This is a genomic window from Candidatus Photobacterium acropomis, assembly GCF_030685555.1.
In the GTDB taxonomy this organism is placed as follows: domain Bacteria; phylum Pseudomonadota; class Gammaproteobacteria; order Enterobacterales; family Vibrionaceae; genus Photobacterium; species Photobacterium lucens.
Genome location: NZ_CP131608.1, coordinates 807400 through 922742, shown reverse-complemented (window position 1 = coordinate 922742; position 115343 = coordinate 807400). Strand labels below are relative to the sequence as shown.

General features: G+C 39.5%; 97 protein-coding genes and 6 pseudogenes (2 of these 103 only partly in view). 43 read left to right on the top strand and 60 right to left on the bottom strand.

All coding sequences use genetic code 11. The features are described from left to right. On the top strand, positions 1 to 1193 hold the 3' portion of the coding sequence (gene pflB, locus Q7657_RS04135; RefSeq protein WP_107165718.1) for a formate C-acetyltransferase. The gene continues 1105 nt to the left of window position 1, outside the view; 1193 of the gene's 2298 nt are visible here — the last part of the coding sequence; the start codon falls outside the window, past its left edge; the stop codon is at positions 1191 to 1193. Between the two features lie 209 nt (positions 1194 to 1402). Here the strand turns inward: pflB and Q7657_RS04130 are convergent, their stop codons facing one another. The 3 genes from Q7657_RS04130 to murQ all read right to left on the bottom strand — a co-directional run bounded on the left by Q7657_RS04130 (position 1403) and on the right by murQ (position 5548). Further along, the gene (locus Q7657_RS04130; protein ID WP_107165717.1) at positions 1403 to 2224 is read right to left on the bottom strand and encodes a DUF2971 domain-containing protein; all 822 of its coding nucleotides are present in this window, start codon (positions 2222 to 2224) and stop codon (positions 1403 to 1405) included. A gap of 933 nt (positions 2225 to 3157) precedes the next feature. After that, positions 3158 to 4612 (bottom strand): PTS N-acetylmuramic acid transporter subunit IIBC, encoded by a 1455-nt coding sequence (gene murP, locus Q7657_RS04125; RefSeq protein ID WP_107165716.1) that lies wholly within the window; start codon positions 4610 to 4612, stop codon positions 3158 to 3160. 30 nt (positions 4613 to 4642) lie between these two features. Then, positions 4643 to 5548 (bottom strand): N-acetylmuramic acid 6-phosphate etherase, encoded by a 906-nt coding sequence (murQ, locus tag Q7657_RS04120; protein ID WP_107165715.1) that lies wholly within the window; start codon positions 5546 to 5548, stop codon positions 4643 to 4645. Between the two features lie 252 nt (positions 5549 to 5800). On the opposite strand from murQ, the gene Q7657_RS04115 reads away from it, so the two are divergent. Beyond that, complete coding sequence (locus Q7657_RS04115; protein ID WP_107165714.1) at positions 5801 to 6652, top strand: SIS domain-containing protein; 852 nt, start codon at positions 5801 to 5803, stop codon at positions 6650 to 6652. 52 nt (positions 6653 to 6704) lie between these two features. Here Q7657_RS04115 and Q7657_RS04110 read toward each other — a convergent pair whose 3' ends face one another. Next, a complete protein-coding gene (locus tag Q7657_RS04110; protein ID WP_008989231.1) occupies positions 6705 to 7967 on the bottom strand; it encodes a dicarboxylate/amino acid:cation symporter in 1263 nt (420 codons plus the stop codon). A gap of 506 nt (positions 7968 to 8473) precedes the next feature. Between Q7657_RS04110 and Q7657_RS04105 the strand changes: the two genes are divergently transcribed. Continuing rightward, positions 8474 to 8767, top strand: a complete 294-nt coding sequence (locus Q7657_RS04105) for a hypothetical protein (RefSeq protein WP_053988987.1) — start codon at positions 8474 to 8476, stop codon at positions 8765 to 8767. Between the two features lie 3 nt (positions 8768 to 8770). Here the strand turns inward: Q7657_RS04105 and Q7657_RS04100 are convergent, their stop codons facing one another. Further along, positions 8771 to 9070 carry a hypothetical protein gene (locus Q7657_RS04100; RefSeq protein ID WP_498825985.1) on the bottom strand — a complete coding sequence of 100 codons (300 nt, stop codon included), beginning with the start codon at positions 9068 to 9070 and terminating at the stop codon, positions 8771 to 8773. Between the two features lie 69 nt (positions 9071 to 9139). Between Q7657_RS04100 and hemB the strand changes: the two genes are divergently transcribed. Next, positions 9140 to 10132, top strand: coding sequence for a porphobilinogen synthase (gene hemB / locus Q7657_RS04095; protein ID WP_107165712.1), 993 nt, complete (start codon positions 9140 to 9142; stop codon positions 10130 to 10132). A 111-nt stretch (positions 10133 to 10243) separates the two neighbouring features. Here the strand turns inward: hemB and Q7657_RS04090 are convergent, their stop codons facing one another. Then, positions 10244 to 10861 carry an HAD family hydrolase gene (locus tag Q7657_RS04090; protein WP_107165711.1) on the bottom strand — a complete coding sequence of 206 codons (618 nt, stop codon included), beginning with the start codon at positions 10859 to 10861 and terminating at the stop codon, positions 10244 to 10246. A gap of 368 nt (positions 10862 to 11229) precedes the next feature. Between Q7657_RS04090 and Q7657_RS04085 the strand changes: the two genes are divergently transcribed. After that, on the top strand, positions 11230 to 11586 hold the full coding sequence (locus Q7657_RS04085; RefSeq protein ID WP_008989219.1) for a YibL family ribosome-associated protein: 357 nt from the start codon (positions 11230 to 11232) through the stop codon (positions 11584 to 11586). Between the two features lie 75 nt (positions 11587 to 11661). Here Q7657_RS04085 and Q7657_RS04080 read toward each other — a convergent pair whose 3' ends face one another. The 5 genes from Q7657_RS04080 to Q7657_RS04060 form a co-directional block, all read right to left on the bottom strand. Continuing rightward, complete coding sequence (locus tag Q7657_RS04080; RefSeq protein WP_107165710.1) at positions 11662 to 12327, bottom strand: YdcF family protein; 666 nt, start codon at positions 12325 to 12327, stop codon at positions 11662 to 11664. A 425-nt stretch (positions 12328 to 12752) separates the two neighbouring features. After that, positions 12753 to 13292: a YaeQ family protein gene (locus Q7657_RS04075; RefSeq protein WP_053988982.1), complete on the bottom strand. Its 540-nt coding sequence runs from the start codon at positions 13290 to 13292 to the stop codon at positions 12753 to 12755. A 189-nt stretch (positions 13293 to 13481) separates the two neighbouring features. Continuing rightward, positions 13482 to 13796 carry a GIY-YIG nuclease family protein gene (locus Q7657_RS04070; protein ID WP_107165709.1) on the bottom strand — a complete coding sequence of 105 codons (315 nt, stop codon included), beginning with the start codon at positions 13794 to 13796 and terminating at the stop codon, positions 13482 to 13484. Positions 13797 to 13922: 126 nt separating this feature from the next. Then, positions 13923 to 14582 (bottom strand): YceH family protein, encoded by a 660-nt coding sequence (locus Q7657_RS04065; protein WP_107165708.1) that lies wholly within the window; start codon positions 14580 to 14582, stop codon positions 13923 to 13925. 177 nt (positions 14583 to 14759) lie between these two features. After that, the gene (locus Q7657_RS04060) at positions 14760 to 15734 is read right to left on the bottom strand and encodes a GGDEF domain-containing response regulator (RefSeq protein ID WP_107165707.1); all 975 of its coding nucleotides are present in this window, start codon (positions 15732 to 15734) and stop codon (positions 14760 to 14762) included. 236 nt (positions 15735 to 15970) lie between these two features. On the opposite strand from Q7657_RS04060, the gene Q7657_RS04055 reads away from it, so the two are divergent. Continuing rightward, positions 15971 to 16423 carry a DUF3069 domain-containing protein gene (locus tag Q7657_RS04055; RefSeq protein WP_053988978.1) on the top strand — a complete coding sequence of 151 codons (453 nt, stop codon included), beginning with the start codon at positions 15971 to 15973 and terminating at the stop codon, positions 16421 to 16423. 319 nt (positions 16424 to 16742) lie between these two features. Beyond that, the gene (locus Q7657_RS04050; RefSeq protein WP_237458932.1) at positions 16743 to 18050 is read left to right on the top strand and encodes a winged helix-turn-helix domain-containing protein; all 1308 of its coding nucleotides are present in this window, start codon (positions 16743 to 16745) and stop codon (positions 18048 to 18050) included. Between the two features lie 34 nt (positions 18051 to 18084). Here Q7657_RS04050 and Q7657_RS04045 read toward each other — a convergent pair whose 3' ends face one another. From Q7657_RS04045 to cobU, 8 genes are all read right to left on the bottom strand, one after another. Beyond that, a complete protein-coding gene (locus tag Q7657_RS04045; RefSeq protein WP_107165706.1) occupies positions 18085 to 18534 on the bottom strand; it encodes an NfeD family protein in 450 nt (149 codons plus the stop codon). Then, positions 18531 to 19460 (bottom strand): SPFH domain-containing protein, encoded by a 930-nt coding sequence (locus tag Q7657_RS04040; protein WP_107165705.1) that lies wholly within the window; start codon positions 19458 to 19460, stop codon positions 18531 to 18533. The genes Q7657_RS04045 and Q7657_RS04040 overlap by 4 nt, the downstream gene beginning before the upstream one ends. A gap of 201 nt (positions 19461 to 19661) precedes the next feature. Further along, positions 19662 to 19937 carry a hypothetical protein gene (locus Q7657_RS04035; protein ID WP_053988974.1) on the bottom strand — a complete coding sequence of 92 codons (276 nt, stop codon included), beginning with the start codon at positions 19935 to 19937 and terminating at the stop codon, positions 19662 to 19664. A gap of 409 nt (positions 19938 to 20346) precedes the next feature. Further along, complete coding sequence (locus Q7657_RS04030; protein ID WP_107165704.1) at positions 20347 to 20955, bottom strand: histidine phosphatase family protein; 609 nt, start codon at positions 20953 to 20955, stop codon at positions 20347 to 20349. A gap of 229 nt (positions 20956 to 21184) precedes the next feature. Continuing rightward, positions 21185 to 21664, bottom strand: coding sequence for a hypothetical protein (locus tag Q7657_RS04025; RefSeq protein ID WP_053988972.1), 480 nt, complete (start codon positions 21662 to 21664; stop codon positions 21185 to 21187). Positions 21665 to 22489: 825 nt separating this feature from the next. Beyond that, a complete protein-coding gene (locus Q7657_RS04020; RefSeq protein ID WP_107165703.1) occupies positions 22490 to 23983 on the bottom strand; it encodes a cobyric acid synthase in 1494 nt (497 codons plus the stop codon). Positions 23984 to 24012: 29 nt separating this feature from the next. Next, complete coding sequence (locus Q7657_RS04015; protein WP_107165702.1) at positions 24013 to 24639, bottom strand: histidine phosphatase family protein; 627 nt, start codon at positions 24637 to 24639, stop codon at positions 24013 to 24015. A gap of 21 nt (positions 24640 to 24660) precedes the next feature. After that, on the bottom strand, positions 24661 to 25206 hold the full coding sequence (cobU, locus tag Q7657_RS04010) for a bifunctional adenosylcobinamide kinase/adenosylcobinamide-phosphate guanylyltransferase (protein WP_107165701.1): 546 nt from the start codon (positions 25204 to 25206) through the stop codon (positions 24661 to 24663). A 240-nt stretch (positions 25207 to 25446) separates the two neighbouring features. Here cobU and Q7657_RS04005 point away from each other — a divergent pair, with 240 nt between their 5' ends. Further along, complete coding sequence (locus tag Q7657_RS04005; RefSeq protein WP_498825938.1) at positions 25447 to 26553, top strand: nucleotidyltransferase family protein; 1107 nt, start codon at positions 25447 to 25449, stop codon at positions 26551 to 26553. An 87-nt stretch (positions 26554 to 26640) separates the two neighbouring features. Here Q7657_RS04005 and Q7657_RS04000 read toward each other — a convergent pair whose 3' ends face one another. Beyond that, entirely contained in the window at positions 26641 to 27171 is a 531-nt protein-coding gene (locus tag Q7657_RS04000) for a ComEA family DNA-binding protein (protein ID WP_107165699.1), read from the bottom strand. 382 nt (positions 27172 to 27553) lie between these two features. On the opposite strand from Q7657_RS04000, the gene Q7657_RS03995 reads away from it, so the two are divergent. Next, positions 27554 to 28363: an alpha/beta fold hydrolase gene (locus Q7657_RS03995; protein ID WP_053988966.1), complete on the top strand. Its 810-nt coding sequence runs from the start codon at positions 27554 to 27556 to the stop codon at positions 28361 to 28363. A gap of 68 nt (positions 28364 to 28431) precedes the next feature. On the opposite strand, the gene Q7657_RS03990 is transcribed toward Q7657_RS03995, so the two are convergent. From Q7657_RS03990 to Q7657_RS03980, 3 genes are all read right to left on the bottom strand, one after another. Then, positions 28432 to 29253, bottom strand: coding sequence for an alpha/beta fold hydrolase (locus tag Q7657_RS03990; protein ID WP_107165698.1), 822 nt, complete (start codon positions 29251 to 29253; stop codon positions 28432 to 28434). A 31-nt stretch (positions 29254 to 29284) separates the two neighbouring features. Continuing rightward, complete coding sequence (locus Q7657_RS03985) at positions 29285 to 30631, bottom strand: MATE family efflux transporter (protein WP_107165697.1); 1347 nt, start codon at positions 30629 to 30631, stop codon at positions 29285 to 29287. Between the two features lie 69 nt (positions 30632 to 30700). Next, positions 30701 to 31279 (bottom strand): nucleoside triphosphate pyrophosphohydrolase family protein, encoded by a 579-nt coding sequence (locus tag Q7657_RS03980; RefSeq protein ID WP_053988963.1) that lies wholly within the window; start codon positions 31277 to 31279, stop codon positions 30701 to 30703. A gap of 327 nt (positions 31280 to 31606) precedes the next feature. Between Q7657_RS03980 and Q7657_RS03975 the strand changes: the two genes are divergently transcribed. From Q7657_RS03975 to Q7657_RS03945, 7 genes are all read left to right on the top strand, one after another. Then, on the top strand, positions 31607 to 32329 hold the full coding sequence (locus Q7657_RS03975; RefSeq protein ID WP_107165696.1) for a glycerophosphodiester phosphodiesterase family protein: 723 nt from the start codon (positions 31607 to 31609) through the stop codon (positions 32327 to 32329). A 333-nt stretch (positions 32330 to 32662) separates the two neighbouring features. Further along, a complete protein-coding gene (locus Q7657_RS03970; RefSeq protein ID WP_181319820.1) occupies positions 32663 to 33946 on the top strand; it encodes a cation:proton antiporter in 1284 nt (427 codons plus the stop codon). Positions 33947 to 34243: 297 nt separating this feature from the next. After that, complete coding sequence (locus Q7657_RS03965) at positions 34244 to 35149, top strand: DMT family transporter (protein WP_107165694.1); 906 nt, start codon at positions 34244 to 34246, stop codon at positions 35147 to 35149. Positions 35150 to 35284: 135 nt separating this feature from the next. Then, on the top strand, positions 35285 to 35965 hold the full coding sequence (locus Q7657_RS03960; protein WP_107165918.1) for a DUF4336 domain-containing protein: 681 nt from the start codon (positions 35285 to 35287) through the stop codon (positions 35963 to 35965). 227 nt (positions 35966 to 36192) lie between these two features. Then, the gene (locus Q7657_RS03955) at positions 36193 to 36468 is read left to right on the top strand and encodes a hypothetical protein (protein ID WP_053988959.1); all 276 of its coding nucleotides are present in this window, start codon (positions 36193 to 36195) and stop codon (positions 36466 to 36468) included. 32 nt (positions 36469 to 36500) lie between these two features. Next, positions 36501 to 37628, top strand: coding sequence for a M14 family zinc carboxypeptidase (locus tag Q7657_RS03950; RefSeq protein ID WP_258178237.1), 1128 nt, complete (start codon positions 36501 to 36503; stop codon positions 37626 to 37628). A 21-nt stretch (positions 37629 to 37649) separates the two neighbouring features. Continuing rightward, the gene (locus tag Q7657_RS03945) at positions 37650 to 38408 is read left to right on the top strand and encodes an alpha/beta fold hydrolase (protein WP_053988958.1); all 759 of its coding nucleotides are present in this window, start codon (positions 37650 to 37652) and stop codon (positions 38406 to 38408) included. A 32-nt stretch (positions 38409 to 38440) separates the two neighbouring features. Here Q7657_RS03945 and Q7657_RS03940 read toward each other — a convergent pair whose 3' ends face one another. Continuing rightward, complete coding sequence (locus tag Q7657_RS03940; protein ID WP_107165693.1) at positions 38441 to 39304, bottom strand: LysR family transcriptional regulator; 864 nt, start codon at positions 39302 to 39304, stop codon at positions 38441 to 38443. A 110-nt stretch (positions 39305 to 39414) separates the two neighbouring features. On the opposite strand from Q7657_RS03940, the gene Q7657_RS03935 reads away from it, so the two are divergent. Both Q7657_RS03935 and Q7657_RS03930 read left to right on the top strand, forming a co-directional pair. Then, entirely contained in the window at positions 39415 to 40482 is a 1068-nt protein-coding gene (locus Q7657_RS03935; protein WP_107165692.1) for an HlyD family secretion protein, read from the top strand. Positions 40483 to 40543: 61 nt separating this feature from the next. After that, positions 40544 to 41554: a DUF2955 domain-containing protein gene (locus Q7657_RS03930; RefSeq protein ID WP_107165691.1), complete on the top strand. Its 1011-nt coding sequence runs from the start codon at positions 40544 to 40546 to the stop codon at positions 41552 to 41554. Between the two features lie 66 nt (positions 41555 to 41620). Here Q7657_RS03930 and Q7657_RS03925 read toward each other — a convergent pair whose 3' ends face one another. From Q7657_RS03925 to modA, 4 genes and pseudogenes are all read right to left on the bottom strand, one after another. After that, positions 41621 to 41908, bottom strand: coding sequence for a hypothetical protein (locus Q7657_RS03925; RefSeq protein ID WP_107165690.1), 288 nt, complete (start codon positions 41906 to 41908; stop codon positions 41621 to 41623). A 545-nt stretch (positions 41909 to 42453) separates the two neighbouring features. Further along, entirely contained in the window at positions 42454 to 43545 is a 1092-nt protein-coding gene (modC, locus tag Q7657_RS03920) for a molybdenum ABC transporter ATP-binding protein ModC (RefSeq protein ID WP_107165689.1), read from the bottom strand. Beyond that, entirely contained in the window at positions 43545 to 44234 is a 690-nt protein-coding gene (gene modB / locus Q7657_RS03915; RefSeq protein WP_060989181.1) for a molybdate ABC transporter permease subunit, read from the bottom strand. The genes modC and modB overlap by 1 nt, the downstream gene beginning before the upstream one ends. Positions 44235 to 44454: 220 nt before the next feature. Continuing rightward, positions 44455 to 45226: pseudogene (modA, locus tag Q7657_RS03910) on the bottom strand (molybdate ABC transporter substrate-binding protein). Between the two features lie 314 nt (positions 45227 to 45540). Here modA and Q7657_RS03905 point away from each other — a divergent pair. Beyond that, complete coding sequence (locus Q7657_RS03905; RefSeq protein WP_181319818.1) at positions 45541 to 46950, top strand: amidohydrolase; 1410 nt, start codon at positions 45541 to 45543, stop codon at positions 46948 to 46950. A gap of 55 nt (positions 46951 to 47005) precedes the next feature. Here the strand turns inward: Q7657_RS03905 and Q7657_RS03900 are convergent, their stop codons facing one another. After that, a complete protein-coding gene (locus Q7657_RS03900; protein WP_107165686.1) occupies positions 47006 to 47659 on the bottom strand; it encodes a CatB-related O-acetyltransferase in 654 nt (217 codons plus the stop codon). A gap of 540 nt (positions 47660 to 48199) precedes the next feature. Here Q7657_RS03900 and Q7657_RS03895 point away from each other — a divergent pair. Continuing rightward, entirely contained in the window at positions 48200 to 50086 is a 1887-nt protein-coding gene (locus tag Q7657_RS03895; protein WP_107165685.1) for an FAD-dependent oxidoreductase, read from the top strand. 315 nt (positions 50087 to 50401) lie between these two features. Continuing rightward, complete coding sequence (locus tag Q7657_RS03890) at positions 50402 to 52447, top strand: hybrid sensor histidine kinase/response regulator (RefSeq protein ID WP_107165684.1); 2046 nt, start codon at positions 50402 to 50404, stop codon at positions 52445 to 52447. 72 nt (positions 52448 to 52519) lie between these two features. On the opposite strand, the pseudogene cqsA reads toward Q7657_RS03890, so the two are convergent. Beyond that, positions 52520 to 53690 (bottom strand): annotated as a pseudogene (cqsA, locus tag Q7657_RS03885) (alpha-hydroxyketone-type quorum-sensing autoinducer synthase). Between the two features lie 210 nt (positions 53691 to 53900). On the opposite strand from cqsA, the gene Q7657_RS03880 reads away from it, so the two are divergent. Next, positions 53901 to 54557, top strand: a complete 657-nt coding sequence (locus tag Q7657_RS03880) for an HAD family hydrolase (protein ID WP_107165682.1) — start codon at positions 53901 to 53903, stop codon at positions 54555 to 54557. A 194-nt stretch (positions 54558 to 54751) separates the two neighbouring features. Here Q7657_RS03880 and Q7657_RS03875 read toward each other — a convergent pair. The 6 genes and pseudogenes from Q7657_RS03875 to phhA all read right to left on the bottom strand — a co-directional run. After that, positions 54752 to 54925 (bottom strand): annotated as a pseudogene (locus Q7657_RS03875) (glutathione S-transferase family protein); the annotation flags it as partial. A gap of 206 nt (positions 54926 to 55131) precedes the next feature. After that, positions 55132 to 55704, bottom strand: coding sequence for a PqiC family protein (locus Q7657_RS03870; protein ID WP_107165681.1), 573 nt, complete (start codon positions 55702 to 55704; stop codon positions 55132 to 55134). Next, the gene (pqiB, locus tag Q7657_RS03865; RefSeq protein ID WP_107165680.1) at positions 55704 to 57347 is read right to left on the bottom strand and encodes an intermembrane transport protein PqiB; all 1644 of its coding nucleotides are present in this window, start codon (positions 57345 to 57347) and stop codon (positions 55704 to 55706) included. Before pqiB ends, Q7657_RS03870 begins: the two co-directional genes overlap by 1 nt. Positions 57348 to 57377: 30 nt before the next feature. Continuing rightward, positions 57378 to 58712 (bottom strand): paraquat-inducible protein A, encoded by a 1335-nt coding sequence (locus Q7657_RS03860; RefSeq protein ID WP_107165679.1) that lies wholly within the window; start codon positions 58710 to 58712, stop codon positions 57378 to 57380. Positions 58713 to 58997: 285 nt separating this feature from the next. Next, on the bottom strand, positions 58998 to 59339 hold the full coding sequence (locus Q7657_RS03855; RefSeq protein ID WP_107165678.1) for a 4a-hydroxytetrahydrobiopterin dehydratase: 342 nt from the start codon (positions 59337 to 59339) through the stop codon (positions 58998 to 59000). Then, a complete protein-coding gene (phhA, locus tag Q7657_RS03850; protein WP_107165677.1) occupies positions 59323 to 60153 on the bottom strand; it encodes a phenylalanine 4-monooxygenase in 831 nt (276 codons plus the stop codon). The genes Q7657_RS03855 and phhA overlap by 17 nt, the downstream gene beginning before the upstream one ends. 360 nt (positions 60154 to 60513) lie before the next feature. Between phhA and Q7657_RS03845 the strand changes: the two genes are divergently transcribed. The 4 genes from Q7657_RS03845 (at position 60514) to Q7657_RS03830 (ending at position 65417) form a co-directional block, all read left to right on the top strand. Next, a complete protein-coding gene (locus tag Q7657_RS03845) occupies positions 60514 to 61659 on the top strand; it encodes a homogentisate 1,2-dioxygenase (RefSeq protein ID WP_107165676.1) in 1146 nt (381 codons plus the stop codon). Between the two features lie 17 nt (positions 61660 to 61676). Then, the gene (locus Q7657_RS03840; RefSeq protein ID WP_107165675.1) at positions 61677 to 62669 is read left to right on the top strand and encodes a fumarylacetoacetate hydrolase family protein; all 993 of its coding nucleotides are present in this window, start codon (positions 61677 to 61679) and stop codon (positions 62667 to 62669) included. A gap of 62 nt (positions 62670 to 62731) precedes the next feature. Then, complete coding sequence (gene maiA, locus Q7657_RS03835) at positions 62732 to 63361, top strand: maleylacetoacetate isomerase (RefSeq protein WP_107165674.1); 630 nt, start codon at positions 62732 to 62734, stop codon at positions 63359 to 63361. A gap of 22 nt (positions 63362 to 63383) precedes the next feature. Continuing rightward, on the top strand, positions 63384 to 65417 hold the full coding sequence (locus Q7657_RS03830; RefSeq protein WP_107165916.1) for an acetoacetate--CoA ligase: 2034 nt from the start codon (positions 63384 to 63386) through the stop codon (positions 65415 to 65417). A gap of 60 nt (positions 65418 to 65477) precedes the next feature. On the opposite strand, the gene Q7657_RS03825 is transcribed toward Q7657_RS03830, so the two are convergent. The 5 genes from Q7657_RS03825 to Q7657_RS03805 form a co-directional block, all read right to left on the bottom strand. Further along, entirely contained in the window at positions 65478 to 65897 is a 420-nt protein-coding gene (locus tag Q7657_RS03825) for a PACE efflux transporter (RefSeq protein WP_053988936.1), read from the bottom strand. Positions 65898 to 66020: 123 nt separating this feature from the next. Next, positions 66021 to 67013, bottom strand: a complete 993-nt coding sequence (locus Q7657_RS03820) for a RelA/SpoT domain-containing protein (protein ID WP_107165673.1) — start codon at positions 67011 to 67013, stop codon at positions 66021 to 66023. Positions 67014 to 67179: 166 nt separating this feature from the next. Beyond that, positions 67180 to 67389, bottom strand: coding sequence for a KTSC domain-containing protein (locus Q7657_RS03815; protein WP_107165672.1), 210 nt, complete (start codon positions 67387 to 67389; stop codon positions 67180 to 67182). 202 nt (positions 67390 to 67591) lie between these two features. Next, a complete protein-coding gene (locus Q7657_RS03810; RefSeq protein ID WP_107165671.1) occupies positions 67592 to 69184 on the bottom strand; it encodes a BCCT family transporter in 1593 nt (530 codons plus the stop codon). 257 nt (positions 69185 to 69441) lie between these two features. Beyond that, positions 69442 to 70641 (bottom strand): benzoate/H(+) symporter BenE family transporter, encoded by a 1200-nt coding sequence (locus Q7657_RS03805; RefSeq protein WP_107165670.1) that lies wholly within the window; start codon positions 70639 to 70641, stop codon positions 69442 to 69444. A 126-nt stretch (positions 70642 to 70767) separates the two neighbouring features. On the opposite strand from Q7657_RS03805, the gene Q7657_RS03800 reads away from it, so the two are divergent. Next, positions 70768 to 71319 (top strand): helix-turn-helix domain-containing protein, encoded by a 552-nt coding sequence (locus Q7657_RS03800; RefSeq protein ID WP_107165669.1) that lies wholly within the window; start codon positions 70768 to 70770, stop codon positions 71317 to 71319. Positions 71320 to 71380: 61 nt separating this feature from the next. Here the strand turns inward: Q7657_RS03800 and Q7657_RS03795 are convergent, their stop codons facing one another. Then, positions 71381 to 73402: an FUSC family protein gene (locus Q7657_RS03795; RefSeq protein ID WP_107165668.1), complete on the bottom strand. Its 2022-nt coding sequence runs from the start codon at positions 73400 to 73402 to the stop codon at positions 71381 to 71383. Between the two features lie 234 nt (positions 73403 to 73636). Further along, positions 73637 to 74104 (bottom strand): 2TM domain-containing protein, encoded by a 468-nt coding sequence (locus tag Q7657_RS03790; RefSeq protein ID WP_107165667.1) that lies wholly within the window; start codon positions 74102 to 74104, stop codon positions 73637 to 73639. Between the two features lie 473 nt (positions 74105 to 74577). Between Q7657_RS03790 and Q7657_RS03785 the strand changes: the two genes are divergently transcribed. The 5 genes from Q7657_RS03785 (at position 74578) to Q7657_RS03765 (ending at position 80355) form a co-directional block, all read left to right on the top strand. After that, positions 74578 to 75579, top strand: coding sequence for a CobW family GTP-binding protein (locus Q7657_RS03785; protein ID WP_107165666.1), 1002 nt, complete (start codon positions 74578 to 74580; stop codon positions 75577 to 75579). Between the two features lie 126 nt (positions 75580 to 75705). Then, positions 75706 to 77091 carry a TldD/PmbA family protein gene (locus Q7657_RS03780; protein WP_107165665.1) on the top strand — a complete coding sequence of 462 codons (1386 nt, stop codon included), beginning with the start codon at positions 75706 to 75708 and terminating at the stop codon, positions 77089 to 77091. Next, positions 77091 to 78434: a TldD/PmbA family protein gene (locus Q7657_RS03775; protein ID WP_107165664.1), complete on the top strand. Its 1344-nt coding sequence runs from the start codon at positions 77091 to 77093 to the stop codon at positions 78432 to 78434. The genes Q7657_RS03780 and Q7657_RS03775 overlap by 1 nt, the downstream gene beginning before the upstream one ends. Positions 78435 to 78594: 160 nt before the next feature. Further along, a complete protein-coding gene (locus tag Q7657_RS03770; RefSeq protein WP_258178236.1) occupies positions 78595 to 78816 on the top strand; it encodes a hypothetical protein in 222 nt (73 codons plus the stop codon). Positions 78817 to 79161: 345 nt separating this feature from the next. Beyond that, positions 79162 to 80355, top strand: coding sequence for an ISL3 family transposase (locus Q7657_RS03765; RefSeq protein WP_107165663.1), 1194 nt, complete (start codon positions 79162 to 79164; stop codon positions 80353 to 80355). A 78-nt stretch (positions 80356 to 80433) separates the two neighbouring features. Here Q7657_RS03765 and Q7657_RS03760 read toward each other — a convergent pair whose 3' ends face one another. Continuing rightward, entirely contained in the window at positions 80434 to 81543 is a 1110-nt protein-coding gene (locus Q7657_RS03760) for an acyltransferase family protein (RefSeq protein ID WP_107165662.1), read from the bottom strand. Between the two features lie 120 nt (positions 81544 to 81663). On the opposite strand from Q7657_RS03760, the pseudogene Q7657_RS03755 reads away from it, so the two are divergent. Beyond that, a pseudogene (locus tag Q7657_RS03755) lies at positions 81664 to 82011 on the top strand (transposase); the annotation flags it as partial. Positions 82012 to 82047: 36 nt separating this feature from the next. On the opposite strand, the pseudogene Q7657_RS03750 reads toward Q7657_RS03755, so the two are convergent. After that, positions 82048 to 82995, bottom strand: a pseudogene (locus Q7657_RS03750) (IS30 family transposase). Positions 82996 to 83105: 110 nt separating this feature from the next. Between Q7657_RS03750 and Q7657_RS03745 the strand changes: the two are divergent. The 3 genes and pseudogenes from Q7657_RS03745 to Q7657_RS03735 form a co-directional block, all read left to right on the top strand. Beyond that, positions 83106 to 83675 (top strand): annotated as a pseudogene (locus tag Q7657_RS03745) (IS1595-like element ISPma1 family transposase); the annotation flags it as partial. A gap of 147 nt (positions 83676 to 83822) precedes the next feature. Next, a complete protein-coding gene (locus Q7657_RS03740; protein WP_107165661.1) occupies positions 83823 to 84992 on the top strand; it encodes an alpha-hydroxy acid oxidase in 1170 nt (389 codons plus the stop codon). A gap of 243 nt (positions 84993 to 85235) precedes the next feature. Next, on the top strand, positions 85236 to 85994 hold the full coding sequence (locus Q7657_RS03735) for a TOBE domain-containing protein (RefSeq protein WP_258178234.1): 759 nt from the start codon (positions 85236 to 85238) through the stop codon (positions 85992 to 85994). A gap of 23 nt (positions 85995 to 86017) precedes the next feature. Here Q7657_RS03735 and Q7657_RS03730 read toward each other — a convergent pair whose 3' ends face one another. Both Q7657_RS03730 and Q7657_RS03725 read right to left on the bottom strand, forming a co-directional pair. Continuing rightward, entirely contained in the window at positions 86018 to 86158 is a 141-nt protein-coding gene (locus tag Q7657_RS03730; protein WP_237459154.1) for a hypothetical protein, read from the bottom strand. 306 nt (positions 86159 to 86464) lie between these two features. Beyond that, positions 86465 to 87199, bottom strand: coding sequence for a beta-ketoacyl-ACP reductase (locus tag Q7657_RS03725; RefSeq protein WP_053988924.1), 735 nt, complete (start codon positions 87197 to 87199; stop codon positions 86465 to 86467). A 279-nt stretch (positions 87200 to 87478) separates the two neighbouring features. Between Q7657_RS03725 and Q7657_RS03720 the strand changes: the two genes are divergently transcribed. Continuing rightward, positions 87479 to 88417, top strand: coding sequence for a LysR family transcriptional regulator (locus tag Q7657_RS03720; RefSeq protein WP_107165659.1), 939 nt, complete (start codon positions 87479 to 87481; stop codon positions 88415 to 88417). Between the two features lie 83 nt (positions 88418 to 88500). On the opposite strand, the gene Q7657_RS03715 is transcribed toward Q7657_RS03720, so the two are convergent. Further along, positions 88501 to 90129: a methyl-accepting chemotaxis protein gene (locus tag Q7657_RS03715; protein WP_107165658.1), complete on the bottom strand. Its 1629-nt coding sequence runs from the start codon at positions 90127 to 90129 to the stop codon at positions 88501 to 88503. 612 nt (positions 90130 to 90741) lie between these two features. Between Q7657_RS03715 and Q7657_RS03710 the strand changes: the two genes are divergently transcribed. The 3 genes from Q7657_RS03710 (at position 90742) to Q7657_RS03700 (ending at position 95739) form a co-directional block, all read left to right on the top strand. Then, entirely contained in the window at positions 90742 to 92724 is a 1983-nt protein-coding gene (locus Q7657_RS03710; protein ID WP_107165657.1) for an FUSC family membrane protein, read from the top strand. Positions 92725 to 93196: 472 nt separating this feature from the next. Continuing rightward, entirely contained in the window at positions 93197 to 94423 is a 1227-nt protein-coding gene (locus tag Q7657_RS03705; RefSeq protein ID WP_107165656.1) for a tyrosine-type recombinase/integrase, read from the top strand. 461 nt (positions 94424 to 94884) lie between these two features. After that, positions 94885 to 95739 carry a NanQ anomerase/TabA/YiaL family protein gene (locus Q7657_RS03700; protein WP_107165655.1) on the top strand — a complete coding sequence of 285 codons (855 nt, stop codon included), beginning with the start codon at positions 94885 to 94887 and terminating at the stop codon, positions 95737 to 95739. Positions 95740 to 95922: 183 nt separating this feature from the next. Here the strand turns inward: Q7657_RS03700 and Q7657_RS03695 are convergent, their stop codons facing one another. From Q7657_RS03695 to Q7657_RS03660, 8 genes are all read right to left on the bottom strand, one after another. After that, positions 95923 to 96456 (bottom strand): YgjV family protein, encoded by a 534-nt coding sequence (locus Q7657_RS03695; RefSeq protein ID WP_107165654.1) that lies wholly within the window; start codon positions 96454 to 96456, stop codon positions 95923 to 95925. Continuing rightward, positions 96453 to 97118 carry a hypothetical protein gene (locus Q7657_RS03690; RefSeq protein WP_107165653.1) on the bottom strand — a complete coding sequence of 222 codons (666 nt, stop codon included), beginning with the start codon at positions 97116 to 97118 and terminating at the stop codon, positions 96453 to 96455. Before Q7657_RS03690 ends, Q7657_RS03695 begins: the two co-directional genes overlap by 4 nt. Positions 97119 to 97220: 102 nt before the next feature. After that, positions 97221 to 97847: a bifunctional 4-hydroxy-2-oxoglutarate aldolase/2-dehydro-3-deoxy-phosphogluconate aldolase gene (locus tag Q7657_RS03685; protein WP_107165652.1), complete on the bottom strand. Its 627-nt coding sequence runs from the start codon at positions 97845 to 97847 to the stop codon at positions 97221 to 97223. Positions 97848 to 97918: 71 nt separating this feature from the next. Continuing rightward, positions 97919 to 98854 carry a sugar kinase gene (locus Q7657_RS03680; RefSeq protein ID WP_107165651.1) on the bottom strand — a complete coding sequence of 312 codons (936 nt, stop codon included), beginning with the start codon at positions 98852 to 98854 and terminating at the stop codon, positions 97919 to 97921. Further along, complete coding sequence (gene uxaC / locus Q7657_RS03675; protein WP_107165650.1) at positions 98851 to 100275, bottom strand: glucuronate isomerase; 1425 nt, start codon at positions 100273 to 100275, stop codon at positions 98851 to 98853. Before uxaC ends, Q7657_RS03680 begins: the two co-directional genes overlap by 4 nt. A gap of 114 nt (positions 100276 to 100389) precedes the next feature. Further along, entirely contained in the window at positions 100390 to 101853 is a 1464-nt protein-coding gene (locus Q7657_RS03670; RefSeq protein WP_107165649.1) for a fructuronate reductase, read from the bottom strand. A gap of 115 nt (positions 101854 to 101968) precedes the next feature. Beyond that, complete coding sequence (locus Q7657_RS03665; protein ID WP_107165648.1) at positions 101969 to 103270, bottom strand: TRAP transporter large permease; 1302 nt, start codon at positions 103268 to 103270, stop codon at positions 101969 to 101971. Between the two features lie 20 nt (positions 103271 to 103290). Next, a complete protein-coding gene (locus Q7657_RS03660) occupies positions 103291 to 103803 on the bottom strand; it encodes a TRAP transporter small permease (protein WP_107165647.1) in 513 nt (170 codons plus the stop codon). A gap of 316 nt (positions 103804 to 104119) precedes the next feature. On the opposite strand from Q7657_RS03660, the gene Q7657_RS03655 reads away from it, so the two are divergent. The 3 genes from Q7657_RS03655 to uxuA all read left to right on the top strand — a co-directional run bounded on the left by Q7657_RS03655 (position 104120) and on the right by uxuA (position 107305). Continuing rightward, a complete protein-coding gene (locus Q7657_RS03655) occupies positions 104120 to 105103 on the top strand; it encodes a TRAP transporter substrate-binding protein (protein WP_107165646.1) in 984 nt (327 codons plus the stop codon). A gap of 95 nt (positions 105104 to 105198) precedes the next feature. Then, on the top strand, positions 105199 to 105984 hold the full coding sequence (locus tag Q7657_RS03650; protein WP_107165645.1) for an FCD domain-containing protein: 786 nt from the start codon (positions 105199 to 105201) through the stop codon (positions 105982 to 105984). A gap of 136 nt (positions 105985 to 106120) precedes the next feature. Beyond that, positions 106121 to 107305 carry a mannonate dehydratase gene (gene uxuA, locus Q7657_RS03645; RefSeq protein WP_107165644.1) on the top strand — a complete coding sequence of 395 codons (1185 nt, stop codon included), beginning with the start codon at positions 106121 to 106123 and terminating at the stop codon, positions 107303 to 107305. Positions 107306 to 107549: 244 nt separating this feature from the next. On the opposite strand, the gene Q7657_RS03640 is transcribed toward uxuA, so the two are convergent. The 4 genes from Q7657_RS03640 to Q7657_RS03625 form a co-directional block, all read right to left on the bottom strand. After that, positions 107550 to 110522: a UvrD-helicase domain-containing protein gene (locus Q7657_RS03640; protein ID WP_107165643.1), complete on the bottom strand. Its 2973-nt coding sequence runs from the start codon at positions 110520 to 110522 to the stop codon at positions 107550 to 107552. A gap of 113 nt (positions 110523 to 110635) precedes the next feature. Beyond that, on the bottom strand, positions 110636 to 112141 hold the full coding sequence (locus Q7657_RS03635) for a hypothetical protein (protein ID WP_107165642.1): 1506 nt from the start codon (positions 112139 to 112141) through the stop codon (positions 110636 to 110638). Next, on the bottom strand, positions 112141 to 113796 hold the full coding sequence (locus Q7657_RS03630; protein ID WP_107165641.1) for a hypothetical protein: 1656 nt from the start codon (positions 113794 to 113796) through the stop codon (positions 112141 to 112143). Before Q7657_RS03630 ends, Q7657_RS03635 begins: the two co-directional genes overlap by 1 nt. A 264-nt stretch (positions 113797 to 114060) precedes the next feature. Continuing rightward, on the bottom strand, positions 114061 to 115343 hold the 3' portion of the coding sequence (locus tag Q7657_RS03625; RefSeq protein WP_107165640.1) for a zincin-like metallopeptidase domain-containing protein. Its footprint extends 121 nt past the window's final position; the window shows 1283 of its 1404 coding nt (coding positions 122-1404); its start codon lies beyond the right edge, outside the window; the stop codon is at positions 114061 to 114063.

Here is a 115343-nt window from a genome sequence, read left to right as displayed (position 1 = left end):
AGCCAAACATGACGATTCTTTGGTCTGAGCAACTACCGATTGCATTCAAGCAATACGCAGCGAAAGTATCGATTGAAACATCATCTGTTCAATACGAAAACGACGACCTAATGCGTCCTGATTTCAACAACGATGACTACGCAATCGCATGTTGTGTAAGCCCACAGGTTGTTGGTAAGCATATGCAGTTCTTTGGCGCTCGCGCTAACCTTGCAAAAGCATTACTTTACACAATCAACGGCGGTGTTGACGAAAAATCAAAAGCACAAGTTGGTCCACAACTAGCGAAAATTGATGACGAAGTATTAGACTTTGATTCACTAATGCCACGCTTCGATTCAATGCTAGATTGGTTAGCAACACAATACGTGACAGCACTGAACATCATCCACTACTCTCACGACCGTTACAGCTACGAAGCATCACTAATGGCATTAATGGATCGCGATGTACGCCGTACAATGGCATGTGGTATTGCAGGTCTATCTGTAGTTGCTGACTCACTAGCAGCAATTAAGTTTGCCAAAGTAACACCAGTACGTGACGAAGATGGCGTAGCAATCGACTTTAACATCGAAGGCGACTACCCTAAATTCGGTAACAACGACCCACGTGTAGATGACATTGCTTGCGACCTTGTTGAGCGCTTCATGAAGAAGATTCAGAAGATGAGCATGTACCGTGAAGCAATTCCAACACAATCAATCTTAACCATCACATCAAACGTTGTGTACGGTAAGAAGACAGGTAACACACCTTGTGGTCGTCGTGCTGGTATGCCATTTGGCCCAGGTGCAAACCCAATGCACGGTCGTGATGAAAACGGTGCAGTAGCATCACTAACATCAGTATCTAAACTACCATTTGCTTACGCGAAAGACGGTATCTCATACACCTTCTCTATCGTGCCAAATGCATTAGGTAAAGATGAAAACACACAGAAACAAAACCTTGCAGCCCTAATGGATGGTTACTTCCACCACGAAGCAGCAGGCGCATCAGATGGCATCGAAGGTGGTCAACACCTAAACGTGAACGTATTAAACCGTGACATGTTACTTGATGCTGTTGAGCACCCAGAGAAATACCCACAGCTAACAATTCGTGTTTCTGGTTACGCAGTGCGTTTTAACTCACTAACTCGTGAACAGCAACAAGATGTAATTAGCCGTACCTTTACTAATAAGATTTAATAATTTGCTACTACGTTGGTAATACCTGACTGCCTACCCAAAGGTATTACCAATTTGCCGCCATAGTTCCCTACCTAGCTATGGCGGCTTTTTTGTTTTTCGTTATTAATAACAATATTAATTAGGCAGCATGATAATATTTGTATAGGGTGGCATGTCCAACAATTTAGTACTAAGCACTACTAGATATACCTCTTTATTGTATGTATCTAGCGGTAACTCCCTTTAGATTTATCAATGGAGACATCCCCATAACCAGTTGCCATAAGCATAAACCGCAGCTCTTCGCTAGTTACATTGCACTTGGGTCCTAAAACAATTTGTTTAATAGCCGTATTTTCTTGAGGTCCTAACATCAAATTACAGTAGGAAATCAAACCGTATTTGGAAGTACGGAATTTAAGATCAAGTGTCTGTTTACTTTTAAGGTCTTCCTCTAAGTAAAGTTCAGACCTTTTTGAGTGCTCAATAATTGCGCGAACTTCACTCTCTGAATGATAAAAATCAGCTTTGTAAGAACACGCTAATCTTGATATCCCTAAGGACAATCCTAAACTATCAACTCTATCGTTGGTAAAGTCACCAGCGGATGAAAAAAGATCATTAGCCTTAGCCACTAGTTCTTGCTTGGTGTAAATAACATTGAATAAATGAACATAACTTGTCGGTTTTTCGTCTTCTATATAAAAACGAGGTAATGTCATTGAATTATGCGAACGAAGAATACTTTCATCAACCCCAATAACTACACCACAACCATCATCTCCGTAAGCTCTCCATTGGCTCAAATCATCTGACATATTAGAAAAAGAGCATCCCAAAAGTAATTGTTGATTGTTCGAACCAACAATTTGGTTATGATTGAACCAATCAATCGAATCAGGAAATGTTTCAGAAAATAAGTCTCTTAGTATTTCAAGCCCTGCTGTAAATTCTTGCGGATCATTCATTTTTGAAAGGTCGGATGCCCAAAGAGATTGGCTTTCCAAAATTTTTAACAATGTATCTACACTAGTATAGTGATAAATCATGTTGCTATATTATCCTCATTACACATAACGCTCTGTTAATACTAAATTTTCACGTTTAAATCATTAAACTGACTTTCCTCAATACGTGACGTTTTAATCTGAAATTCGTTAAAGCCAAGGCTATACAAAACTGTTGATGTTGCTGAATTAGAGCTCAGCTCATCCCTTTTTTAAAGCGATCTTTTTCTTGCCTTAACAGATTAATTTCAAATACCAAACGACATGATAATTTAATTGTATTTTTACAGATTGAATACAATAGATTCGTTGCTCGAATACCGAGTAAATAAAGGACTGCGAATTTTTCATAATTAAATCAAGTGAGCTTGAAATTCGTTTAATAGCAATTCTTTGAGAAGACGTGAGCATGGTAGATGATTTATGATACATATCTGACAGCACCTCTAGGTTAATTTCTCTTGGCATCGGAACTGGTAACTTTCCACTATTCGAATTGAGTTCTAAGATTTACCAAAAACTAAAAATGTTGCTCAATATGTTCGTTCAGCTCATTTTGGATATCTTCAAGTTCTACCATTAAACTTTCTCGGCTTTGCCTACGAAGAAAATCAGATTTCTTTTTTCAATAAATTGCACGAGAATAACCGAAAATATTGCGCTTAACAGAAATAAACCAACTTTAATCAAATCGTCCTCAGATACCTCTTTGTTGTACTGACAGAATGTTAATAAGCATTCTAACCCTGTATGCCAACACACACATACCAAAAAGTAATTATAATAAATTTAGTTAATTAAATCATCATCTTAGTATTGTTTTTATCTTTTAATTTCTTTTTAGCTCTGTAGTACGTAATAAAAGAATGAAATCAGTCTGCTCAAGAGATAAAAAAGCGGAGCCTGAGCTCCGCCTTGTCATTGCATTGTTTGCGTTTTAATTAGAATTTCTGGCTCTTCAATTACAGCTCAATCTTAACTTAAGTCGACATTTTTCGTACCGAAGAACCATGTTGCTACAAAACCGACAACATAAGCGATCAGCAAACCTATGGTGAATATTGCCATGCCAGCAAAGATACCTAAACTTGAGGTCATTAGCGGTAAAGCCACTATGCCAGACGGGCCAAATACCGTATTCAAACCTACAGGCAATCCCATATACGCGACGAGTCCAATAAAGAAACCACCAGCAGAGCCACCCACACAAGCAGTAACAAAAGGTTTAACCCGTGGTAATGTCACACCATAGATAAGCGGCTCACCGATACCTAATAACCCCGGAATAATCGCCCCTTTTACTTGCACACGTAACAAAGATTCTTTTTTCGCTTTAGCATATAAAGCCAACGCTGCGCCCACTTGCCCTGCTCCTGCCATGGCTAAAATCGGGAAAAGAGAGTTAAAACCTTGAGCATCCATCAGAGCAAAGTAAACCGGTACAAAACCTTGGTGAATACCAAACATCACTGAGATTAAGAATAAACCCGCCAAGATCGCACTGCCGAATGGATTACCATTTAAGTTGATAAATAACCATGACATTCCTTTAAACAGCTCACCACCAATTGGCATGATGATAACAAAGGTAACAGCACCCATGATCAACAAGGTGATCATAGAAGTTAAAATCATATCTAAATTATCTGGAATAAATTGGCGGACTTTTTTCTCAACCCAAGCACCAATAATGGCGGCAATCAGTACTCCTATAATGTTGCCTCGAGGATCAATACCATTGCCGAAAAAGTCGTTCATCCCAGAGAAAATGCCAGACGTTGCATCTGGGTTATAACCAAGTACAAACAGTGAAGCTAAAATCGCACCGTTTACACCAGAACCACCAAACGCTTGCTGCGCATTATAGCCAATAAGGATACTTAGGAAGCTAAATAAACCTTTACTGAAAACTTTCATATACGCAATTAAATCAAGTAAATGCGCATTAGGCGAAGCCTGCCCTATAACAAAAAGTTGTTCCAGCAAGGTCGCTATACCTAGTAATAAACCTGCGGCAATAAAACCGGGGATTAAAGGCGTAAATATGGTTGCAAACTTACTTAGAAAGCGTTGTGCCGCACTTGTTTGTTTTTTCTTTAATTGCTGTTTATGTGCAGAAGCGACATCTTTTAGGTCGGAATGTTTTTTGGGCGTTGTTTCTTCCCCACTTTGCTCGCTCTCAAGCATGCTATTCATCATTTCAGCGGCGGTTTGTGCTTTGCCCGGACCTAACACGATCTGAAATTGATCGTCACTTTCAACTAACCCCATTACCCCTGCAATACGTTTGATTGAGTCACGATCAGCTAAGCTATCATCTCGTAATGTAAGACGTAATCGCGTCATGCAGTTACCGCATTTAATAATGTTTTCATTACCGCCTATTGCAGTGAGTATCTCTTGCATCATTGAAGCAGTTATTTTGGCCATCTTATGATCCTCGATATAACCGATTATTTATTATTCTTGGTCTAAAAGTGCATGACGAATAAAGCCATGATGCTTACTGAGTTTTGCTGCAGCTAGCTCTGCATTAATGTTTAGTAAAATCATAAGAATTGCAGTCTTACAATGGTTATTACATTGGGTAAGTGCCTCTGCTGCTTGTGATTCACTACACCCTGTTGCTTCAACTACAATATTTTTTTGACGCTGGATAAGTTTGGCGTTGGTTGCTTCAACATCAACCATTAAGTTTCCGAAGACTTTTCCCGTACGGATCATTGCCCCTGTGGTTAACATATTAAGCACTAACTTTTGGGCTGTTCCTGCTTTCATTCTTGAAGAGCCAGTGACAACTTCAGCACCAACAATCGGTGTGATATTAATGTCTGCAATCTCTGCCATTGGGCTATTGCCATTACAGCTTAATGCCGCAACCTTAGCACCCACGCTTTTTGCGTAATTCATCGAGCCAATTACGTAAGGTGTACGACCGCTTGCGGCAATGCCGACAAGTACATCTTTATGATTAAAGCCGATTTGTTGTAGATCAGTTGCGCCAAGTTCTTCGTTATCTTCTGCATTTTCAACTGCTTTTAATATTGCTTTGTGACCACCAGCAATTAAGCCAATCACTAAATCAGGATCTGAACCGTATGTTGGAGGGCATTCACTGGCATCTAAAATTCCTAGTCGGCCTGATGTGCCAGCACCGGTATAAATCAGCCGACCACCCGATTGAAAAGCCTCTGAAATAAGATCTACAACCTTGGCAATCTCAGGAATAATCGCTTCTACCGCTAACGCGACTTTCTGATCTTCTTGATTAATCACTTTCAACATATCGATTGTTGAAAGCATATCGATATTCTCGCTTGCTACATTTCGGCTTTCAGTCACTAAGGTTGTTAGATCAATTTTCATCATCAGCTCTCATCACTTGAAGGTTTTGTTGAGAGGCATCATAACGAATAAAAAATTCATTTAAGTGATAATTATCACAACTAAAATTATTCATTTTGTGCCAAAATTAAAGAATAAACACGAGTCATAACTCTTTAAATCATTCTAAAAAATAGAAAAGTAACTTATTTATTCAAACAGTTAGCAACAATTAAGTCGAATGAATAATGTTTAGGTCTCATTGAATAATTAATTCATTAAAATTGGGTGAAAATGAGTATTTTAGAGCGAATGCAAAACCAAAGAAGTAGCTTATCAAGCAATGGAGTGAAGATATTAGACTTTATTCTTGAAGATCCTGCTTCTCTAAGTGCCTACGTAAGCCAAGATGTCGCAGTAAAGGTAGGTGTTTCACAATCAGGGGTGATCAAATTTGCACAGCGACTTGGTTTTAAGGGGTTTACAGCACTAAAACTTGCCATTATTGAAGATCTTGCTCAAAAAAATGCCATTCTTGAGCCTAAAAGACCTATTCATAACAAAATTCATAGTGGTGACTCATCACTAACTATTGCACAAAAGTTACTTCAAGAAAAAACACATGCAATGGTCGCAACAACCAATGCACTTAATTATGCAGAATTTGAAACAGTCATAAAACTCATTCATCAAGCGCAACGTATTCAAATTGTTGGGATTGGCGGCTCAGCACTAACAGCTAAAGATCTTACTTTTAAGTTGCTAAAAATAGGTATTACAGCACTCACAGAGCAAGATCCACATGTCCAAATAGCAACAGCCAATACGTTAACAAAGAATGACATTCTCATCGCAATCTCCTTTTCAGGGAAACGAAAAGAAGTGCTGATGGCAGCACAATATGCTTATGAAAAAGGAGCAACAGTCATTGCTTTAACCAACGTAAAGAACAATCCATTGCGAAAATTAGCTCACTACACTATTGATACGATTGCAGATGAAATTCAATTTCGTAGTTCTTCTATATCATCACGTACAGCCCAGAACGTTATTACTGATCTTCTTTTCATGGCTTTACTGCAAATAAGAAGTGATGATGCAAAGCTACTGCTCAATGATATCTCTTCCGCAATTGAGAAGATTTAAGATAAGAAAAAGCGGAGCCTGAGCTCCGCTTTGTCATTGAATGAATTTACTTTTAAGCAGGGTTTACTTCTGCATTGACTGGCTCTTCAATAGCACCTTCGGTTTTAGCAACAATAGTGTTTACTGCTGTATCACCTACCACGTTTGATGAAGTACAGAACATATCGTTAATACGATCGACGGCTGCAACAATGGCTAAGCCTTCTGCTGGTAATCCTAATTGGTTCAGCAATACGCCTACCATCACGATACCACCGCCCGGTACACCACCTGCACCTACAGACAATAGCAAGATGGTTAACCCTAATGTCACGATATCTGACGAGTTAATTGGCTGACCAAATGCATTCGCCACAAAGATGGTTGCCAATGCAATGTAAATAGAAACACCAGACATGTTCATAGTTGCACCCAGTGGTACACCAAAACCTGCGACTGATTTTGATACGTTCAATTTTTCCGTAAGCGTTCGCATAGTTACAGGAATAGTTGCGTTTGAACTTGCTGTTGATAGCGAGAATAAGATCTGCTCACGAGTCGCACGTAAGAAGGTTTTCGGAGATGTGCCTGTCGCAAGACTCACTGCCATTGGATAGAAGAAGAAGATCCAAAACACCAGCATACTAACAACTAACGCGACGTAACCTGCAACAGATAACAGCGTATTTGAATCCAATGTAGCCCCTAATTGGATCATTAGAGCAAAGACACCGTATGGAGCAAGGCTCATCACTAAACCAACCAGCTTCATCATGATCTCATTAGCGACCTTAAAGGTACGAATAGCAGGACCACCGCGAGAATCAAGTGCTTGAATTGCAAGACCAGTTAAAATCGCCATAAAGATGATTTGTAACATGTCACCATTAGCAAAAGCTTGTACTGGGTTGCTTGGTACAATGTTCACCACTAAATCAAAGATATTAGGCGTTTCTGTTGTTGTCAGTTTGACGGTTTCAGATACGCTACCAGCTAAGTTAGCCCCTTTACCCGGCTGGAAAATCATACCTACCGCTAACGCAGCACTGATCGCAATAATGGTATTAATAATGTAGAGCGCAAAAGTTTTACCACCAAGACGACCAAACGCTTTGACATCTTTTAATTCCACGATACCGCAAACAATAGATACAAAGACAAGAGGTACAACGAGCAGTTTGATCAGTGATACAAACATACCACCCGCCCCTTCTGCTGCACCTAATAGATAAGTATCAAAGAGTGCTATATCGTTAAAAACATATTGGATTGCTGTTCCGATTATTAGACCTGCAAAAAGACCGACAAAGATCTTGGTTGAGAGCGATTTATCCATTGCTCATCTCCGATTGTTATGTTGTGTTTTTATAATTTAATAGTGACTAATAACACTATTTTGCTGTTGAGCCAGTGCATAGTACACAACAATGAAACAATTCAAAGCTTCATTTTACAAAAATGCAACATTGATCATTCGGAGTATTTCACCAAAAATATAGTCATTTTTCACATAACGTATTGAGTGATAATGCGTTAAGGGTCATTTTCCATTGCAGGATAATATTTTATTGTGTAATCGGAAAATAAATAAAATTGACCACTTCTCATACAGAGACGACTATTACTAGACGATAAAAGAGATAGGTCAGTAGAGAGATTTGCGCTATATCTCAAACGCTATTGAACCTTCATCGATGCACTGTTTTAGTTCAATGGCTCACCGCTTATGGGCATTTTTTGGGGGAAATATCACGCACAACTATTAATCATCTGATTTTATTACTTATATTTTTGGTACGAGTTTTGAATATATTGTGGTGAAACTCAAACCAAGGAGTGATTATGTATATTGAACATAAGCATTTTAAACTTCCTAACAACAGTTCTGAAGTGGATGTCTATATTAGCCCTACTGGCTCAATTCAATTTATGATCGAAGGGAAAAAGAAGGTATTAGAAGGCGATTTCCACAAACTGGCTTTTAAGAAAATCGAATCTGGTGTTGATCTGGTATACAAAACCCGTTCAGTGAAAAGTTCATGGGACATTATTCTATCAAACAAGGACGCAGATCTGGTATCACGTATGATTGACGAAGCTGATGAAAACTTTGAAATTATTATGCGAGATCTCTAAACGTTACTCAACGTCTAACCAGCGTTCTCGCTTTGCTTGTTGCGCAGCTGCTTTGGCTTCTTGCTTTGCTTGTTCTAAAGCAAGCTTTTCTTGCTGGCGGTAATATTTTCCAACCCCAAAACCACCAGCAAAACAAATGAGTATGCTAACTAAAATAAAGATCAATCTTCCCTGAGTAGTTTTATTCATCGTTCTTCTTACATCTCTGCAAATAAGCTCTTTAATAAATGATAGCTGTTTGTTATTCCCAACACGATTTCTCGTTAAAAACCACCTCTTGATGTAATAGGATTTTTGTTTCATTAAAATTTGATATGAATGTTATTTTTTGTATGATGTATACGTATTTATTATTAAAAATGACAATATCCAATGACTAACTCTACTTCTACCCCTCTTAAACGCATCCGCCGTATGCGTCGCAGCGCAAATATGCGTGATCTTGTTCGTGAAAATGAATTCAAACTTGCTGATTTAATCCACCCTATTTTCATCGAAGAAACCCTAACGGAAGAAGTGCCAATCAGCACCATGCCTGGCATTTCACGCATTCCTGAAACCATGTTAGCAGATGAAGTAAAAGTACTTTATCAGCTAGGTGTTCGCTATGTTATGCCGTTCGGTATTTCACACACTAAAGATGAAATCGGCAGCGATACATGGAATGACGATGGTTTATTGGCACGTATGGTGAAAACCATTAAAGCAGCATGCCCTGATATGATGGTTATTCCTGATATTTGTTTCTGTGAATATACAACACACGGTCACTGTGGCGTTTACCACGATGAGCATGTACTAAACGATGAAACGCTTGAGCTATTAGTTAAGCAAAGTGTTACCGCTGCTCGTGCAGGTGCGGATATGTTAGCGCCATCTGCAATGATGGATGGTCAAGTGAAAGCTATCCGTGAAGGTTTGGATGCTGCTGGCTTTGAGCATGTGGCTATTCTGGCTCATGCGGTGAAGTTTGCTTCTTCTTTCTATGGTCCGTTCCGTACTGCGGTAGATTGTGAATTAACAGGCGATCGCAAAGAGTACCAAATGGATTGCGCCAATGGTCGTCAAGCACTACAAGAAGCACTACTTGATGAAGAAGAAGGCGCAGATATTCTGATGGTGAAACCGGGTACACCATACCTTGATGTGGTTGCAAATCTTCGCCGTGAAACCCACTTACCTTTAGCAGTTTACCAAGTGGGCGGTGAATACGCTGGAATTAAATTTGCTGCACTTGCTGGTGCTCTTGATGAAAAGCGTGTGGTATACGAAACATTGACTGGCTTTAAACGTGCTGGTGCAGATTTGATTGTAAGTTACTACACTAAGCAAGTTGCACAGTGGATGGCTGAAGACAAAGCTTAAACCATAGCTACTATCTAATCATTAACGTCTTAAGTCTATCTAATAAAAAATCAGACTTAAGACGTTTATTTTCAATATATTAAATAACGTCACTTCGCTTAATTACGCAAGCTAAAACGCCATCCCCATTGCGTGTAAATCTCGTTCACATTGCGCTGCATGTTTAAATTGAATAGCAGATAAACCTACTGATTTCGCTCCGCTCACGTTATGTGGCATATCATCTAAAAATACCGATTCTTGGGCTTCTAAATCATACTTCGATAGCAAAGACTGGTAGATCTCAGGCTGTGGCTTTAACAAACACACGTCAGCCGAAACGATCTCACCATCAAACTGCTGCCAAAAATCGTATTTGTTCTGCAGAAATGAAACAATTTCATTCACATTATCAGTAAGCGCAAACACTTTGTACCCTGCCGCCTTTATGCGTTGGAGTAATTTGACTGAATCATAAATAAGGATTTGAGTTTGCTTGATGTAGTAAAATAGACGTTCACATTCTGGTTCAGTTAAACCGTGGAAATCTTGATACTGAAGTTTTGTTTCTTCTTCTGTTAATAAGCCTTTGTTTAAATCTCGCCATGTTTTGCTATTAAATACAGCTTGTGCAAGCGGCTCAGGCTTTACGTCATCACCAAATGTCAGTTTTACTATTTCAGTAGGAGACCAACGAACCAGCACGTTACCCACATCGAAAACGACATTCTTAATGTTACTGTGTTCCATATTCTCTCCTCTCGCAGTACTGCTAAGTATTGGTAATAATAAAGAATTTTACTTGTATAGAAATAACCTACGCCCTTTAATTAGAACTGAAACTGAACAGGTTGTTCAAAAAGATAACATAATTGTTTTATTGTGATTTTTATCAATGTAAGCATAGTTCTCATCACACTGATTGGATGTTTAGCTTTATGGATCGTTTGATGATATGGATACTCGTTACGAGCTTTGATTAGGCGCTAATAAAAAATACTTTCATGATATTGCTCACGATTTGGCAGATATAAGGTATAATATTGGACAACTCAATACCCTACTCGCCACAATGCTGCGATTTGGTGTATTGCGAGCGTAAACACGAAGGTAATGAAATGAATTTAAACCAAGAGCTTCAAAATCTTAATAACCGCATGGACAAGTGCCAGCGTAAACTTGCTGCTGCTATTCAACGTGATGACAAAGTGATCATGAAGCAGTTTAAAGATGAGCTTCAAAAACTGAAGAAGAAAGTTCAAAACGTTAAACACCGTCAATCAGCGGAAGTTAGCAGCAAAAGTAAAGATGTTAAGTCTCTTGCTTTCAACCGTGTACTGACTAAAGCAGAACAAGCTGACATGGGCAAACTGAAGAAATCAGTGAAAGGTCTTGTTGTTGTTCACCCTATGACGGCAGTTGGTCGTGGTATGGGCTTAAAAGAAGTAACAGGGTTTGCTCCTAAACCATTCTAATGGGTTGTTAGTTGCAAATGAAAAAGGCGAACTCTTTAGTTCGCCTTTTTACTTTTTAGCTGTTAGTCATCGTATCTATGAGGCTTTTTCTGACAGTTGAGGTGATAAATGCTGATCAAAACCGTGATTCACTAAACACTCAAATGCATCCCATACTTCATCAGGCATAGGCTGCTGAGTTGAAAAACCAAGTTCTGGATAAAAACGGATACGTTGTAGATCTCCCACCATCACATTGATCAAATCACCAAAGCTAATTACATCATTTGCATAATCGTCAAAACCCAATTGTGGCGACGTGACAATGGCTGTCATGTTTGGCCATTGCTGCTCAAAAGTCGCTAATGTACGACGTTCCATAAAAGGCTTTTGTACCAAAATAAAGCTACTTGGATGTAATCCTTTTTGCTCCAACAAGCGACGAGTAAACACCACGTTCTCGCCAGTATTGGTCGACTCATGCTCAATCAGGATATCTTGTTTCGGCACCCCCATATCTATCGCAATTTTGGCAAAGTGCTCGGCTTCTGATGTGTCATATAGCCCTTCGGTTAACTCACCAACATCACCAGAAAATACAATGTATGGGGCAAGTCCTTGCTTGTAGAGTTCAACTGCACGCTCGGCAACACGATCATCGTTGCTCCCTAGTACGAAAATACAATCACTTTTCACCATAGTGTGATTCAATTGGTGATAGTCCCAAATTCGCTTTGCTAGATCATAAATTCGTTGTGGCATATATCGTCCTTATACGCAGCATTATGAATGAGTAATAACTGATGATTAGCTTGATAAACAACCGCATTATGCGTCTTAGTTGTGATTGCATAATGACAAAGATAAGAATCTCAATTAAAGCTAAGAATGCTGTTTCAATATTGATAATTGTATCGTGAATAGCAATAACTTATCGATTCTAATCATCGCTGACATGCTGCTTCTGCATGGTCATTATATTCAAGCCTATATAACAAATACTGAATCATGTCATAAAATGGCAAAAAAAAAGACGGTGTAGATTAAATCTACCCCGCCCAGTTTGTTCAGTCTTAATGCTGTTACTTCAGTAATACAATCACTTATTGCCACTAACTCACTTCGGAGCTATATCGCAAATATGGGTAATATCACCAACACTAAGCGAAACATTTATCAATTAAAAATTAGCGCTTCCACCATTCAGGAATGATTGTTACGTTCGCATTCGACGCACTCAACCAAGCCTGTTCTCCTTCGATTGTTAGTTGAAGTTGCATACTACGCTCAACTAACTTCTCTAATTCTTGCAGTTCTTCATCACGAATGAAAACCACAGAAACATTATCTAATGCATTGATTTTATTTTTGTTTGCTTGCCACCAAATTGGGGCGGCATTGTCACCGTAAGCGTAGATAATCACTTTATCTGCTTTGTGTGATGCTTTACGGATACGTTTTTCATCCGGTAAGCCAAGCTCAACCCATAATTCGATGTCATCAATGATACTTTTCGTCCAAAGATCAGGCTCTTCTGTCGTGCTTACACCTTTGGTGAATTGTAAGTTTGGATCGGCGTTTAAGCCCCAAGCTAATACACGTAGCATGAAACGTTGTAGGGTTTCAGATGGATGACAAGCAATGGTATGTTGCTGATCTAAATAAACATGGCGATCCATGTCGGCAACATTCATGTTTACTTTGTAAATTGTGGCGTTAATGGCCATGTAATTAACCTTACTTATTTGCTGTTGCATGTTATACGCCCTCCGTTGAGGATACGTCTTACACTTTTAGTGCCAGATCTGAGGCATATAACTTGAAATTTTTCGCATATCTGCACTAGTTGTTGAAAAACAGAGAATTACAGTGAGATATGAAAATGTGAATTTTAATTGAGATAATGCGCTTTACTATTACTCAGGATCTTGTGGAAATAGCTGATAAAGGCAAGTGTCTGTTGTTATCAATTGTTCTTTACGTTGCTTAGTCAGGGTTTTCTTTATCTTGTATTCAAACACCATCGCATCACGCTTATTACGCACTTGCTGTGACCAAGCGAGTGTTAAAGGTCCCTTACCCTTAAGGTACTTGGCCCCTTTCTTACTGTGTTGATGTTCATTGAAACGACGTTCAACATCCGTTGTGACACCACAATACAAACTATTTGATGATGTTCGGATCAAATAAACATACCAAGGTGTTGTTACTTGTGTGTCTTCACTGCTCATCAAATACTCATCTCGTTTAAAACAAAAACAGGCTCAGCAATGCTGAACCTGTTCGTGTTGAGTATTCTAATCGTGGATGGCTACGGGGTGCAATAAATCATTGCCTAAATCGCCATAAAGCCAGATTTACTCAGTCAATGATGTTAATACCGCTTGTAACTCAGCCACTTGCTGTTTTAATTCTGCTACATCATTTTCAAGTTGAGCAATACGCTCGTTATTACCACCAGCAGATGTCACCGCTTGTGCTGCGCTCTCGTACGCGGATAGATCCACTTCACCACTAAACAAGTGCATGTAACGACAATCGCGTTTACCGGGTTCACGAGGCAATTTCACCACGTAAGGACCTTTTTCTTCACTCGCAAGTTTAGTCAGTACTGCTTCTGCTTCACGTACATCTGTAAACTCACATAAGCGGTTTGTTCGAGTACGAATTTCACCTGCAGTTTGTGGACCGCGAAGTAGTAATACAATCAATGCACCTAATTCTTGTTTTGTGAACTGCAGGTTACCAAATTCTGTATTACAAAAGCGATGCTGAAACTTTGCTACTCGGCTACCAAAGCTACTTACATCCGCCATCATGCGCTTGGCTTTTAACTCTTCTACGGTATCAAGCACTGTGGCTTCATCAAGTGACATTACTGGTTCACGGCTACTTTTTTGGTTACATGCCGTTGTTAATGCATTTAATGTCAACGGGTATTGATCTGGAGTTGTGATTTCTTTTTCAAGCATACAGCCAATCACACGCGCTTGATTTTGTGTCAAATTAATTTCCATGACCGTCCTTCACCCTTTCTAACTCACCAAATAAAATAATAAGCAGTGTCATTACACTTGCTAGGAATGTTACTCATTATTGTTGTTAAGAACATAACACGTTCTGATAACACAGCAAGCACTTAAAATGCAGTTTGATGGCTTTTTAAACAACAACTTACCTACGTGTTATCAATATTAATTTTCACTTTGATCAACGGGTATACTCAAGTAATCTGCGGTAATATATTGATCTCTGCCATTTGCTTTCGCTTGGTATAACAGTTTGTCCACTTCTTGATATAGATTTTCGATACTTTCTAATCCCGTCGGTATCCATGTTATTGCACCTTGGCTAACAGTGACACTTGATGATGTTTGAGAAAAGTTATGTTCGATGTTCAATGAAGCAATAGCTTGCTTTAAACGCTCACACTCTTTCTTTGCTTGCATGCTATTGCAACTGCTTAGCAAAATGACAAACTCTTCACCGCCATAACGAGCGCAAATCTCACCTGCTCGGCTGAAATTTTTCTTTAATGTCGCAGCTAATAGTTTTAGGCAGTTATCCCCTTCAATATGACCATAGTGATCGTTGAAAAGCTTAAAGTGATCAACATCAAGCATGATCATTGTCAGTGGTTGCCCGTTTCGACCATGTAATGCGACAAATTCTGTTAGCTTTTGATCCAAATAACGTCGATTAGCCAACGCTGTTAAACCATCTTCATTGACTTGCTGATACAAAAGTTCATTGGCTTTCTGTAGTTGCAACGACGTTTGTTGCAATTTCCTTCTCATTGCCGAAATACGTTGCATCGCCTTTAATTTCGCTGATAACACCATGCCATTTACAGGCTTTGTTAGATAATCGTCCCCACCTTTATCGATAGCTTCTACAATCAGCTCTGGCTCTGAATGACCACTTAAAAAGATAATAGGTACCCACTCGGTAAAACGCTCTCGAATGCTTTGCGCAAGCTCTGTGCCTTGCATATCCGGCATACAGATATCTAACAAGACAAGATCAGGATCAAATGTCGCATAACAATTAAGGGCATCCTGGCCTGATGATACAGCTTTAACTACATGACCAAATTTTTTTAATCTTAGTTCTAGATGTAACCTTTCAGAAAGAACATCATCAACAAGTAGAATGTGCATCGGGTCCATTTAGATACCTTTTGGGTATTTATAAGTAAGGTTTATTAAGCATTTTACATGCCTAATAATATTTTTCCGTAAGTCTGGTCAATCATTTATATAAAAGCTAGCTTAATAAGCATGGTGCGACAATCATCACATTGATATGAAACGTCCATTTATAACTGTTTTCTACATGATATATTGACATTTGACGTTAGAAATATAGGATTCCTCTCCTTAAACTTATGCTGTAGGAAAAAGCCATGTCTGAGATGAACAATAAAGACGAGCAAATCGTTGAAGAAGTAACCTTTACACTAGAAGACTGTTCTCCAGAACTTCGCCAAGTTATTAAAGTTGAAAAAGTACCAGCTGAGCTTATCGATATGTTGGTAAACGTGTACAAGGTTTCTGAGCCAAGCACACGTGAAGCATGGAATTCACTACCAGCAAGTGCGCAAAACGTACTTGATAACTTTGAACAGTTTCATGCGTTAGTTGCACTAAGCCAAAGCTACTCAGGTGTAGATTTCCTAAGTGAAATGCAAGACACGACTTTCCCTGAAGATATGGATGCAGAAGCACAAGCAGAATACAAAGCAGCTGCATTAGACAAAGTTCTTCATAACTGTGTGAAAGATATGTGTAAGCAACTTAAAAAAGCACGTCAGAACCCACCAATGAAGCGTGAGTTCACATCTATCTTTCAAAAATAGTTGTTAAGATATTTATATATTATGAAGGAGCAGCATCAGCTGCTCCTTTTTTATTTGTTAACAAAATGAAAGTAAAAAACAACCTATCCGTAACAGCAATAAACAGTTTCAAAATCAAGTTTCGACTTATTCAGACGCTCAATTTCACAAACAACTAAAGCTGTATAATTTTTAAACCACTCAATAGTTATGGTTAATAAAAAGCCTGTTAAAATTAACAAGTTAGAAAAAGATAAAAGCAATATCGTAAAGAAACTTCTACTTATTTACATAACTTTTTATAGATTTTCGTGATATTATACAAAGTTGAAAGATATCAATGACTAGAGGTGTATGGATGCCAAGTACTGAGCAGATAAGATTCCAAACGGATGTATGTTATATAGAAAGCCAAGGCATTCTTAAAACATCTGAATCTACGCTCAAGTTAAATTTATCTGAGCAATATATTCTATCTTACCTCATCGATAATTACGGTAAGCCTGTTACTAAAGATGAACTCCTAAAAGTTGGCTGGCCTGATCGCATCGTTACAGAAGCTTCTCTCTTTCAAGTTATTCGTGCTCTTCGTGTAAAACTCAATGAAGAAAAAAAAGGTGATGTTATTGAGACATTGCCTCGCGTTGGCTATCAAATTCGTGAATTCAAGCGCGAAACTATCGATTATTCAGAAAATGAAAACTTATCGCCATTTAAAAAGATAGGGAAAAAAACGGCTATCGTAGGTGCTATTGGCTTAACGGCTATTGGCGCAGGTATTGGCTGGATGCAATATGTACCATCACACAGCCCGACTAATTATATTATTGAAAAAGATCATATTGGCAGCAACGACATTACCTTAGTGACTGCTAATGCTGACGATTTGGCCGATCTGCGCAGCAAAGTCAAAGAAATGCTCAAAGGCCAAACGAAAAAGTACGGTAAATTGGTCACCAAGAACGAAAAAGTATACCTTTTTAAGTCTGACAACTTCTATTCAGCGGCCTGGTGTGCCGTCGATGACAATAATCAATGTATTAAAAATACAGATTTTAGCTATAAAGTTGCACCGGATGAATGGGATAAATTTGCAAAAATAGTGATAAACAATCAGAAGGTTTATCATGAGACGCCTGTTATAGAAACAGAATACTCACGCGAGCCTACTTCGGTTGTTTACGCTTCATATATTGATAAGTCAGGAATTCAATCAAAAATCATGCATTACTTCATGACGCCTACTAATAAAAAAGGCGTATTTGATTATTCCATGATGTCATTTATCAAAGAACCTGATACCGGGCTATTTCATGCATTAGCGATCAGTGCATCAAAAGCCTATATCGAGAACCGCGAGACTCAGTTTTTACAAACATTGAAGGTACAACCAGAAATGTTCCATTGGGCATATCAACCTAGCCCTAATTATGATGAGAAAGAGTCGCTTGCGTTAAAACATACGAGCCATTTTGAAAACACGTATGCCGACAAGAAACCATTCTATAACTATATCGTTTATAAGCAGCCACATTTGCTGTTAATGCTTAATGAGTTAACGGGTTTCTTCTGGAATAGTACAAGCCAAGGCGATCCATCTATGTATTATTCTGATGAGCTATCGGCACCGAAACACAGCAAAGAATAAATAAAAAGCGCAGTTAATACTGCGCTTTTCTATATCAGTAAGGTTTTATGACTAAGATAATTCCTTCCACTGCCACCACTTCTACCTTTTGCCCGATGTCTAAATCCACATCAGTTTTCACGCTCCAAGTGGTATCACCAAACTGTAGCCGACCAGCGCCTGCGATCATGGCTTCAGTGACAACACTACGTTGCCCTATCATTTGCGCACCACGTTGATTCAATTTAGAAACTGAAGCATCGGATTTATCTTTTTTATGTTGATATCGCCACCACAGCCAAGTGGTGAACAATGCAAACACCGCAAACGATACCCATTGTAATGGCCATGAGATTGGCAGCATCAATACCAAAATACTCACTAGAACAGCAGAAATACCTAGCCATAGCAGATAACCTGCCGTTCCTAGTAACTCAAGTAGCAATAACACTAAACCTATTGCTAGCCAATGCCAGAAGTTCATTTGTTCTAGTAGGTAGATCATGCATTATTACCTTTATCTGATTTATTGCCCCATAATTCTGCGATACCAGCAACAGAGCCCATCAAGCCTGTTGTTTCTAATGGCATCATGATCACTTTACCATTTTCAGACTGACCAATCGCTTTCAATGCTTCTGTATAGCCTTGGGCAACAAAATAATTCACCGCTTTAATATCACCGGCGGCAATCGCATCGGATACCATCTTAGTCGCTTTTGCCTCCGCTTCTGCTGCACGTTCACGGGCTTCGGCTTGTAAAATAGCAGCTTGCTTATCACCTTCAGCCTTTAAAATTTCTGACTGTTTTTGACCTTCAGCACGCAAAATTTCTGCTTGTCTAACCCCTTCTGCCTCTAAAATTTCAGCACGCTTATTACGCTCCGCTTTCATTTGCGCATTCATGGCTGCAGTAAGATCAGCTGGCGGTTGAACATCACGAATTTCAATACGAGTTATTTTGATCCCCCAAACATTCGTTGCGTTATCCACTATCGATAATAAACGGCTATTAATAGTGTCGCGTTGAGAAAGCATTTCATCAAGCTCCATCGAACCAAGTACTGTACGCATATTCGTGAGTGTTAAATTACGGATTGCGTGCTCTAAATCCGACACTTCATACGCTGCTTTCGCTGCATCAAATACCTGAATAAAACATACAGCATCAATAGTGACTGATGCGTTATCACGGGAAATCACTTCCTGTGCAGGAATATCTAATACACGCTCCATCATATTGACTTTATTACCAATCTTATCAATAAAAGGCACAATAAGATTTAAACCAGGGCGTAATGTTTTGGTATAACGTCCAAAACGCTCTACCGTCCATTCAGACCCTTGATTAACGGTTTTTACGCAAGATGCAACTATTACAATGGCAACTGCAATAAATATCACAATGGTTATCAATGAATCATAAGGCATGTCTTCTCTCCAACTTATAGGCTTGGAAAGTATTGTACTGCTCAAATTGTATAAATATGCATCAATGATACAAAAATGAGATCTGGTTAAAAGCCAACAGATTGAGAAAAGGGATATTTATAGAAAGGACTAATACATCAGAAATAAAAAACGCCAAATGCGCTAACACTTGGCGTTACTCTTATAACAGCTAATCAGTGATTAGCATTTACGCATGGTAATGTCTTCAAACTCACCATCAATAACATTATGAGATGATTGTTCGCGGTAATCAGTGTTTACTTTGCGATCTCGACCGGCAAAACCTTCACTAAAGGTGCGCTGTTCAAACTCTACACCTTCAGATGCAAGTTTACGCTTAATGAATGGTTTAGCGATTAATGCCGCGATACCCATAAAAAGAGCCATAATCGCAGCAAATGAAACAGTAAATAATCCAATAACTACAGCAACAAAACCAGTAAGTAAATTTTTCATGGCTAAGCCTCTCTTTATAATTTTTAGCAAGAACCACAGTGAATCACCGTTTTCTTGTCTAACTGTTCTGTACTATCACGTAGCAGCTATTTTGTGTTAACACCAAACTAACTGAACTAAGATGAATGGATGATGAACATATAACTCATTGTTATCACACTGCATCTTATCTAACGAGAAACTGAATATTTAAAAGACCGTTAGCATACAAAACAAATTATAAACGCCTGAGTATAGAAGCCATCACTGGTGCTTTGTAACAAAACCGACTTTGCTTGGTTAAAACAAAGTAAGGATGGTTATACCACACAGTTCATCACATTCTAACTTAGGCAGTTGCTAAAACCTTTGAAACTATAGCACTTCAAAATTCTAAAAAGCAATAATAAACACTGCTTTTTATACGCTGTTAAACAGCTTCTGCTGTTACAACTTCACATTGAATACGACTGAGCTTATCATCAGCAAGCAAGAAGTACGCATTTTGCGGCAAATCTTGTTCAAATGTTTCACTGTAACTCATCGCGGTATAGACACCTCGAAATACCGCACCTGTTAAACCATGAGAAATAACAATCACATGATCTGGCACTGTATCATCATCAAGAAAGTCTTTCACACGAGTAACAACTGATTCATACGATTCACAATGAGGTGCTGATAAATACCAATCATGATGATTTAATAACTTAGGATTTTGCTTTACCAGATCAGGAATAAAGCACATTTCCCAATCCCCTAAGTTAAATTCTTTCAACCGTTCATCAGTGATTATGCTGTTACTGTCGATACCTAACTCTGTACATACAATTTGAGCAGTTTCTAATGCTCGGCCTAATGGGCTACTGTAAACCGTCCACTGCTTTTTATTTGCAATTTTTCTATTTAATGATGCTCCAAGAGTTGCAGCTTGGGTTTGTCCTAATGCAGTCAATTCAGAGTTACAGTGTCCTTGTAAACGTTGCTGTGCGTTAAACGTTGTTTGACCATGACGTAATAAGAAAATGCTTTTTGACATTGTGTTCCCCTTGCGAAGTAAGGAAATTACAACACTTATTAGCTTGCGACAAGTTGAACAGATCTAATTGTCGCCTCATTAAGCGCACAATAAGATTACAGTGGGAAATGTTTTATAATGTGATGATAAATCGAACGATTTATCCGTCTATCATTGCATAAAAAATTAGATATAACGCATAAAGTAATTGTGGGAATAAGATTACTCACCTTATCCCCCACTCACAATTTTAGAGATTCATCCATACATCACTGAAACGCTGAGTTGAAATATGGAAGAAAAGATCATCACGTTGCTTATAAACGTTAACGAATGTTTTTTCCATATCAACGAATTCTGTATTCTTAAACTGTGAAACAACAAATGTTAAGTCAGCATTTGATTTTGGTGTATAAGCCCAGTAATTCAAATTATCTTCGTTACGTTGGCAATATTTTTCCATTTCAATTTTCTTGCCATTCACAACCATTGAAACCGTACTATGAAGACCTTGGATATTACACTGACTTAGAAAACGTTCAAAACCATTGTTGTTATACTTAGCTTTATATAGTTTAAAGAAAAGTTTTTTACCGCCAGATTCAGGAGTGGTGATCAAAGCTGATAAAACGTAGTGACCGTCAATACTTGATGAGTTCCAATCCTCTGCTTTCACATTTAATGAACACATCATCATTAAAATAGATGCAATACATAACAGCTTACTCATATTATTCCTTTAACATCAATAACAGCTACAATAAAAAGAGGAAACGTCCTTTTGGTTTTAGTTTAACAGCAATGTTATGCGTCATCAAAAGAATAAGATCGCGTGACACTGCTGTAGCTGTAACTTTTATACATAGTTTGAGTATTTTTTTACCAGCTTAAATAATAGTTATTACTAAAAATAATGGGATATTGGATGATATCTGCGACACGCATCACTCTAAATTAATCATCGTTAATTAGTTACACTTTCAATCTTGCTTTTCATCGCAAAACAACCAAAATAAATTTCATTTTATATATGAGATATTAACCGCACAAATCAATAATAATGACCACTTTTTGCGTTATTAAATGTGAATACTTCTCAAGGTTTTCAATAATATAGATGAAGTTTATGACACTAAATTATTGCTCAAAAATATATCTAATACGTTGTTTATTTGGTAAAAAAACAAGCAATGGCAGCACTATGAACGTCATTCTGACTCAAGATGGACTTATGTAAATTAACTACAAATTAGCCATTATCAAAAAAAGCTTGATGGTAAGCCACCAAAAAGCTTCTCAATTTCAACTTAACATCAAAACTATAATGATATTTTTCATTAACTCACTTCCTTTTAATTTATTACTCAATTAACTGACACATTCTTAATTAGTTATATCGTTAATAGGAATGATATAAATCATTAATGTAGCGAGCTGTAAAATAGTAAATCTCTAAATATTCTTATTATGCAATACACCACCTCAATTGAAACAAAAAAGACCGACTATTACGTTAAGTCGATCTCTATTCATCTTGCTAATATTGGATACTCACTTATTCAATAATTAATCCTAGTTTTGTCAGATCCAGATATTGTTCGACTGCATCAGCAATACGATTGATCCCTTCCTCACGTATTGCAGCAAAATCAGGCGTTGCAATGTTTGATAATCCAGCCCAAGCTAAGATTACATCACAGGCTTGTTGCTGCTCAAAAATACCATGTAAATATGTCCCAAACACTTGGTTATCAATACCTATTTTGCCATCAACATCTTTTTTACCATCAGTCGTAGCTGTTAAATGAATAGGCGCATCACTTTCACTAATACCCGATGTGACACCTGCATGAATTTCATAGCCCGTGACTGGTACTGTCGACAGATCTGGTAATGTCATCAGTCCTGTAACTTGTTTTAACTGTTTATGCTTGGTGATTTCAGTGGTGATAGGTAGATAACCTAATCCTAGTGACTCACCGGCTTCACCTTCGATGCCGTGAGGATCCGATATCACCTCACCTAACATCTGATAACCACCACAAATCCCCATAACTTTACCGCCAAAACGCAAGTGACGTTGAATTTGTTGATCCCAACCTTGAGAGCGAAGGTAGGCTAAATCACTACGGACACTTTTTGAGCCTGGAATAATGATCAAATCAGCCGGAGGAATCGCTTCTCCTTTACCGACAAACTGTAAATTCACTTGTGGATGCATACGCAGTGGATCAAAATCCGTATGGTTACTGATACGTGTTAATACAGGAACGACAACAGTAATCGCATTCTCTGATTTTTCAACTTGCTGAATATTAATGGCATCTTCTGCTTCTAACATTAACCCATGTAAATATGGCAGTACGCCAATCACAGGTTTGCCTGTTTTCTGCTCTAACCAATCAAGTCCTGATTCCAGCAATTTAATGTCACCACGAAAACGGTTGATCACAAAGCCTTTTACCCGATCTTGTTCTGATTCAGACAGTAAGGCTAATGTGCCATATAGATGAGCAAATACACCACCACGATCAATATCAGCCACTATGATCACTGGAATATCGGCTTCTTCAGCAAAACCCATATTCGCGACATCGTTTTCACGCAAATTGATTTCAGCAGGACTGCCAGCACCTTCGACGATCACTGTCTCATACTCACGAGTCAGTAAATCGAACGATTCCATAATAGGTGCCATCACCACCTTTTTGTAACTGTTGTAACCAATGGCGTCCATGTCTTCGAGTGCTTTCCCCTGCACAATCACTTGTGCACCAACATCTGTATTAGGTTTTAATAATACTGGGTTCATATGAACTGTCGGTTCAATGCCACAAGCATAAGCTTGCACTGCTTGTGCTCGACCAATTTCGCCACCATCTTTGGTTACGGCACTGTTAAGCGCCATATTCTGTGACTTAAACGGCGCAACACGAACCCCTTTTCGAGCCAAAACACGACAAATACCAGCAACAAGTACACTTTTCCCAGCATCGGAAGTCGTTCCTTGCACCATTAATGCACGTAGATTGGTTTTATTTTTATCCATTATTTCTGTGTCTCGTTAACTCGTAATAATCAGTCACTATAAGGCGGCCACTGCAACTGCGGCCAATCTTGGTTGCCATCGTGATAAACGGTGATCCGTATTCTTGCAGCATAAGGCAAATTGATTCGATGGAGGTAGACGGTATTTTGTGGCATTTCAAATAACAAACGTAGTAATTGACGCATGACGCCTGAGTGTGTCACTAACAAAACCTTCTGACCTTGATATTGCTGTAATAATTGCAACCATGCCTCATTAATACGGTTGTCAAATTGCGCTAATGTTTCACCTTTATGTAGTGCAGTACCATCATCACACTCTTGCCAAGGATCGTACCAATAAACATCAACATCCTTGCCAACACGTGCTATCAATTGTTGATGAGTTAGCCCATCCCATTCACCGAAATCCATCTCTTTCCATTCATCACAATGTTGAATTGGGATTTGTAATGATTCAGCAATGTATTGAGCGAAAACAGCACAACGTTGAAGTGACGAGGTCACAACAGTATCCAGTGTTGTAATCCCCTCCACAGACTGCCGCATTTGGTTAAAGCCTTGCTCCGTTAAGGCAAAATCGGTATGCCCACGAAGACAATTATCACCTTCAGGTAAACCATGTCGCAAAATATCAATTTGAGTAATAGTCGCCATAGGATCCTCGAATTTTATTTTCTAAAGCGATGGACCTTTCAATACTTGTGGTAATCCCGCTGTTACAAACACGACACGGGAACACTGTTGGGCTATCGCTTGGTGTAACCAACCGCTTTCATCAACAAATCTACGAGAAAGCTCGCCTAATGGCACAATTCCTTGGCCTACTTCATTACTGACAAGAATGATTCTGCCTTCTGCTTCAGCAAGCGTTTCTAAAAAATCGGTTTTGGCTTGTTGCCATGAATAGTTATCAAGTGGTTGAAATAAGAAATTGTTTAGCCACAGTGTTAAGCAGTCCACCAGCAAACAGGTCTCTTTATTGCTATGCTGTCGAATCACATCTGCTAAGTAATACGGTTCTTCGATTAACTGCCAATGTGCCGGACGCTGTCGTTGGTGTCTTTCAATACGTTCACTCATTTCATCATCACAAGGCGTTGCAGTAGCGATGTATTTCACTTGCAACCCTGACTCCTGAGCTAACGTTTCAGCTAATCGGCTTTTCCCTGAACGCGCACCACCAAGAATTAACTCTGAACCAACGAACGTATTTTTACTCATAAGCCACTCAGTTATATAAAGAAAACGGCCTATGTTAGCCGATTAATAAGCCGTTGTATTGTGTTCAATCACTGTAACCTTCAGCGTGGTTTTAACTATAGATGATGATTTTGCACGACAAAATATTCTTATTTTTGAGAATGATTGATGATAAAAATCCCATTTGAAAGTGACTAAATTTGATTTTTATCACTTACAACCAATACTTTAATTATCAATTTGACCGACAATCAGGAAGGAATGATGACTTCTCGACAGGTACAACTGGTTGATATTCTTTGCCTTCCAACACTATTACTCACACTTGATCCTAGAGCGCTCTACCAAATTATTACTGAAGCTCGTCATCTCAGTTTATTAGGGCAATTAAAAACAGCCTGTGAGCTTGATGGGATTTGGGATGAGCTGCCGCTATTTATGCAGCAACAGTTAATTTCGGGGTTTCATAGCTTCGAGAAGCAAAAACAAGCCCTAATATTTGAACATCAAGAGCTTAAACTACAATTTAAAAACGTTTTACCGTCATGGCGTTATATTCGAGGCAGTGCTTTACAGTTTTCTGAAATCGAAATGTTTAAAGGTAGGATCAAGAATAATATTGATATTTTGATTTCAGAAAACCATGTCGATGCTGTACTAGATCAGTTAATCAATCATGGTTGGCGCTATAAAAATATCACCGATTATGAAGAAACCTTTTATTGTCGTTGGTCAAATCAAACCATGCCGCTGATCCATAAAGATCGTCGTACAGAGCTTGCCATTCACTTTCACTTATTACCGAAAACCCTAAAACATAAACTCGATGAAGCGCCATTACTCCATCATCATACCTCACCGATCATCGCCCACCCTGCGACCTTACTCTCACCTGAAACAATGGTCTTGCATCAGGCTATTATGATGTTTAACCAAGTTGATTTTCGTTATGGGTTGCGAGATCTGTACGACTTACACCTCCAATTTACCTATTTTGGTAAGCAACGTCTGTTCTGGCATAACTTGATTCAGCTTCATCAACAGATCGGTAAAGATAATAGCTTATACATGGCGCTTGGGCTGTGCCATGAACTATTTGCCCTTAAAATTCCTGACGAAATGCTGCAATTTTTAAATCAACATCCATCACATCGATTCATTTTCTGGCTATACAAAGAACGCTTTAGTGAAGTAATGCGAAACGCATTTCCGAAATACCAGAGTGCCGATTATCGCTTTGCCGTGAAGTCACTACGTTTTAGAGGACGGCTAAAGCGCATGCCGCTGTATGCTATTCTGCCTCATATTATTAAGACACAAATCATCAATCTCATGCCCCATAAAGAAGACGAAGAAATCATTTATTAAGCATTTTAAGGACATAAAAAAACCTCTTAAACACCTCATGCGATAAGTCGCCAAAGTGTTTAAGAGGTTGAGTACCTAATGTTCAGATTAAAACTTTAGGTATTGTTTCATTGCAGCAACGCTTTTCTCGCCAAGACCCGTTACTTTTTCAAGATCTTTTGCTGATTTGAACTTACCATTCTTTTTACGGTAATCCACAATCGCTTTAGCTTTAGTTTCACCAATGCCTGGTAAAGACGCCGCTAGATCAGACGCTGAAGCCGTATTTACATTCACCGCTTTAAGCTGTTTCTTCACTGCAGTCTTGGTTTTGGTTGATGACTTTTTAACGTCTGCTTTTTTGCTGTCTAGTTTTGAAGATGTTGCTTTTACATCTTTTTTAACGTCTTTTTTTGCATCAGCCACTTTGGTTGATGATGCTTTCTTCGCTTTTTCTACTTCTTTCTTGGTCGACTTGCTTGCTGATTTCTTAACCTTAGCAATACAGTCCATTTTCTTTTGCTTATCTGCTTTGTATTTCGTTTCACATTGCTTGATAAGTTTTGTGGTATCTGTTGTTGCTGCTTGAGAGGCAAATGGCAGAATGAACGCCAGCGTTAATAACACCTTTTTAAACATTGGAAAACTCCTTCATAGATAATCCTTTGTAAATTAAAGACTATTAAGCAGCAAAGATAAAATAAAACATCATAAAGTGTTTAAATCAGTGTTTTTTATTCACCTTTAATTTCGAAAAAGTACTGAAAATAGACAACCAAGTATCAGATAGCTCTTACTATCCATCTGTTTTTCATATATAAATCTCTTCATTTGAAAAATCACAAGCTTGTGAGTGACTTATACTTAACCACGATGGCGTTTTGCGACATTGTTGGAATAATTGCAAATATTCACGATGAAAGTACAAGGTTAGATCATAAAATGCCACCTTAGTGGTCAGGTGAGTCTGTTTATTTCACCGTGGTATGATTGCGCTACTGCGTGTAGACAAGGACGATAAATGCAAAACAATATGCTTTTTTACAAAACCTACCCCCATCCAAGTAGCAAAGAGTGGGTAGTCTTTGTCCATGGTGCAGGTGGTAGTTCTGCGATCTGGTTTAAACAAATTAAAGCCTACAAACAGCACTTTAACTTATTGTTATTAGATCTTCGTGGTCACGGCAAATCCAACAACATGTTTAAAGACATGATGGCAAATCCTTATACCTTTAAAAGTGTCACCAAAGACATTGTTGATGTCCTCAACCACTTAAAGATCCAATCAGCCCACTTCGTGGGAATTTCACTTGGGACGATTATTATTCGTAATTTAGCGGAAATCGCGCCTAATCGTGTCAAAAGCATGGTACTCGGCGGTGCTGTAACACGCTTAAATACTCGCTCTCAAATTTTGGTTAAACTCGGCAATTTGTGTAAGCACATTATTCCTTATATGTGGTTATACCGCTTATTTGCTTATGTGGTGATGCCTCAAAAGAGCCAGCGCGAATCGCGTCATTTATTTGTTCGTGAAGCTAAAAAGCTATGTCAGAAGGAATTTAAACGTTGGTTCAAACTCGCCACTGATGTAAACCCTGTCATGAAATATTTCAAAGAGAAAGAGTTATCCATCCCAACACTTTATTTGATGGGTGCTAACGATTATATGTTCATAAAACCGGTGAAAGAGATGGTTGAGCGTCATCGATTAAGCTTTTTAACCGAACTCAAAGATTGCGGGCATGTATGTAATGTTGAAAAACCTGATGATTTTAATCAACACTCCATAGCGTTTATTCATCAACATAAAACCTATTACAGCGCATAAAAAAACGGCATAACACTCTCAATTTCTGAGTATGGGTTATGCCGTTTCTATGACTATGGATTAAACCATCAATTACTTAGAATGTGCTTATCTAAAAATGTCGTTAACTGCTGGGTCACAAATTCAGACTGCTCTAGATTACTAATATGACCGGCTTCTGGGATCAGCACATATTCACTACCATCAATTGCGTCATGCATCAATTGAGCTTCTAGTGGTGGTCGAGGAGCATCTTCCATACCAACCATGATCAACGTCGGTACAGTTAATAACTCAATATCATCAAAAGTATCACGACGACCGAACACCATCTTGCCCACTTGCCCTACTGCAACCGCACGTTCACCTGTAATGCTCGCCAAATGCGCTTTAAAGTTCTTCACGAGTTCTGGCGTATGCTGTTCAGCCTGACGACGGAAGAACAGCGGCGTAATGGCATCAATTATTTCTGTTGGGATCGTTTTTTGCTCAATGATGGTATTTAACATGGCAAAGTATTTTGCATGCAGTACTTCAGGCTCATAACCTAAGAAAGTATCCATCAATACGAGCGCATTAACACGTTGCGGCACTTTTAACGCCAGCTCTGCGCCCCACATGCCACCAACAGACAAACCAATCATAGAGAAGGTATCAACTTCAAGGTGATCAAGCAGTGCTATCACATCATCTGCATAATCACGTAAAGTACGTGTTTTTGCAGGAGCAGCATCCGCGTCACCATGCGCCCATAGCTCAGGCACGATACAGCGATAATGTTGGCTTAATACTTCGATTTGAGGCTGCCACATTTTGCTATCCCATAAATAGCTGTGACCAAATACTAATACAGGACCTGTACCTTGATCTAAGTAGGTTAACTTACGATCTTCAATTACATAACTTTGCATGAATATCCTTATGTGCGTGTTTTTTACACGCTTATTTTACGTTATCAGTTTCACTTTGATATTTGCTATCAATGATTTTCAATCCTTGACGATAGAAAACCCACGCACAAATACCTGCTGCAATGTTACCCACCATCGCGCCAGTAAATAAGCCCGGCAGTCCAGCTAAATGCGAACCTAGCCATAAAATAGGTAGGAAGCAAATAAACAAACGCCATGCTGAAATAAACAGCGCACGCATCGGCATCGCCAAGGCATTACATATCGATACCATGATCATACACACACCTAACGCACCTAAACTAATAGGAACTCGAGTTAAGTGTAAGCTCAACACTTCTTGTACTTTCACATCAGTTGTTAATAACGTACTCAATGGCGTAGCCAGTAAGAATATAACGATAGCAATCACCAATTGCCATACTAGGACAAAACATACCGCGATATTGATGAGCGTCTTGATCCCTTGAAGATCACGACTTCCTAACCGCTTGCCCACCATAGGTGGCATCGACATCGTCAAAGCTAAAACCACAACAATAGAGAAAAACTCTATTCGAGAGCCTAATGCCCATGCAGCTACAGTGGCGGCACCAAAACCCGCAACTAATTTAGTGGCGAGCATAGAAGAAACAGGTGGTAACAGTTGGCTCATCATTGCTGGCGCCATAATATTACCCAGCTCTTTAACTGACTTGCCAATATCAAGCCCCTGCCAATGGAAACTCATCCAACATCGTTTAATGACTAATGGAAAAACCACCAGCATACCAAGAGTAAAAGAAGCAATGGTTGCCCATGCCGCACCATTAATGCCTAATTTGAATGTAAAGATAAACAATGGGTCTAGCACGATGTTAAGTAAACTCGTTACCATCATCATGATCCCTGGCAGCATGGTATTCCCGTTAGCACGGCACAGACTATAGGCAAAATACAACATTGAACCACACCATACGCTTGCCAACCATACAGGCCAATAAGTATCAATAATCGGTAGAACGGTTTCCGGTGCATCTAACAAATGCATAATGACATCACGCAGCAACCAGATAACACCACATAGTGCGGCAATACCAATAGCACCTATTAAAACCACGAGCCCGCCCAGCTGTTGTGCTCGAAGCGCATCATTTGCGCCTAATACACGAGAAATCAATGCGGTTGTGGCAATACCTAACCCTACTTGCAAGCCTATGACGACCATTTGCATTGGAAGCGTAAAACCTTGTGCGGCAAGAGGAAGGACACCTAACTGACCAATGAATGCACTGTCTACAAGCTGAAAGCTCATCAGTGACAGCACACCAAATAACATTGGCCATGTCATTGTAAAAAGCTGTTGAGCTAACGCTCGGGTATAAGGAGATATATTCATGGAAAACTTTACATAAGTGAAAAACAAAAAATCCCCGCAATTGCGAGGATCCTTCAGCTAACAAGAGGCTTAGCGGATAACAAGTTTCACTAAATCAGCAGGACGATAATATACAGATTTAAGTACTTTACCTTTACGGATTACTTTACCTTCAAGGTCAACATCCTGCGCACATTTCGCAATTATGTAGTCCCCTTTCGTACTGGCTGTTAAAGTCACGCCTTGTTTTGCGTAAAATGCTTCGGTATCAGCGTATTCATCAGCATTGCGGCATACTTTACTCATGTTGCTTGAATGCACTTCATTCCAACATGCCATAAAATCGATACCTAGACGTGCTGACATTTGCAATAGAATATCAATCAAGTAGCTAATACCGATATTATCTTCTACTTTCTTATCACCAAGATGAACCAAACGTCCCATTAATACATACACAGAATCGACAATTGCATCGGCTTGTTCAACCAGTGAATCGGCTTCTGCTAATTCTGTCATTTCTTCAACGGCAAGAGAGGTATGTAATGCATCCGCTTGTTCATCAAGCGTTTGTGGTGATTCAATATCAAGATCAAACGTGGAACGAAACTCTCTAATATCGCGGTAAAGATGATCGAAAAGAGGTTGGTCTAGCGCTGACAGTTTCATTCGTTTTTCCTTGTCTCAAATTGTAAAAGCCCAAAATCAAAAAATCTTTATCAATGTTCACAATAAAAATTTTTGATCAGACAACGGCACAGCATACTAATCTAATCAGCGTTTAGATACAAAACCAATTGTCATTTCATTTTTTGATTGTTGGTAAATCCATCACTCACTGTGCGTACAAGTATACTAGAATAAGTTGATTTCAACGCTGCCACATAAACGCAACAAATCAACATCATGATATTGCGATATTAATACTTGATTGTTTGCTTAATTAGTCGAAAATCAACGTAAAATTTTACAACGCTAATGACTTTGGATACTTATATGATTGCAGGTCACCGCGGTGCAAGAGCCGTTGCACCAGAAAATACCTTGGTTTCCATGAAAGCAGCCGCTAATGCTGGCGCAAAATGGATTGAAACCGACACCCAACTGTGTGCTGACTTAATCCCTGTCATTATTCACGATAAAACAGTACGCCGTTGTACTAATGGTTCAGGTAGCGTTCGCCATAAAACCTTAGATGAAATCAAACAACTTGATGCTGGAAGCTGGTTCTCCACAGAGTTTGCTGGTGAAACCATTCCAACGTTACATGAACTGCTAGCTGCTTGTGACGAATATGGCCTTAACTTAAACCTTGAAATTAAAGTGCACTACGAAGAAGAAGTTGCATTACAAGTACAAAAGACCATTGAAACTATTAAAAACTATGGCTTTGATCCAAATCGTCTTATCTTATCGAGTTTCTCTTATAATGCTGTACGACATTGTTTAGAACTGTGGCCTGAAGTACGTCGTGGTTTGATCATTGAAGATTGGGTACCTGATATCAATCGCCTTGATGAAAAGCTTGAGCTATACAGCATTCATCTTGATCATCATTTACTGACTGAAAAATTAGCAAAAGAGATCACTGACGCAGGAAAAGTGCTGCAAATTTGGACAATGAACGATCCCAAAAAAATCACTAAATTCGAGAACTGGGGCGTTTCAACCATCATTACCGATGACCCTGAGCTTTTAATCGCAGCAGCCAGTAATTAATAATCTATGAATAAAGCACTTATATATAGGTGCTTTATTTTATCTCACCTAGTTATTTAAATTCTCCTACTCTTTTTTAATCCAATAAAACAACTATTATTTGTGACTTTTTATATTCCAAAATAATACAAATAATTCGCAATACATCTGTATAAAATGTTTAAGATATTTATTAATCATTAATATTTTATGAACAAGATATATTCAGATTAATGGTTATTTAACCGTATAACCCTCTATATATTCACCATCGATATTGAATGATTAATGTATATTATTATTAAATGATAAACAGCATGGTTAAAATCCATCCTGATTTGGAGCGAAGTTTTCATGTCAGTATATGACACTATATGTATTATGGCTGCAATTGCGGTCTTTATTTCCATCATTAACCATAAATTTGGCCGTTTTCAAACCACGATTGCCATTACCGGTTGGTCTATTGCTATCTCACTAATTTTATTAGCATTAACTCACTTAGGTTATATTCCTGTAAATAAAGAAAATACCTTAATTGAACTCATTCAACATGTTAAATTTGAAGACTTCCTATTAAAAGGCGTATTAGGCTTCCTATTATTTGCTGGCGCTCTCAATATCGACCTGAACCATTTAAAAGATCAGAAGTTTGAGATCACTTTTCTCGCTTTAGCAGGCACTTTATTCTCAACATTCTTTATTGGTATTGTTCTTTGGTTAATATTTAACCTTATCGGTATTAATTTAAATTTCATCTATTGCTGTTTATTTGGTGCTCTTATTTCACCTACCGATCCAATCGCTGTACTTGCTATTGTGAAAAAATTAAACGCACCACAGCGTATTTCTACTCAGATCGAAGGCGAGTCATTATTTAATGATGGTGTTGGTCTAGTTATCTTTGTGACTATTTTTGAAGTTGCTTTCGGAAACACAGCCCCTACTGTTTCAGGAACCGTAATGCTGTTTATCCGTGAAGCCCTTGGTGGTATTGCCTTTGGTGCTGTACTGGGCGGTATTTTCCATTACATGATCAAAAGCTCACATGACAACATGTTACGCCTGATCTTAACCATGCTCATTCCAACTGCTGGCTATGTGATTGGCGAACATTTAGAAGTATCAGCACCACTCGCTATGGTGGTATCCGGTATCATCATTGGTAATATCACTCGTCAATACATCTCAGAGCAATCATCTGAACAGATGGCGCACCTTTGGGAATTAGTTGATGAAATTCTAAATGCAGTACTATTCCTACTGATCGGCTTTGTCATGATCACATTTAGCTTCCATAGTATTGATATTATTGCAGTTATTATTGCTATCCCATTAGTACTTTTAAGCCGTTACTTAAGTATTCGTCTGTCGTATGTGGGCTTTAGTCATTTTCGTCAATACAACCCAGAATCAGTTAAGATCCTCACATGGGGTGGTCTACGTGGTGGTTTAGCATTAGCAATGGCAATGGCGATCCCAGCAGGTATTGTTCTACCGTCACACCCAGATGTAGATGTGAAAGAAATCATCGTATTAATGACTTATGCCATTGTAATTTTCTCGATCCTTGTACAAGGTTCAACTATTACCCCTATGATTTTAAAAGCGAAGGAAGCGGACAATAAACCGTTCTAAGGAGAGACAATGTATTGGATCCATCATCACCACCTTTTAATTGCCTTTATTGGGTTAATTGCTGCATTTGGTGCTGGTGTGTTTGGGCTATATAAACAAAAATAGTATCAAATACTAATTAAAACATTTCTGCTCACTTTAACTAAAGAGATAAACAACATTGTTTGTTTATCTCTTTCTTTATCTAGCACCAAACCACGTATAACAAGAATTTACGCCAACATTACATTAGATCATTTGTTTATTGAGCACGGTAATTTATGCTCTTATTCCCCTATCAGATTGTAGATACCATTAATGACCCACGATAAAGAGAGTTTAATTCCCTTGGGCGCACGCTTTATGCTGCTATCAGCATTAGGCTTTGCCCTCATGTCATCAACCGTAAAATACGTCAGTCAGCTCGGTATTCCTGTATTTGAAATCGTTGCCGCTCGCGCTTTTGTTTCACTGATCATTAGTTATCTCGACCTTAAGCGTAAGGGGATCTCTGTCTGGGGCAACAACAAACCTTTGCTGGTTGTACGTGGACTTGTCGGAACGATTGGACTGTCTTGCGTCTACTATGCTGTAACAACACTGCCATTAGCTGAAGCGACCATTTTGCAGTATATCAACCCAGTGTTTACTGCCATTCTCGCGGTGATATTCTTAAAAGAGCGAGTACAACTCTCTACCCTGATCTGCATTGTACTTAGCTTGTTGGGTCTATTCTTCATCGTCAATCCAACCACGCTCCATTCAGGTGGCTCACATCTTGCGATGTTTAGTGTGATGATTGCGGTAATTGGCGCTTTCGTCAGTGCGATCTCTTATATTATTGTTAAAAAACTCAGTAGCACTGAGGACAGCTCGGTGATCATTTTCTACTTTCCTTTGATCACGCTACCACTATCTATTTTGGTTGTAAGCCAAGACTTTGTAATACCCGATCTAACAACGACTTTATTATTGATCTTGGTAGGTATCTTTACTCAAGTCGGACAACTAGGCTTAACCAAAGCAATGCAAACACAAACGGCAGGTAAAGCAACAGCCTACTCTTATGTTCAAATAGTGCTATCTATCATTATTGGTTTTATTGTGTTTAACGAAGAGCCTTCTATTTGGACGTATATTGGTGGCGGCTTGATTATTGCTGGCGCCTTCGTCAATTTGTTTGGTCACAACATTATGCAAGCGATAAAACGTCGTTCATTCTAGATTCAGCACACATTTTGAAACACAATAAACCATAGCCATTAACAATCCCTTAATGATAACCTCATTAAGGGATTTTTTATGGTAACGGAAGATCATAACCCGCAAAGACTTTATCAGACTCAGCAGGATGCGATGATGATTGAATGTTTCAAAAATCGGCTCTGGTACCAAGAACAAGCTACTAAACAAAATGGCATGCTCAACAATAGTAAAATGACAGTCATCAAACTCAATGATGATCGGCTATTTATTCATAATCCTATTGAGCTATCTGAGCCACTTAAAGTGCAACTAAGTCAGTTAGGCGACATTGCTGCAGTTGTGACTCCTAATAAAAATCACCATCACTTTTTATCAGAATGGTGGCTTGCCTACCCTAATGCCTATTTTTTTGCTGCACCAGGATTACAGCAAACCCGTGGGGATCTCACCTTTGATGATGTTCTACGTCAATACACTCCAACACTATGGCAAGGACAATTACTGCAAACCTTGATCAGAGGAAATGATAATTTTGAAGAAATTGCCTTTTGTGATCCTGAATCTCAAACACTTATTCTTGGTGATACGCTTGCCTGGATGATCGGACAAAAACATCCACTTAATTTAGGTTACGCACTGTTTAATGGCTGTTACTTCAGCCCCGCTATGCCCCTTTTATTACGCCTAAGTTATACCGAGAAAAAATACCTAAGACAGTCAATTCAGGAGATCTTAACCTGGCCTTTTGATCGCATTATTTTTTCAAAGGGAAAAGTAGTCGAGCACAATGGCAAGACAATATTTGCCGATGCATTTCGCTGGTTGTTTCAGTAGTAATTAACCACAAGCTTAACCTAAAGTACGATATTCACAGCAAGCACAATGATTTGTCATAGCTATGACTTGCATTTAAATAATCGCTCAATGTGATTAAAAATTCATCCACGTAAGGTAAAACGTGAGCTAGATCAATACAGATTTACAATCTAAAGCGCATAGTATTCGGATAAAGACAATAAAACATGTCGAACTCATTCGGCAGTAACATTTGGAACCATACTATGAGCCCAGCTAAAATTTATTTGCGTGATCTTATCGGGCTAGCTGTTGTTGGTATGTTTATATTAACAGCGCTTGGCGTTATTTTTTCAATTGTTGGTGTTGTACACTACTTGACCAATGCCAATCATTTAGTTGCGCAAGATATTCGACTTGCCATTACTCATCTCGTGTTTATTGTGCCAGCCTTACTGTTAGGCTATGCCATTAGTCGTCCTCAATGGATTGCTGCAACAAAACAATACCGCATCGAAAAAGCGCGTAAAGAATCCGCATAAACATGCATTAGAGAAAAGAGCCTGACACTGAAGTGTCAACATTCATTGGTACTGTATCTTTCTTTACCTGTGTTTGTGAGGCTCTTTTGCTTAATGCTCAACGATACTCCATTACCAAACATCTACCTGAGTTTACTCAACTCGAAACGTTAATTGATCGCTTACATCAATACCCATTCGCTACACCATTTAGCTATAAAGTTTTAGCCAATATTCCCAGTCCTCTGCATTTCTCAGACTACACAGCAAAACACTTTCCGCTTTATGCTATTCACTTAGGTACACGCTCACCCACTGCGCCATTAATGCTTTTTGTTGGTGGCATTCACGGACTAGAACGCATTGGTAGCCAAGTATTACTGTCGTACCTACATGCCATCACAGAGCGATTAGTATGGGATCGGAATTTACAACACACGCTTCAACATATTCACCTCGTATTTATTCCCTTAGTTAATCCTGTCGGCATGGCTAAGTGCTATCGCTCAAATGGCAATCATGTTGATCTCATGCGCAATGCACCTGTTGAATGCAGTGAAAAAGCGGCTTTGTTAGTCGGTGGACATCGTTTGTCACCTCATATTCCTTGGTATCGAGGGCAAGAGGGACAACCAATGGAAATTGAAGCGGCGGCACTTGCAAGTTATGTGATTACACTGACCCAACATCGACCAGTGACACTGTCACTCGACTGCCATTCAGGTTTTGGCGTAAAAGATAGGCTATGGTTTCCTTATGCGCATAGCGCCATTAAACCTTTTCCTTACATTGGTGACATCTACCATTTGAGAGATAAATTTTCGACCACCTACCCCAATCATAATTATGTATTTGAACCACAAGCACTACACTACTTATGCCATGGCGATTTATGGGATCACATCAGTGAGCAATGTTTAATACAGCAACAATCCATATTACCGCTAACATTAGAAATGGGATCATGGCGCTGGATAAAAAAGAATCCGCTACAACTCAGACAATCACTTGGGATCTTCAACCCTATGCGTCCACAGCGTGTTCAACGAGTCTTACAAAAGCATATCGTACTGATGGATTTTTTGATCAATGCCACTGCAAATTATGGCGCGTGGTTTAAACATAAAGATAACCATCACTATCATCAACAGGCAATCATGCGCTGGTATTCAAAGCCATAAAAAACATTAGTGACGAGAGACATGACAAAAAGACGTACAATCATCTTATTAAGAGGATTATTCCGTGATCAATTTCACTGGGGTGCGTTTGTTCATCGCTTGAAAGAAAACTTTCCCCACCATGATATTTTATGTCTTGATATTGCAGGTAATGGTATCCGTCATAAAGAATCCACCCCTGAAACATTGGATGAGATAGCCAAAGATCTTCATCATCAATTTGTTGAATTACGACACACAGATGATGATAGTGCTGACATTATTGCAATCTCTATGGGAGGTATGATCGCCCTAAAATGGATGGCGCTGTATCCTAACGATATAAATAAAGCCTTATTGATCAATACCAGTACCCAATCATTGTCCCCCTTTTACCAACGCTTACGTTGGCAACGTTATTTCGATTTACTTCATATCCTCGTGCTACCCAATTACAAACAAGAGGAAAAAGTCATCCGCCTGACATCAAACCGTTTATGGAGTCTTGAAGAGCTCGCGGCTATCACACATCAATGGGCAAATTGGAAAGCTGAACACCCTATTTCATGTACTAATATGTACCGCCAAATCAATGCCTGTCGCCAGTTCAGACTATGTAAACAACCGCAACATGCAATACATATACTCGCAAGCCGCTGCGATAAATTGGTTAACTATCAATGCAGCCTAAAACTTGCCAAACACTGGTCACTGCCAATCACCATTCACCCGAGTGCTGGTCACGATATTCCTCTTGATGATCCTGAGTGGGTCAGCTTGCAAGCTAAATACTTTTTCTAATTACCGTTATGATTAAATGCCATTAACGCTATCTATTTAAAGAAGCTACTGCGTAGTAACTCAATCATAGCTCGCGTTTTTTCAGGGATAAAACGTCGTGATGGGTAAACCAGTGTCATCACAATATCTAGCTCAAACGTATCATGCATAACAGGGATTAACTCCCCACGTGCAACTTGCTCTTTAAACAGGACAATCGGAAGTAGCGCAATACCCCGACCGGTTTCTGTTAGCTGCTTAATTAAACCAAAATCTTCTGACACTAGCCGCAGATTCATCCCATCGGGTAACAAGGCTGATGTGTATCGACTTGATAGGATCGGATGCTGGTAAAGTTCATCCATTGTGCCCGGTAACTCCGCAGACTCAAAGTACTTAGGCGAACAAAATAAACGGTTAGAAGATGACAATAATGTTTGTTGCACATAGTCATCATTGATCACATCAACAACATTTGGCAGCAGTTGCAGATCGATATTTTCTCGCTTGAGATCCACGCTCTCATGGCGATGCACAATGTCTAATGTTACATCAGGAAACTGTGCCGAATAACTGTCTAATAAATCGAGGAATACTGGTGATGCGACAACTGCAGCTGGTATCGCAATTTTCAGACGACCACTAAATGCATGCTGTTGATTCTCAAGTAAGCTGACCGCTTGCGTAACATCATTCAAGGGTTGATTAATATACTGATAAAACAAACGACCATTTTCTGTTAATTCAATTTGGCGAGTGGTACGAATTAACAGCTGACAGCCTAAGGCTTGCTCTAGTTCTTGAATGCGACGACTTATTTTTGAACGCTGCATTGAGTGTGCTTTAGCCGCAGCACTTATCCCCCCATGCCTTACCGTTAACATGAATAGGTAAATATCATCGAGTGACGCTTTCATGGCTCACCATTGTCCTAAAAATGAATCATAAGTGTAATATTTATCAATCTTTTTAATCAAATCTGTACTCAATATAATAATGTGATAAAGATCACTATAATGAGAAAAGTATGGCTAATACAGACACAACATTTCGTCGCTGGATGAAAAGCCTCATCATTTTATTCCTTATTTTCCTAGGCTATATCATTGTTGCAGATAGACATATTCCCCTTACAACGGAAAGCCGCGTTCGTGGCTATGTAGTGCAAATTGCACCAGAAGTATCAGGTAATATCACATCCGTTGAAATTAAAAATAACCAAAAAGTCACTAAAGGTGAGGTGCTGTTTACCATTGATCCAAGTAAATATGAATTAGCGGTTGATCGGGCAAAATTGGCATTACAACAAGCTAAAGAGCAAGAGATATCATTAGTTGCACAATCTAAAGCCGCGCAAGCGAATGTTGCGACAAGCAAAGCAAACTATGATAACGCCCATAGTGAATATAATCGTATTAACCAATTGGCAGCTAAGAAGTTAGTGTCTGTTTCTATGCGGGATACCGCATTAGCGAAAGATCGTAGCTCGCTTTCAACATTTCACGCAGCACAGCAACAATTACTGAGTATTCAAGCAAAATTAGGTAAAAAGCCAGATGAAAGCACCATGGTTATGTCTGCTAAAAATGCGCTAAAACAAGCAGAGTTAGATCTTGCCCATACCAAAATTACTGCACCTAGTGATGGCGTTATCACCAACTTACAGCTCGATGTCGGCACAATGGCAAGTGCTAACCACCCAATGCTGACTTTTATTCCAACTAACTCTATGTGGGTTTCTGCAGATTTTCGCGAAAAGTCTACTGCATTAATCAACAAAGATTCTGTCGCTTACGTTGCTTACGACGCCCTTCCAGGGCAGGTGTTTGATTTCCATATCGCTACTCGTGATTTTGGTGTTGCGGCTGCACAAGAAACCCCAAATGGTCAGTTAAGTGCTGTTGAAGTGAATAACCGTTGGGTACGTGATGCACAACGTGTTCGCGTTAACCTTAATAGTGATACACCACTGCCAAAGCAACTCTTTATTGGCTCTCGTGCCACCGTGGTTATTTACCCAGATAACAACCCTGTATGGCAAACACTAGCAAGTCTCCAAATTCATCTAGCTAGCTGGCTACACTACATCTACTAACCGCTGCGCGATCACTCATAAAGTGATCGCCCTTTCTCATCTCTTGATTTAGGAGAATTACATGAAAACAATGCGGATTTGGTTCGGATGCGTATTAGGGCTTGCGATCAGTATGATTTTTGGTTGGCCGTACGGTTTTTTCACCGCTTTACTTCCTATTATGGTGTTGATGAATGCTGAGCGATGGACGCCCTCTATCATCATCCAGTTGATTGTTGGTATCGTTTGGACAACATTACAAGTCACCGTCATTTCAGGATTTTTACAGCCTTACCCATTACTCATGACCGTTGCTGTTGGGCTTATGCTGCTGGGTAAATGTATTGCGATGACCAATCCTAAAACCTATTTGTTTGGTTTTTCAGGCTTATTAATTGGCTCAATCATGTTTAACTTTGGCAGCTACACAGGGTTTGATATTGAAGACTTCAGCATCACGTTATGGATGTGTGGATTAGTCACTGCCCCTATTACTGCACTGGCTTATTTTTTATTTCCAGAACCGACATCAGAACAATCTGCGCCACCAGCAACGAGTAATGCTCAGCGTGTTGATCACATTGGTATGCTACGCCAAACCGCATTAGGTTGGATTGTCGCCATGATTGCTTTCTTATTGTTCCAATTTGGTGACTTACAAGATTCACTATCAGCTCAAGCATCGATCTTTATTGTGCTTGCCCCAATGACGCTCATCGGCTCAATGGCAGTAGCGAAAATCCGTATTACGGGCACATTTCTTGGATGTTTAGCAGGAATGATCATTCAGCTTGGCCTTTACTCTTGGATCAATAATGGCATCTTGTTTTTAATGGCATATGCCATTGCAGCTGGCTTTTTCTGTCGCTGGATTGCACAAGGTTCAATTAAATCAAGTATTGCATTTTCCGCAATGTCAGCGTTAACCGTACCGCTAACAACCGCTTTAGTCCCTGAAAAGAAAGATGCGTTCTTCTCGATTTTATATCGTTTTAGCTCGATCTTTGTTGCTGTTGTACTTACTTCTTTAGTGATATGGATAACCCATCATTTCTTAGTGCGCATCATCAAAGCACCTAACGAGCAGTTTTAATCCCCCAACAAAAAACAGCTAAGTGGTCATGCTTAGCTGTTTATGTTTTATCGTAAAATTAACGAACTAATCGTCTGTACTATGTCCACTTTCATTATGCTCACTTTCATCGTGTGAGCCATGTTCTTCACCATGTTCGTGATCACCATCAGACGAATCAGACTCTTCTTCAACTAATGGCTCTTCCCCATCACTATCAGTCGTTCCTTCTGCGTCACCAGCTGAGCCATCATGATCATGTGATTCTGTTTTTTCCATATGCTGTCCATCAGATGCATGATCAGCACCACCATGATCGTCAGCAAAAGCACCGAATGACATCATTAATGCAAATAAAAATAATATACTCTTCATCAATAAAATCCTTAGTTATCAAAATGATCTCTACCTATGCCACAAAGCCAGCGTCCATTAGCTGCGTTTGACACCCATAAAAGAAAACCAGTCACCATTCTTTTTTGTCGTTATCCCTATTACCTTTCCATCATCGTGGCTGTATTAAGTAGGTATAAGTCAAAAAAGAAAAGTCGCAACACAACGAATGATATAAATCGTTTCATCGTCACATTACATTTTTGATGGTTATATAGATTAAGTTATGGCTAGATCACTGGTGTTAAAAGTGGGATATAACACCAAAAGAAAAATAAACATCTAGAATGAGATAATGGAGGGTAAACAACATGAGTAAATATTTTGCTGCATTTTTGGTTGATTTATTAATAGTTTTTCGCTTTTTATACCTTTGCAGAAAATGAATAACTTAACATTAATAATCAGTAAGAAATTGATTGATATTGAATTTAAAACCTCATTATCGAGATAAAGTAATAGCAAATTATGACTAGGTAAAAAGCAAAAACAGCCAAGTCCTTTGGCTGTCTTAATATTGAGTATCGCTAAGCTAAATCATCCTTAGTGACATTTACGCCTTTAATTTGGGCATAAACCTGCTCACCTATATGCAAATCTAACTCATCTGCTGCCCATGCGGTAATATTTGCCCATAAGTGTGTTTCACCAACACGAAGCTTCACTTCAACACGTTCATCTTCGGCATAATGAATTTTATCCACTCTCGCTGCCAAAATATTACGGATACTGGTTTGTAATGGCATTTCGCGAGCAATAGAGACATCGTTTGAGAAAATACGCACTCGAACCCACTCACCACGTTGTTGATGCAAACGACTTACCCATAAGAAAGCGTCATGACTTAACATCACCTGTGTTAACGCATATTTAGGATGGTTGTAATTCACTCGAGCACTCAGCAGTGAGCTTTGCTCTTTGGCTGGTAACCACGGGCGCATCTCTGGCGAACTCCACACAGAGTTAACATGACCAGAAATCACTACTTTACCTTGGTTTAGCATCACCATAGAATCGGCAAGACGCAAAATCTCATCAAGGCTATGAGTCACATAAATAATAGGAGTGTTAACGCTTTTCGCTAATCGTTCTAGGTACGGCATTAACTCCTGTTTACGCGGCATATCTAGTGATGCTAATGGCTCATCCATTAACAACATATCAGGCTTGGTCAGTAATGCACGACCAATAGCAACACGTTGTTTCTCGCCTCCAGAAAGTGACGAGGGGTAACGGTGTAACAAAGGCTCAATACCAAGCAGTTTTACGACATCATCAAAATGCGCTTCATCAAGCTCTTTCACACCGTAGTTTAAATTACCTTTTACGCTGTAATGAGGAAACAAACGCGCGTCTTGAAATACATAACCAATCTTGCGTTTATCAGGCGATAAGAAGATCTTCTCTGCACTGTTATATAAGGTATGGTCACCAAGTTTGATTTCGCCTTGATCGGGCTTAGTTAGTCCTGATAACACATTCACTAACGAAGTTTTACCTGCACCAGAGCGACCGAAAATCGCGGTGATCCCTTTCATGGGTACGTTTAAATCAACATCTAAAGCTAAATCACCAAGCTGTTGCTTAAATTGGATCTTTAATCGTTTATTTTCCGACATTACATCACTTCCAAGCGTTTTCTTGCCATACGAGTTAACCACTCAGAAGCAAACAATGAAGAAAGCGCAATCACAATCGCTACCACACATAAACGAGCCGCTTCACTTTCTGCGCCCGGTGTTTCAATAAAGGAATACATGGCTAAGGGGATCGTTTGAGTTTGTCCTGGAATATTCGACACAAAGGTGATCGTTGCACCAAACTCACCTAAGGCACGCGCAAAGGCTAAAATAGTGCCGGTCAGAATACCGGGGATCGTTAAAGGCAAAGTGATGGTCATGAACACTCGTAGTGGTGATGCCCCTAATGTACGTGCTGCTTGCTCTAGCTTTTTATCGACTCCTTCTAACGCTAAGCGGATCGAACGAACCATCAGCGGAAACGACACCACAGCAACAGCCAGTGCCGCACCACGCCAGCTAAAACTGAAACTGAAGCCAAACCATTCATACAGCCATTTACCTATTACTCCTTGGCGACCCATAGAGATCAACAGCAAATAACCAATCACAACGGGAGGTAACACTAATGGCAGGTGGATCATCCCATCAAGTAAGGATTTACCCCAAAAATTACGGCGTGCTAATAACCAAGCACAAGCAATGCCGAAAGGAAGGCTACATAGCACTGCCACACTTGAAATTTTTAAACTCAGCAGCAACGCTTGTAATTCATAATCTGTAAGCAAAGCAAACAATCCTGTGTTTCAAACCACAAACCTATGCACTTTCAAGCACAGGGTTTTTAATCATAGCGGTAGCATAAGTAATCAGCTAACTAGAGTCAGTAACGATTTCCATAAAACATCGTAGTTGCTCTTAAAATAAACAAAAAAGCACCGAAATATCATATTCAGTGCTCTTCATTGCTTATTATTTTCGTCTTAAATGACATTTAGGCAAATGTGCTTACTTCACCGTACCAAAGCCATACTGCTTGAAAATAGCTTTAGCTTCATCATGCTGTAAGTATTGATAAAACGCTTTCGCCGCTGGTGTGTCGTTGCCTTTTACTAATGCCATTGGATAAGTGATTGGCTTATGCGAATCAGCTGGGAATATCGCCACAATTTTCACTTTCTTAGAAATTTCCGCATCGGTTTTATATACGATACCTAATTGAGCTTCACCACGTTCAACGAGTACTAATGCAGATCGCACATTGTTAGCACGTGCTAATAGTGGCTCCGCTTGCTTCCATAAATGTAAAAATTCCAACGACTGCTTAGCATAACGCCCAGCTGGTACGTTATCAGGGTTGCCTACAGCCAATCGAGTGCCATCTAAGGCTTTGCTTAAATCCCAACTCGCAGTCAGTGTAATGTTATTTTGAGGGTAATTCGTAGGAGCTACCATCACCAAGCTGTTTTTCAGCACATCAACTCGACTGTTATCAATCACAGCACCCCTGCTGCTCAACATAATCCATCCACTTTTCATTCGCAGAAAGGTAAATATTCGCAGGAGCACCTAATGCGACTTGACGTGCTAGGGCTGAAGACGATGCGAAAGAAAGCGTTGTTTTTACACCTGTTTCTTGCTGGTATTTAGCCGCAATATCATTTAGCGCATTAGTTAATGATGAAGCAGCGAAAACGGTAATATTGTTATCAGTGGCGGAAGCTGAAATAGAAAAAAGTGAGAAAACAGCTGCGGTGGCTAAAACCAATTTGCGTGACATAAAGTGCTCCTAGAAATTCCGATATATAGTAAACTACATATCGAAAATAACAAAGTTTTATCTCTTCCAACCTACGTCCATAAAATTAGGATATTTACCAAGTGCTACATCACTTTTTTCTGGTTAATACAAAAGTTATTTATCATTAAAAAGATAAAAAGCAAACGATTACCTTGGATTTTTATTCTAAAAAAGCATTTTAAAAACCACCGATAGCGACAAAGATCACAAATAAAAGCAATAAATAAAATTCTTATTTTCAATAAAAAATTACTCGGTATTATCTGCGCAAAACCCCATCTCTTCGGTGATACTTGATGTTAAAGAAAACGTTATTAGCAGCTTCATTAGCTACTTTATCTCTTGCTAGCAGCTCTGCTTTTGCTATCGAAAATGTTGATCTTTTGATCAAAAATGGACAAATCCTCACCATGGATCGTGATCGCACTATCTTCGACCGTGGCTTAGTTGCAATTAAAGACAACAAAATCGTCGCTGTAACAGATGGTTCAAATATTGGTGAATACAAGTCAGCAAAAACCATTGATGCTGATGGTGATATTGTGATGCCTGGTTTGATCAACACCCATACTCACGCTTCTATGACAGTATTTCGCTCATTAGCTGACGATGTGCCAGATCGTCTTCACCGCTACATTTTCCCATTAGAGAAAAAGCTAGTATCACGTGAAATGGTACGCATTGGTGCACAACTGGGTAACGTTGAAATGGTAAAAGGTGGTGTTACCACTTATGCCGACATGTACTACTTTGAAGATGAAGTTGCTAAAACCGTTGACCAAATCGGTATGCGCGCAATCTTAGGTGAAACGATCATTAAGTTCCCTGTTGCTAGTGCAAAAACACCAGAAGATGGTATCAAGTACGCAGAAAAGCTGATCAAAGAATATAAAGATCACCCACGTATCACAATGGCATTTGCGCCACATGGCCCATACACCAACTCAACAGAAACACTACAAAAGATCGCTGAGCTATCAATGAAATATGATGCGCCAGTGATGATGCACTTAGCAGAATCTGATCGTGAGCGTGATGTGATTGCTAAACGCTCTGGTGGTTTATCGCCTGTGAAATACATGGAATCAATCGGTGCGCTAAATGATAACTTCATCGCTGCACACGTGATTGATGCTAACGATGAAGACATTGCGATTTTGAAAAAGCACGATGTGGGTGTAGCTCATAACATGAGTGCCAACATCAAATCAGCAAAAGGTGTTTCGCCTGCACTGAAAATGTTTAACGAAGATCTACGTATCGGTCTGGGTACTGATGGCCCAATGTCAGGTAACACACTAAGTACAATTGATGAATTTAACCAAGTAGCGAAAGTACATAAACTGGTTAATAAAGATCGTGCCGCAATGCCACCGAAGAACGTTATCGAGATGGCTACCATTGGTGCAGCGCGTGCCCTTCATATGGAAGATAAATTAGGTTCACTTGAAGTAGGTAAACTGGCTGATGTGATCGTTATCGATACTAAAGCACCAAACATGGTTCCGGTTTACAACCCATACTCAGCACTGGTTTACTCTGCATACGCAACTAACGTTAAGCACACTATTGTTGATGGTAAAGTGATCATGGAAGACCGTAATCTACTAACAGTAAACGAAGACAATATCCGCAAAGAAGCACAAACTTTTGCTGATAAAGTGCGTAAAACTGTAATCGAAAGCGGCGAAATCGTACAGTAACTAATCTCTTATTAGTTAGATATAGGGCAACGAACACGTTTCGCTGCCCTATTTTTTATTCTTTAATATGCTTAAGGTAATAGTGGTAAAGCTGTTCAACATCACCACTGCACATCAATGGTATGGCTTGTTTCAGTTGTTGCTCTGACCAATCCCACCATTGCATTTCCGTTAGCATCTCAATTTGTTCTGGCTGAAAGCGCTGTTTAACCACATGGTTATTGGCAACGACAACAGTATAAGACGCAACATCTTTGGTGATCACTGAACGCGAGCCGATCACCGCACCATTACCAATGTTAACCCCTGGCATTATCATCGCCTCAGAGCCAATCCAAACATCATTACCAATCACAGTATCACCGGCACGCTTAAAACCACTTGGTACATCGTCACCAAACGCATTACCAAACGGGAATGTTGAAATCCAATCAATACGGTGACCTTGATTGCCCGCCATCATGAATGTTGCCCCTGACGCTATAGAGCAAAATTTACCAATGATTAGTTTATCAACCTCGCCGAATACCCCACTTTGCCAAACCTCTTGTGTCACCTGATCACCAAGCAAGTAGCGAACCGCTTGATCCTCAAACGATTTACCATGGTAATAACCAGAATAATAACTGTAGTCACCGACAATGATATTCGGGTTGGTAATAGTTCCTTTTAGCTCCTGACCTTGTAACCATGTTTCAAACTGCGCCATAAATACTCCTACATGCTCAATGCACCTAAGTGTAATGGATCTCAAATCACTGCTGAAGATAATAATCGTTATATTAAATTAAACACTGAAGATAAATACTAACCATATAAACAAACAGTGAATAACAATTAATTAATAGCATCTCCATTAAATTTACAGATAATCGTTTGCTTTATTGTATTTATAGAAATTAGTTCAATTAAAGAAAATATAACTAGCTTAACCATTGTTAATTTTATTAACCTATAAACCTTCCTATCAAAGCAAAATACTGTTATTTATTCAATTAAAGACCATGCCAAAATAGAATATTCTATTTAAACTCAAGATATTATATACTTAATAGGATTTGTATAATGATTATAAAAGCGTCAAGTAATAGTATCTCAACCTATGATGCGTAACCTGATTGATATAGATAAATAAAATTACCCTACCTATTTATCACTTCAATTCAATATTCACCTTCCTTTCATAATCATTATCTAAATAACCAGCATAGCTTGCAGCCCAGTAAATAAATAACAATAGAGGCAATTAATGGTTACTATTACTATTGATGGACAATCTTATAACGTAGATAAAAATCAAACTCTTTTAGCTGCCGCCAAAAAATGTGGTATCGAAATTCCTTCTTTATGTGATGTTGATGAATTCAGCCAAGAGTGCGTACTTTGTGATGTTGAAGTCGCAGGCAAAGGCATTGTCAAAGCCTGTGATATTCAACCAACCGACGGCATGGTTGTAACAACAGAGTCTCAAGTACTAACAAATATAAGAAAACACAACCTTGAGCGTATTTTACAACGTGCCAATACCAACTGTAGCGTGCCACCTTGCCAAGTTGCCTGCCCTGCCAATGTTGATATTCAATCGTACCTATACTTCATTGCCAATAACGAACATTTAAAAGCTATTGAAGTGATCAAAAAAACACTGCCAATGCCACTGTCTATTGGTCGTGTTTGCCCTGCTTTCTGTGAAGCCAAATGCCAACGTAACTTAGTTGATGAGCCATTAGCAATCCGCCAACTGAAACGTTATGCCGCAGATATCGATCTTAAAAAACTAGAAAACTACACGCCTGTTAAAAAAGAAACGAAAGGCAAGAACATTGCTATCGTTGGCGCAGGCCCGGGTGGTTTAAGCTGTGGTTACTTCCTGAGTAACGAAGGTTACAACGTCACTGTATTTGAATCGATGCCTCAAGCCGGTGGATGGTTACGTTACGGCATTCCTGAATACCGCTTACCGAAAGCGATTCTCGACAAAGAAATCGAGATAATGTGTCGCAACGGCATGACGATTAAAACCAACACCAAATTAGGTGAAGACTTTACCCTTACTTCCTTAAGTGAAGAATATGATTCAGTTTGTTTAGCCATTGGCGCATCACAAGCAAGCGAAATGAACTATACAGGTAGCGATCTTGATGGTTGTTACTTAGGCGTCGATTTCTTAAAAGATCTGGCAATGGATAAGCAATACAGCATTGGTAAGAAAGTGGCTGTTATTGGTGGCGGTAATACTGCTATTGACTGTGCCCGCTCTGCATTACGTTTAGGCGCTGACACTACCCTTATTTACCGTCGTACCCGCGATGAAATGCCAGCAGAAACCTACGAGATTGAAGAAGCTGAACATGAAGGCGTGAAGTTCCACTTCTTAACCAATCCTGTTGAGAATATTGCTGATGAAAACGGCCGTGTTTGCCAAGTGAAATTAGAAACCATGGCATTAGGCGAACCTGACGCTTCTGGTCGCTGCTCACCAAAACCTACCGGTGAATACACGCTTGAAGACTTTGATACCGTGATCGCTGCGGTTTCACAAAAAACAGATACCGGCTTTTTAGCTAACGAAGATATTGAATTATCATTTAGCCGTTGGAATACCATTAATGTTGATGAAGCGACCATGCATTCTGGGGTCAAGAACATCTTCGCCATTGGTGACTTCCGTCGCGGTCCTGCCACTGCAATTGAAGCCATTTCGGATGGTCGTAAAGCAGCAAAAGCCATTGATGAATACTTTGGCGGTAATATGGAAAAACTTTACACGGAATCTTTCCGCTCTCGTAACGTTGAACGTAGCCATTTGATCCGTCCAGAGCATGCTGAAAAACTAAAGCGTATAATGGCATCTTTAGCCACAGGTAATAACACCCAAGATATTGAATCAAAACTTCATCATGCATTAGCTAAAGTGCTACGCGTTAAAATGCCAGAACTTACCCTAGCGCAAAGAGAGCAAAGCTTTAGTGAAGTAGAAACAGGACTCTCACAGCAAGCAGCTATTGATGAAGCCAACCGTTGTTTGAGCTGTGGTTGTGATGCTGGTAATGATTGTAAACTACGCCACTATGCGACTGATTATAAGGTTGATCGTCGTTTATTCATTACCCGAGCGACACCAATAAAGGCTTAATACATATCTAAATAACCACCTGTATTAGGTTATATAGGGCTGTTAATTTGTTAGCAGCCCATTTCTTTTTATGTAACATTAAATTCACAATTAAAGCGTAAGATACTCGGTTACATAAATTACATTTCAAGTTCATGAAACCGCTTCAAATTGCTAACGAGTCCCACTTCATATTTAATAACAATGTAATTACATTTCTAGTAATAAATACAGTTAACAATTATCTCAATAAATATAAAATCGTCGCTATAGATCATTTTTACTTGTAGTCATTTCGTTTATAGTAAAGCCAAACAAGCATAAGAACCTCTGACAATGACTATAAGAAATAGAATAAATAATGTTTACCGTTATTTTGAGCCTAATTTATCAATTATTGGCTATTTAGGGGCTATTGGCTTTCCTCTTTACTATTTCATCTGGCACTATTTATTCCCGCAGCCTTACGAGAACTTATTACTAAGAATTATTTGTGGCGCGTTTTTTATTCCTTTTATTATTAAAGATCAGATGCCCTACTGGTTCACTCGTTACAAAGATATCCATTTCGTTGTCACGTTAACCATCGCATTGCCTTTTTTCTTTAGTTATATGCTGCTAATGAATGACTGGTCAATTATTTGGATCATGTCGTTTATGACGGCTGTTTTTCTATCTATTTTGTTGATTTATGACGCTTATATTATCAGTGCTATGTCAATCATTGGCATTGCCCTTGGTACACTGTCAGCGTTTAGCTTCAATCACGCTGAAATTCATAATTTCCACTGGGGTTACGTTGCTGTGATCAGTTTTGCCTATATTACAGGTATTGCTTCACACTACCGAAACCACGTTCATTATGAAGATCAGCTATTGTTTGCTCGTAGTTTCAGTGCTGGCATCGCTCATGAAATGCGAAATCCTTTTAGTTCGCTATATTCTTCAATGGAGTTAATGCTTGATATTCTGCGCCAACGTAGCGAGCAATCTACACACAACCATGAAGAAAACGTTAACGAATTAAAATCGATCATTCGCAGTAATATGACGGTGATTAATAATAGTAATGAAACAATTAACTTATTATTAAGCTCTATTAATGAACATGCTATTTCAAAAAACACCTTTCAAGAGCACTCTATTGTAAATGTAGTAAAAAATGCTGTTGAGAGTTACGGCTATCAATCATCGAGTGATAGAGAACTCGTTACAGTAAAATATAATAAAGACACATCTTATTTCGGTAGTGATATTTTATTTCGTTACGTTATTTTTAATTTAATTAAAAATGCACTTTATTATAAGAGTAAAAAAGATTTTCACATTGAAATTAATATCGACATTAATAGATTAAACAATGTTATTAAAGTGAAAGATACGGGCGTTGGCATTGCCAAAAGTAATATAAACTCCATCTTTAATGAATTTTATACTCATGGTAAGAAAAATAGCTCCGGACTCGGTCTTCCCTTCTGTAAGAAAGTGATCACTGCATTTGGTGGGACGATCTCGTGCCAATCACAACAAGGAGAATGGACAGAATTCACTATTCTATTACCAAAGATTGATTCAAAATCAACCAATAAGCTTAAATACGAATTATTGTCGAAAAAACGTATTTTATACATTGGTGATAACAACCAAGATGTATTTGAGTTACAAAAAAACTCGTTTTCTTTTGGCTACCACTTTTTATCAGTTAGTCCATTTCGCCTTGTCGACATTGAACATCAGCTCAACATAGCTGATATGATTTTAATTAATTTAGATAGTTATGGTGAACATAACTATTATATGACCAAGCTGCAGCATAAATTAGCTTTATCGACCACGAAGGTGCTTTATCTTTATCGTGAAGAGCAAGCGTTACACTTAATTTTAAATCCGAAAGTCAATTATAAGCTAGTTAATATTAATAAGTTAAAATCTGGGTTAACTGAAGGGATCTGTAAATACTTTTTCACTCACTTTAATCAAGAAACAATCCCAACCCAAAATAAACAAGAAACCCAGTCAATTTTATTGGTAGACGATAATACCTCTCTGCGTATGTACACAGGTATTTTGCTACAACGCAGCGGCTACCACGTAATTCACGCAGAAAACGGACTAAAAGCGCTTCAACATTTAGCAGAACATAATGTGGATCTCATTATGATGGATTTAGAAATGCCATTAATGGGAGGATTAGAAACAGCAAAACAAATACGTAACAATGATCAGTACAGTAACCATCATCATACGCCGATCATTTGTTTCTCTGCCTCTCTTAATACACAGCAACAGCAAGAGTTAAAAGCTGCAGGCATGAATGGCTTTATCTTTAAGCCAGCAACCAAAGATCAAATATTTGAAACCATCAATCGCTATCTCAACTAACGTTCAAAAAATTACCCACTACCCTGTAACGTTTACGTAAACGTAAGGTGGTAGTGGGCAAAAAAATCTAGATTACTTTAGTGCTAAATCCGCTCGCATAGACTCACAAACAGATACGATAGTTTCAATTTCCTCGTTGGTTACATCGCTGTTTAATGAAATACGAATAACGTTCTTATTCTTTGGTGTCGCTGGGGAGCAGAACACAGAACCAAAGACATCACGCGATTCTAAATAATCACGGATCACTTCGGTATTTTCATCATTACCACTTTCTAATGCGATAATTTGAGACTCACTTTGAATACGAAATCCAGCATTTCTTAAGCCACTACGTAATTTTTCAGACTGAATAAATAAGTTTTTACGCTTATCATCAGCCCCTTTAATCACATCCAATGTGGCTTTTAAGATCTCTAATTCATGATTAAGTAACGCCGAGCTGAAAATGGCAGGAAATGCAGTGAACGGGAATGACTGTGCCACTTCCTTACTACATAAAATCGCCCCAGCACGATAAGCAAAGGCTTTAGCTAAACTAGCTGTTAAGAAATCAACTTGATCTGTTAGCCCTAATTCAGCCACTAGCCCTGCACCATTTTTACCATGTGTACCAAGGGAATGAGACTCATCCACCAGCAAGGCGCAACCGTAACGATTTGCTATCTCAACCAATGTATGTAGCGGAGCAACGGTACCAATAGTGCTATAAACTGAATCCACCATGATCAATCCTGGTCCTTCACGTTTAATTTGTTTCTCTAAATGGCGCATATTGTTATGCAAGAAAGTTTGAATATTCCCTTCAGCCCGCTTTGCTCCATCCCATAACGACATGTGAGCAAAGAAGTCGATATAAATCGGCGTACCTTTAGGGATAATGGTCTGAATCAAGCCGACGTTTGCAGCCCAGCCAGATTGTGAAAGGACACATTTCTCAAAACCTGTCAGTGCGGCTAATTGCTCTTCAAACGTATCGCCTGTTTCTGATTGATGTTGAAAAACAGCTGACATTACCACTTCATGTTTATGTTCGGTGATGGCTTTTAAATGTCGCTGACGAATATATTCGTTACCTGTGATCGCCAAGTAATCATTACTTTGCAAGTTAATTGATGTTTCTGAAGGAGCTTTACCTAATACAAGGTGTTTTTTATTTTTACGAGAGTAGATATCAGCTTCTAAATGAGCTTCAACTTTTTTTTATAAAGCTAGGAAGTGATTTAATTTTTAAATTTTTCATTTGTATTACTCTTTATTTACTAAAAGGAGTAATAATTCTACCAATAAGATTTAGTCGATACTAAATAAGTAAGTAGTTAATTAATGTACTTATATCACAGTTAACAAATTTAACTTTACCCAATCGATTAAATTTAACAATTCATTTATTTTAATAAAACTTATTTATCGGTAGAATATAACTTTTCTTATTTATAAATTAGTTAATAAAATGAAGTTCAGTGCATTTATTTTTGATATGGATGGTTTATTGCTTGATACAGAACGTGTCTGTATGAATGTATTTAAACAAACCTGTCAGGATTTCAATCTTCCTTATTTAGAAACTGCTTATCTTAATATCATTGGACGCAACGAGGCTGGTGTAGAGGAAGTACTATGTGCTAGCTATGGCGATGCTATGGATTACCCTGTTTTTAGACAACAATGGAAACAGACATACCTTAATATTGTCGAAAATCAGGCTATTCCTGTCAAAGACGGTGTTATTGAACTACTACAATGGCTGCAACAGCAACAAATCCCCATGGTTGTAGCTACCTCAACCAATAAACAATTAGCATTAAAAAAGCTTGAGCTTGCAGGTTTGAGTTCTTTCTTCTCAACAGTTACTGCGGGTGATGAAGTCAGCAAAGGCAAACCTGATCCAGAAATTTACCTACTTGCCGCTAAACGACTGAATGTTAAACCAGAGCTATGCCTTGCGTTTGAAGATTCAAATAATGGTATAACAGCAGCGATTGCGGCCAATATGCACGCTTTTCAAATCATTGATTTAGTAGAACCAAGTGATGAAGTAAAAGCCTTTGGTCATCATGTTTTCTCTTCAATGCATGAAGCACTAGAATTATTAAAGCAACAAGCGTGATCAACAACATAACACTGAGATAAATCTAACTCACCAGCTTACGAGTTAGATTTAAATCAATACAAGTATACTGTGATGTGGCGATAAAAAGTCTAATACAGTCCCTTTAGGGATAATACGCGTGGGATTAATCGTCTCATGGCTGCCGCTTTGATGTAATCAATATTAACCGTTTGTGCTATACCACCAACCTGATACAAATGATATCTGTTTGGCTCGGCTTTAAATCCCGCTTTACCAGTGATTCCTGCACTGCCATCTTGAGTGATCCAGTTACGAAAACTTGATGCTTTACGCTTAAACTTCCCACCTGTTGATTTAGTGTCGTACCAATCTGTGTGCCATTTTCCATTAACTAGCAGCCCCATTCTCGACTCCTTACACTTATCATCATTGAATGAAATGTCGCATTTTATTAATAAGCATAAGACAAGCCTGACACAACAAATCCTCCCTCTGTTCTGAATCAAACGCTAATGATGAACACGATATTCTTTTCATGCACACTATTTTCTCTCTCGCAAAAAAAAGCCGACGCATAAACGTCGGCTTTGTGATCGTAAACGATGTTCTATTACTTAATAGATTGCGCTAACTGAGTTGTTAACTCATCAACACCTTTAGATAAGGCTTCAACCTGTGCTGGATAGCCATCTTTCGCTAATGGCACACGGAAAGTAAATGGGTGTACTGTTTCCAACTCACCATTACCGTTAATTAACAGCCATTCACCTGCCACTTCTGCAACACCTGTGTAGACACCATTGAACTGGTTAATACGTACCTGCAAACGAGGTACACCCGCTGTTGATAGCGTTGGTGTTAGTTGTGTCGGCCAGAACTTAGTTTGTTTTTGACGTAAATCCTGAGTAATACGACGTGTTAGCTGCTTACCTAATGCTTCACCCCATAGATTTTGTTGTGCTTCAACAATCTCTGTTGGGCTTGTTTGATAAACCAAACCTGTACCTGCTAGATGTGCAGCCACTTCTACAGGGCGCACAATCAGCAATGATTTATTACTGACATTGTGTGCTGTATTTACCGTTGTCGACATTGGCAACATGTAAGTTGTCATTGCTGGCTCTGTTGAGCTACAGCCCGTTCCAACTAGCGCTACCGCTGCAATTAATAACCACTTTTTCATTACTTACGGCCTCCAACTGGAATAGGATCTTTCGCTTTCTCATCACCAAACACTAATGAATTTGGCTTTTCATTTAACTGACGTAGTACAGGTTGTAGCTCAGTCATCACTTGCTCAAATTGCGCTAATGCACCTTGTAGATTCTGATATGGTGCTGCATCTGGGCTAAAGCCATTTAGTGTATTTTGGATCTCTTTCAAGCTTTCTTTGATATCAGAAGGTAATGTTTGCGTATCTTTCTGACTTAATAGACGATCAAGATCTTGTGTTACACGCTCTGCTGACTTCATTGTTTTCTCAGACGCTTTCAGCGTTGCTGTCATCGAATTCAATGTGTCTTCAACTGGTAGTTTATTAAACTTATTCAATAACGTACTGATTTGTTTTTGAACTTCGGCTAAATCACCTTCTTTCGTTGGGAACACATCGTAACCATCATATTTCAACGGTTTCTCAGGTTTTTCACCTTTGTAAACATCAGTACCAATGTACAACGCACCTGTTAACAAGTTACCTGTTTTCAGTGTTGCTCGTAGACCATTTTTGAATTCTTCTTCAAAGTTAGCACGAAGATCATCTAGCGTACCTTCATCTAGGTTGTTGTATACACGACCTAAATCGATGCGTACAAGCACAGGGATTTGATCGCTAGTAAAGCCTTCAGAGCTGGTTGGTAAACGTAATGGCACTTTTTGTACTGAACCAATTTGAATACCACGATATTCAATCGGTGCACCCGCTTTCAGGCCACGGATCGACTCTTTAAAGAGCATCACGAAGTTAATGTGCTTATCGTACATTTTCTCGTGATAATCCTGAACGCTATCGAATAAACGATAATGCTTAAGCTGTTTATTTTGGACAAAACCTTGATCATCAGACGGCGTTTTAAATGTCACACCACCTGTGATTAACGATTCTAATGAGCCAATTTTAACATTAAAGCCTTCTGCACCCATTTGTACGTTCATACCAGATTTCATAATAAAGTTACTGGTTGTACGTACTAAACGATCGTAAGGCTGGAAGATAAATAGCTGATAGTTAGCTTGTTTGCTATTGATATCAAAGCTTGTTTTCTCAACGCGACCCACAGTGAAACCATCATAAAGAACAGGATCACCGACACTTAATTTGCCTGCTTCATGGCTGGTTAATACCACACGTAAACCTTTCGCATCAGCAGGTGCAACTGGTGGTACTTCAAGGGCAACGAAATTATATTTATCGTTAGCACCACGACCTGGTTGCATTTCAATATAAGCACCTGATAACAGCGTATCTAAACCCGACACCCCTTCTTTACCAATGCGAGGCTTAACAACCCAGAACTTAGTGTCATCTTTTAACATGCGTTCTGTGTCGCTATTCATCTGCGCGGTAACAGTGATATAGCTGTAGTCTTCGCTTAACTTCACTTTGGTGACAACACCAACATTTACATTTAGCGATTTAATAGCGGTTTTACCCACTTCAATTCCCGAAGCATTCGGAAGGCGGATGGTTATTTCTGGACCTTTACTATTTAAATACTGAACAAACATCCAAATACCAATAGCGAGAGCCACAATAGGAATAATCCAGATTGCAGATACTTGCTTCAGGTTATGTACATTAGCCTTAACTGGCTGGTTATCACTCATCTTCTGTTTCTCGTTAATACTAGCTAGTTGCTACTGATTAGATTCAGTAGCGTTTAACTCTGAACCATGATTAGTTTTTGCTTTCCCCCAAAACACACGAGGGTCGAAACTCATTGCCGATAGCATGGTAAATACCACGACTGTGGCAAAACAAATGGCAGCAGGACCTGGTGAAATCGCCATTAGGTTCTTCAATTGCACCAAAGCTACTAAAATTGCCACCACGAAAATATCAACCATAGACCATCGACCGATAAATTCTGTCATTCGATAGATTTTCAAACGCTTAATCGCTTCGTTGGTCGAATCATTCGGCTTTTTACTTGCACAATAATAAAGCCATGCCAACGCAAACATTTTCGCCATAGGAATGAACACACTGGCAATAAAGATCACTAACGCAATCGGCCAAGAGCCCATCTGCCATAGCATCACCACGCCGCCCATGATGGTTGAGCCTTCAGTCTGCCCTAAGCTCACGGTGTACATCATCGGATATAAGTTAGCTGGAATATAAAAAACAATCGATGCTAATAAGAATGCCCATGAATACTGTAATGAATGCTGTGGGTTGTAACCATGTAGCTTACTTTCACAGCGGATACATTTAGCATGGTGATCTTGTGGCATTGGGTTAATTTGGTTACACACATGACAACCCACATGGTTATTGTCTAAATGAGTATCTCCTTCATGTACGCCATCAATATGCTTCATGGCAAAGAACTGATCCCATAACCATGTTCTGTCCACCATAGAGACACATTTCACTACTAGCACACTGTAGATACAGAAAGCCCAGAAAGAGTACCCCATACCGATATGTGCTAATGCTGAGATCTTCACCAAGCTTACTAATACGCCGATCAAGAAAACATCGACCATCAACCATGGCTGCACTCTAAATAAAATACGGCAAAGCATCTTCAGTGTTTCCGTATTACCAGATAGATGCCCAGCATGCTTCACTCGCGCGGCACGTACATAAAGATACAGCACCAACATGATGTAGATTGCAGGAAATACCAATACCGTTAGCATCAGCAAAATAGCCAAGACGCTATTTTCAAAATGCTGCAACGTTTCTGCCGCATTAAGCAGCATGATTTGTTGCCCCATTCCGTTAACACTGAACGAAAGGAAAGGAAAAGAGAGGCTAAGAACTAGCATGATCAAACACGCGATACCGTACGCAAGCGGTCGGTGGTATGGCATGGTGATCTTCTTGGTTAAGGTGTGTCCACAGCGCGGACAATCTGCTTTTTGTCCGTCTTGTATATCAGGGATATCGACCACTAACCCGCATTCTTCACAAGCGATCATCAAATCTGATGGCGTTTGTTGCTGTGGCGTTTGTGTTGTCATTGTAAAGTTTCTTTTTATCCTTATTCCTAGCTAAGCCATTTCGCTATTGAATGCTATTAATAAAATTAATTGCAGCGTGACTCAGTAAGAATAGACGTGCTTAGCCCAAAAACTAAACACACTCAATGTAAATAGGTGCGTATTGTCGTCCTTCAACGCATTTAGAGCAAGAAACTTTAACTTTCCAAAATGAAAAAACCTTGATATTAATGTAAATATCCATTTAAAACAGTGTATTATATCTATTCATTGTTAGCACGATGACAAAGCAATAAAGTGCTAATTTTAATTTCCGTACAGTTTTTCTGTATTCATTGCACAAATAACATCATTCAAATGAATGCCGTTAATATCATGGGTCCACCACGTTACTGTGACTTTCCCCCACTCTAAAACAATAGTGGGATGATGAAATTCCTCTTCTGCAAGTTCAGAAATCTTATTACTAAAATCCCACGCCTTTTTATAGTTACTAAATTTAAAAACACGTGTGATACGGTTAATGCCATTCGGACTAACTACTTGCCATTCAGGTAGTGATGCCATGTGCTCTGCTAATGCCTTATCACTTAACGCTGGTGAACCAGAATGGCAGGCTTCACATTTCAACTTATCTAAACTCGTCATTCACTATTTCCTTGTTCTCAAACATGGGCGCTCTTAATCCTCTACGCTGTGCTTCAGACACTAACGCAAAAATATCTTGGTTCGTTACTTGGTAAAGTTGCTCCATGTTTTGCAATACAAAATACTTTGGCTGCAAAATATCAATCCGGTAAGGCGTTCGCATCACCTCAACCGGATCAAATGCCACCCGTTGTGGGATCTTACTCGTTGCAGCATAAACAGTTTCTTGTGGCGAAGATAAAATCCCACCGCCATAAATTTGATATTTACCGTTTTGATTAAGCAAACCAAATTCAACCGTAAACCAGTATAGCCTAGCAAGATACACACGCTCTTCAGGTGTCGCTTTGACCCCTAATTTTCCATAAAAATGGGTAAATTGTGCAAAATATGGATTGGTTAACATTGCGCAGTGTCCAAAAATTTCATGAAAGAAATCCGGCTCTTGCAAGTAATCGATATCCGCTCGGGTACGAATAAAGGTGGCTACAGGAAATTGTTTACGAGATAACAGGGAAAAGAAACGATCAAAGCTGATCAACGCAGGTACAGCAACGCATTGCCAACCTGTCGCATCAAGCAATACCCGATTAATTTCCTGTAACTGAGGAATATAATCATGGGGTAAATTTAATTCAGATAATCCCGCAAGATATTCGTCACATGCCTTGCCCTGAATACATTCAAGCTGACGTGTAACAAGATGATGCCAAATCGCATTCTCTTCATCACTCCAATCTATCGTCCCGTTTTTATTCACAGGCTTAGAAACATAGTGATGCGTACTTCGGGGATCACTACTTTGATTATGCATAATAGCCTCCGTCTATACACTCACCTCCAACTGACACTTTTATTTTTATTATTATTTATACCCAACGATCTTGGAAATCTAGCGATGGTTTTCCTATTCATTCCGATTGTAGCGACACAGAACCGTATTATTTAAGTCACTTGGGTATATCTATAGATTAGAAGTGATCCCCACTCTCAGCCATCAAATATGACTAAAAATACCGATTCAATGCCTACTATTGCTGACATCCGCCACGAATTTACGGATAACTGTAAAGCTCCATGAACAGTTTTAAATATTCATCTTGTTATTAACGTTGCGATTTTCCTGCTTTCAACCACATTTAAGCTATAGCAACAGTAATTAATGAGGCAAGGAATGCATAAATGGTTTCAGCTCCCAATTATTGAAGGGCTATCAAGTAAACAAGCGCATTGCGACTTACCTCACGACAGTTTTGAGCGTGAATGCGGTCGTGAAGGTTTCTACGGCCCAGCAACTCACATGTACCATCAACATCCACCGACAGGTTGGCTTTCATGGCAAGGCAATCATAAACCGAGAGCCTTTGATGCCTTAGCGTTACCTCAATCAGGTAATACGCCGTGGGATGCACCATTACTGCTTTCTAATGCCGATCTTAAACTGCGTTTGTGGCAAACATCCAAGCACATGGATCATCTTGTTCGAAATGGTGATGGTGATGAATTGCTGTTTATTCACCAAGGTAAAGGGGATTTCTATTGCGACTTTGGTCATCTTAGTTTTAGTGAGGGCGATTATATTGTTATCCCTCGTTCAACATCGTGGCGTATTGAAACCACCAGCCATGTTAGCCTGCTAATGATAGAAGCGACCAATAACAGCTATCGTAATGTCGATAGAGGCATTGTGGGTGAACATGCGATTTACGATCCTGCGATATTGGAATACCCCAAAATCAATGCTGCATTTAAAGCCCAACAAACGGAAGAACCTTGGCAATTACTGCTCAAAGCCCGTAATCACATTAACGTTATCGACTACCCATTTAATCCGTTAGATGCCATTGGTTGGAAAGGAACGGTTACCGTACTAAAGCTCAATTGGCGTGATATTCGCCCGTTAATGAGCCATCGTTATCATCTTCCCCCGTCGGCACATACAACCTTTACGGCTAATAACTTTGTTGTTTGTACTTTTGTTCCTCGCCCAACAGAAAGCGATCCTCATGCATTAAAAGTACCGTTCTTTCATAGTAATAATGATTACGATGAAGTCATTTTTTACCATCACGGTGATTTTTTTAGCCGAGATAACATCAAACCCGGCATGATCACTTTTCATCCTTGTGGCTTTCCTCATGGTCCTCATCCTAAGGCATTGAAAAATAGTCAACAAAAGCCAAAAGCCTTTACTGATGAAGTCGCAGTTATGATTGACAGCCGTAACCCTCTCGATATTGGGTCTAACATTGATAAGGTTGAAGTCCATGATTATGTCCATTCATGGCGAGACACAACGAACAACAATCACAATGAATAACAGCTAGGAGATCAACAATGAAACTTGCTTCGTTAAAACCCGGTCGTGATGGAAAGTTGATTGTGGTCTCAAAGGATTTGAAGTGGGCAACCTCTGCTCATCATATTGCCCCAACCCTACAATATGCTTTAGATAACTGGGATAACGTCGAACCTATCTTGCAAGATCTCTACTATGCGCTGAACAAAAAAGCATTGGAGTATCGCTTTGTTTTTCAACCTCAGCACTGCACTTCCCCTTTGCCTCGTGCATACCAATGGGCGGATGGCAGTGCTTATGTAAATCACGTTGAGTTAGTCCGAAAAGCCCGTGGCGCTGAAATGCCCAAAAGCTTTTGGCAAGATCCACTAATGTACCAAGGTATGTCTGATAAATTTCTCGGACCAGAACAACCCATAGAAATTGAAGATGTCGATTGGGGGGTAGATTTCGAAGCTGAAATTGCCATCATTACCAATGATGTACCCATGGCAACCAGCGTTAAAGATGCAGCTCAACATATTAAATTAATCATGCTGGTTAACGATGTATCACTGCGTAACTTGATCCCTGACGAGCTAGCAAAAGGTTTTGGTTTCTTTCAATCTAAACCCGCCTCCGCCTTTTCTCCTGTCGCTATTACCCCAGATGAACTGGGTGATATGTGGCGTGAAAACAAAGTCAATAACAGGCTCAACGTGCATTTAAATCAACAACTGTTTGGTAATCCTGATGCTGGCGTAGATATGACGTTTGATTTTGCCCAACTGATCCATCATGCCGCCAAAAGCCGTGAATTAAGTGCGGGTACCATCATAGGATCAGGCACTGTTTCTAACCAAGATCGTCAATCAGGTTCATGCTGTATTGCTGAAAAACGGATGCAGGAGATCATAGCAAACGGCAAACCAAGCACACCATTTATGCTATATGGCGACACAGTAAAAATAGAAATGTTTGATGAGCACGACCACTCTATTTTCGGTGCTATAGAGCAAACTGTGATCCCTTTTCAAAAGCAAAAACATTAACTGACTGAGCTCAATAAAAGCACCATCAAAACACAACTATTTAGAACATAAAGAGAGCTGCGATGGCATTCACCTTATATGACTATTTTCGCTCATCCGCATCCTACCGGGTACGCATTGCTTTAAACCTAAAGCAGTTAGACTACGCTTGTGTGCCTGTCTCTTTACTCAATAACGAGCAATACAGCAGCGAATACCATGCTATTAATCCATCAGGCTTAGTACCTACGCTGCTACAACATCAAACCTTATTGCATCAATCGTTAGCTATCATTGAATACCTTGATGAATGCTACCCTAGCCCTTACTTGTTACCACGTAACCTAATTAAGCGAGCACAATGCCGAGCTTTTGCGCTTGCCATTGCTTGTGATATCCACCCTCTCAACAATTTACGAGTGCTCAAAGAGCTAGAACAACAATTTGATTGTACTTCAGCGCAAAAAACACACTGGTATCACCATTGGTTACACCAAGGATTCACCGCATTAGAGCAACAACTACAACAAAGCCCTTACACCGAACGCTTTTGTTTTGGCACACACCCAACCCTTGCCGATGTTTGTTTAATACCACAAGTGTATAACGCCAAACGCTTTGAATTTAACCTTAACCCTTTTCCCACTATTGCAGCTATCTATCACCATTGCGAACAACTTGAACCGTTTAGAAAAGCGGCACCTGAAAGCTAATAATTAAAACGGAGAAGCCATGATGACAAACGATGATTATAACCAATGCCTTTGGGAACCTAATCGAGAGCGCATTCAAACCAGTTTGCTATATCAATTTATGGTGCAGATCAGCGAGCAGCAAAACCGTTTGTTTCATGATTACACTCAGCTTCATCGTTGGTCAGTTAAACACAGTGATGAGTTCTGGCATCAACTATGGCAATTTTGTCATGTGATTGGCGAGCAAGGTAAACCCATTTCCTATTGCCCGCCAAATAGTCCTATTCCAAATAAAGATCGCCGTTGGTTTCCCAAGGCACAGCTTAACTTTGCAGAAAATCTATTAGTCCATAGCAAAGCATTAGCCAGACAAGATGCACTGGTGTTCTACAACGAGCAGAGCTTTAGTGATACAAATCACCTACAAGCGCAACAGCGATTATCATGGCAACAACTGTATGAGCAAGTGGCGATTGTCGCCCATTACCTGCAACAACAAGGGATACAAAAAGGTGATGTGATTGCCGCCTATATGCCCAATATTCCACAAACCGTGATTGCCATGCTGGCTGCAACATCGCTCGGTGCAATTTGGACATCGACCTCGCCCGATTTCGGTACAGAAAGCGTGATAGAACGCTTTAGCCAAACTCAGCCAAAGATCATCTTCACCACTGACGGTTATATTTATAACGGCAAACACATATCAAGCATCACAGCATTAGCTCAAGCTTTACCTGCACTTCATAATGTGAAAAAACTGATTGTGTTTCCTTATTTAAATACTCAGCCAATCAGCCAGTTACTACTCAATTCAACGCCACTCCCCGAAGCAGTTAGTCTTAGCGCTTGGGCGGAAATGGAAGATATTGTTGAAACACCTCACCTCAGTTTTACCCCAACAGCATTTAATCATCCGCTTTATATTCTTTATTCATCAGGCACAACGGGTAAACCAAAATGCATTATTCATTCTGTCGGTGGCACCTTACTTAACCATCTCAAAGAGCATCAATTACACTGCAATATCAAACCCAAAGATCGGATATTCTATTTCACCACTTGTGGCTGGATGATGTGGAACTGGCTTATCAGTGGACTCGCTTCTGGTGCAACCTTGATTTTATACGACGGCTCGCCACTTCATCCGCAACCCAATCAACTGTGGCAACTGGCTGATAAAGAGCATTTGCGACTCTTTGGCACTTCCGCTAAATACTTAGAAACCATTGAAAAGCAATCCCTATCACCACGCCAAGAATATAAACTCACTCAACTTGACGTGATTTGCTCGACAGGTTCCGTTTTAGCGCCCGAGCAATTTGATTATGTGTATCAAAATATCAAACAAGACGTGCAGCTATCGTCTATTTCTGGCGGCACGGATATTTGTGGCTGTTTTGCCATTGGTAACCCTATTGGTGCAGTATGGCGAGGTGAATGCCAAGTCAAAGCCTTAGCCATGGATGTGCAAGTGTATAACACGGAAGGTGAAGCCATAACGGATCAATGTGGCGAGCTTGTTTGCTGCAATAGCTTCCCGAATGAACCCATCGCATTTAGCCAAGATCCAAACGGCGAGAAATACTTCAACGCTTATTGGAATACCTACCCTAACACTTGGCACCACGGTGATTATGTGAGTATTTCTCACCATGGCGGATTAACCTTTTACGGACGTTCCGATTCAATTCTTAATCCCGGAGGCATACGCATCGGCACTGCTGAAATCTATCGCCAAGTTAATCCATTTGATGAAGTCGTCGATTCAGTGGTTGTCGCTCAACAATACCAAAACGATGTACGCATTGTTTTATTTGTTCAACTACAACTGAATCTTCATTTAACCGATAGCTTAATAAACAGGATCAAGACTCAACTGCGAACGCAATGCTCCCCCCACCATGTGCCAGCAAAGATCCTGCAAGTAAATGCGATACCCAGAACCAAATCAGGCAAAATTGCAGAAAAAGCAGTACGAGATGTGATCCACCAGCGACATGTGGTGAATACCAGCGCTATCGCTAACCCTGAGAGCTTGGAAGAATATAGAAATAGGAAGGAGTTGGAATGAAAAAAAACAAAAAAGCCCCCAAGACGTTAATCTTGAGGGCTTTTTTAGTAGCACCGCCAATTAGTGTGCCACTTCTGGTACAGGGAAAATCTTATCGTACGCAAGGTTATAAACATAAGCGTAGATCAAGTAGAAAATCACCATACCGATATCAAGTAGGAAAGCTTCCCATAGTGAAACTTTCAAGAACCAAGATAAAATTGGAATCGTTACAATCAATAAACCTGCTTCAAAACCAATGCTATGCACAATACGCTGCACTGTCGTTTTATTTAAGGTGTTATAACGACGAGCCATAAAGCGATCAAACCAATGGTTATAAAGGTAGTTCCAACCTGTAGCTAAAAAGGAAAACGCAATACCGATTGCTCCAACATGACCAGAATCATAGCCGAATTGACTCAACACACCAACTAACAGCACTAATCCAATAATTTCAAAACAAACGGCATGACGAATACGATCAAAACGTGTTCTCATCACAAACAACCTCAGTACAACTTTTCTTATATTTTATAAATACCTAAAAGGAATACAAAGATTATAAGCAAATTTCCATGCCTAACAAGCTAGATACTATCCGAAAAACGGATAGTTATGTGGTTATTTCATTAACTCAGACGCTTTACATTTTGCTTTAGCGTTCAAACTTAGTGTATTCATCGCATGGTGTTTTGCCGCATGATGCAGCGCATTTTTCTCAGCTTGAAGCTGCTCTACTTGCTCACGTAGTTTATTAATAAGTTCTTGAGAGCCTTGTTGTTTAGACTCATTTTGTTCTAGTAATTTGAACAAATTTGCCACTTCTTGCGCATTTTCTTCGCTCTTTTTAGTGATCTCATCGATTGCATCTTGATGATGTTCAAGCTCACCGACTAGCTGTTTTACGAATGATCCCATCTCATCAGCAGAACCTGCCAACCGATTAAATATTAATAAAAACGAGCATACTTGTTCATTATGAGAGAAGTTTGGGTATCGAATTTTATGGTCAATTTCAGTCCAACCTTCTTCAAAAATGGTTCGCACTTGTACTTCGGTATATACCACACGGTTTAATGGCTGTGATCCAAACACATAATGCAGCGAACGATAACCCGCTGGATGCACTTTAACGACAACATCATTAGGTAAATCCGCAAAGACTTTATCATCCCCACTACGAACGTAATAAATCGGCGCTTCTGCGTTTTTCCACTCTTGGCACAGATAATCGTGAATAGGTAAGCAATCTTCTTTAAACAAATGTAGCGCACGTACACCAATTAAATCGGTAACAATACTGTCGTAGTTGGTCTCATTGATCCCAATGTATTTTTCTTTAAAAGTAGGCGTATTTGGCTGGGTTTTGCGAACAATCTTTTCCATTAAGTGCTGCGGATCTTTTACCCGCCAGCGAACAGAATGTACCTGTTGGCATCGTTGAATAATACGTGCGTACATTTCTGCGGTTTCTTTTAATTGTTCGATATTCGCTTCATGGTTCAAACCAATTTGATGAAGTGTTTGCCAATCAATAGCGCTGGCTTGCCACTCTTCTTGGCTAATACGATTTGCTTTTAAAAAGCGCTCTTCGGTGAGTTCTGCTACTGACATTTTGCCTACCATAATGTTATGTAATAAGCGTAATTCCCATCGTCGATTACGCTATATTACAGTCAAAAATAGGCTGGCTTGACTTATTAATCAATCAGTATTTAAGCCGAAAAATGCAATTTTAAGATACGATAGCGTCATGAAAATAAGCGCATAACTTGATTCATTACACTTGGTTATAGACTAGCTTGATATGGCTATTAAGATGCTCTTCTACCGATTCCGCTGAAGCAAAATGATAAAAAGCATATTTGGAAACGTCAGAAAAGACGCAATACGGTTGGCGCTGCCCTAAATCGACATAAAGCTCGTTGTTAGCCTCATTGTGACCTATTTTACGAATTGAACTCGATTCTACGGTGATCCAATTAATCATTACAGTGACTCCATTCACTTCTCTATTACTGATCTCAGTTTGCAAAAAGGCGTTGATTTACGCCAGTAGAAGACAAACTAAATAACGTTATTATTTTAAATTTAAGGGGTCGATCACTTTGTATTATTTGTTGGAATTGATGTTAAAAACAAAAAGCCGACAAATCAGCCGGCTTCATTCTATTTCGTTATTTTAGCTTTGCTTATCGATACAAGTGTCGCTCACTGTTCAAGCCTTTAATTAGGCTCACACAGGTAAACAGCAAAATAAAGCTAAACGGTAATGCCGTAATAACAACCCCTGACTGCAAGGCCTCTAATGCTTGTGAACCACCGACCCAAAGTAAAATAGCAGCAATAACACCTTCAATAGTTGCCCAGAAGATACGTTGAGGCACAGGCGCATCCAATTTACCACCAGCGGTAATACTATCAATAACCAGTGATGCGGAATCTGATGATGTTACAAAGAACACCAAAATCAAGACAATCGATAGCACAGAAAGAAACATGCTCATTGGCATTGCATCGTAAACGTAGAACAAGGTTAATGAGATATCTTGTAAACCGTTCATGCCTAGTTGACCCACTTTATTAGCAAGTTGCTCTACAGCAATACCACCAAAGACTGAGAACCAACAAATAATGACGCAGGTTGGAATAACGAGTACAGAGAAAACAAACTGACGAACAGTGCGCCCTTTTGATATACGAGCAATGAAGATACCAACGAACGGAGTAAATGAAATCCACCAAGCCCAGTAGAAAATTGTCCAGCCATGAAGGAAAGTAGTATCAGTTCGACCAATTGGATTACTTAGCGCAACAAAGTTTTTTGCATAATCCATAACGCCTTGTGGTAATACATGAATAACAGTTTCGATATTTAGTGCTGCCACAAGAATAAGTAAACCAACAACAAAAAAGATATTGATGTTACTCAATAGCTTAACGCCACCTTCAATACCGCGAACGACTGAGAAAATCGCCACAGATGTGACACCTGCAATGATACCAAACTGCATACCTAGCTCGCCATGCGTACCAAATACATAGTTAATACCACTTACCGCCTGTTGCGCACCTAAACCAAGCGATGCAACAAGACCAAATAAGGTAGAAACCACAGCAAGAATATCAACAACGTTGCCTAACCACCCCCACACTCTATCACCAAAAATTGGGAACAATAATGAACGGATAGAAAGCGGTAAATTTTTGTTATAAGCAAAAAATGCTAAAGCCAGTGCAGCGATACCGTAAACAGACCAACCTGTAATACCCCAGTGGAAAAAGCTCGTGGCAATCGCTAATTGTCTCGCTTCTTGTGAATAACCAATAGCATTAAAAGGTGTACCATACCAATCGGTATACAGTGCTGCTGGCTCTGCAACACCAAAGAACATCACACCACTTGCAAGACCTGCTGCAAATAACATGGCACTCCATGAAATGGTTGAGTGCTCAGGTTCGGCATCTTTGCCACCAATACGAATCTTGCCTAATGGCGAAACCATTAACAGCACACAGAACACAAAGAGCATATTCATCATCCACATGAAGTAGCTATCGAACTGTTCAAGAATGCCATTTCGCATATTATTTAATGTTGTTTTTGCTGTCTGAGGATCAACAATCAACATCACAGCAATAAAGATCAGAATTAATAATGCACTAATACCAAATACGGGTTTATGGATGTCAAAACCCCAACGTTGGATATTATCTTGTCCAACTTGATAATCAGTCGTTTCTATACTGTATTTACTACTTACTTTTTCCGTCGAAGTATTCAAAAAAACCTACCTTGTTATGTAAATCCAATAATATTATTTAGACCACTAAACAATATTTGAGCGCAACCATAACAACCAAGAGTACAAACAACAAACAAAACAAGCTTTTTATGGTCATTACTTACATAAAAATTACATAACCTAGGTATTTATTATTTATCGAACTAAACATTTGGCTAATTTATAGAAAACGATAGTTTGTAAAAATGCGTTAGGGTATTTGCAAAAATCGACAAAGGTGAATGAATGACTAAATATTAGCTATTTCGTTTTCTTGCTATAGCTAAATTAAACCTCATTGTTTTTCCGGACATAAATTTAAAATAACCTAGCCCAACAAATACCCCCCATATTGCAGCGCTAATCCCAAATAAGTGCATGCCTGATAAGGTAATGAGAAAAGTCAGCATTGCTGGCTCTCGATATTCATCTTTATTAAACGCATTGTAAAAACAATTGATTAATGTCGTTAACAGAGCAAGTCCAGCTAAAATATCCACCAACCCTTCAGGTAAAGATAAGAAAACTGCCACCACAACTGATGCCCACACACCAACCAGCATGTAAACCCCACCAGCACAGATAGTAGCTTTGTAGCGATCACAGTGTTTGCCATCAATATCTTCATTCATACAAATAGCAGCGGTAATTGCAGCAAGATTAAGTGTAAATATCCCACATGATGACGCAATCATATTGATTAGACCTGTACCTAAAAGTACTGGGCGCACAGGGGCAGAAAATTGAAAATTTTGAATAACAGCAAATCCTGCCATATTTTGTGACAGCATTGTGATGAGATATAAAGGAATGGCGATATTGATGATTGATTCAATATCAAAGCTCGGTGTTAACCAATAAAACCTTGGCATAGCCAAATGCATTGATGCGGTATTTAGGGTATTGAAGTAGAGCGCAATGCCGACTGAAACCAATAGAGTCAGCAGCATAGAATAACGAGGTATAAACCGCTTCGCGACTATATAAACAGTAAACAACAGCAAAAACATCATTGGATGTGTATTTAGTTGGGTAAATCCACTTAAACAAATCGGTAGTATTACCCCACACAATAATGCAGAGGTTATTGGCGACGGAATACGTTGTAGTGCTAACGATAACGGACGAATTAACCCTGTAATAAAGATCAATAAACCACAAACTACAAATGCACCAACCACATCAGTTGCGCTATAACCTCCTACTGCAGTAATAAGAAAAGCTGCACCAGGCGTCGACCATGCTGTTAATACTGGCACTTTAAAATAGAAAGAATAAATGATGGTAGTTATTCCCATGATCAAACCCAACGCAAACAACCAACTATTTATCTGTCCCTGAGTTAATCCCATTTCTGTTAAAGCATGAATTACCAAAATCACAGATGACGTGTATGCCACTAAAACAGCTATTGCCCCTGCTGATATGTGACTCCAATTAAATCGCAGTTTGCTCATTCTCTACTCCTTAGAACAATGCTAATATGTGCGTTATAGCGCACATTACAGACAGCTTTATTTGTACGTTATAGCGCACAGACAGAACCTTAGCATCGTGCGTTATAGCGCACAACAGGAAAAATAATGAACGAAGACATTTTTAAAGCTCGAATATCAAAGCATTTAAAAGCATTACGTGAAAAACAAAAACTGAGTCTAGATGCAGCATCAAAGCTGACTGGCGTATCAAAAGCCATGCTAGGTCAAATAGAGCGTAAAGAGTCGAGCCCTACCGTTGCAACGCTATGGAAAATATCCAGTGGTTTAAATTCTTCGTTTACTGCCTTTTTTAGCGATCTTAATGATACCGACGGGAAAATATTTCCTGCCGATATCGATATACATGTCAAAACGCTAATAGCTTATGATCCCACGGTAAACTTTGAGATGTTTGAAATCACGCTAACCCGTTTTCATACCCAATGCTCATCACCGCACAAAGTTGGAACCATTGAACATTCTGTTGTCATTGATGGGGAATTAGGCGTTCAAGTCGATGGCGAATGGCACTATTTATCTAAGGGTGAAACCATCCGTTTTGAGGCGGATAAACCACATAATTATCGCGCAGTAACTGAAACGGTTATATTCCATAATATCGTTTCTTACTCAACAGCAATGCATGCAAACGAATAGCACCCAGATAAAAAGAGAGTGAGCATATCCGCTCACTCTCTATGGCTTTGACAATAAATTGTTAGCTTACCGCTTGCGTATTTTTATCCCGTACTAAGTCGTGCATTTGTTTTACCGTCATTAAAGACAGCCACATTAATTCATAGGCTGCACGTTCATTGATTGATTTATCTTGATGTTGTTGCAATAAGTCTTCATCTATTATCGGCAATTCAACCACGCTTTGGGTTTTAACACTGTTAATTAATGCATCCATTGATGAAGTGATCACTGCCTCCCACTCTTTAAGTACATGTTGCTGCGTACCTTTACGCACAAGTGGCACCAACAAACACAAATAATGCGATAACAACCGATATTGATTTAGCATTTCTTCGTAATAAAGCGGATCGCGACGAGTAAACTGAGGTTCATTGAGCATTTCCTTATAAATCAATTCAAGGCTACTTTCCTCTGTCAGCATTTTCCCTCTCAGCTGACTTAATGTAGACGGTGCTCGCTGTTCCATTGGTTGTTGTAATTGCTGATAACTGTTTAAAAATAGCGCCTTTGCCGCTCCCAGTGATTTCAACGCTTGATCATGAATTTCATTACCTCGCCACTGCGGCCATAGAAGCGCGTAACTGACTAAAACAAGCAAACAGCCAATCACATTATCCATGACTCTCGGGATCACAATATCAATACCTTGACTTGTCATCACTTGGGTAATTAGCACCAATATTGCGGTGACACAACCAATAGCAATACCGTAATTTCGCATAATATTGAGCATTGCAGTGACCAATAAAACAGCCACTAGAGCCAATAGATATGGCGTTGGAATCCCAATATGAATTAACGCTGTCGCAATACATAGCCCCGTAATTGTGCCTAAACAGCGGTGCCAAATCTTACTTCTGATAGCGGCAAAGGTAGGTTGAATAACCATGATCATGGGGATCAACACCCATTCGGGATGGATCAATTTAAAGGTTTCTGCCACACCTGCACCGGCAGCAAAAATAAAACTAACCCGAGCCACATGGCGCCAAATAGGATGACTTAAACTAGGAATATGCAAAGTTAATTGAAAAGGCTGAATGTCGATTTTTCGCTCATAACTTTGTTCATTTAACTCTATTCTGCGAGAAATATGTTTCACTGTTGCAGCCCAATATTTAAAACGGGCTTGTTGTTCTAACTCACCTTTCACTGCATCAATTAATTGATCTGCTGTAGCAATGCAAGAATAAGAGTTATTGCTTGTTTTACGATGTTGAAATTGTGCCGCTTTATTTTTGAGTTGGAGCTGGCAACATTCACTCCACCGTAATAATAGCTCTCGCTTAGTGACATCATGTTCAAACTGGTAAATAAGCTCAGGATTTTTCGTTTGGCTTGCCAAAATACCTTCAAAGATATCGAGCGCTAAAAAGAGCTCTTGACGCAATGGATCCACTTCTTGCTTATGTGAACGAAATGATTCGGATTGAATAGCTTGTTCAAATAATTCAACCAGTCGGTATTTTAACTTTTGCCCTTTCGCATCATTGTGATCACCTAATAAAATAGCGGTACGCTGCTTGATTAGCTCGCTTAAACTGTCATAAATCGCTGCAAGCCCAACTCTGAGCGCAAAATGCTTCCATATTGCAAACCATAACCAACTTAATAGAGCGAAAGCCAATGGACCAATAACCAGATAAATATACTGAAGAAATTCGGTGTTTAAATTGTGTAGTGAAAGAGAGACAACCGCCATTAACAGGCACGACATCCCTAGCCGCCCCCAAAATGCGCCATTAGCCGCAAAGCAAACGAACAGTGCTGCTAACCCACCATACACTAGCCACAATGGTAACCCTGTTTCTAGCAAGGTGTAACAAAGTACAATGGATAGACACCACGCAATAGCAGTAATAAAGAAGCGTACCCAACGTTTTGGGCCTGCTGTATCTAAACCACTAATTAATGCCGCAGGTAACGTCATTAAAGCTGTCATTAAGCTACTGATTTGGTTGGATGCTACACCAATAGAGATGAGGATAATGAAGATAACTGAAGCACGTAGACCTAAATTGATGGACGGGGAATACCACATTTTTTTTATTGCTGAACCCAATCTATCCCCCTGTTTATTTCAAACTTTCATTAACATTTAATGTAACATTTATAAACATGGCGAACGATTCAGTTTTTCTTAACTTGGCTTTTTCTGTTTTTAAACCAATAACTAAGCAGCTCTCTTTCAAATAAAAACAAAAAGCCAATAAGACTGATGCCAACAGTTGATAATGAAAGTGGCATTAGTACTTATTAGCTTTACATGAATCAATTACAGTTTTCGGCCTAAACGTTTTTCGACCTGCTTTCTCTCCCAATCAGGACCGAAAATATTAAGTATTTCAAACGCACTAAGAGCATGGCTAACAATACCTATCCCCCAGCCTAATGCAGGCCATACCGCCCACCAATAATCAGGACTAGTAAAATAGTTAATCACGAACAATCCAGTTATAACCAAAAGATACGTGACTAAGTGTGAATAAAACTCTTTGATACTCTTCACATATTCAATCGCTTGTTTTTCATCTTCTGTGATGGTGATTTCTTTGTTCATTGGCGGCTCCATTTGAAGGTCTGATACTTGTATTTCAAACACAGCAGCTAAAGATTTGAGTGATTCTAGCCCCGCTTTTTGTCCTTGCTCAATACGTTGAATAGTACGAATACTTAATCCACTTAATTGAGAAAGTTGCTCTTGAGACCAACCACGCTGTAGTCGTAATTTTCGAATAATCATTACAAATCCTTTTTGCTACTTTCCGCTAAAGCCTACAGATATCGAGTTCAAAACATCACGTCACAAGCCTGACAAAAACACGACAATCTTTATTTATCAGCATGTTAAAAAAAACAACCTATGGATAGATATTTACCTATCAGGCGATTTTGACGTTTTTGCCGTTAAACGACTCACAATACTGGTTATCTATTGTATGCCGATATCCACCATCAATTTGTTCTATCGTTGTATTTCACCTCTCCAATGTTAGCTTTCGTGAAAGGCATCGTACTATTTTGTAAATATGAAAAATTTCTCTTTGATGGAAACAATAGTGCTTTAACTGCTACGTTTTTAACCTTAGTTCAATTTTCATAAATTCTGGCTTCACTACCTTCACATGAGCACATACTGTTGCTAGATACCGTAACCCTGTAACATACGGTAGAATAAACAAATTACAGATGTAGACGTATAGAGATCAGCACAATATGAAACGTATTCCAACCAACATTATTACTGGCTTTTTAGGTGCTGGTAAAACTACTGCAATTCTTTCTCTTCTTGCTCGTAAACCTGAAAATGAAAAATGGGCAATTCTTATCAATGAGTTTGGTAATGTTGGCGTAGACGGCGCAATTCTCGAACAACAAGGTGCCATTATCAAAGAAGTCCCTGGCGGTTGTATGTGCTGTGTCGCAGGGTTACCTATGTCAGTGGGCATCAATGCCCTACTTGCACAAAAACCTGATCGCCTACTATTAGAGCCAACAGGTTTAGGTCACCCAAAAGAAGTGATCAAAAAACTAACGTCAGGTGTGTACGAAGATTATGTTGATTTACGTGCAACTATTACGCTTGTCGATCCTCGTCATTTTGCCGATAGCTTCTACACCAATAATAAAAACTTCCAAGATCAGCTTGCCCTTGCTGATGTCGTGGTGGCTAATAAGATTGACCAATGTGACGATTATGATCTTTTCACTTTCCAATTTGCAGTTGAGCAAGCAGAACCAAAGAAAGCCTTAATTGATGAGGTAGAACTAGGAAAGCTAGAACTAGAATGGCTTGATATTCCACGCATTGAGCGCCAAGCACAACATAGTCACCATCATCATCACGATGATCACCATCACGATATTGCCCCAGAGCCAGAGATTGAGCTTTTACCAGGTCAACAATTCATTCGTAAGGAAAATCACGGTCAAGGATTCCACAGTTGTGGTTGGTTCTTTGCTGCTGATCAACGCTTTGAGTTTTCCAAGCTGTTCAGCCTATTCTCAAGCATCAATGCAAACCGTGTGAAAGCAGTGGTGAACACGGAAAATGGTTGTTTTGCCTTTAACGTCGTAAATCAAGTTGTTTCAGTTAACGAGCTATCACTAGACGGTTTTGAATCACGTATCGAAGTGATTGATAGTGAAATTTTACCTTGGGATGAACTTGAACAAATTCTTCGCTCTATTATTTTGCCTTCAGAGGACAACCAGTAACGCAATACAGTTACTCACTGATAACTCAGTATTTAATCGTTTCGACCTATTTTATCTATAGAGGAAGAAACAATAAAAAACTGCTAGTTTATTAAATAGAGCTCATAAAAATATAAGGGAGCACACATGCTAAACCCTAGCACTGCTAAAGCAGTCATCGATCATGCGCTATTTTTAGGGGCTGATTTTGCTGAACTCTTTGTTGAGCATCATCAGTCTAACTCAGTACAGTTAATCTCAGGTGAGATCGATAAAATTAACTCAGGGATCGATTTCGGTATCGGTATTCGTTTATTTTTCGGCTTTAAAGTCTTATACGGCTACACCAATAGTACCGATGAAGAAGAGTTAAAACGTGTAACTAGCCTACTAGCTGCAAAAGACAAACGCGATCAAATCGTTAATGCAGGTAGCTTGAACTTAAATCGTTTCACCAATAAACACAGCTGCCAATTTCCATTAAGCCAAGATGCTAACATGGCAGCCAAAATTGCGTTTTTACGCCAAGCGGATGAAGCTGCACGAGCTGAAAATGAAAAGATCAGCCAGTTCATCGGTAACATTGGTCAACGTGAACAACAAATAGAGATCTTCAACTCTGAAGGTTTACATATTGGTGATACTCGCCACTACACGCGTATTTCTGCAAATGCAGTGGCACAAAACGGCAGTGAACAATCTACAGGCTATGAAGCACCGGGCGCATTTACTGGCTGGGAATTTAATAGCAAAGTCGATCCAAAACAGTTAGGTCAAGATGTGGCGAAACAAGCCATGATCAAACTGTTTGCAGATGCTTGCCCTTCAGGTGAAATGCCAGTGATCATTGGTAATGGCTTCGGTGGCGTTATTTTCCACGAAGCTTGTGGTCACTTGCTTGAAACAACATCGGTTGCGAAAAAAGCCTCGGTTTTCCACGACAAGATGGGCGAAATGATCGCAAATTCCGTGGTCAATGCAGTAGATGATGGCACCATGATCAACGAATGGGGCTCTATCAATATTGATGATGAAGGCATGGAAACCCAGCGTACACAACTGATCAAAGACGGTAAACTGACCAGTTTTATGGTTGATCGTATGGGCGGGATGAAAACAGGCTTTGCCCCTACCGGCTCTGGTCGTCGTCAATCTTACAAGTTCGCTCCTACATCGCGTATGCGTAATACCTTCATCGAACCAGGTAATAGCAACCTAGACGATATGCTAGCTGGTGTTGAGCGCGGTATTTATGCGAAGAAAATGGGTGGCGGCTCTGTTCAACCGGGAACAGGTGAATTCAACTTTGCGGTACAAGAAGCCTACCTTGTTGAAAACGGTAAAATCACTAAGCCATTAAAATCTGCAACTCTAATTAGTACTGGTCCTAAAGTGTTAAAAGAAATCAGTATGGTTGGTAATGATTTTGCGCTTGCGGCTGGTATGTGTGGCTCTGTCAGTGGCTCAGTACCGACAACTGTGGGTCAAGCTGCATTGAAAGTTGATAATATTCTTGTGGGAGGTGGTAACTAATGGCTGATCAAAATAAATTACAGCAAGCCATCGACCATGTGCTTGAACGTGTTACTCAAAAAGGCGCATCTGCCGATGTTATCGCTAATCGCAGCAATAACTTCTCACTAAAAGCCAATAACGGCGAGCTCGATGAATACAAGGTAACGTCAGGTCAAGTAATTGGTGTACGTGTGGTAAAAGATCAACGTGTCGCCACCAGCTATTCTGAGTCATTAGATCCAACAAGCCTTGATTTGATGGTTGATAACGCGCTGTTAAATGCTGAATATTCGCAGCAAGATCCACATCAAACCATTAGCTGTATTGATAGCAAAATCAGTACTGATTTAAGCGAGATCTACCAAGATGATGACGGCGATGTTGATCAAAAGATCGCTCTTGCCCTATCGCTAGAGCAAGGTGTGGTAAGCAAACCTGACGCTAAAAGTGCACCATATAATGGCTTTGCTGAATCAGATGCCCATGTAATTTTAGCCAATACTCAAGGTACACTTTGCCAGCATAGTGAACGTTCAACTTATTGTTATGCTTATAGCTTAATTGAAAAAGACGGTAAGCAAGCCATGCATGGCGGTATGTCATCGGGTCGTAAGTTCAGTGAGTTAGATGCTAACTACTGTATTAACTATGGCTATGATATGGCATCAGCATTGCTTGATGGCTCACCCATTGCTACCAAGCAATACCCTGTTATTTTCACACTAAGCTCACTTAGCAGTTTGTTTAGTGCCTTTGGTATGTGTACCTCAGGGCAGGCAGCCATGAAAGGTATTAACCCTTGGCGTGATGCGATTGGTAGCCAAGTGGCGAGCCCACTTATCACCATTACTGACAAAGCTTATATTGAAGGCGGTTTTTCTATTAAAGCTTTTGATAGCGAAGGTTTTGCTACCCGAGATACAATTCTGGTTGGTGAAGGTCAATTAAATAGCTTGCTGCACAATAGCCACACTGCGAGTTACTTCGGTATCGAAAACACAGCCAATGCATCACGTTCAGCAAAAGGTGGATTAGGTGTTGGCTCTCGTCACACGGTTATTTCTGAAGGTGTAAACAGCATTGCTGATACCACTGCTGGTGAATATTTAGAGCTTGTTGAACTGCAAGGTGTTCACTCTGGCGCAGATGCGATCAGTGGTGATTTCTCCTTTGGCGCAAGTGGTTTCTTATGCCGTGATGGTCAACGTATTCAAGCGGTACGCGGGATCACAGTTGCTGGTAACTTCTACCAAATGATCAAAGAAATCGATGCGGTAAGTAATGTGTTAGAACACGATTATAATCGCAGCTTCTATGCACCAAAAATTCGTTTTGCTCGCCTCAACATTGCAGGTAAGTAAATAACCTGATAAAGCCTTGCGACTGTTTACTTGTTCAAATAAGTTATTCAGACGCAAGGTTTTATTTTATCTATCAAAATACACAGAAACAGTATATACAGGCACGTTACAATAGTATTCAGTTTTAAGCAGCATTCCATAATGAGTAAGAGTAATCAAAATGTCTAATGTCGTTCAATTCTCTGCATTCAATGGTAATAAGAAAAATAATACGACTTCACCAACCACATCATCCAGTCCTAAAGTATTAAGGGAAGAGGCCGCGCTAAAACAAGACAATTGCTGCTACTTTTGTGGTACTCGTAAAGGTCCCAAAGAGCTAAACTGGCTTAATAAGGTTGGCTTTAAACAAAAAACGCATGTTGTTTGCGCTACCGTGTAGCTCTAAAGCTAAATCACGTTCAATGGATGATCTACGAATCATTCTTGCGCTTAAAGCAATGGATTTTAAAACAATTAAACTCAAACAGTGTCTGGAGTTAAGAGAGAAAGGCGTTCAAATCGACGGGGTTCGTGACTACAATTTCTACTTTGAAACCATTGATTGATGGTTCTCTAATGATGAAGCACAAATAAAACCTTGTCCTTACTCTCTTATTTAAAATAAGTCTGTAATGAACAAGGCTTTTATTTGGTTCATCGCAGATTAGCGGGAAATGAAAACAAAAACGGTAGAAAGTGATATGGTTTAGTCGCCAAACAAAAACACACACTAACTACCGTTTTCATGCTTAATCATACTTTCCTATCTTCATTCTGGGAAGGCTTTAAAATAGTAAAGTCTACTCAGACAGAGTCACTTATCTCTCTTACTCTCAAGCCCAACGCTACTGCTAAATGTTCATGTGGCCTTGAAGCTCATGCTGTGCATGAGTATCAATGGCGACATGTAAAAGACGCTATGATACTTGGCGTTCCCGTTGAGCTTAGCATTCAAACTCGGCGAGTTAAGTGTATTAACTGTGGTATTAAAACAGAGTCCCTTTCTTGGTTAGAGCCACATGCTCGAATAACAAATCGCTTAAGAAGCTATATCGAACAACTACTGCCACTTCTTCCAATAAAGCACATATCTCAAATGACGGGCATTCATTGGCATTCGATCAAAGAAATAGATAAACGCCGACTTCAGCAGGTAGTTCCGCAAGTTAAATGGGAGAAGTTAAGGCAACTCGTCATGGACGAGTTTGCCATCTTTAAGGGGCACCGTTACGCCACTGTCATTGCTGATGCTACAACTTATCAAGTTATTTGGATTGGCCTAGGCCGCAGCCGCAAGGATATACGTCCTTTCTTCGAACAATTAGGTGAACATGCTAAGAATATCGAAGCGGTAGCAATGGATATGAATACGGCTTTTGACCTTGAGGTACAACAGCACTGTCCCAACGCTTGTATTGTGTATGACCTATTCCATGTAGTTGCTAAATTTGGTCGAGAAGTGATGGATAGAGTTAGAGTCGACCAAGCTAATCGTTTAAAGCAAGATAAAAAGGCAAGGCAATGGATCAAACGCTCACGTTGGGTGTTATTAAAAAAACGGGATAATTTAAATGCACGGCAAGAAAGCTATCTTGAGGAAATATTAAGCCTCAATAAAGACTTAATGACGACTTATGTTCTAGGGGCACAGCTAAAGGAGCTTTGGCGATGTGGTTCTGAAAAGCAGGTTAATGAGCTATGGGAAGTCTGGTGGCAACAAGTACAAGAAAGTGGGATAAAACCATTACAAGAGTTTGCACGAAAACTTAGCCCCTATCTTCATGGCATTGTAGCTTCAGCTAATTACCCACTGAATACCTGCACTCTGGAAGGGATAAATAACAAGATAAAATTAATTAAGCGAATGGGATATGGCTATCGAGATACAGCATACTTCTTTTTGAAGATAAAAGCGGCTTTCCCCGGAAAGCCGCGATGAACCTTTTATTTTAGCTAACGTTTAAGCTATTGATTAATGATGCAATAAATAAATCACTTACACGCAACTTTACAAAACTTAAACCTTTTTATAAATTTTACCTACTGCAATTCGTCCTAACCTACTAAATGATTTTTCAAATATAATAAAAACTAGGATTGAAATTAAAAGAGAGAATGAAGTAAAAAACATCATTTTTGAAAATCCACTAAATCCTGCATAGAAAAAATCTAAGCTTGGAATTCGACGTGAGTAAAAATACTCTTGAATAGGTACATGAAATAAATACAGTGAATAAGTAAGTGTACCTAATGATATTAAAAAATCAGGAGCTTCAAATTTCCCTAACCTCTCCCAAAGTAACATTGCTGCAACAATTAAAACACACCATGGACCAACAGTTATTAATCGATTATATGGAATATTGACCATCATCAAATAAGATAAACACAAAATAATAATTAATATAGAAATACCACTAACTGCTGATAAGTTTCTATTAGGTAAGCGTATATAAATTTCCGCAAGTATCATTCCAGCAATAAAATATAACATCATCGGATTCGATATTACACCATAAATCGATTTAAATACTGAAATATCAGGTAAAGTTAACTCCTTATGGGTATTTAATGTTAAAAAACCAGAAGATATGTATTGTAATGAAAACATTAAAATAACAATCATAAATGAACAGATTAAACTTCGATATTTTTTATTTATACCCATAGATATAGAAAATAACACATAAAATATAAGTTCATATGTTAACGTCCATGTGACAATTAAAAATCCATAACCATAAGCAGGAGCTTGGGCCGCAGAGTCTATTGGGATAAAGAATAAACTTTTTATAAAACTAGGATCGTGGAGTAAATCTTTAATTGAATAACCAGAAACAAAACCATAAGTTATTATAGCAAGCCACGCTAATGGAACTACACGGAAAAATCTTTTAATTAAAAAAACAGAAACATTTTGCTCTTTTTTACTAACAGTAACATAGGTAATGACAAACCCAGATATAATAAAAAATATATCAACACCTATAAAACCAAAAGAAAATAAGTTCCTCCCCATAGATGGATATACGTCATCAACCCAATTATAACTATGCACCCAAACAACGAGGATTGCGCAAATTCCACGAAGAACCTGAATGCTATTCACCTGCTGATTACTTTTCACTTACAAATACTTATGTTAAAAAATGTACATAACTATATAATAACCGAATTATTAATGATATAAAACAAAGTTAATCTAATAATGGGATCTAATCTCTTATTCGTCTGGTTACACTTTGTCATGTCAGTTAATCGTACCTCTTTATTTATGCATATGTATGGGACAGAAAAGCAATGTAGAGAGCGTTTATTTAATATTCGATGGAAAAATGGTTACGTTTGCTCTAACTGTGCTTCTAAAAGTTATTGTGAACTTAAATCACGGTCATTATATCAATGTAATAAGTGTCACCATCAGACATCATTGACAGCAGGTACTTTATTTGCTCATTCGAAATTACCGTTAACCACTTGTTTTTTAGCTATTTATCTCATCACACAAGATAAAAACAGTATTTCAGCATTAGAGCTAAAGCGTAAATTAGGGGTTTCTTATAACGCAGCATGGCGAATAAAACATAAACTCATGCCCGAATTCAACTTCGAAGTGCGACACTCTCTAATATCAAGCGACCATTGCCATTTCTTTGAAAATAACGGCTGGTTGCTTGAACCCTAGACACTTTTTAGGGCGATTGTTAATCCTTGATTGAGCAAACTGAATATCGTCATCCGTCACCGTTCTCAAGTCCGTCCCTTTCTTCACATATTGCCTTAGTAGACCATTAGCATTTTCATTCGCTCCTCGCTCCCAAGAGCTATACGGGTGAGCAAAATAAACATCTGCATCCAGTGCCTCTGAGATCTCCTGATGGCCTGCGAACTCTCTGCCATTGTCGGCAGTAATCGTATGTACGCAATCCTTGTATGGCATGAGCATTTCTATCGTCGCTTTCGTTACCTCGGCGGCCGATTTGGACGCTACCTTCTTAGCTAAATAGAATCAGCTCTTTCGCTCTAAGATGGTGACGATTGCGCCAGTGCCGTGCTTGCCTAATACCGTGTCAATTTCCCAGTCTCCAAACCGATCTCGGTTATCGACAATTAATGGCCGCTCATCAATCGATACTGCATTTTTAATCGTTGGAGCCTTCTCTTTCAGCCCTTTACGATATCGCTTATGTCCTTGTCTCAGGTGGCGATAGAGCTTGCCACCTTGACGTTTGTCTTTAGCAATATAGCGATAAATCCACTCATGGCTGATTGATGCTCCTGACTTAGTTAGAACACTCGAAATCTGCTCAGGACTCCAATCTACGCTGAGTAATAGATGAACAAATTCAATACGCTCAACGGGTATCCGATACTTATGAGCAGTCTTACGCCTGCTAACAGAAGACGCGTGAGCGTGCTTGGGACAATATTGGTCATGTGCTCGGTTTCTTTTTAACTCACGATAAACCGTTGCACGATGGCACTTCACTTTTTGGGCAATTTCAGAGATTGAAATTCCCAGTTCCAAGAGGGTAGAAATCTGGTATCTTTTCCCCTCGGTCAACTGCTGATAACTCATGGTAGTACTGCTTGTTTCTTTGACGAGAAGAGCGTACCACTTTCAGCAGTTGGCTTCCTCTTCTACGCCTTTCCATGAGTGTCGCACTTATTATCTGAAACTAGGTGTAAGTGATGAAAGAGCATGATGATAATCGAAAGTTAGGCAATATCGTGCAATTGGATGATGCATATATTGGAGGTAAACAAAAAGGAAAGCGAGGACGTGGTGCCAAAGGTAAAACACCTTTTGTATCAGCGATCTCTTTGAATGAAGAAGGTCATCCTATTTATATGCGGCTAAGTGTTGTTTCTTGTTTTAAAAAACAAGAAATGACAGATTAGGCTAAAAAGCATTTACAAGAAAAAACGTTAGTTATATCAGATGGTTTGCCCTGTTTTAATGGTCTGTTAGCCGCAGATATTATTCATGGTTCATTACCAAAAAATGGTAAAGAACTTCACCAATATGAAGCTGCATTTTATTGGGTCGATACCATGATTGGTAACGTTAAAAATTCTATAAAAGGGACATATCACGCAATTAGAGAAAAACATATTCCTCGTTATCTTGGTGAGTTCTGTTTTCGATTTAATTATCGGTTTCGAGTTAAAGATATATTCGATACGCTAATTAAATGTGGTGCAAAATCACCACCGATGCCAGAGAAATTATTAACCTTGGCTGAGTCTCGGTGGTAATCAGGTATAAGAAAATATTAAAAAGGAAACACTGTTAACTGTTTTTATTTATTCCATTTTTTGTTTTTTAGATATTGTAAATATCATGTTCATAATCAATTAATTTGCTCTATGTTAGTAAGCAGCTATCACAGAGAGATGACGAAAATGAAGGATTATTTTAATACCAATTATCCAGACGTTGAGTACCTACGTCGTAAAGCGAAATTTAACCTACCTAAATTTGCCTTTGAATATGTTGATGGTGGCTGCAATATCGAGATGGCGTTAAAACGTAATACTCATGATATTCGCCAAATTGAGCTTATTCCCTATTACCTACGTGACTACAACTCGATTTCTTTAAAAACCACTCTATTTGGTGAAACCTATAATGCCCCATTCGGGATCAGTCCGGTGGGTTTACAAGGGCTTATCTGGCCTAATGCGCCAGAGATCTTAGCCAAAGCCGCTTTTGAACAAAATATTCCATTTGTATTAAGTACGGTATCGACTTCTCCAATAGAAAAAATCGCAGAAATCACCGAAGGTAAAGCATGGTTCCAGCTCTACCATCCTGTTGATGAAGCCATTACTGACGATTTGCTTAAACGCTGTGAAGCAGCAGGCATTAAAACCTTGGTCTTGCTATCTGACGTTCCTACTTTTGCCTATCGCCCTAAAGAAATACGTAATGGTTTAGCCATGCCGCCTAAAATGACATGGCGCAATATGGTGGAAATCATGCTCTCACCACACTGGGCATTAGCAACCTTGAAGAAAGGCCAGCCACAATTTGAAACCTTAACTAAATACATGTCGGGTTCAATGAACATGCATCATCTTGCCCTGTTTATGGATAAAACCTTTAATGGGCGTTTAAGCGAAGATAAAGTCGCTCGCTTGCGTGATAAATGGAAAGGTAATTTAGTGCTTAAAGGGCTTTCTACCGTTGAAGATAGCCAAAAAGCGATTTCCCTTGGACTTGATGGGATCATCATCTCTAACCACGGTGGTCGTCAGTTAGATGCTGGTCCTTCTACCATCAGCAAATCCATTGAGATCATGGAGAAATGCAAAGGTCAAATTACTATTATGATGGACAGTGGTATTCGTGACGGAGCCGATATTGCCCGTACTTTATCGACAGGTATTGAGTTTGCTTTCTTGGGTCGTAGCTTTATGTATGGCGTTGGTGCTTTAGGTGATCATGGCGGTCATCACACCATTAATATGTTGAAAAAACAGCTGCAACAAGTCATGGAACAATGTTGTTGTGAATCCGTGTATAGCCTCACAGATCATATAGCCAAACGTAACCCCTTCTGTATGAAATAAACAATGCTCTGCACTCATGATAAATGAGTGCAGATTGCTCACATTTGTACTTGCGTCATTCTAATTTATTGATCACCCACTAAATTAACGTTTCTGCAATCAATAAGAACATAATAAATACAAAAGGTTACTTCGCTTTTGCATTATGCCTTACCAACAAACTGCGCTAAGATAGAGAAAACTATAATTTAAAATATTGCTATGAACCTTACAGCTATCTCGACTCTTCTTATTGAAAATAAAATGTTTGCTAATCCTCGTCGTATTGCATTACTCAATGCTATTGAACGTACGGGATCAATCAGTCAGGGAGCTAAAGAAGCAGGGATAAGTTACAAAACGGCTTTTGATGCTGTAAAAGATATGAATCTTCTAGCTGGCGAACCTTTAGTATCAAGTGAAAAAGGTGGTAAAGGCGGTGGTGGTGCTGAGCTCACTCGTTTTGGTAAACGCCTTGTGCAAATGTATCAATTGCTTCATCAAATCCAAGATATGGGCCTGAAAGCTTTAAATGATGATAGTGCACCGTTAGAAAGTCTATTAGCGGTAATGTCACGCTTTTCTTTACAGACCAGTGCGCGTAATCAGTTTTTCGGACATATCAGCCACATTGAACGTCATGATTTACATGATGTAGTGCAGATCGCAATTACACCTCATCATATAATTTCAGCCACCATCACCCATGGCAGCACGGTAAAACTTCAATTAGAAGCAGATAAAGATGTGGTTGCGCTGATCAAAGGCCCTGCTATTACCGTGTGCAGTGAAGATAACTTGATCCACGGAAAACGTGATCGTTTTGATAATCAATTAGTTGGAACGATCACTGCATTAGTACAAGATATGAAATCAACCGAAGTGACTATTGCATTAACTGATGATATCGCTATCTGCGCACTTGTTGATAATCATGATTTAATGGAAGAAAATTTACGGTTAGGTATGGAAATTTATGCTCTCTTTCATTCAAATCAGGTCACTATTGCAACCATGTGCTAATTCTTAGTAACTTGAATAAAAGCTTATTGAATATCAGCAAAACCACTATGCTCATGGCGGTTATCTAAACGCTCAGAAAAGAAACGATAATCTTGATATTGTTTTGCAACTAGGATGCCGCCACTGATCACCATCAGTAATAATGCCACACGACTTAGCCACATTTTTTCCTTTTGCATTGACCTATAAAGCATAATCACTGCTAGCAACAGCAGTAATAGGCACACGATCCCTATGTAGTTTATAAATAAATAAGTCAATCTATGATTCCTAGCAATATAAGTCGATGCAGTTTAATGCTTTTTATTTAGAAATCATTGAAATAATGCATCAAACTCGCATGTTTTACACTGCTCTGACAAAACCATCGATGAACAAGCCAAATACCTATCATCCATTAAAGCTATATTCAGTTTTAGTAGGAAAATACTCCTCCCTAAATTCGATTCAGGAAGGAGTAACAACTAAAACTAAATCACAAGTCCACCATCAATTTTCAACGTTTGACCAGTGATAAAACTTGAATTATCACTGGCTAGAAATAACACGCCATTGGCAATATCTTGTGCTAAGCCCATTCGTTTCAATGGTGTTTTTGACACCATAAAATCAATAACCTTTTCAGGTAAATCAACCGTCATAGGTGTTTCAATAAACCCTGGAGCAACGCAATTGGCACGAACTTTCGCCCCTTTACGTGAGAACTCTTTAGACCAAGATTTGGTCATCGCTATAACACCAGCTTTAGTAGCGGCATAATTAGTTTGACCTATATTTCCGTCAGTACCCACGACCGATGACATAGTAATAATTGAACCTGAGCCAGACGCCATCATTAAAGGCGCAATAGCTTGAGTCATATTAAACACGCCTTTTAAATTCACATCGATAACCAGATCCCAATCATTCTCTGTCATGTTTTCAATTAAGTTATCACGCGTGATACCTGCATTATTGACTAAGACATCAATCGTTCCATACTTCTCTGCAATTTTGGTAATAGTTTCAGAAACATGTTTTCGATCGCATACATTCAATTCAAGTGCAGTCACATTAGAAAATTGCTGCTCTAAATCAGCCATCGCACCTAAATTCATATCACAAACAAAAATATGCTTTGCATTCTGATTAGCGAAGGTTTCAACAATACAGCGACCAATACCTTGAGCCCCACCGGTTACTAGACAAACCTTATCAGTTAGCATTTCACTACCCCTCTTAAAAACACATACTTGCTATATGTAGTTATCGTTATCCCCAAATAAATAAGCGCTAATGTTTACGGCTTACTATTAAGCGTAGATAACGCACTTCATCTTGTAGTTGCATAAAAGCAATTCACTCTTGCAGATATAATCAAATACCGTTCCAGAATTAAGAAAACGTCTAAATTTTCATATTTGCTATATTTAAACCATGAACCATCCCGTTATGATAAGTCGTCACACCAATAGGATGTTCTTTTAGCTAAGCAAGGAATGCGGATGTTAGATAAAATTGTTTTTTTTCTTCATGTCGTACGTTGTCACTCTCTTACCGATGCTGCTAAGCAATACGGTATATCGCCTTCTGCGGGTAGCCGTTGGTTAACCGAGCTGGAAGAAGCCATGGGAGTGAGTCTAATAAAGCGCACAACCCGTAAAATCACACCCACGCAAGCAGGTGATTTACTGTTTAAACAATTTAGCCATATTAACAGTCAAATCACTGATATGGTGAATGAAATCCAAAATCTCGGTAACGAAGATATTGGTACTATAAAAATTGCCAGTACCCCCTTGTTTGCGAAACATTTTCTCAGCCAAATCATTGGTGAATATATCAGTGACAACCCCAACATTAACTTTGTTGTTATTGAAACGGCGTTTGAAGTCGATAATGTTCATGAGGTTGATTTCGCTATACGAGCAAATGCAACTTATCGTGGCTTTCAAGATAAAGATAGCTTACTGGTCAAGCGGACTTTATTTAGTGAACCCCTTAAAGCATGCTGTTCTCCTCGCTATATTCAACGTTATGGTGAACCTATCGTTCCCAATGATCTCAAGCAGCATTTATGCTTATTTGCCACGACGTTAGTGGGCGGTAATAAATGGATTTTTGAGCAAAATGGCGAATACAATTCAGTTCAAATACCAAGATCTGTTGAAGCCGATGACAGTGAAATACTGAAAAATATCACTTTAGCGGGTGGCGGTATTGCCTACTTACCCTATAGCCTAATTCAAGAAGAGCTGAAGAATAAAAAGCTAGTGACTGTATTAAATAACTATGTGAGTAGTGAGTTTGAACTCAGTCTTTATTACAAACCGCGTAAATATATGCCAGCTCGATGCGCCAACTTTAAAGATTATCTATTAATGCGTGTAGACGAAATCAACCAGCAGCGCATACACCAAAAAACACCTATTGCTGTTTCTTAAATAATCAAAAGCCTCACACCTTTCCATTAAAAGAAATAGGATGTGAAGCTTTTATTACATATTCAAATTCTTTGCGACGACCACTAACAAGTAAAATACTTAAGTTGCTCACTTTGCTTTTCAGCCAAATCTGATAGCTCTTCACTAGCAACGGTACACTGACTTAGCCCCGATGCATTCTGACGAATAATATGGTGAATATTTTCAATGCTATTGCTGATATCCATAGTGACCTGTAACTGCTCTTCTGATGCTGTAGCAACATGCGTATTCATATCACTATTCATAGAAATTGCAGCAGTAATCCCCTCTAATGCTTCATTCGCTTGATTAGAAACCACTTTATTATTCTCTAACGTATCTATCGCTGATTGCATACGCTCGTTCGCAGATGTCGATTGTGCTTGTAATTGCTCAATGATCTGCTGCGTTTCTTTGGTTGAATCCTGTGTTCTTGCTGCTAATTGACGAACCTCATCAGCCACAACCGCAAAACCACGACCACTTTCCCCTGCACGTGCCGCTTCAATCGCAGCATTTAGTGCTAGCAAGTTAGTTTGCTCCGAAATCCCTTGAATAGAGTCAATCACTTGGCTAATTTGCGCGGATTGTACTTTAAGCTGTGCAACCACTTCTGCCGCTTCCATTAATGAATGTGCCATCTCTTCATTAGCTTGCTGATTGTTAGAAAATAAATCTAGGCTCTTAATCGCTAAGTCACTTGCACTCTTAGCATTTTCATCAGATTTCTGTGCGGCTTGCGTGACTTCTTGTGCGGTTGTGGTCAATTGATCAATCGCCGTTACCACTTGTTCAATCTCGATAACTTGATCGTTGGCATGTTGCTCAGAGTCTTTCATTACTGTCGATAGCTCTGTCGATGATGATGCAACATTACGCCCGACATCATTAAGCACAGTCACCGTTGAGCGCAATTTGCGGATCATACGATTAAGGTTCTTCGCTAACTCGCCAACTTCATTGGTACCATCAACATTAATTTCATCCTGCAAATTACCTTCTGCTATTTTTTGCATTGCACGTTGCAAAACAGTAATCGGTTTAACAATCATTGAACCAATCACAAAACAGATAGCGAGAGCTATCAGTAAAGTAATAATAAACTCAACCCCGATTTGGTTAATCGCCTTACTGTGTTCCGCTTTTTGCTCCTTTATGTATGCATTTACAGTCTTATTTACGCGTTCATCTAGCGCATTGATAGCAGCGATCATATCGTCTCCGAGTTGACGATACTTAACAATAAACTGTTGATAGTCTGAATCTGCGATATTCCCAGCATGTCTTTTATCCAAAATATCTAACACCGTATCACGGCTAAAATTGATATAAGCCAACATCGCTGTACGAAATAGTTCTAGCTCTTTATTAATTTCTGGAATTTTTTGTAACTGTAAAATAGCGGCTTGATTAGTTAACTCACTACTCTCTAATGATTTTGACAAACGCGGCAATGATTTTTTATCGTAAATCGCATAAATCGCACTTACACGCATGGCGTAACTACTGCTAATTAATATCGCTGTACTGTCTTTTGCTTCCACAACTTGAGAAGTGGTTGCATTCATTTTATCAACACTTTCTATTAAATTATTACGCCCCATAAATAATGCAATACATAATAAAATAGCAATAAATATTACAGGTAAGGCTATTTGTAACTTAACAGACATATCCTTAAGCAATGACATTAACAACTTTCTCCATGTTGTTTGTTGTATTAGTAACTTATTGGAAAAGAATAATAAACAGTATTAATGAGATATATCAACAAGTTTATTGATATTTATATCAATTTATAGACGTGGAAATAACCACAACAAATAAAGTGGTTATTCTCGCTTTACGACATAAATACACTTACAACTACAATCAGCATTGTATATTTTAAATAGTGTAAATATTAGAGCCCTTACTATTACTATGTTATTTAATAGTATAAGAAGAATATTATTTTAAATAACTAGCGCTGCTATGAATATAAAATAATATGCTTCTCTTCTACAAAATACACATTTATATAAAATCAATAGTTGAGAATAACCATTCATTAAATAGAATAAATACACATAATTTTATGATTAGCATATTATTAAATATACCTAAAAGACTTCACTCTTTCGTAAAAGGGATTATGATTAACAAAGTAAATTACACTCTATAAACATACTAAAATTATGAATCTATCTAATTTATTGCTCCGGTATCCTTCACTACGAACATTTCTCAACTTCAGAACTAACATTGCAGCCTTTAGTTTCATCACATGTTCCGTACCTCTGTTCCTTATGGGACACGTCACGATGGGGATCGCGTTCTCACTAGGTAGTATTAGTTGTGGTTTTGCTGATACCTCAAGCGTCACGCGTTACCGTATTCTCGATTTTCTGATCACCGTCCCTTTATTCTTTTTGATCAGCCTTGGTACCGAAGCCGTATTTCCACATTCTATCGTCTTTGTTATTAGCTTAACGATTGTAAGTTTCAGTCTATTTATGCTGGCCGTACTCAGTCCAAGACTTGGTGCAATTGGCTTTGCCTCAATTCTATTGGCTATCTACGCCATGCTGCTGCACATAGATGGAAGACCCGTTTGGCTTATCCCTATGTGGCTAACAAGTGGTGCACTTTGGTATATTTTCTGGCAAGCATTAGCTATCTACTTTTTACCTAATCAAGAGTCGAAAGACATTCTCTCCGATCTTTATCAAGCTTTAGCAAAAAAGCTCACTGCTCATGATCATGGCTTTATTTTTAAATCAGATAACAACCAACTTTTCATTACATCAGCTCAGTTACGCTCACAAATTGCCGGTTTATCACACACCTTAGAAAGCCGTATCCACCAGCAATTTACTGCCGGTGAAGACAGTGCAAAGCTGCAAGATATTTACCGCTTTTTGACGGTTGCAGAACGTATTAATGAGCAAACACGCTTGATGTACTTCACCCCAACATCCCAACTCAAACAAGCATGTCCAGAGTGGTTAGAACATATCCATCAGGCAAATTTAAAAATTAGCCAGTACTTAGCACAAGTCACCGTAGATAATGTTAGCCGTATTAAGATGCCTGAGATTAACTTTGACGCATTGCGCCAACACTCAGTCAATCCAGTATTACAAGAAGAAGCGATTGCGGCTTACGCGTACATTAATAAACTCGACATCATCTATTTGTCATTACAACAACTCAGTCAGCAAACAACTGAAGTTAAAAACACCGGGCTGATCAACCCCATCGTTATCTCATGGAAATGGCGTGAAATTGTTGCCAAACTCACCAGCCAGATGACGTTAAAATCAAGCTACTTTCGTCATGCACTACGCGGTACATTGAGTTTAGCGACAGGGCTAATTATTGTACGTGCTTTAAATTTGGAGTTTGGTTTTTGGACGCTAATGACGAGTCTATTGGTGCTACGTCCTAACCTATCAATGACTTGGACGCGATTGCTACAGCGTTTAACGGGAACCATTTGTGGATTAATCGTGGTCGGAGGCTTACTTCACTTCCAAGTATCAAGTGATATTCTACCATTTATCTTCTGTATTGCAGTGGTGCTCTTTTTCCATACTGCAGCACGTCACTATGGCTTTGCGGTATTTTTCGTCACCCTCTTTGTATTTGCTGGCTTCTCACTAAATGGTCAGGGCGACAACATTTTATTACCTCGACTTGATAACACCGTACTTGGGGTCTTTTTACCACTATTCTTCGTGTCTATCTTAGCTCCGGGTTGGAAAAAGAAATCATTTCCAACCCAGTTAACAACAACTGTCGCTGGCTACATCCGTTACCTTGATTCATTGCAAACCTACATGAGTAACAAATCAGATAACGTCACAACTGAGTTACAACGTCACTATCAAGCTTGTGTTGTTAATGATACTAACTTGTTTGATCACTGGATGGGATATTTAGGCGAGCCACATCGAAAATCACAAACTGGTGAACACATTCTGTTATGTAGCAGAAGTTCAAATATCATTTTACGTATTTTGACTCAACTGAATGAAAACAAACAATCATTGCCATTTGACGCAACGATTAGCAATGATCTCGACAGTGCAATTGCCTCATTACAAGAGTTAGAAAGAACACTAGAAAAATCACAAAATCATACAGAGCTATTCAAACAGATTTCAAAGCAAGAGAAGTTGATTTATCAATCTTTTATCTACATTGAAAATGAAATCTATAAGCTAGATAACCACACTCTGCTGCAATTGTTATCAAAAGAAGTGGATTTGTTTGTCTCTGCAATTCAGAACCCTACCGCTTAACTTCCCTCTCCCATCTATGTCATTTGCCATGGATGGGCATTGACCTACATTAAAACCAATCAAGTAACAATGACTTTACTTAGTAGTAAAGCGTTATCTCACTGCAATTATGATAAACTGAGTATCAAGTTTAAAATGTAAGTGAGCAAATGATTTGTGTACGTATGTGTACTCCACTCACTTACTATCCAATTTAAGTGCCCTTGGTTAAAACTAAGGGATAAACAGACAAATAAAGAGTACATAGAAGATGAGTAATAGCATTCAGTGGTTTCCGGGGCTAAAATAACCACTTCTAATAAAATCCAGAGAAATACATTTTTACTATTGAAAACATAGCCTTAAAAACAAAACAACTCCAGTAACGTCCAACGAATATTACCCCCATCCAGCACTTTTAGTACCCCCAGATGTACCCCAAAAATCGATACTGATATATACTACTTGTTCCTCATGAACTAAGGATATGTCAATGGCTCGCTCAGTTACTCGACTTACGGATAGAGAAATTAAAAACGCCTCAGCAACAGGTAAAGAGTACATATTATCTGACGGTAATGGATTACAGCTGCGTGTTCGTAAAAATGGCACAAAGGGCTGGCAATTTAGATATAGCGATCCAATTTCAAAGAAAACACAAAAGCTATCCCTCGGCGTTTACCCTGAACTATCTCTGGCAAATGCCCGTACTAAAGCAATAGAGTATCGCGAGCTTTTAGCTCAACAAATAAACCCAAAAACATTCGAACAACATAAACTGCAGGAAGCACGTAAAAAGCAAAACAATACATTTTTAGCAGTTGCAAATTTATGGTTTGATCGTAAGAAAGAAAACGTAACACCAGAGCATGCGTATAGAGAATGGCGTAATTTAGAAAAATATGTACTGCCCTACTTGAGCACTATTCCTATCGACGATATTAATGCACCTGAAACGATCGAAATACTCCGCCCTATAGAACAAGATGGAAAACACTCTACCATCAAACGCATTTGCCAAAGTCTCAATCAAATAATGGACTATGCAGTCAACCATGGATTAATTCACGCTAATCCACTTGCCAAAATTATTAAAGTTTTTAAGAAAAATACGGTTATACACATGCCAACTATACGGCCTGAAGAATTACCTGAATTTTTAGAGCAATTAAACAGCTCGAAAAGGCTGCTAATAAAAACAAAATTACTCATTTTGTGGCAACTACACACAATGACAAGACCCAAAGAAGCAGCAACAGCACGTTGGGATGAAATTGACTTCAAAAACAAGGTTTGGACAATCCCAGCAGATAAGATGAAACAGCGAAAAGATCATAGAGTTCCTTTAACACAGCAGTCTATGGATATTCTCAACATGATGAGACCATTAAGCGAAGGATCTGAGTATATATTTTCTGGAGAAAAAAACTTTAAAAGTCATGTCAGCCTATTTACCGCCAATGCAGCAATTAAGCGAACTCTTGGCTATAAAGATAAATTAGTCGCGCATGGACTAAGAGCGATAGCTTCTACAGCCCTTCATGAACATGGTTTTGACAGTTTGTTGATTGAGGCATGTCTATCACATGCCGATCAAAATGAAGTAAGAGCAAGTTACAACCGCTCTGATTATTTAGAACAACGAAAAGAAATAATGATCTGGTGGAGTGCATATATAGAAGAAGCCGCACAGGGCAGCATCTTTATGAATAAAGAATAGTTTTTTATATTTAGGTCGCGATTCAAACCAATATATAGATTCATAGCTATCTTCTTATTTGCTCACAAAACACAAAGCTGCTTCTTTTTGATTATTTTCCAGTACAAAACGGATCTTGTCCTAATAATCAAAGGCCTACTCTTCCAACAATAGAGTAACTTTATTTTAAATGCAGCTTTTAGTCGTTCAAAAACTTTTTATTCGTCTGGCTCATTAAGCAATGGGTAACAAAGAATACATAACCAAGGATATGCTCACGATAAGAAAACCAGACAAACACATATATCTGCTGAGCGAGGTGATTTAAGAGCCTATGACCTTAATGAAACCAGCTGTTAAGTGAATTATTGATCCAGTTCTCCTTCCTTACTTAAATCCCAATGAAATTGGTCAACCAATTATATTAATCACTTATACTAGCCCTTTCTAATGCAGCCACTGCGTGGCTATTGAGGTAATTAGTGTTTAAAGGCAACTTATCTAACTTGGAAGCTTGTCAGGGCCTTCCGGTTAAAATGTTTGAAGTTATTGAGCAGGTAAAACAGCGCTTAAGTGCTTCAGTGAAAAATGGTCGCTACCAACTTGAAGGTGATGATGTTTTCTTCTTCGTGGTTGATGACAACAGCAAATTAGTAACGGAATGTAAATCTGAAATCCACCGTAAGTATATCGATGTTCAAATCGTACTTGCGGGTGAAGAACGTTTTGGTTACAGCCTGCAACCTTTCCAGAGTATTGCTGAAGATCTGCTTGAAGCGCGTGATATTGCGTTCAGTGAAGATGTGGTGAACGAGCAATTTACCGATCTACAAGTCAACGACTTCATTATCTTCAATGCAGAACAGCCACACCGTCCACTGGTCGCGGTTAATGAGCCGATGGCGATCCGTAAAGCGGTAATTAAGATCTCTCACCAATGGTTAGCAGAGCAATCGATGCAGTTAACACTGACTTGGAATGACAGCAACATTCCACACCAAATTTCACTCAAGCAAACAGGTCTACGCACCAACATTGAAATGCGTATCGTCAAAGATGTTGAGCCTGAGCTGATCACCCTTGCAGTTGACCACAAAGTAGAAACTTTGATCGCGGCATGGCAAGGCGCTGCAATGCCTATCTCTGAAGCGTTTGATGATGACAACCTGTTCTCACAAGCACGAGTGCTGTTCAATCTTGAACAAGAGGGGGAACAAGGCTGTGTGGTGTGGTTGGTGAATCACATAAAACTGCCTTGTGGCAACAAGATGTCGGCAGATAAATTGGCATGGGTGCCTGCGATGCATGCCATTAATGGCCAGCTAGTCGCGATTTAAATACTCATTTAAGAACTGACTAATTTATTGGTTGAATGCTTAACTGGTTGGTTAAGCAGCCCAACACCGAGTCCCGCTATTCTTAGATGGGCTCGGTGTTTTTTGTTTATGCGATGTGATTACGTCGAGGGGGCTCGTGTTGTCATAGCTTTACGACCAAGGTTTACAGTCAAAGTTTTGCAATCAGTGGTTTGCTATTGGGCGGGTGTAATACATGCGTAAAATTGTCGCGCTGTTGACCATAATAAAGGTTAGCTCCATTAAGGTGCCACCAATTGAACCCAGCAAGAAGTTGTTAATGATCCAACAAAATGAATTGAACATCACCAGTAAACGCATTGTGATACCCTGCATTTTAAACAAAGCATAGGTGGCAACTGACGAGCCCAAAATAGTCAAAATTTCATAGTAGTACTCAAGTTGCGGCACACCCATCACCCACAGCATCGCAATGAAGAACAACATGACCGGTGTTGATTGTGTTTTTGTTGAAGCATAACTACGTATCGCACTAATACCGCATCCGAACGCGGCCACCAGCGCTCCCATCATAACAAAATGGCTGCACAGCACGATTTGGAACAACATCAAATGAAGACGAAAGCGTCGGCCATCGCTATGTAAGAAAGCCGTCGCCCCAATAAAAAAAGCAACCATACCGATAGTTTGGGCAAGATTCCATTCTGGTATTGTCCAATTCGTTAATGATGTCATCATTGTGAATCACCATTATCGTTATTTTCGAGCTCAGCCAATAAATAGTCCAAGCACAAACTTGGGCTGGTTAAGGTGCATTGACGTGTCGCTTGATCGAGCTGCAAAATCGCCGGTGCCATTGAAGCTTGCGCCAGTACAATACGACTATCGTTTAGGCAATGATCGTGAATATATTGCGCGATGGTCGCTAGGTAAGCGTCATTGTCTCCTGCCAGATAATGTGCCCACGCCTTTGGAATGACTTCCACTGTGGCTCGCTGTGCAATATCAGCATCGTATTCTACCAATAAGTTCATAGTAGGATTGATGGTGGTTTCAAGCGCTGCTAACACTTTAATATGACCACTTTGCTCCGCCTCGATTGCCATGGGTCTATCGACTCTCATAACTTGAGCAAAACGTGTTTTTGCCTGTTCAGCTAACGCACCAATGCTGGAACAAGTGCAGATAACCCAATCTGCGCCCTGCGCTTCCAACTGTACTATTTGCTGTTCAACCATCGATGCCAATTCATCATCAATTCCCACATTGCTCGCATGTTGCAACAATTGAGACGCAATATGATGGCGAATGGTTGCCTGTTTTTCTAAACCACTTGATGCGATAAAAGAGTCGAACAACGACTGGTTAGCCGCTAAGGTATGTAAAAAAGCAATCTGCATAGTGCCTCACTAGAAAATATGGATATCGTTCTAAATGGCTTATCGCAAAAAGGCTTCTCGAAAGAAGCCTTAATAATAGGGTTTTACGATTGCTGCGCGAGCTTATTTAACTAAATCTGCGGCTTCGCGTGCAAGACGACCAATCTCGTCCCAACGACCTTCGTTGATCAGTGCTTTATCCACCATCCAGGTACCGCCACACGCGATCACGCGATCAATCGCAAGATAGTCGTTAACGTTCTTAGTGCTGATACCGCCCGTTGGCATAAACTGAATTTGCGTGTAAGGGCCTAGCAATGATTTCAGCATATTGATACCGCCCGATGCTTCCGCTGGGAAGAATTTCAGTGTGGTTAGACCCATTTCAATCGCCGCTTCCACTGCGCTTGGGTTGTTCACGCCCGGTACAATATCGATTCCAATTTCGCGGCATGCGTTAACCGTATTTGGGTTAAAACCTGGTGAAACCACAAAGGTCGCGCCCGCTTGTTTCGCCGCAATCGCCTGATCGCGGTTTAGTACGGTACCGGCGCCGATTAGCATATCTGGTTGCGCTTCACGCAATAGACGAATCGCTTCTGCTGCCGCATCTGAGCGGAAAGTAATTTCAGCCGCTGGCAAACCGTTGCCTGCTAGTGCTTTACCGAGAGGAATAATGTCTTCTGCGCGGTCAATCGCGATGACTGGAATAACTTTAATTTCAGCCAATTGTTGTGCAATCGTGGTCATGTCTAAATCCTTACTTTAAATCCGTATCTCTACATCAATATCTAGTCATCAATTTCTAATCATCGAGCTGACTAAAAAAAGCGAATCGTTTCTGTTGCATATGTTGGAATGATCGCGCCTTTGTGTTGGATCACGATACCCGCCAATTGATGGCCCTGACGCGAACATTGCTGCGCGTCTTTCCCTTGTAGGTAGCCCGCTAAGAATCCGGCGTTGAATGAATCACCCGCCGAAGTCGTATCGACGACGGTTTCCACTGGCGTGGTCGCGATGGTCTCAAAATCACCCGCCGCAAATTCTTGATACAAGTTGCCCTTCGCGCCCATTTTCACCACGGCTTTCTTCACGCCCGCGGCTTCTAGACGGTTTAAGGTCGCGTGCTCATCGTTATCGCCCCATAGGTTTGCTTCATCGTCATTGGTCACCAGTGCCAAATCGGTAATCTCAAACACTTGACGGTAGCAATCGCGAGCTTCATCAGCATCACGCCATAGCGCTGGGCGGTAGTTTGAATCAAAAGCCACTTCCACACCTTGTTGACGTAAACTTGCCAGCAGCGCCACCAACTTAGTGCGATCTTCCGCGGGTAGAATCGCTAAGCTAATACCGCTCAGATACACCATATCAACCTTGATTAGCGCCGCTTCGATTTGGGCAAAATCCGCATGCTGCATCATGTAACGTGCCGCAGATTGGTTACGCCAATAAAGGAAGGTACGCTCACCTTGATCATCTAACTGAATAAGGTATAGACCCGGTTGGCGTGTCTCGTCACGCAGAACCAAGTCTGTGCCGACACCTTCTTGTTGCCAACGCGCAAGCATTCCGCTGCTGATGGCGTCAGTGCCCAGCGCGGAAACGTAATCAATCGCCACTTTTTCACCCGCAACACGTGCAAGGTAAACCGCTGTATTGAGTGAGTCGCCACCAAACGCTTGAGTCATGGCGCCAAACGGCGCGCCATTTAACTCAATCATGCATTCCCCGATTAAGGCAATACGTTTCATGCTTTCTCTCCTGGTAGAACGAAGTAAGATTTAGCGTTTTGGTAGCAGATGTCTTGAACCATTTTGCCCAACATTGCGATGTCGTTTGGCACTTCGCCATTCACTGCCCATTGGCCGATGATGTTACAAAGGATACGACGGAAGTATTCATGGCGCGTGTACGATAGGAAGCTACGAGAGTCAGTTAGCATACCAACAAACTGACTTAATAGACCCAATTGAGAAAGTTGCTGAATTTGACGTTCCATGCCATCTTTCTGATCGTTGAACCACCAGCCGGAACCGAATTGGATCTTGCCTGCGATGCCGCCACCTTGGAAGTTACCAATCATGGTCGCCATCATTTCGTTGTCGCGTGGGTTTAGGCAGTAAAGAATGGTTTTTGGTAGCTCGTTGGTGATATCCATCGCGTTCATTAAGCAAGACAATTGCAGTGCGAACGGACGGTCACCAATTGAGTCAAAGCCTGCATCAGCACCGAGTAGTTGGAACATACGCGTGCTGTTGTTACGCTGTGCACCGATGTGCAGCTGCATTACCCAGCCCATTTTCGCATATTGCTTGCCAAGCCACACTTGAACTGCCGTGCTGAACTGGTTAATTTCTAGCTCGCTCAGCGTTTCACCTTGCAGACGGCGTGTTAGCATCGCATCCAGTGTCGCTTCACTTGGTACTGCAGCGTAGCGAACCACTTCGATACCATGGTCAGCGGCGCGACAGCCGTGTGCACTAAAGTGCTCTAGACGACGCTCTAACGCAGTCAGTAGATCGGTAAAGCGGGTGATTTCAACATCTGCCACTTCACCTAGCAAAGTCATGTATTCCGCAAAACCGTCTAGTTCAATTTTGAACGCACGGTCTGGGCGCCAGCTTGGCGCAACTTCAACATCAAAGCTGTCATCTTCGGCGATAGCTTTATGGTATTCAAGCGAATGAATTGGGTCGTCAGTGGTACCTGCCATCACAACATTCATCTGTTTCATGATGCCGCGTGCTGAGAATTCAGGTGTTGCCAGTAGCTCATTACACTCGTGCCAAATTTGATCCGCTGTTTCTGGACCAAACAGTTTACCAGTAATACCAAATGGACGACGCAGCTCAAGGTGTGACCAATGGTACAGTGGGTTACCCAATGTTTGCGGAACGGTTTTTGCCCACGCTTGGAACTTTTCGTAATCTGACGCTTCGCTGCCTGTGATCAACGCTTCAGGTACGCCGGCTGAACGCATGCCACGCCACTTGTAGTGATCGCCTTCTAACCAGATCTTAGTCAGGTTTTCGAACTGACGGTTCTCAGCCACTTCTTTTGGGTTTAGGTGGCAGTGGTAGTCGTAGATCGGCATCGCTTTGGCGTAATCATGGTATAGCTCGCGAGCGATATCGTTAGATAGTAAGAAGTCTTCACACAAAAAGTTTTTCATTTTTTACTCCGTAGGTGCCGGCCTCGCCCACACCAAAGAAATTTTAAGCACTATTTACAACAGCAAGATTTAAAGCAAAGAAGCCCTCACATAAGGAGGGCATCATTTTATCGATTAAAGAGAAGCGACGGCTGCGCGCGCACCTTTATCAAGGATCAATTGGTAAGCATCAGTCACTGCGCTCACGAAAGTTTCGTTAGCGATAAGGTCTGTACCGAAAATTGCTTCAATTGAAAGTAGTGCTTTCACCGCAGAAACGTTCAAACCATGTTCGGCGTAAATTGCTTGGAACTGCTCAACCATTGGGTCGCGTACATCAATTGTTTCGCCTTGTTCAGTCACAGCGCCAACGTAGCGCATCCAACCGGCAATGCCCATTGCCAACCATTTGAAGTCCGTACCTTGCGCTAGGTGATGACGTAGCGAGCCACCCATACGTTGTGGGATCTTCTGGCTACCATCCATCGCGATTTGCCATGTTTGGTGTTTTAGACTTGGGTTGGTAAAGCGCTCAATCAGCAGCGTTGCGTACGCTTCTAGATCAGTCCCTTCCGGCATATTCAGTGTTGGCGCTTGCGCTTTCATCATCATGTCGAACGCCGCTGTGCGGTAATCATCATTCGTCATGGTGTCAGAGATGTGCGCGTAGCCGCCTAGGAAGCCTAGGTAAGCAAGGAATGAGTGGCTGCCATTTAGCATGCGCAGTTTCATTTCTTCAAACGGTACCACGTCAGAAACAAATTCTGCGCCAGCAACGTTCCAATCTGGACGGCCTGCAACGAAGTTGTCTTCGATAACCCATTGACGGAACGGCTCACAAGCGATACCGCACAAGTCTTCAACACCCACAAGCTCTGCAATTTCAGTCAGCGTTTCTTCTGTTGCAGCTGGAACAATGCGGTCAACCATGGTGCATGGGAACGTAACGTTCGCTTCAATCCATGATGCTAATTCAACGTCAACCAAGTTAGCGAAATCCAGAACAGCTGCTCGTGCTACGTGGCCGTTCTCTTGTACGTTATCGCAAGACATCACAGTAAATGGTTGGATGCCTTTTTCACGGCGCTGACGCAGTGCTTCAACGATGTAACCGATCGCCGAACTTGGATCTTGTGGGTTGGCCAAATCAGCAATGATTAAGCCGTTGTTTTTGTCTAGACGACCTGTTGCAGGGTCAGCGCAGTAACCTTTCTCAGTGATGGTCATCGAAACGATAGCCACTTGCTCTTCGGTCATCTTCGCTAATACCGCTGCTTTACCATCTAATGTTGGGTGCAGTGATTCAGTTACTGAGGCAATCAGTTTTACGTCAGTTGATTCTGCGCCCTTCTCTGCCACTGTGTATAGGTGGTCTTGTACGCGCAGCTGCTCAATTAAATCTTCACCACCAAATAGGTTTACTTCACAAATGCCCCAATCACTGTTGGTCTTTTGTAGCATTTCATTGGTGAATAACGCTTGGTGTGCACGGTGGAAAGCACCGAAACCAAGGTGAACGATACGAGTTTTCAGGTTTGAGCGAGCGTAAGTTGGACGAATTACTTGTTCATTCAAGTTGGTATTTGCGATTGTTTTCATTATTTTTCCTTGGTCTCGCAGCCAGAAGAGCGCTGCGAGGCGAGTAGATGGAGGCAAATCCGATAATCGAATCGTATGAAGTCAAAAGTTGTAGCGCTAGATTAATAATCTGGAATTAGTAACCTAGAATTAGTTGTGGAAGTAGTAGGCTGATTTGTGGAATAAACGTAATCGCCAATAATGCTAGGAATAGCGCCGCGTAGAACGGTAGTAGTGGCTTAATTACTTTATCGATAGAGATGTTTGCAACCGAACAACCGACAAACAGTGCACTACCAACTGGTGGAGTACATAGACCGATAGCAAGGTTGAATGTCATCATGATACCGAAGTGCACTGGATCCACGCCCATATCCAATACGATTGGTAGGAAGATTGGTGTAAAGATCAGAACCGCTGGGGTCATATCCATAAAGATACCAACAATCAGTAAGATTACGTTGATGATCAGTAGAATGATTAGTGGGTTTTCTGAAACTGCTAGTAGTGCATCTGCAATCATGTAAGGGATATCAGCATTCGCCATTGCCCAAGACATGCCCATTGAAGCGCCAACCAATAGCAATACAATTGAAGTCGTTACCGCAGATTCAAGTACGATTTTAGGTAAATCACGAACAGTTACTTCACGATAAACACCCACTGCAAGAACAAGCGTATAAACCACGGCAATTGCTGACGCTTCTGTTGCCGTAAAGATACCGCCGATGATGCCGCCCATGATCACAACAATAAGAAGAAGTGACGGTGCTGCTTTAATAAAAGTATCCCAAACCACTGCGAGTGTTGGACGCGCTGCTACTGGGTAGCCACGACGTTTCGCAATAATACCTGCCACAATCATCAAGCTTAGACCCATCAAGATACCGGGTAGGTAACCTGCAAGGAAAAGAGCAGCAATCGATGTACCACCAGAAACCAGTGAGAATACGATCAGCGTGTTACTTGGCGGGATCAATAGACCAGTAGGACAAGAAGTTATGTTTACTGCTGCGCTGAAGGCTTCATCGTAGCCATCTTTCTTCTGTAAGGGCGCCATAGTGCCACCTACTGCTGCAGCAGACGCAACCGCAGAACCAGAAATAGAACCAAACATCATGTTCGCAAGAACGTTAACGTGCGCTAATGAACCTGGTAGCTGCCCACCCAGTACTTTAGCGAAGTTAATAAGACGGATTGCAATACCGCCTTGGTTCATAACGTTACCCGCAAGGATAAAGAAAGGGATTGCCAATAGTGCAAAGTTATCCAAACCAGCAGCCATACGCTGCGCCACTACAGCAATCGCGGGTTCAAGCGGCAAGCTCATCATAATGGTAGCAAGCGAAGAAAGACCGATCGAAAATGAGACAGGGATACCCAGTATAAGCAGTACACCAAAAGAGCCAAATAAAGTAAGAATTAATTGCCATTCCATTGTAGAATTCCTCTTCGAAATTAGTTTTGTTGTGCGTCGTTTAGAGCTACATCACCAGAAATAAGTTGTTGAATTTTTTCAATGGCATAAACAACAGAGTAGAAAATCATCAAAGCGCCACTAATTGGAAGACAGAAATATATATACCCCATTTCCCAACCTAAAGCTGGAGTTAGCTGACCAGTAGCCAACGTTTTTATCGCTAGGTTTGAGCCGCCGAAAACCAACACAACCGATGCAAATACCGCAATAGCTAATTGAATAATAATTTCGTTGATAATTTTGCGCTTACCTTTCAACTTCATCGTCATAAGGTCGATCGCAAGGTGGCGTTTAAGACCCGTCGTGTAAGCCGCACCGATAAGTGCTACCCACATAAACAAGTAACGTGCAAGCTCGTCAGTAACGGTACTTGGTTTACCAATGATATAGCGTGATAAAACCTGCCAAACGACACAAAGCACTAGGAAAGAAGATAGCGAGACGGTAAATGCCGCCAAGCCTTTATTGATGTACTCAACCAATTTTTTCATTATTGTTTCCTTAACAACGTAGCTATCTCATATAACGAACCGCGCCTCGCCACTGGTTAACCAATACAAACTCAAGCTCATATTATCTGACCAACAACATCTCTTTATCTTCTGGCATTATAGACAGTATCACCTTGGCGACTGTGACCATATTCACATTTGAATTGGTTAACCAATTAAGAGGTTCTTTCTGTGATATTGTTCAACCAATTATATTTTTTGTTTTGACGGTAGTCTGAATTGGTCGCAAGATTGGCTCCGAAACCTGTAACCCCCTACAAAAAATTTACGGATTCCATCTCACGGAGAAACCATAATGAAAGCACGTAAAAGTGTTCTAACTGCTGTGATTGGTGCGGCGCTAACATTCGGTGTAAGTGCACAAGCGTTTGCTGCTACTACTCTAAAACTGAGCCACAACCACACTCGTGACCATGCTGTACATAAAGCAATGGACGCAATGGCGAAAGAAGTGCGTAAAACCACTGATGGCGAAGTGCGTATTCGTATTTACCCAGATGCACAGCTTGGCTCGCAACGTGAGTCAATGGAACTTATGCAAAACGGCGCACTACACATGGTAAAAACCAATGCAGCTGAACTAGAAGCGTTTGCTCCAGCCTACTCTGCATTTAACATGCCTTACCTTTTCCGTAATCAAGCACATTTCTACGCAACACAAGAAGGCCAAATAGGTGAAGAGATCCTTGAATCATCACGCGAAAGTGGCTTTATTGGTCTAACTTACTACGATGCGGGTGCTCGAAGCTTCTATACCAACAAGCCAATCAACACACCAGAAGATTTAAAAGGCCTTAAAGTGCGCGTACAGCCAAGCCCGTCAGCTATAGCTATGGTTAAAGCACTAGGCGGCAACCCAACGCCTCTTGCATACGGTGAACTATACACAGCACTACAACAAGGTGTTGTAGACGCGGCAGAAAACAACATTCCGTCATACGGCATGAGCCGTCATAGTGAAGTATCTAAATTCTTGTCTCTAGACGAACACACTATGGTTCCAGACGTATTGGTTATTTCTACTGATGCTTTTGATGGGCTCTCAAAAGATCACCAACAAGCAGTAAAAACCGCAGCATTAAATTCAATGCAATTAATGAAAACACTTTGGGCTGAGTCTGAAAAAGAAGAGCGCATTAAAGCCGAAGAAATTGGCGTGAAGTTCGTTAGCGTAGATAAAGCGCCATTTGTTACTGCTGTTCAGCCTATGTATGACGATGTTAAGAAAAACAACCCTAAACTATTCACATTAATCGAACGCATCCAAGCTGTTAATTAAATTAATCATTTTCTTAGAGAAGTTAAGGTGTTGCTATACAGCCTTTGAGATAGGTTGACCAATTATCGTGGTTAGTTATGATAGTGTGAATTGCAATGGAAAAAAGTGAAGATATCATCATGATGCCTTTTGAACCCAAACGTCCTTACCAGGAGCTGGGATTAGTATTACGACAAGAATTGACGGATGGTCACTATAATATAGGCGATCGTTTACCTCCAGAACGCGATATTGCAAAACGACTAGATGTTAGTCGTACTGTTGTACGTGAAGCTATCATTATGCTTGAACTGGAAAATCTTGTTGAAGTGAAAAAAGGCTCTGGAGTATATGTCATTAATATTCCAAACCAATCGCACCATCGTGAACATATCATCACTGATGATGCGGGACCTTTTGAAATGTTACAGGCGCGTCAGTTACTTGAAAGCAATATTGCAGAATTTGCAGCATTACAAGTAACACCGGGGGATATTGCCAAAATGCGTGCGGCACTCAAATTAGAGCGCCAAGAACTTGCAGCACAAAGCGAATATTGTATCGGTGACGAGCAGTTCCACATGAGTATTGCTGAAGCGACCCACAACTCAGTGTTAGTGGATATGTTGAAGAACTCTTGGGAACGTCGCGAGCAAAGCCCTATGTGGCAAAAGCTTCATTCTCGTATTAGCGGTCATGATTACCGCCAGGAATGGATGGAAGATCATGCAAGGATTTTGGCTGCAATGCAGCGTAAGGATCCGGTTACGGCTAAAAGCGCTATGTGGCAACACCTTGAAAATGTGAAACAACGACTTCTCGAACTGTCAGATATTGATGATCCGGATTTTGATGGCTATTTATTTAGCTCTAACCCGGTCATCTTATTTGGAGGCGAGTAACCCTCGTCTTCTCTAAAAAGCTGCGTGAGCAGTTAAAAATAAACTAAATAAGTCGTTATTTATATTTGTTATTCGCAACTTAATTAACTTAATTTGTTTGAGTGGGTTAAGTCTGCCTATTAAAAGGTAATGAGTCATGGAACAAACGTGGCGTTGGTACGGTCCGAATGACCCAGTTTCTCTTGATGATATTCGTCAAGCAGGCGCAACAGGCATTGTGAATGCCCTACACCATATTAAAAATGGTGAAGTATGGTCAAAAGAAGAAATTCTGGCACGCAAAGCAACAATTGAAGAAAAAGGTCTAACTTGGTCGGTTGTTGAAAGTGTACCAGTACACGAAGAAATCAAAACTCAAACTGGTGATTTCCAACTTTGGATCGATAACTACAAGCAAACACTGCGTAACCTTGCGCAATGTGGTATCGACACCGTCTGTTATAACTTCATGCCAGTCCTTGATTGGACCCGTACTGACCTTGAGTACGAAATGGCTGATGGTTCAAAAGCACTACGCTTTGACCAAATCGCATTTGCTGCGTTTGAATTGCACATTCTAAAGCGCCCTAACGCAAAGGCTGACTACACTGAAGCAGATCAAGCACAAGCACTTGAGTACTTCAACAACATGTCTGAAGAGCAAATCAAGCAGCTAACTGCGAACATCATCGCTGGCCTTCCTGGTGCTGAAGAAGGCTACACACTAGAAGCATTCCAAGCTCAGCTTGATCGCTACGCGGGTATCACTAAAGACAAACTCCGTGAACATATGGCGTACTTCCTAACGGAAATAATGACAGTATGTGACGAAGAAAATATTAAGATGGCTGTTCATCCTGACGATCCACCACGCCCTATTCTAGGCCTACCACGTATCGTTTCAACCATCGAAGATATCGATTGGTTGACAGAGAAAGTTCCAAGCTCGAACAACGGTATCACTATGTGTACCGGTTCTTATGGCGTTCGTGGTGACAACGACCTAGTGAATATGATAAAAAAGCACGGAAACCGTGTTTACTTCACTCACCTGCGCTCAACGCAACGTGAAGATAACCAACTAAGCTTCCATGAAGCGGCGCACCTAGAAGGTGACGTGGACATGTACAGCGTGGTGATGGCGATTCTTGAAGAAGAACAGCGCCGTGAAGAAGCTGGCGATCTACGTAAGATCCCAATGCGTCCTGACCACGGTCACCAAATGCTGGATGACCTGAAGAAGAAAACCAATCCAGGTTACTCTGCCATTGGTCGTTTAAAAGGTCTTGCAGAAGTTCGCGGCCTAGAGCTTGGCCTTAAACGAGCATTCTTCACTAAATAAAACATATTAAGTAGTTCAGACTTCAGCAAGAGCTAGCTAAATAGAAAAGACCCGCCAACCAGGGGGGAGATTTTTCTCCTCCCTTCTAATTATCCTTTAAAAAATATGATTCCCATCGAGATATATTTCATTAACATTAAAACTTAACAATGAATAAATATCTATTGTTATCTTGGTAAGTTCTATTTCAAATTAAATTATAGGTTTAAATGAGAATATATAGTTAACATATCGAAAAAACTGACTATCCACGAGCATTTTTTAGCCGTTGTTGATAAGCCGAAACTGTTATATTTTCTCGACACGAATCATCAGCTCCACGCCTAAAACGATTGCATCCATAAAAAGTTTCTCGATTAGGATCATTTTCGCACCGGGCTACCATAGTACCAATGCCGCAGCGCAAACAGCCTATTTCAATCTCACCACAGCCACGACAACGCCTAAAACCTTGAGCATTAACTTCTAATGGTGAGTTACAGTGCTTACAGCTATTAACTAATGTGTCGCATGCTGGCGACAAAGAACATTTATATAGCGTTTTATTGTATTTCGTTGTAAACGGACGAAGTTCCCCTGTCTTACATTGATTACAATGCCATTTTGCTAATTGAGGGGCCAACTTGTTATCAACGTACTGCACACCAAACTTAGTTATTTCAGATAAAAATGGGCTACTTTTATCGTTATCAAATAACACGTAAACAAAGTATTTTGCGCGTGTTAACGCAACATAAAATAATCGACGTTCTTCACCATGAATAAAGTTTTCTTTGTTTGGTAAAACCAAATCTATTAACTCATCATTTTCTCTAGTAGAGGGAAATACACCAGTGTCAACGCCAAATAAAATCACATAATCAGCTTCTAAACCTTTACTAGCATGAGCAGTAACATAACTAATATTTAAGTAAGCATAAGTAAGTTTTGAGATATCAAAATCTTTCAACTGCGCAGTATTTTCCTGACGATAGCGCCCAATAATTAACACAGATGCTACTTTACCTTTCTGGTCGGCAGAGCGATTTAGCGTTGCTAAAGCACGCTGTAAAACATTTATATAGGCTTGATTTTTCCGATCCTTCATATTGGTAAATGAAGTTAAAATTTCTACTTCTTTTTTAATATCAACTAGCCTAACCGCAGGCGCATTTAACTGCTCATGAGTCGTTATTTCTTTTTTAATTTGTGCCGGATTACTCATAACAAATCGGCTACTCACTTCATGTATCTTGTCATTGAAGCGAAACGTTTTATCTAACGGAACTGTTGTTGCGGGTGTGAATGCTGCTTGAAATTCTGTAAACAATGATAAATCAGCACCATTAAAACGATAAATGGATTGCCAATCATCACCAACCGCAAATAACCGAATATTGGGGTTTGACGACAATAGCGACTTAAGTAGTTTAGCGCGTCCTTCTGATATATCTTGGAATTCATCGACTAAAATATGTGTATAGGAGTGATGAAAGCCGCTTCTTTCCACAATTGCTGTCGCTTCAGCAATCATATCGCTAAAATCAATCGTTTCAGTGTTAACAAGATGCTCTTTATACACAGTTAAAATAGGTTCAAAAATATCTAAAAACGCTACCGTTCTTTCAATATCATATCCCCCTTTCATTAGCTTACTTTTAACTAAATCTATATCAAACTGCCCTTCCTTATATAAACCAAGGAAACGCTGTAATAAATCAACAAAGCCTTGCCACTGGCTGCTATTCGCTTCTTTTAACTGCTGAAATAATGTATCAATTTCTATAGGGCTTCTAATAACATCATGCTCCTCCAATGCTTTAGCTAATACCGATTGTAACTGCCCTTTTTTCAACTGATAAGTATATAATTCCAACATTATTGTTTTATTAGACTCGTGTAATTGACGCTTCCACTCAAGACCTGCTAGATACTCATCTTTATCAATATAAGGTGCTGTATTGTTATGTTCATCTAATCCAAGATACTCAATATAGATATCTGCATCGGGCAAGTAAAAATCAGGTTGATACTGTCTACGTTCAACACTCCTTGTATCGAATTTATAAGGGGCTTCATATTCGTATTTAATGCCATTCAATGCTAAAAAATTAGCTATTCGTAGTTCACCAACGCTTTTTACCCACTCGTTATTTAACGTAACTAAACGACACCCTGATAGGAATTCGTTATATTCTTCGATAGACTCAAAATCGAGATCAGATTTTCCTGGCGTACTTAAACTAGAAAAATAATGAACAAGAGTAGACTTAAATTGAAGGCTTTGTTCCGCTAAAGAACTTAACGCATTATCAATAAATTGGGTAAATTGAGCTGGCTGCTCAGTAAGCGATGTTATTGAGCGTTTAACGCCATGATGGTTGGCTAGAATTTGATTACCTAATGCATGGAACGTGCTCGCTTTTAATAATCCAGCACTCACAGATAGACGCTCTGCGATACGTTCATTCATCTCCAATGCCGCTTTGTTGCCAAAAGCAAGCATAAGGATATTCTCAGCTTTTGCGATATTAGCCGTTATAAGGTAGCCAGCTTTACCCACTAATGTTGCTGTTTTTCCCGTTCCCGCACCAGCAATAACGAGAGTATGATCATCATTAACAACACAAGCAACTCGCTGCTTATCCGTTAATGGATTTTTCTCGACCTCATCAAAGAATTTTTTATACTTATTGACTAATAAAGGTGTGACTTGTTTATTATGAAGACTTCGCCCTAACTCACTAATGGTTTCTTCAGGTAGTGATTTTGCTTCTTCAAACACACGTTTTTGCAGCGGGCTGACCAATTGTTCTGATGAGATGCCTAAGTTCTGTAATTTACATACTAATTTATAAATTTCAGCAATAGGCTCCCACTCATAAGAAGATAGATAAATATTTTTAGCCACCAATTTATCTAATGACTGTTGGTAAGCTTGCCATTTATCACTATTTGAGATCAATTCTAAAAGCGCAGTCACAACGCCATGATTAAAATTCAGCAAATCAGATTGGCGATATCCCTTTAATACGAAATACTGCTCTTCAGCCTCTATTACAAGTGAATGGAAAAGCCACCCTTTTTTGATAGATAAATTAACTATCGAATCGAGCGAAATCTCCATGACATCTTTTGATTGCTGAATATTTAAACTTGATGATGATAAGAAGACGAATTGCTTTCGATTCCAGATCTGGTTCCATAGCTTCTTTATTGGATGTAGATTTAATTGCATAGGACTACTTTGTTACAAAGTGAATGCTTACGCATTCACTTATTATTTACTTAATATAAAATTTGGTCATAGTTAGGTACTGAAGCATAAATATTCGTTTAATTACTCACTTTTTAAACTTGTCTCAACATTTTTCTGTATTCAGACTCAAGATACTCATCAACTGCATCTGCATTAATATGTCCAGAGTTATGCCAAGCATATACCTCTTTTAAAGCTAGAGAACCAAACCTTGCCCAACCGATAATATTCGTTCTTAATAAAAACTGAACCATATCACCACCCGATCTTAGAACTGCGTCCCCAGTATCGATAAGGCATAGCGAACCATGAGCAACTAATAACATCCGTCTTAATTCAGGATTGTTCACAGACGGAATACACTCTTTCCATTGTTTCTTATGGTAAAAGCGCTGCTTGGTTACCCACATCAATCTCGTCAACAGTTCCGTAATAAGAACAGGGATAGCCATTGCAATGCCATGCCTCATGTCATAACCTTTTTCAAAAACTTGTGTAGCAACAGTGGCAAATGACTGTTTATGCTGACCAAATTCACCAACATCAAATAATAATAAAAGGTTATAAAACGGAATGGGTATGCCCGAACCCCGACTTGATGCTCCTGATGAACCTGCCATATCAGAAAATAGATGCCCAAGCCAATTTACAAATCCAGAGAAAACTTTTGCAATAAAATTCCCCCCCTTTAACTCATAATCATCAGTATCAATTGTGATGATTTGACCATTTGATATAAAAGAGGAGGTACTTGTGAACTGATTCAGAATAGAGAAAAAAAGACCAATAAGATCAGGTGAATGCCCTAAACTCTTCAGATGATGATTTTTAGGAGATAAGTTATTTACAGCACCATCAGTTCCATTACAACCAAACGTTGTGGCTTGATCGTAGTTAATTTTATAATTTCTTTCGAGAAAACTAATCGCACTTTTAGTGGGATCACTTCCTTCTCTGGCTCCCTCCCAGCCACAAGCTCCTGCGAACTTTTCAACAGCCAAATTAACACTATTATCAGCAATATTCGTTAACTTCCCTTCTCCCGGCATACCAACAAAAAATACATCAATAAGTCCACCAATAACTCCGCATGTACCTGCAATCAAATAATCATACTTATCACATTGAGCATTCTTAATAGTGAACTCTTCTTCAATGCGTTTTTCTAATTCAATTCTCTGCATTGGAGACATCAGTGTTTTAAATGGATCAGCATCTAAATCAACAGCATTTCTTAATGCATATTTTTCAACATAATATTGGTACTCCTCCCATGACATGTCATCATTAAATTCGAGTAAATCCAACGTAGAAAGATAAGGTACACAAGGCTGAATTCGAGCTTGCTCTACAGATTGTAATAAATCATCGAGTTCATTGGTAATATCAACAGTTACAGCTACTTTAGAATCAATACCCTCCTCGCCCAACAATCCATCAAGCTCTGCTAATGCTTGATCTAACGCATTATTATTGTATGTTTGATTTTGCTCTAGCGTATTTAAAGCAGCGTCGAGCTCACTCATTTTGCTTTCGGAATTATCCAGCTGGTGCTTTTGCACCAGCATGGCCGAAACATGATTGTTTCTATTTTTCACTATGAAAAAAGTCCAGATAGTTTACCTTTAATCACATCTGATGCTTTATAGTAGCCAATTGCATCAAAAATCTTGGCTAATTTTTCCATATCAATATTTGAAATATTTTCTTTTAAAACCAAAATATTAACAGATACAATTTCACTATCTTTTTTCCTTTCAACAGTTTTCTCTTCATAAAAAGACATCACAACATTGAAAATTTGATGTTTAGTCGCATCACGTGTAAGCGATTGAAGTTTCTCTTGATCAAGTTCAGTAGGACATTTTAGCTTAAAGCACTTACCCTGTGTTTCTTCACCTTTATGAGTAAGAACATTACCAGCAGAAGTTAATAACTTCACTTTTTGAAGAAGTAATTTTACTTTTTCATCTTGGACACCTTGATCAAAAATAGCATCATTTAACCTAGTGGTGATGAAGTTAATATCTTCCATTAAATAGGATACGGTTGACTGCGTTTGCTTGATAACTTCATTTAGCATCAACTCTCTACGCTTCGTTTTATCAAGTTCATTGGCACCAGTTAGATGCTTAATCCCTTTATATGCACCAACGCCAAGTAATACTGCAACACCAATACCCGTTGCCATACTAGAAAAACCTAATACGCCACCTAAACCAAGAGTCGCTAAACCAGATGTAAGGCCGGCCGCTGACATACCAACAACAGAACCAGAAAGATAAACTGCAGCAAGAGGAACACCAACGGCTCCTGCTTTAGCTCCTAATTCCTTCATACCTTTTGCTAATGCATCATCACTGAAATCAGCATTCAACATTTTAAAATCAAGTTTCAGCGCATCAATAATAAGCTCTACTTCTTCTTCAGTTAGATTAAACAGATGATTGTTTTCCTTGAAGAAAGCAAAATTCTCATGACTTCCATTATTAACACTCATGAAAACGCTGAAAAGATCTTTTGTTAGCGAGATTTTTACAGACTTATTATGGCTTGGAAGACAAGACTCATCGATTGTTTTAATTAACTCATCTAAACAATCTAATTCACCTAATGACGTAATATAGTCACGAAGAGTAAAACGAGACTCAGTACTAAGTTCTAATCGAGTCATTAATAATAAAATTTGAGCGAATTCATTTTTGTCAACTTCACCATCATCGTAATAGGTCATATTTACGATAACTTTTAAATAAGCAACTTTAAGATCTTCCGACATTTCTGATAAAGCAACAAGCTGATCTTCTTCCTCAAAAGAATCAAACTGAGTTGCTATAGTATTTAGAAACTCTGCAAGCTTTTCTAAATTACACTCGCTTATATGTTCAACTTTAATGGAACTTCCATTTTTAAGAGTAATTAAAGTAAACTCTTCTACTTTTTCTTTTCCTTTTTCATTTACAGAAACATTACGAACATACTCAGTTGACTCTAACTCCGTAAAATCAACAGTAACTGGAGACTCAAATGCTGGTTTGTAAACCATCTTTTCACCAGTAAATGCAAGACCATCTTTTCCACTTCCAAAAAGAGTGCTATCTAATAGAGCAATAATAGAGCCTACATGATCATGTAATTTCATTGAACTTGCTGCATTGTTTAATTTTTTTTCTGGTATCTCAGGTGCAATATGAAGCCCTTTACGAGCAATTTGAGCTATGTTGTCTTTAATAAAAACATTAATGTTCTGCATTGTTAAATCCTTTCATTACAAATCAATCTACTATCATGACTATGACATAATAGTAATTTTCTTAAATTGTAACTCAGATAAACATTACTTTTTATGAGGTTAATAGCAAATATCACCTATTAAGGTAATTAATCTTCTAATAATAGTGTATGGATTTTTAAAACGCTCATTTCAACATAAAAAAACAATTTAGATTTACAGTCATTTAATTAAAAATTAAAGCCAAAGTTGAACTTTGGCTATGGCTTATTAGGTATTTGCTAATTATTTCTCATGTTTTTTTGGAACATAAATATAATTACTAGCTCGATTTGCTAGACGGGCAGCTCTTTCTAAATATTGCATCGACTCTGTAGTGTCTAGGTTTGATAACCAACTTTTAATATATGATATAGATTCTTCTCTTACTTCTTTAATTAAATCAAATCGAGCACATAAGAAACTTGAACCAAGCTCTGCTACCAACTCTTCAAATGAGTAGTCTTCATCTCCCAAATAACCAAACTTGCGATTACATCTACTCTCATGCCCAGTCCAATGAACTAACTCATGCAGTAATGTCGCATAGTATTGTTTTGTTGCATTTTTTGCTCGAAAAGTTTCTTTATGCGGCATCATAATAAGATCAATATCTCGATGATAACAAGCAGCACTATAAACATGCTCAATCTTAACATTCAAATTTTCAATCCGCTTTTCAAGGCTTTCTAATGGTAAAACCTTTGTATTAGCAACACTGTCACCTAGCTCACCTTCAACACCATCCGCATTATAAACTATTGATATTTTTTGCCCAAAAGTAGCCAGTTTTTCCTCTTGAAAAATATCATCTCCATTACTATTAACTTTAAAATAATGAAAAATAGGTGCAGGTCTTGCATCTTGTTTTAATTTAAAACCTAAAGACTCCCATTGACGCTTAGTAGCCCACATATTGGTTTTATATTGATAAGCCTGAGCGAATATGGATAAAAATAACCAAGAGTAAAGTGAACTGTATTCTCTATGCGTTTTAAAATTATAATGATTAAATGAAAACGCATTAGTGAGCCACTCAGGGTTAAACTTTTTGTTACTTTTATCAAGATTTTTTACTATATTATCAAATACTTTTTCATCAACATCCCAATTAGCTGATGCAATTTCTACTATATCAACCAAATGTGTTAATTGATTAAATAATGGAGAATTTAAAAAATGATAAAGCTCTCTTGCTGATTTTATTTCACCTTCTCTTACTTCAAGCGAATCAATATATAAACACCACCAATCAAACTCTATTAACAAATCTTTAATATCTCTTTTAGTAACTCCTCTCCAATTTTCATTTTCTGAAACATTAAATATTTTTTCAAGTGTTGTTACATAATGTTTTTTATCTAAACCATTTAAAATTTCACGGAAAGGTAAGGCAAGCCAATCTTCAAGCTCTACAATTACTTCGGCTGCATATCTTAACCCTGATATACTGGCATTAAGTGAATCATCATTAGTTAACCAATCAATAGGACTAGGACTAGAACTTGTTTGCTGCAGAAATGAATTGA

What these genes read in the sequence shown, in the direction of transcription:
- Q7657_RS03860 (WP_107165679.1), bottom strand. Translation starts at nt 58,712, where the DNA reads ATGACAACACAAACGCCACAGCAACAAACGCCATCAGATTTGATGATC.
- Q7657_RS03830 (WP_107165916.1), top strand. Translation starts at nt 63,384, where the DNA reads ATGACAAACGATGATTATAACCAATGCCTTTGGGAACCTAATCGAGAG.
- Q7657_RS04055 (WP_053988978.1), top strand. Translation starts at nt 15,971, where the DNA reads ATGTCTGAGATGAACAATAAAGACGAGCAAATCGTTGAAGAAGTAACC.
- Q7657_RS03980 (WP_053988963.1), bottom strand. Translation starts at nt 31,279, where the DNA reads ATGAAACTGTCAGCGCTAGACCAACCTCTTTTCGATCATCTTTACCGC.
- Q7657_RS03715 (WP_107165658.1), bottom strand. Translation starts at nt 90,129, where the DNA reads ATGTCATTGCTTAAGGATATGTCTGTTAAGTTACAAATAGCCTTACCT.
- Q7657_RS03985 (WP_107165697.1), bottom strand. Translation starts at nt 30,631, where the DNA reads ATGAATATATCTCCTTATACCCGAGCGTTAGCTCAACAGCTTTTTACA.
- Q7657_RS03855 (WP_107165678.1), bottom strand. Translation starts at nt 59,339, where the DNA reads ATGACGAGTTTAGATAAGTTGAAATGTGAAGCCTGCCATTCTGGTTCA.
- Q7657_RS03970 (WP_181319820.1), top strand. Translation starts at nt 32,663, where the DNA reads ATGTCAGTATATGACACTATATGTATTATGGCTGCAATTGCGGTCTTT.
- Q7657_RS03930 (WP_107165691.1), top strand. Translation starts at nt 40,544, where the DNA reads ATGAAAACAATGCGGATTTGGTTCGGATGCGTATTAGGGCTTGCGATC.
- Q7657_RS03845 (WP_107165676.1), top strand. Translation starts at nt 60,514, where the DNA reads ATGCATAAATGGTTTCAGCTCCCAATTATTGAAGGGCTATCAAGTAAA.
- Q7657_RS04085 (WP_008989219.1), top strand. Translation starts at nt 11,230, where the DNA reads ATGAATTTAAACCAAGAGCTTCAAAATCTTAATAACCGCATGGACAAG.
- Q7657_RS04025 (WP_053988972.1), bottom strand. Translation starts at nt 21,664, where the DNA reads ATGAGTAAGCTGTTATGTATTGCATCTATTTTAATGATGATGTGTTCA.
- Q7657_RS04020 (WP_107165703.1), bottom strand. Translation starts at nt 23,983, where the DNA reads ATGGATAAAAATAAAACCAATCTACGTGCATTAATGGTGCAAGGAACG.
- Q7657_RS03805 (WP_107165670.1), bottom strand. Translation starts at nt 70,641, where the DNA reads ATGAGCAAACTGCGATTTAATTGGAGTCACATATCAGCAGGGGCAATA.
- Q7657_RS04090 (WP_107165711.1), bottom strand. Translation starts at nt 10,861, where the DNA reads ATGGAACACAGTAACATTAAGAATGTCGTTTTCGATGTGGGTAACGTG.
- Q7657_RS04035 (WP_053988974.1), bottom strand. Translation starts at nt 19,937, where the DNA reads ATGAAAAATTTACTTACTGGTTTTGTTGCTGTAGTTATTGGATTATTT.
- Q7657_RS03795 (WP_107165668.1), bottom strand. Translation starts at nt 73,402, where the DNA reads ATGTGGTATTCCCCGTCCATCAATTTAGGTCTACGTGCTTCAGTTATC.
- Q7657_RS03725 (WP_053988924.1), bottom strand. Translation starts at nt 87,199, where the DNA reads ATGCTAACTGATAAGGTTTGTCTAGTAACCGGTGGGGCTCAAGGTATT.
- Q7657_RS03780 (WP_107165665.1), top strand. Translation starts at nt 75,706, where the DNA reads ATGCTAAACCCTAGCACTGCTAAAGCAGTCATCGATCATGCGCTATTT.
- Q7657_RS03710 (WP_107165657.1), top strand. Translation starts at nt 90,742, where the DNA reads ATGGGGATCGCGTTCTCACTAGGTAGTATTAGTTGTGGTTTTGCTGAT.
- Q7657_RS03785 (WP_107165666.1), top strand. Translation starts at nt 74,578, where the DNA reads ATGAAACGTATTCCAACCAACATTATTACTGGCTTTTTAGGTGCTGGT.
- uxuA (WP_107165644.1), top strand. Translation starts at nt 106,121, where the DNA reads ATGGAACAAACGTGGCGTTGGTACGGTCCGAATGACCCAGTTTCTCTT.
- Q7657_RS04075 (WP_053988982.1), bottom strand. Translation starts at nt 13,292, where the DNA reads ATGGCCATTAACGCCACAATTTACAAAGTAAACATGAATGTTGCCGAC.
- cobU (WP_107165701.1), bottom strand. Translation starts at nt 25,206, where the DNA reads ATGAGTAAAAATACGTTCGTTGGTTCAGAGTTAATTCTTGGTGGTGCG.
- uxaC (WP_107165650.1), bottom strand. Translation starts at nt 100,275, where the DNA reads ATGAAAAACTTTTTGTGTGAAGACTTCTTACTATCTAACGATATCGCT.
- Q7657_RS03990 (WP_107165698.1), bottom strand. Translation starts at nt 29,253, where the DNA reads ATGCAAAGTTATGTAATTGAAGATCGTAAGTTAACCTACTTAGATCAA.
- Q7657_RS03820 (WP_107165673.1), bottom strand. Translation starts at nt 67,013, where the DNA reads ATGTCAGTAGCAGAACTCACCGAAGAGCGCTTTTTAAAAGCAAATCGT.
- Q7657_RS03770 (WP_258178236.1), top strand. Translation starts at nt 78,595, where the DNA reads ATGTCTAATGTCGTTCAATTCTCTGCATTCAATGGTAATAAGAAAAAT.
- phhA (WP_107165677.1), bottom strand. Translation starts at nt 60,153, where the DNA reads ATGCATAATCAAAGTAGTGATCCCCGAAGTACGCATCACTATGTTTCT.
- Q7657_RS03680 (WP_107165651.1), bottom strand. Translation starts at nt 98,854, where the DNA reads ATGAAACGTATTGCCTTAATCGGGGAATGCATGATTGAGTTAAATGGC.
- Q7657_RS03890 (WP_107165684.1), top strand. Translation starts at nt 50,402, where the DNA reads ATGACTATAAGAAATAGAATAAATAATGTTTACCGTTATTTTGAGCCT.
- Q7657_RS03775 (WP_107165664.1), top strand. Translation starts at nt 77,091, where the DNA reads ATGGCTGATCAAAATAAATTACAGCAAGCCATCGACCATGTGCTTGAA.
- Q7657_RS04070 (WP_107165709.1), bottom strand. Translation starts at nt 13,796, where the DNA reads ATGAGCAGTGAAGACACACAAGTAACAACACCTTGGTATGTTTATTTG.
- Q7657_RS03880 (WP_107165682.1), top strand. Translation starts at nt 53,901, where the DNA reads ATGAAGTTCAGTGCATTTATTTTTGATATGGATGGTTTATTGCTTGAT.
- Q7657_RS04005 (WP_498825938.1), top strand. Translation starts at nt 25,447, where the DNA reads ATGATGACTTCTCGACAGGTACAACTGGTTGATATTCTTTGCCTTCCA.
- hemB (WP_107165712.1), top strand. Translation starts at nt 9,140, where the DNA reads ATGACTAACTCTACTTCTACCCCTCTTAAACGCATCCGCCGTATGCGT.
- Q7657_RS03685 (WP_107165652.1), bottom strand. Translation starts at nt 97,847, where the DNA reads ATGACCACGATTGCACAACAATTGGCTGAAATTAAAGTTATTCCAGTC.
- Q7657_RS04060 (WP_107165707.1), bottom strand. Translation starts at nt 15,734, where the DNA reads ATGGACCCGATGCACATTCTACTTGTTGATGATGTTCTTTCTGAAAGG.
- Q7657_RS04045 (WP_107165706.1), bottom strand. Translation starts at nt 18,534, where the DNA reads ATGATCTACCTACTAGAACAAATGAACTTCTGGCATTGGCTAGCAATA.
- Q7657_RS03825 (WP_053988936.1), bottom strand. Translation starts at nt 65,897, where the DNA reads ATGAGAACACGTTTTGATCGTATTCGTCATGCCGTTTGTTTTGAAATT.
- Q7657_RS04040 (WP_107165705.1), bottom strand. Translation starts at nt 19,460, where the DNA reads ATGCCTTATGATTCATTGATAACCATTGTGATATTTATTGCAGTTGCC.
- Q7657_RS03790 (WP_107165667.1), bottom strand. Translation starts at nt 74,104, where the DNA reads ATGATTATTCGAAAATTACGACTACAGCGTGGTTGGTCTCAAGAGCAA.
- Q7657_RS04100 (WP_498825985.1), bottom strand. Translation starts at nt 9,070, where the DNA reads ATGAAACAAAAATCCTATTACATCAAGAGGTGGTTTTTAACGAGAAAT.
- Q7657_RS03965 (WP_107165694.1), top strand. Translation starts at nt 34,244, where the DNA reads ATGACCCACGATAAAGAGAGTTTAATTCCCTTGGGCGCACGCTTTATG.
- pqiB (WP_107165680.1), bottom strand. Translation starts at nt 57,347, where the DNA reads ATGAGTGATAACCAGCCAGTTAAGGCTAATGTACATAACCTGAAGCAA.
- Q7657_RS04050 (WP_237458932.1), top strand. Translation starts at nt 16,743, where the DNA reads ATGACTAGAGGTGTATGGATGCCAAGTACTGAGCAGATAAGATTCCAA.
- murP (WP_107165716.1), bottom strand. Translation starts at nt 4,612, where the DNA reads ATGGCCAAAATAACTGCTTCAATGATGCAAGAGATACTCACTGCAATA.
- Q7657_RS03995 (WP_053988966.1), top strand. Translation starts at nt 27,554, where the DNA reads ATGCAAAACAATATGCTTTTTTACAAAACCTACCCCCATCCAAGTAGC.
- Q7657_RS03870 (WP_107165681.1), bottom strand. Translation starts at nt 55,704, where the DNA reads ATGAAAAAGTGGTTATTAATTGCAGCGGTAGCGCTAGTTGGAACGGGC.
- Q7657_RS04065 (WP_107165708.1), bottom strand. Translation starts at nt 14,582, where the DNA reads ATGGAAATTAATTTGACACAAAATCAAGCGCGTGTGATTGGCTGTATG.
- Q7657_RS04015 (WP_107165702.1), bottom strand. Translation starts at nt 24,639, where the DNA reads ATGGCGACTATTACTCAAATTGATATTTTGCGACATGGTTTACCTGAA.
- Q7657_RS04115 (WP_107165714.1), top strand. Translation starts at nt 5,801, where the DNA reads ATGAGTATTTTAGAGCGAATGCAAAACCAAAGAAGTAGCTTATCAAGC.
- Q7657_RS03940 (WP_107165693.1), bottom strand. Translation starts at nt 39,304, where the DNA reads ATGAAAGCGTCACTCGATGATATTTACCTATTCATGTTAACGGTAAGG.
- Q7657_RS03705 (WP_107165656.1), top strand. Translation starts at nt 93,197, where the DNA reads ATGGCTCGCTCAGTTACTCGACTTACGGATAGAGAAATTAAAAACGCC.
- Q7657_RS03720 (WP_107165659.1), top strand. Translation starts at nt 87,479, where the DNA reads ATGTTAGATAAAATTGTTTTTTTTCTTCATGTCGTACGTTGTCACTCT.
- Q7657_RS03690 (WP_107165653.1), bottom strand. Translation starts at nt 97,118, where the DNA reads ATGCAGATTGCTTTTTTACATACCTTAGCGGCTAACCAGTCGTTGTTC.
- Q7657_RS03670 (WP_107165649.1), bottom strand. Translation starts at nt 101,853, where the DNA reads ATGAAAACAATCGCAAATACCAACTTGAATGAACAAGTAATTCGTCCA.
- Q7657_RS03935 (WP_107165692.1), top strand. Translation starts at nt 39,415, where the DNA reads ATGGCTAATACAGACACAACATTTCGTCGCTGGATGAAAAGCCTCATC.
- Q7657_RS03815 (WP_107165672.1), bottom strand. Translation starts at nt 67,389, where the DNA reads ATGATTAATTGGATCACCGTAGAATCGAGTTCAATTCGTAAAATAGGT.
- Q7657_RS03975 (WP_107165696.1), top strand. Translation starts at nt 31,607, where the DNA reads ATGATTGCAGGTCACCGCGGTGCAAGAGCCGTTGCACCAGAAAATACC.
- Q7657_RS03660 (WP_107165647.1), bottom strand. Translation starts at nt 103,803, where the DNA reads ATGAAAAAATTGGTTGAGTACATCAATAAAGGCTTGGCGGCATTTACC.
- Q7657_RS04105 (WP_053988987.1), top strand. Translation starts at nt 8,474, where the DNA reads ATGTATATTGAACATAAGCATTTTAAACTTCCTAACAACAGTTCTGAA.
- Q7657_RS04080 (WP_107165710.1), bottom strand. Translation starts at nt 12,327, where the DNA reads ATGCCACAACGAATTTATGATCTAGCAAAGCGAATTTGGGACTATCAC.
- maiA (WP_107165674.1), top strand. Translation starts at nt 62,732, where the DNA reads ATGGCATTCACCTTATATGACTATTTTCGCTCATCCGCATCCTACCGG.
- Q7657_RS04000 (WP_107165699.1), bottom strand. Translation starts at nt 27,171, where the DNA reads ATGTTTAAAAAGGTGTTATTAACGCTGGCGTTCATTCTGCCATTTGCC.
- Q7657_RS03900 (WP_107165686.1), bottom strand. Translation starts at nt 47,659, where the DNA reads ATGGCGCAGTTTGAAACATGGTTACAAGGTCAGGAGCTAAAAGGAACT.
- Q7657_RS03925 (WP_107165690.1), bottom strand. Translation starts at nt 41,908, where the DNA reads ATGAAGAGTATATTATTTTTATTTGCATTAATGATGTCATTCGGTGCT.
- Q7657_RS03730 (WP_237459154.1), bottom strand. Translation starts at nt 86,158, where the DNA reads ATGTGGCTAAGTCGTGTGGCATTATTACTGATGGTGATCAGTGGCGGC.
- Q7657_RS04110 (WP_008989231.1), bottom strand. Translation starts at nt 7,967, where the DNA reads ATGGATAAATCGCTCTCAACCAAGATCTTTGTCGGTCTTTTTGCAGGT.
- Q7657_RS03640 (WP_107165643.1), bottom strand. Translation starts at nt 110,522, where the DNA reads ATGCAATTAAATCTACATCCAATAAAGAAGCTATGGAACCAGATCTGG.
- Q7657_RS04030 (WP_107165704.1), bottom strand. Translation starts at nt 20,955, where the DNA reads ATGTCAAAAAGCATTTTCTTATTACGTCATGGTCAAACAACGTTTAAC.
- Q7657_RS03765 (WP_107165663.1), top strand. Translation starts at nt 79,162, where the DNA reads ATGCTTAATCATACTTTCCTATCTTCATTCTGGGAAGGCTTTAAAATA.
- modC (WP_107165689.1), bottom strand. Translation starts at nt 43,545, where the DNA reads ATGTCGGAAAATAAACGATTAAAGATCCAATTTAAGCAACAGCTTGGT.
- Q7657_RS03735 (WP_258178234.1), top strand. Translation starts at nt 85,236, where the DNA reads ATGTTTGCTAATCCTCGTCGTATTGCATTACTCAATGCTATTGAACGT.
- murQ (WP_107165715.1), bottom strand. Translation starts at nt 5,548, where the DNA reads ATGAAAATTGATCTAACAACCTTAGTGACTGAAAGCCGAAATGTAGCA.
- Q7657_RS03840 (WP_107165675.1), top strand. Translation starts at nt 61,677, where the DNA reads ATGAAACTTGCTTCGTTAAAACCCGGTCGTGATGGAAAGTTGATTGTG.
- Q7657_RS04130 (WP_107165717.1), bottom strand. Translation starts at nt 2,224, where the DNA reads ATGATTTATCACTATACTAGTGTAGATACATTGTTAAAAATTTTGGAA.
- Q7657_RS03955 (WP_053988959.1), top strand. Translation starts at nt 36,193, where the DNA reads ATGAGCCCAGCTAAAATTTATTTGCGTGATCTTATCGGGCTAGCTGTT.
- Q7657_RS03800 (WP_107165669.1), top strand. Translation starts at nt 70,768, where the DNA reads ATGAACGAAGACATTTTTAAAGCTCGAATATCAAAGCATTTAAAAGCA.
- Q7657_RS03740 (WP_107165661.1), top strand. Translation starts at nt 83,823, where the DNA reads ATGAAGGATTATTTTAATACCAATTATCCAGACGTTGAGTACCTACGT.
- Q7657_RS03895 (WP_107165685.1), top strand. Translation starts at nt 48,200, where the DNA reads ATGGTTACTATTACTATTGATGGACAATCTTATAACGTAGATAAAAAT.
- Q7657_RS03650 (WP_107165645.1), top strand. Translation starts at nt 105,199, where the DNA reads ATGGAAAAAAGTGAAGATATCATCATGATGCCTTTTGAACCCAAACGT.
- Q7657_RS03655 (WP_107165646.1), top strand. Translation starts at nt 104,120, where the DNA reads ATGAAAGCACGTAAAAGTGTTCTAACTGCTGTGATTGGTGCGGCGCTA.
- Q7657_RS03630 (WP_107165641.1), bottom strand. Translation starts at nt 113,796, where the DNA reads ATGCAGAACATTAATGTTTTTATTAAAGACAACATAGCTCAAATTGCT.
- Q7657_RS03665 (WP_107165648.1), bottom strand. Translation starts at nt 103,270, where the DNA reads ATGGAATGGCAATTAATTCTTACTTTATTTGGCTCTTTTGGTGTACTG.
- Q7657_RS03945 (WP_053988958.1), top strand. Translation starts at nt 37,650, where the DNA reads ATGACAAAAAGACGTACAATCATCTTATTAAGAGGATTATTCCGTGAT.
- Q7657_RS03695 (WP_107165654.1), bottom strand. Translation starts at nt 96,456, where the DNA reads ATGATGACATCATTAACGAATTGGACAATACCAGAATGGAATCTTGCC.
- Q7657_RS03960 (WP_107165918.1), top strand. Translation starts at nt 35,285, where the DNA reads ATGATTGAATGTTTCAAAAATCGGCTCTGGTACCAAGAACAAGCTACT.